A 111,860-nucleotide genomic window follows, 5' to 3' on the forward strand; every position below is an offset into this window, starting at 1 on the left:
GGATGCGCCGCTTCCGCCACCGTGGGCATGCTGGTCCCCATCCACCTACCCCCGAAGGAGGACGTTCCATGATCCGACCCACCGTGCAGGAAAACGCCGCCCGCTACGCCGACTGCATTGCCGCCTGCAATGCCGCATCCGCTGCCGCACTCAAGTGCGCCGCGGCCTGCCTGGAAGAACAGGACGTGCGCAAGATGGCGCGCTGCATCGCGCTGGACATGGATTGCGCCGGCATCGCCCAGCTGGCCGCGTCCTACATGCTGCGCAACAGCGAGTTCGCGACGCTGGTGTGCGAAGACTGCGCCGAAGTCTGCAAGTGGTGCAAGGAGGAATGCGAGCACCATGACAACGAGCACTGCCAGGAATGCGCCCGCGCCTGCGCAGCCTGCATGGAGCAGTGCCTGAAGATGACGGCTTAGCGGTCCGCGCCCGATTCCTGCCGCCCCTGCGGCGGCTCGGCCAGTGCGACGAAGGCATCGATCAGCCTGGCGCCGCGCCGCTCGCGCAGGCAGTAGAGATACTCGTGCAGGCAGGGCGAGGCATCGGTGAAGCCCAGCACGCGCAGGTCCGGATGGCTCGGCACCTCGTGCCGGGCGATCACCGATACGCCCAGGTTGCGGATCACCGCCTCGCGGATCGACTCCCGGCTGCCGATCTCCATCTGCGCGGCGGGGCTCACGCGCGCCTGCGCCAGCATGTCTTCGGTTGCGATGCGCGTGGTCGACCCGAGCTCGCGCATCAGCAGGCGGCAGCCCGCCAGCGCACTGACGGCCACTTCGGTGTGCCCGGCCAGCGCATGGGTGCGATGCACCACCAGCATCAGCGGGTCCACGCCCAGCAGCACGCGCGACAGGCGCGCATCGTCCACCCGCTGCGACGAGGTGGCGATATCGACGCGGTATTCCTGCAGCGCTTCCAGCACCTCCTGCGAATTGCCCGTCACCACGCTGACATCGATGGCGGGAAAGCGCTCGCTGAAGCCGCGGATCAGCTCCAGCACATAGTAGGGCGCGGTCGCGCCCACGCGCAGGCTGCCGGTGCGCAGGTCGCCCGAATGGCGCAGGAAGAAGTCGATCTCGGTTTCCTGCTGCACCAGCGCCTCGACGCGCGGCAGCAATGCCAGCCCCGCGTCTGACAGCGCCAGGCGGCGCCCGCCGCGGTGGAACAGCTCGACCCCGTAGGCTTCTTCCAGCGCGCGGATCTGCGCGGTGATGGTGGGCTGCGACAGGCCCAGGCGCTTGGCGGCCTGCGTGACGCTGCCGATGCGGGCCACCATGAAGAAGGACTTGAGCTGGGCGATGAGCATGCGGCCGAGGGATGTCGCTAAGGGCAAGGCAAGGCGGCGGGCGCCTGGGCGCCGGCCGCAATGAAGCGGTATTCTAATGGACTGCACCAAGCCACCCGGTCCAACCGTCCGCTGCCTTGCATAGGAGTCTGCCCATGTCTGACCCGTCCACCGCCGCCACCCGCATCGAGAAAGACAGCCTGGGCGACGTGCCCGTGCCCGCCGACCACCTGTGGGGCGCGCAGACCGAGCGCTCGCGCCAGAACTTCCGCATCGGCAACGAGAAAATGCCGCCGGCGCTGATCGAGGCCTTTGCCGTCCTGAAGCTGTGCGCGGCGCGCGCCAATGGCGAGCTTGGCGTGCTCAAGCCCGAACTGGCACACGCGATCGAACAGGCCGCGACCGAAGTCATCGAAGGCCGCTGGCCCGACGAGTTCCCGCTGTCGGTCTGGCAGACCGGATCCGGCACGCAGACCAACATGAACCTGAACGAGGTCATCGCGAACCGCGCGATTCAGTTGCTGGGCGGCAAGGTCGGCAGCAAGACGCCGGTGCATCCCAACGACCACGTCAACGCCAGCCAGTCCTCCAACGACAGCTTCCCCACCGCGATGCATATCGCCGCCACGCGCGCGATTCAGCAGCAACTGCTGCCGGCGCTGGAGCAGCTGCAGCAGACCTTCGCGCGCAAGGTGGAAGCCTTTGCCGATATCGTCAAGGTCGGCCGCACCCACCTGCAGGATGCGGTGCCGCTGACGCTGGGGCAGGAGTTCTCGGGCTACATGACGCAGGTGGCCGATGCGCAGTCGCGCCTGCAGCAGGCCATGCTGCGCGCGATGCCGGTGGCACAGGGCGGCACCGCGGTGGGCACCGGCCTGAACGCCCCGCACGGCTTCGCCGCGGCCTTCGCGCGCGCGCTGGCCGACTACACCGGCCTGCCGTTCGAGCCCGCGCCCAACCGCTATGCGCTGCAGGCCTCGCACGATGCGCTGGCCGACCTGTCCGGCGCGCTCAGCACCACGGCCTCGTCGTTCCTGAAGATCGCGCGCGACTTCATGCTGCTGGGCTCAGGCCCGCGCGCCGGCTTTGCCGAGCTGGTGCTGCCGGCCAACGAGCCAGGCTCATCGATCATGCCGGGCAAGGTCAACCCGACCCAGGCCGAGGCACTGGCGATGGTGTGCTGCCGCGTGATCGGCAACCACACCACGGTGACGCTGGCCAACGGGCTGGGCACGCTTGAGCTGAACGCCTACAAGCCAGTGATCATCTACAGCCTGCTGCAGTCGGTGAGCCTGCTGGCAGGGGCCGCGTCGAGCTTTGCCGAGCATATGGTCGAAGGCGTCGAGGCCGACCGCGAACGCATCGCCGAACTGCTGGAGCGTTCGCTGATGCCGGTGACCGCGCTCAATCCGCATATCGGCTACGACAAGGCCGCGGAGATCGCCAAGCTGGCGGTCAAGCGCAACCTGTCGCTGCGCGAGGCGGCGATCGCGTCCGGGCATGTCACTGAGGCGCAGTTTGCCGAGTGGATCGACCTGAAGGGGATGACGCGGGAGGTGTAGCGGGAGGTATAGCGGGGGTACAGCAGGGGTGCGCCCCGGCACGGAACCGATCCGCGCCGGGGCAGGCCGGCCTTAGCCGACGAAGGCCTTTTCCAGCACGAAATGGCCGGGATGGCTCATATTGCCTTCGGCAAAGCCGCGCTCTTCCAGGATGGCGCGGACGTCCTTGAGCATGTCAGGGCTGCCGCACAGCATGATGCGGTCGTTCTCCAGCGAGAACGGCTCCACGCCCAGGCGCTCGAACAGCTCGCCCGAGGCAATCAGGTCGGTGATGCGGCCGCGGTTGTCGAACTCTTCGCGCGTCACGGTCGGGAAGTACACCAGCTTTTCGCGCACCAGATCACCCAGGTGCTCGTGCTGCGGCAGGTGTTCCTGGATCAGCTCGCGGTAGGCCAGTTCTTCAACGAAGCGGCAGGTGTGGGTCAGCACGACCTTGTCGTAGCGCTCGTAGACCTCCGGATCGCGGATGATCGACAGGAACGGCGCCAGGCCGGTGCCGGTGGCCAGCAGCCACAGCGTCTTGCCGGGCAGCAGGTTGTCCACCAGCAGCGTGCCGGTCGGCTTCTTGCCGACGAAGATCTGGTCGCCCTCGCGCAGGTGCTGCAGGCGCGAGGTCAGCGGGCCGTCGGGCACCTTGATGCTGAAGAATTCCAGCGTTTCCTCATAGTTGGCACTGGCAATGCTGTAGGCGCGCAGCAGCGGGCGACCGTTCACCTCCAGCCCGACCATGGCGAACTGGCCATTTTCAAAGCGAAAACCAGGGTCGCGCGTGCAGGTAAAGCTGAAAAGGGTGTCGGTCCAGTGATGGACGGAGAGGATGGATTGCTGGTTCAGGTTGCTCATGGCGAAACGCGGGATACAGCGGCAGGATGCAGCGCCAAAGACGGCTGGAAAGGAAGAATCTTAACGCATGCTTGGGGGCGGCGCAGGCGGAGCCTGCAACGCCAGCGCGGGATTTCCGGGATGTGCATGCGGTGCGGCCTATGCGGCACGCCCGATATTGTTGATAAATTCCGTCTAATCAATTTGATTTCCACACATTTATCCAAAGACAGCCAACATCCAACATGAGGTCATCTTCCCTTTGCTCCCAAGGAAACTGCCATGACCTCCACCCCAGCTATCTCCCGCCGCGCCGCGCTCGTCACCGGCGCCTCCCGCGGCATCGGCCGCGCCATCGCGCTGCGGCTGGCCGCCGACGGCTTCGACGTGGCCATTGGCTACGCCGGCAGCGCCGCCCGGGCCGAAGAGACGGTGGCGGCGGCGCGCGAGGCCGGCAGCAATGCCATCGCCATCCAGGGCGATGTGGCGCAGGCGCCAGACGTGGCACGCCTGTTCGACACCGCGCAGCAGGCCTTCGGCCGGCTCGACGTGGTCGTCAACAGCGCCGGCATCATGCAGATGGCGTCGGTCGCGCCCGCCAGCCTGGACGCCTTCGACCAGACCATCGCCACCAACCTGCGCGGCGCTTTCCTGGTGCTGGGCGAGGCCGCCGCACGGCTGGGCCAGGGCGGACGCATCATCGCGCTGTCGACCAGCGTGATCGCGCGTTCCTTGCCCGGTTACGGTCCCTATATCGCGGCCAAGGCAGGCGTGGAAGGGCTGGTGCGGGTCCTGGCCAACGAGCTGCGCGGGCGCGGCATCACCGCCAACGCGGTGGCGCCGGGGCCGGTCGCGACCGAGCTGTTCCTCGATGGCAAATCGGAAGAGCAGGTGGCGCAGCTGTCCAAAGTGGCGCCGCTGGAGCGGCTGGGCACGCCCGAGGACATTGCCGCGGCAGTGTCGTTCCTGGCCGGGCCGGATGGGGCGTGGATCAATGCGCAGGTGGTGCGGGTGAACGGGGGCTTTGCCTGAGCCGTTGCCCGCCGGGGCAGAAGTCAGCCCCCGGGCGCCGGCAAGGATAGTTCGCAGCGCTGGCGCGCCAGCGTGTCGCGCGAGTAGCCGTGGCGCACGCGCAGCTGGTGCTCTACGGCGTCGGCCTGGTCCAGGCAGGCGAACACCAGGTCGTCCTTTACGCGCTGCGAAACACCCTTCAGGCGCGGCGCTTCATACGCGACCTGGCGCGCACGGCAGCGCAGGAACAGCAGCGTTTCCTGCGAGGCGGTGATCAGCTGGTCGTGCTCGATCCGCTTGCATTCGACCAGGTCCTGGGCAGGGGCGCTGGCGCCGGCAAAGAGCAAAGGCAGGCACAGCCATCGACGCAACGAGCGGTGCATGGCAAACGGGGGGCGCAGTAGGCCAGTTGAAGGTCCGGCTCGCATCATTGCCCATCCCCGCGCACAGTGCAAGCCGCAGCGCACGCAATACCCTGTTGCGTTTGGGCGCCAGACGGGCCGCAGCCAGATTCAGTGTCCAGCCACATGGACAATCGCGCGCAAACCCCGATGGCTGCGTCGACCCGGCCGGTCCATGCTGCATCGCAGCACGATCAAGGGGTGGGCAGGTCCGGCGGATCGGCTACGCTTCGATGGCAAATGCGCCGCCGTGCGCGCCAGTTCACGCCCCAGACCGGCGGGCTTCCGCCCGGCCTTCCCCCACGCTGATCGGCGGCCAGTTGCTGGCGGTGCTGGTGGTGGTGATCCTGCAGCAATGCCGCGCCAGACCAGATACCTGCATCACGAGCATTGATGCGCACCCCGCGGTGCTATGCCGCGGGACGCCGCCAAGAGCATGGCAATATACGGGGGCCGTAATCGCCCCCCTCTTTCGTTGATCACCCCATGGACCTGAACGCCCTGCGCCTGTTCGTCGACATCGTCGATGCGGGCAACCTGAGCGCGGCCGCGCGCAAGCTCAAGATGACGCGCGCCAATGTCAGCTACCGGCTCAAGGCGCTCGAAGAAGAGCTGGGCGTGCAGCTGCTGCGCCGGACCACGCGCCATGTCGAGCCGACTCCGGTCGGTGCCGGCTTGTACGAGCACGGCCGCAACATCCTGGGCGAGGTAGCCGCCGCCAATGCGCTGATCAGCAATATGGGCAAGAGCCTGAAGGGCCATGTGCGGCTCTCGGTGCCTACTGGCCTGGGCCATTCACTGCTGTCGCCGCTGCTGGTGCTGTTCAAGCAGCGCTATCCCGACATCACGCTCGACGTGGTCTTCGACAACCGTGTGCACAACCTGGTGTCCGAGGACGTCGAAGTGGCCCTGCGCATCATCTCCACCCCGCCGGATTCAGTGGTCGCCACCGAGATCGGCGAAGTCGACTGGATCGTGTGCGCGTCGCCAGCCTACCTGGCCGGCCACCTGGCGCCGCAAGCGCTGTCCGAGCTGCAGGGGCATGCGTTCGTGTGCGCGTCGCCCGAGGGGCAGAAGCTCAAGGCAACGGGCATCCGGCACAGTGGCGGCGGCGACGGCGGTGAGATCCGTGAGCAGGTGGTGCTGGAGCCAACGCTCACCTCCGAGAACTTTGCCTTCCTGAAAGAGGCGGTGCTGGCGGGCCTGGGCATCGGCATCTTCCCGATCTATGCGATCGGCGCGGAACTGGACAGCGGCGCCCTGGTGCCGCTGCTGTGCGACTACCGCATCAGCGTGTTCGGCAGCAAGCTCTACATGCTGACCATGCCCAACCGCTACCAGACGCTGGCGACGCGCTACCTGCTGAACTTCCTGAAGACCGAACTGCAGGCAGTGTGGCCGCGGCTGCACCGCTAGCGGTGCCTCCGGCAGCGGTCGCCACGGACTATAGTAGGAGCACAAGGATAACCGTCGGCGCATCCGCACCTGAGGAGCTACCATGGCCCTGGCTAGCACGCTTGCAAGCTGCCTGAGCAGCAAGAACACCCAGTACGACATCATCCGCCACCCTTATACCCTCAGCAGCATGGCCACTGCCGAGGCAGCGCATGTTCCCGGGGACCGGCTGGCCAAGACGCTGTTGCTGGAGGATGACCGCGGCTATGTGGCTGCCGTGATTCCTTCAAGCCACCATCTGCACATGGCCGCCATCTGCGAACAGACCGGGCGCAACCTGGTGCTGGCGCATGAGGACGAGATCCGCGAGATCTTCAAGGATTGCGACCTCGGCGCGATCCCGCCGGTGGCGATGGCCTACGGCATGCAGACCTATGTGGACGACAGCCTGATGGCGCAGCCCGACGTGTATTTCGAAGGCGGCGACCACCAGGAACTGGTGCACATGAGCGGCGAGCAGTTCTCGAAGTTGATGTCGGACGCTGGGCACGGGCAGTTTTCGCGCCGCATGATGTAAGCGGCGCCTTTTATTGGCCACTGGACGGCCGCCACGCGGGTTGCTAACCCGCGTGGTGGCCGTTTTGCTGCTGGCGGGCGGGTGAGCGAGGGAGACGCTTCAGCCTTCAGGCAACGCCGGCACGCTGTCGTCCTTCAGGTCCACGCCCGAGCGGCCCAAAGCCGCCGCGCCGCGCAGCAGGAAGGCCAGCCGGTCGGCGGCCTGCGCATACGGCAGGCCTTCGGGGCGCACGTTGGAGATGCAGTTGCGCTCGGCATCGGTGCGGCCCGTGCGCGGCGCATGGGTCAGGTAGATGCCAAGGCTGTCGGGCGAACTCAGGCCCGGCCGTTCGCCGATCAGCATCACCACCTGGCGCGCGCCCAGCAGCTCGCCGATCTCGTCGCCCAACGCCACGCGCGACTGCTCGGCCACCACCACCGGGCCGATGCGCCATGTCAGCGGCAGGCGCGGGCGGGTGGCATCGAGCAACGGCAGCGCGTGCGTCTGCGTGGCCAGCGCGGACAGACCGTCGGCAACCACGAACACCACATCGGGCGCCTCGCCAGGGCGTGCCGCGGCCAGCCGCGCGCGGCTGGCATCGTCCAGGCGCCGGCCCAGGTCTGGGCGCCGCAGGTAGTGCGCGCGGTCCGGCGCGGCGCTGTGCACGGCAAGGTTCGGCACCCCCGCCGCATCCAGCGCCGCGGTGACCGCGCCCACGTCCAGCGGCAGGTGCACCGCATCGCGCGCCTGCGCATGGGCCAGCCCGAAGGCCAGCACCGCATCGGTGGTCTGGCTGTGGCCGGTACGGCCCAGCGCTACACGCGCGCGCGTGAACTGGCGCAGGCGTTGCCAGGGATCGGCATCGGTGTTGGCAGAATCGGCGGGAGGCGGGCGTCTGGCCGTCATCGGCTGTACCTTACAGGCTGTGGGCCATCTGCAGCAGCGGCTGGCGCGCGGCGGGCTCGAGCAGCCTGCCGCTGGCATCGGCAATGCCCATGCGCTGCAGCCAGGCCTCGAACTCCGGCGCGGGGCGCAGCCCCAGCACCTCGCGCAGGTACAGCGCATCGTGGAACGAAGTGCTCTGGTAGTTGAGCATGATGTCGTCGGCGCCGGGCACGCCCATGATGAAATTGATTCCGGCCACGCCGAACAGCGTCAGCAGCGTGTCCATGTCGTCCTGGTCGGCCTCGGCATGGTTGGTGTAGCAGACGTCGCAGCCCATCGGCACCCCCATCAGCTTGCCGCAGAAGTGGTCTTCCAGACCGGCGCGGATGATCTGCTTGCCGTCGTACAGGTATTCGGGACCGATAAAGCCCACCACCGTATTGACCAGCAGCGGCGCGAACGCGCGCGCCACCGCGTAGGCGCGCGCCTCCATGGTCTGCTGGTCGACGCCGTGGTGCGCATTGGCCGACAGCGCGCTGCCCTGCCCGGTCTCGAAGTACATCAGGTTGTCGCCAACGGTGCCGCGCGCCAGCGCCTGCGCGGCGTCGTGCGCCTCGGCCAGCAGCGCCAGGCTGATGCCGAAGGCCGCATTGGCGCGCTCGCTGCCGGCCACCGACTGGAACACCAGATCCACCGGCGCGCCCTGCCCGATCGCGCGCAGGGTATTGGTGACGTGGGTCAGCACGCAGGATTGCGTGGGGATGTCGAAGCGGCTGCGCAGCTCGTCGATCATGCGCAGCAGCGAGACAATGGCGCCCAGGTTGTCCGAAGCCGGGTTGACGCCGATGGTGGCATCGCCGCAGCCATAGAGCAGCCCGTCGATGATCGACGCGGCAATGCCCTTGGGATCGTCGGTCGGGTGGTTGGGCTGCAGCCGCACCGAGAGCCGGCCCGGCAGCCCCACCGTGCTGCGAAAGCGCGTCACCACCTGGCACTTGCGCGCCACCGCCACCAGGTCCTGGTTGCGCATCAGCTTGCTGACCGCGGCGGCCATCTCCGGGGTGATGCCCGGCGCCACCCGCGCCAGCATGGCGCTGTCGGTTTCATGCAGCAGCAGCCAGTTGCGCAGGTCGCCCACGGTAGTGGCGCCGATGGCGGCAAAGGCCGCGCCATCGTGCCGGTCCAGGATCAGGCGCGTGACCTCGTCGTCCTCGTACGGCACCAGCGCCTCGGTCAGGAACTGCTTGAGCGGCACCTCGGCCAGCGCCAGCCGCGCGGCCATCCGCTCCTGCTCGCTGGCCGCGGCAACGCCCGCCAGCGCGTCGCCGGAACGCGCCGGGCTGGCCCGGGCCAGTAGCGTGCGCAGGTCGGCAAAGACGTGGCGGTGGGTACCGATGGTGTGGGTGTAGGCCATGCGTTCCGTTCCTGGACTCTGGAGAAAACGATGACAGCGGTGCGCCGGGCGCCTTGCCGGGCGCGATTCCCCCTAATATAGACAGCCTTTGCGTGTGCCGTGATGCCAACATCGCCTCAGCGCACACGGCCTGACTCAGGAACAACATCTGGATCGGCGAGAATCCAGAATAAATTTTGAGCAAATTGCATGCCGGAGACCCCGATGAAAGACCCAGACCCGACCGCCACCCCGCGCCTGCTGCCGGCCGCGTGGTACAGCGTCGGCACCGTCGCCTACCTGCTGACCGCCCTGGCGCTGTGGACCGTGCTCCACGCCAACCTGGTGGCGGCATTGCTGTCCGGCCTGCTGCTGTACTCGCTGGTGGACGTGCTGGCGCCGCGCCTGCAGCGCCTGCACCAGCGCCACGACGCCCTGGCCGTGGCCATCCTGTCGGCGCTGATCCTGCTGGGGCTGACGCTGGCGGGCTGGCTGCTGGTGCGCTTTGTCAGTGGCGAAGGCAATACCCTGGACGGGCTGCTCAACCATGTGGCCGACATCATCGACCGCTCGCGCGGGCAGATGCCGCCGTGGCTTAGCGATGCGCTGCCCAAGGGCGTGGACGAGCTGGCCAACACGCTGATCGAGACGCTGCGCGAGCATGCCGCGATGGCGCAGAAGCTGGGCGCCGAGGTGCTGCGCACGCTGGTGCATATCCTGATCGGGCTGGTGATCGGCGCGATGGTGGCGCTGTACCGCGCGGTGGTTCGGCCCAATCGCCGGCCGCTGGCCGCGGCGCTGGTGGCGCGCGCACGCACGCTGCAGCAGGCGTTCTCGCAGTTCATCTTCGCGCAGATCCAGATCTCCACCATCAACACCGTGCTGACGGCGATCTACCTGCTGCTGATGCTGCCGCTCTTTGGTGTGCACCTGCCGCTGACCAAGACGCTGGTGGTGATCACCTTCGTTGCCGGGCTGCTGCCGGTGCTGGGCAACCTGATTTCCAATACGGCCATCGTGGTGGCCTCGCTGTCGGTGTCGCTGCCGATCGCGGTGGCGTCGCTGGTGTTCCTGGTGGTGATCCACAAGCTGGAGTACTTCCTGAACGCGCGCATCATCGGTGCGCGCATCCAGGCCGCGGCGTGGGAACTGCTGATGGTGATGCTGTTGATGGAAACGCTGTTCGGCATCCCGGGCGTGATCGCCGGACCTATCTTCTATGCCTACCTGAAGCGGGAGCTGGCCGGCGCCGGACTGATCTGAGTGCCGCAGCCGGCTCGCCGCGGCGGTGGTAGGACCAATGCCTGCTCAGGCGCCGTCCTGCTCCACCCGGCTGCGCACGAAGTCGATATGGGTCTGCATGGCGGTGCGCGCCTCTTCCGGGCGGCGCGCGCAAATCGCATCGCACAGCGTGCGATGCTGCAGCAGCAACAGGTCTGACGCGCCGTCGTCCTGTTCGCGCAGGCCGGTGCCATTGATGGTGATGTGCTCGCGCAGCATGCCGATCACGCTGGTATGCAGGTGCAGGAACATGGTGTTGTGCGAGGCCTGGGCAATGGCGTCGTGCAGCTGCGCATCGGCATCGGCCTCTGCCTGCTTGTCGTCGGCGGCGCGCGCGCGTTCCAGCTCGGCCATCAGGGCGCGGATCCGCTTCACGTCAGCGGCATCCGCGCGCAGCGCCGCAAAATACGCGGTCGCGCCCTCCAGCACGCGGCGGAACTCCAGGATGTCGTCGCGCAGCGCGGGGTGGTCGGCCACCAGCTGGCCCCAGGGCGAGGCAATGCCGGCGCGCAGCTGGTCGGTGGCGTAGACCCCGGCACCGCGCCGGCTCTGCAGCAGGCCGCGCGCGGCCAGGCGCTGGATCGCCTCGCGCACGGTGTTGCGCGCCACCTCGTATTGCCCGGCCAGCACCCGCTCGGCCGGCAGCCGCGTGCCGGGCGGCCAAGTGCCGTCGAGCAGCGCGGTCTCGATCCGGCGCATGACCGACTCCACGCGTCCGCGGGTGCGCCCGTGCCTTGCTGCCGCTGCCGTCATGCCGTGTGTCCTCGCTCCTGAGCTTGCGCGCGTCGTCGGGCAGATTGGTCCAACCAATTTGTACCGCCGCGCGGAAGCGGGAATTATGCGCCGAAACGTGCGACCCCAGCACGTCCGGAGCGAGACATGAAGGATCGTCAGTACCCCACCGGCCCTGCCCCCACGCAGGCCTACCTGTTTGCCACCTGCCTGGTCGACATGTTCGTGCCGCAGGCCGGCCTCGACGCCGTGCGGTTGCTTGAACGCGAAGGGCTCACCGTGCACTTCCCGCGCGGCCAGAGTTGCTGCGGCCAGCCCGCCTACAGCAGCGGCAACCCCGACGCGGCCCGTGCGGTGGCGCGCGCCCAACTCGACCTGTTCAGCCAGCCCTGGCCGGTGATCGTGCCATCGGGCTCATGCGCGGGCATGATGCGCCACCACTGGCGGCAGCTCTTTGCCGACGATCCGGTGGCCGGCCCCAAGGCACTGGAACTGGCCGGACGCATCTATGAACTGGGCGAATTCCTGCTGCATGTGCTGAAGGTGGACTTTGGCGATGCCGCAGCGGCGGGCCAGGCGCAGGAGCGCATCGTGCTGCATACCTCGTGCGGCGCCCGTCGAGAAATGGGTACGCGCCAGCACGGCGTGGCCCTGGTCGACGCGCTGCCGGGCGTGACCCGCGTGGAGCATGAACGCGAATCAGAATGCTGCGGCTTCGGCGGCACCTTCTCGCTCAAGCATCCCGATATCTCCGGCGCCATGGTGCGCGACAAGGTGGCCTCGGCCTGCGCCACCGGCTGCGACCGGCTGGTCTCGGCCGACTGCGGCTGCCTGCTCAATATCGGCCATACCGCGGCGCATGACCGCGCCCCGCTGCAGGTGGAGCACCTGGCCACCTTCCTGTGGCGCCGTAGCGGAGGTGCCGCATGAGCACGCCCGGCGCCCGCGAACGCATGCTCGGCCGGCTGCGCGCCGCCGCGCCTGCACCGTCCCCAGGCACCGCGGAACTCGACCGCCGCATCGACGGCCATTTCGAGGCACGCCGCCATGGCACGCCAGCCGTTGGCGAACTGGCCGGCGCGATGCAGGCGGCACTGCAAGGGCTGCATGCCGAGGTCTGGTGCGCCAGCGAAGCGGCCTGGCCGGCATTGCTGGCCACTGAGCTGGCCAATGCCGGCGTGAAGCGCCTGCTGCTTGATCCCGCCAGCCAGGCCGGTGCCGCACTGGCGGCCGCCTTGCCGGCCCACATCGAAGCCATCGGCTACGACCGCCCGATCGAAGCGTGGAAGGCGGAGCTGTTCGACACCATCGATGCCGGCTTCACCGTGGCGCGCTCCGGCATTGCCGCCACCGGCACGCTGGTGGTCGCGCCCGATGCAGGCTCGCCACGCACGGTGTCGCTGGTGCCGCCGCTGCATGTCGCGCTGGTGCGCGCCTCGACGCTGCACGCCGACCTGCATATGGCCGTGCGCACCGAGCGCTGGTCCGAAGGCATGCCGGCCAACCTGGTGCTGATCTCCGGCCCCTCCAAGACCTCCGACATCCAGCAGACGCTGGCCTACGGCGCGCATGGTCCGCGCCGGCTGTGGGTCGTGATCGAGACCGACACTGCGGAGGCCGGGCAATGAGCCAGCACGCACTGAATTTTGTTCCGCCGCAGGACTTCAAGGCACGCGCCCGCGAAGCGCTGGACGATCCCAAGCTGCGCCAGAGTTTCCGCGGCGCGATGGACTTCCTGCAGGGCAAGCGCCTGGCGCAGTTCCCCGACGCGGATGAGCTGGAACGCTTGCGCGACCTGGGCGAGGCGGTGCGCCAGCACGCGCTGGCCAACCTGCCGGACCTGCTGGTGCAGCTGGAGGCAAAGCTCACCGCCGCCGGCGTGCAGGTGCACTGGGCCGAGAACGCCGACGAAGCCAACGCGATCATCCACCGCATCGCGGCATCGAAGCAGGCGCAGCGCGTGATCAAGGGCAAGTCGATGGCCAGCGAGGAGATCGAGCTGAACCATTACCTGGCCGAGCGCGGCGTGGACTGCATCGAGTCGGACATGGGCGAGTACATCGTCCAGCTGGCCGGCGAAAAGCCCTCGCATATCGTGATGCCGGCGATCCACAAGACCAAGGGCGATATCGCGCAGCTGTTCCAGGCGCATATCCCCGACACGCCCTATACCGAGGATGTCGACGCGCTGATCCAGACCGGCCGCCGTGCGCTGCGCCAGGCCTTTGTCGAAGCGGATATCGGCTTGTCCGGCGTGAACTTCGCAGCCGCGGACACCGGCACGCTGTGGCTGGTGGAGAACGAAGGCAACGGCCGGCTTTCCACCACCGTGCCCGACGTGCATATCGCCATCATGGGCATGGAGAAGGTCGTGGCCCGGCTGGAGCATATCGTGCCGCTGTCCACGCTGCTGACGCGCTCGGCCACCGGGCAGGCCATCACCACCTACTTCAACCTGATCTCCGGGCCGCGCCGCGCCGGCGAGCGCGACGGCCCGCGCGAGGTCCACCTGGTGCTGCTCGACAACGGCCGCACCCAGGCCTATGCCGACACGCAGCTGCGCGCCACGCTGCAATGCATCCGCTGCGGCGCATGCATGAACCACTGCCCGGTCTACACGCGCATCGGCGGCCACGCCTACGGCACGACCTATCCCGGCCCCATCGGCAAGATCATCTCGCCGCACCTGCTGGGGCTGGACGCCACCGCCGACCTGGCCACCGCCTCGAGCCTGTGCGGCGCCTGCGGCGAAGTTTGCCCGGTGCGCATTCCGATTCCGCAATTGCTGGTGCGCCTGCGCACCGAGGCCAACCGTGATCCCGCAGAGCAGGTCGTCAACCCGCTGCGCGGACAAGGCGCCAAGTACAGCCGCGGCGAGCACCTGGTGTGGCGTTTCTGGAGCGGCGCGTATTCGCACCCGGCGACGTACCGGCTGTTCCGCTGGGCCGCCACGCGGCTGCGCGCGCTGACGCCGTCGAAGCAGATGGGATGGACGCAGCACCGCACGCCGCTGAAGCCGGCGGCGAAGAGCCTGGCGGACTTGCTGAAGGAGAAGGGGCAGCCGGAGTAATCCGTCATCACGGGCGCGAGCGGAACCGCTCGCGGCTGTGTTCACCAACAAAACAAAGATTTCCCGAAACACCACCGAAGCAGGAGACTAAACCGTGCAACCCTGGACCCAACTCTATACACCGCTGGGCAGCCTGTGGCTGTCGTCGCTGGCGGCAGCCATTCCCATACTGTTCTTCTTCATTGCGCTGGCCGTCTGGCGCATGAAGGGCCATGTCGCCGCGGCCGTGACGCTGCTATTGGCGCTGGCCGTGGCGATCTTCGCCTACGGCATGCCTGCGCAGCAGGCGCTGGCCTCGGCCGGCTTCGGCTTTGCCTATGGGCTGTGGCCGATTGCATGGATCATCGTGACCGCGGTGTTCCTCTACAAGATCGTGGTCAAGACCGGCCAGTTCGACGTGATCCGCGCCTCGGTGCTGTCGATTACCGACGACCAGCGCCTGCAGATGCTGCTGATCGGCTTTGCCTTCGGCGCCTTTCTGGAAGGCGCGGCGGGCTTCGGCGCGCCGGTGGCGATCACCGCGGCGCTGCTGGTGGGCCTGGGCTTCAACCCGCTGTATGCGGCGGGCCTGTGCCTGATCGCCAATACCGCGCCGGTGGCGTTCGGCGCGATGGGCATCCCCATCATCGTGGCCGGTCAGGTCACGGGCATCGATCCCTTCCATATCGGCGCCATGGCCGGCCGCCAGCTGCCGCTGCTGTCACTGCTGGTGCCGTTCTGGCTGGTGTTCATGATGGACGGCGCCAAGGGCGTGCGCGAGACGTGGCCGGCGGCGCTGGTGTGCGGCGGCAGCTTTGCCGTGACGCAGTACTTCACCTCCAACCATATCGGGCCCGAACTGCCGGACATCACTTCGGCACTGGTCAGCCTGGTGTCGCTGGCCGCGTTCCTGAAGGTATGGCAGCCGCGCAGCGCGTCGCAGCGTGCCGGCGGCAATGTCAGCGGCGGCACCGTCGCGCTGGCTGGCTTCGGCGGCGGCTTCGGCGGTGCGATGTCCAGCCGCAAGGCTTCGCCCTACACCCTGGCGCAGACGCTGCGCGCGTGGGCGCCGTTCGGCATCCTGACCGCCATCGTCACGGTGTGGAGCCTGCAGCCGTTCAAGGCGCTGTTCGCGGCCAATGGCGCGCTGGCGGGAACGGTGCTGAAGTTCAAGATCCCCGGGCTGGACCAGATGGTGATCAAGGCCGCGCCGATCGTGGCCACGCCCAAGGCCTATGACGCGGTGCTGAAGCTCGACCTGCTCTCCGCCGTCGGCACCGCCATCCTGCTGACCGCTCTGATCTCGGCGGTGCTGCTGCGCATGAAGCCGCGCACGCTGCTGGCCACCTTTGCCGAGACCCTGGTGGAACTGGCGCGCCCGGTGCTGTCGATCGGCCTGGTGCTGGCATTCGCCTTTGTCGCCAACTACTCCGGCATGTCGTCGACACTGGCGCTGCTGCTGGCCGGCACCGGCGCGGCCTTCCCGTTCTTCTCGCCGTTCCTGGGCTGGCTGGGGGTGTTCCTGACCGGTTCGGACACTTCGTCCAATGCGCTGTTCTGCGCGCTGCAGAACACCACGGCGCATCAGATCGGCGTGTCGGACACGCTGCTGGTCGCCGCCAACACCACCGGCGGCGTCACGGCCAAGATGATCTCGCCGCAATCGATCGCCGTGGCCTGCGCGGCGACCGGGCTGGTGGGCAAGGAGTCGGAGCTGTTCCGCTTCACGGTCAAGCACAGCCTGCTGTTTGCCGTGATCATCGGCATCATGACGGTGGTGCAGGCTTACCTGTTGCCGGGGATGATCCCGGGGTGATGAGCTAGCCGGAATCAATGAAGAAAGGCGGCCATATGGCCGCCTTTTCGTTTGCCGCGCGGCAACGTCGCGTCTAATCCAGGAACTCGTCCCCTTCGGTGAGCGGCGCATACCGGTACGTCGCCGGCGTCCGGCTCAGCTTGACCGGCGCACCCAGCCCTTTGTAGCCACCCTCCATCTCCACCACCATCTCGCGGTGCTGCGTATGCGGATGCTGCAAGGCGTCGGCCACGGACAGCACCGGCGCGCAGGGCACGCCCGCGGCCACCAGCTCGTCGGCCAGCACCTTGCCATCGAACTCGCACAGCCTGGCTTCCAGTTCCGCCTTCAGCGCCACGCGGTTCACCGAGCGCGCGCCCGCCGTGGCATAGCGCTCGTCATCGGCCAGTGCAGGCAGCCGCAGGTGCTCGCACAGGATGCGGAACTGCCGGTCGTTGCCCACCGCCAGGAAGATCGGGTCGGTGGCGGTCGCCACCGTGTCGTACGGGTAGATGTTGGGATGCGCATTGCCGGTGCGCTGCGGCGTCTTGCCGCTCATGAACCAGTTGGCCGCATGCGGATGCAGCAGCGACAGGCCGGAGTCATAGAGCGCGGCCTCGACGAACTGGCCGCGCCCGCTGCGCGCGCGCTCCTGCAGTGCCAGCAGTACGCCGATCACGGCGTTCAGGCCGGTCACCATGTCCACCACCGGCAAACCCACGCGCAGCGGATCGCCATCGGCCTCGCCGTTGATGCTCATGATGCCGGACATGGCCTGGATGGCGGCGTCGTAGCCGGGCAGGCCGCCCAGCGGGCCATCCGCGCCGAAGCCGGACACGCGGCAATGGACCAGCCGCGGGAAGCGCGCGGACAGCGTGTCGTAGCCCAGCCCCCACTTCTCCATGGTGCCGGTCTTGAAGTTCTCGACCAGCACGTCGGCCTCGGCCAGCAGCGCAAGCAGGACTTCACGATCCGCCTCGGCGGTCAGGTCCAGCCGCATCACGCGCTTGTTGCGGTTCAGGCCGAAGTAGTAAGAGGCCACGCCGTCCTTGAACGGCGGCCCCCAGGTGCGGGTGTCGTCGCCCTGCGGCGGTTCGATCTTGAGCACGTCGGCGCCGTGGTCGCCCAGGATCTGGCCGCAGTACGGGCCGCCCAGGATGCGCGACAGGTCGACCACGCGGATGCCGGCGAGCGCGCCGGGGCTGGTTTGGGTCATGGCTGGTTTTCCTGTGCGGTTCAGTCAAGCTGGGCGCCGGACTTCTGCACCACGGCGCGCCACTTGCCGACCTCGGCCTTGACGAAGCCGCCAAGCTGCTCGGGCGTGGTCGACGGCGCGAACTCCAGGCCCTGCGCCTGCAGGGTCTTGCGCACCTCGGGCTGCTTGAGCGCATCGGCAAAGGCACGGTTGAGCTTGCCGATCACTTCGGGCGGCGTGCCGGCGGGCGCGACCACGCCGAAGAACACCGATACATCGAAACCTGGCACGCCCTGCTCGGCCACGGTCGGCACATCCGGCAGCGCCTGCGAGCGCGCCTTGGTGGTGACGCCCAGTGCGCGCACCTTGCCGCTCTTGATGAAGGGCATCGCGGTCAGCACATCGGTGAAGGTCATGCTGACCTGCCCGCCCAGCAGGTCGTTCAGCGCGGGACCGGTGCCCTTGTACGGGATGTGCTGGAAATCGGTGCCGGTGACGTTGTTGAACAGCACCCCCGCCAGGTGCGACGAGGCGCCGTTGCCGGACGAGGCATAGGTCAGCTTGCCCGGGTGCGCCTTGCCATAGGCGATCAGCTCCGCGACGTTCTTCGCCGGCACGGACGGGTTGACCACCAGTACATTGGGCAGCTGGCCGATCTGGATCACCGGCGCGAAGCTCTTGACCGGGTCGTAGTTGATCTTGCGGTACAGGCTGACGTTGATCGCCAGCGGCGCCGAGGTGCCGAACATCAGCGTGTAGCCGTCGGGCTCGGCGCGCGCCACCACCTCGGCACCGATGTTGCCGCCGGCGCCGGCGCGGTTTTCCACCACCACCGGCTGGCCAAGGCTGGTCTTGAGCGCAGCGGCAAGCGTGCGCGCCATGGCATCGGTGGGGCCACCCGGCGGGTAGGTGACGACCATCATGATCGGCTTGGACGGAAAGTCCTTCTGCGCGAAGGCGGGGGCGATAAAGAGCGAGCAGGCGGCGATGGCCGCTACGCGGTGCCAGAGTTTCATGGCGTTGTCTCCTGGGTATAGGACGTCTCCCGCCTCGGGGCAGGATAGTTTTGCGGGGGATTGGTGCCGGACGTGGATCCGGTCAGAACACGTTGACCTGGTCGACCGCGCCGGCGGCACGCACGGTGCCGTCAACCGGCGCGACGGTCTCGGCCAGCCATTCGGGCTCGGCCTGCGCGGCCAGCGGGTCCTGCGGCAGCACGCGATGGCGCAGCACCAGCTGCGCCAGCCGCATGCGGCGCACCGAGCCGATGCGCCCGGCCTCCCAGGCCATCGCCACCGCGCTGGTGACGTGGTACAGCGCCGAGGCCGCCTGGCGCGCCAGCAGTTCGCCGTCGGCGCCGGCCTCAGCGGCTTGCGCGGCCAGATTCGCAGCGGCGGCGATGGCGCGTTCGAACACGGCACGCGCCGCCGCATGCATCGGCGTATCGGCCAGCAGGCCAGCCAGGTGTGCCTGCAGCACCGGCAGCGCGCCTTCGCGGCGGACCGCGCGCAGCACGTCGAGCGCAACGATATTGCTGGTGCCCTCCCAGATCGAGCCAAGGTGGGCGTCGCGCACCAGGCGCGGATCACTCCATTCCTCGATATAGCCGCAGCCGCCGCGGATCTCCATGGCGTCGCCGGTGACCTTGCGCGCATCGCGGCAGGCGCGGAACTTGATCAGCGGCGTCAGGATGCGCATCAGCGGGTAGGCGTCGGCCTCGCCGGCATCTGCGCGGCGCAGCGCTTCGGCGGTCTGGAACACCATGGTGCGCGCCTGCTCGGTGGGCAGGGTCAGCTTGAGCAGCTGGCGGCGCATCAGCGGCATGTCCTGCAGGCGCTTGCCGAACGCCTGGCGCTCGCGTGCGATGAACAGGCCCTCGGTCAGCGCGCGGCGCATCAGGCCGGCGGCGCGCACGCCGTTGGACAGGCGCGAGTTGTTGATCATGTCGGCCATCTGCACGAAGCCGCGGCCGGGTTCGCCGACCAGCCAGGCATGCGCGCCTTCCAGCCGGATTTCGCCGCTGGCCATCGAGCGCGTGCCCAGCTTGTCCTTCAGGCGGATGATGCGGTAGTGGTTGTCGCTGCCATCGGCCAGCTTGCGCGGCAGCAGGAACAGCGACACGCCCTTGTGGCCCGGCACGGCGTTGCCGGCCTCATCCTCCACGCGCGCCAGCACCATCGCCAGCGCGGCATCGGGGTTGGAGCAGAACCACTTGTCGCCCAGCAGGCGCCAGCCGCCCTCGGCCGAAGCGTCGCGCACCGCGCGGGTGGCAGTGGCGGCGACGTCGGAGCCGGCGCCCTGCTCGGTCATGAACATCGCGCCCTGGTACAGATCATCGAACACCTGGGTGGTCAGGTTGGGCAGGTAGCGCCCGACCAGCGCCGGGTCGCCGAACTTGCGCAGCGTGCGCGTCAGCGAATCGGTCATCGAGAGCGGGCAGCACAGGCCGAACTCGGCCTGCACAAACAGATATGTGAGTGCGTACTTAGCCGCTGGCGGCATGGGCTTGTCCCAGCCCAGCACCCCGCCGCGATGCGACGCCGCCGCCAGGCCGAATTCGGCAAAGGCCACGCGCTCCATCTCCACATAGGCCGGATGCTTGTCGATGCGCTGCGCATCCACGCCCGCGCGGGTACGGTAGGTGAGTTCGGGGGGATGGCGGTCGGCCACGCCGGCCAGTTCGTCGAGCACGCCGCCGGCCAGCGCACCCATGCGCTCCAGGTGCGGCAGCAGGTGGTTGAACAGGTCGGGCGGCAGGTAGAGCGGCAGCAGCGCGCGCAGGTCGGGGTCGGCGGCAAACAGGCTGCCGCCCTGGCGGTCCGGTACCGGGTGGGCAGCGGCCGGTGCGGCGCAAGGGGCTTGAAGTGTGGTGTCGCGCACGGCGCTGGATGGCATGGCGGGTCTCCTGGGATTGGACGGTGCCGGCTTGCGGCCCCTTTGACCTCCATTATTGAAACCCCAAGGATTCGCGTCTAATTCTAAAATTGGCTTGATCAATATAAATTCTGTATCGCCATGGAATTCCGCCACCTGCGTTACTTCCTCGTGCTGGCCGAGGAACTGCACTTCGGGCGTGCCGCGCGCCGGCTTGCCATTTCCCAGCCGCCGCTGTCGCTCAATATCCAGCAGCTGGAGGCCTCGGTCGGGGCGCGGCTGTTCGACCGCGACAGCCGCGGCGTGCGGCTGACCGCGGCCGGACGGGCCTTCCGCGAATCGGCCACGGCGCTGCTGGCGCAGGCTGAGGCGGCGCGGGTGCTGGCACGCGAGATCGAGGCGGGCGCGATCGGGCGGCTGCGGGTGGGCTTTGTCGGCTCGATGCTGTATCGCGGCTTGCCACAGACGCTGCGCGCGTTCCAGGCGGCCTATCCCGGCATCCAGGTGGCGCTGACCGAGCTCAACTCGCAGGAGCAGACCGACGCGCTGCTGCACGACGAACTCGACGTCGCCTTTATCCACACCGGCCGCGTGCCGGACACGCTGCAGGCTACGCTGGTGCACAGCGAGCCCTTTGTCTGCTGCCTGCCGGCCGACCATGCGCTGGCCGCGCTGCCGGAGTTGCCGCTGGCGGCATTGCGCGGCAAGCCATTCGTGCTGTTCTCGCGCAAGGCCTCGCCGGACTACTACAGCCGCATCTTCGACATGTGCGCGGCGCAGGGCTTCTACCCGCAGATCCGGCATGAAGTCCGGCACTGGCTGTCGGTGGTGTCGCTGGTGTCGCAGGGAATGGGCGTGGCGGTGGTGCCGGCGGCGCTGGCGCGCTCCGGCATGGCCGGGGCCGCGTTCCGGCCACTGGCCGACTCGTCGGTACGCTCGGAGGTCTACTGCGCGTGGAAGACGGCGCCGGACCATCCGGCGCGCGACCATTTCGTCGGCATGGTGCGGGAGATGACAGCCGCCGCCCACGGCAGCCCCAAAGAAAAAGCCACCGGTCCATAGACCGATGGCTTGTGAAGTACGCGTGGAACGGGGTGTTCAGCGTGCTTGAAGCTTAACCCTGCCCGCTTACGGCATCCAATAACGCAAATGCAGTAATTGATTGGCGCTGCATGAGGCTGGTTGCATTCGGCTTCGCAAAGCCGAACTGTGCTGCATCAGGCTGAATTCATGCGCAGCCTTCTACACTTCTACCCGCGCCCTGCGGCACCGGTCGCGCGTGACGCCAGGCCCGGGAAACGTTGCCAAGGCCGCCCGCGCCCCCCAGCCACCCATACCCCGAACGGTTATCATTTGCCTCCTGCGGCGCAATGATGGCGGCAGCAGGCCGGCGTGCCCGCCCTTTGAGGGGCAACGCCATGCCTCAATTACGATACAATGAAAACGATTTTCATTTACACACCCCGGCGTGGTCGCGCTGACCGCTTGGCGGCAGACCGCGCCACGGACTGGAAGCATGATGCGGTTGTCTGAACTTCCACGGCGCACGCCCGCCGTTGTGCAATCGGTGGACGACGCCACCCCGGGAGACCCGATCGCGCGCCGCCTGCGCGAACTGGGCTTCGTCCCCGGTGAAGCCGTACAGATCATCGCCTACGGCCCCTTCGGCATGGACCCGCTGGTGGCACAGGTAGGCTTCACCCGCTTTGCGCTGCGCCGCTCGGAAGCGGCACGCATCGGCGTAGCGGTCGCCAGCGCCTCGGTCACCAGCATCGCCCCCGCCACGCAGGGCGGCGACCAGACCGCCAAACCGTCCGCAAAACGGACTGCCTGAGCCTTCCCCCGGATTATGTCTGCAGCTCCTTCCACTTCCGCCCTGCGCATTGCGCTGGTCGGCAATCCCAATTGCGGCAAGACCGCACTGTTCAACCGCCTGACCGGCAGCCGCCAGAAGGTGGCCAACTATGCGGGCGTGACCGTCGAGCGCAAGGAAGGCTACTTCGTGTCGCCGGCCGGGCGCCAGGTGCGCATCCTGGACCTGCCGGGCGCCTACAGCCTGCACGCGGCCAGCCTCGATGAAGCCATCACGCGCGATGTCTGCCTGGGCAGGCGTGCCGGCGAGCAGCGCCCGGACCTGCTGGTGTCGGTGGTCGATGCGACCAACCTGCGCCTGCACCTGCGCTTCGTGCTGGAACTGCGCCGCCTGGGCCTGCCCATGGTGGTCGTGCTCAATATGAGCGACGCCGCCGCGCGGCGCGGCATCCAGATCGATCGCGACAAGCTGTCGGCCGCGCTGGGCGTGCCGGTGGTCAGCACCGTGGCGGTGAAGCGCGACGGCGCCGCGACACTGGTCAGCCTGCTTGACGACACCCTGCCGCCGGCCCCGCCGGTCACGCCGGAACCCGCCAACGACATTGACGTGCATGCCGAGGTCAACCGCCTGCTGGCGGCCGCGGTCAGCATGCCGGCGCGCACCGCCGCGCTGGATGACCGCCTCGACCGCATCGTGCTGCATCCGGTGATCGGCCTGCTGCTGCTGGCGCTGCTGCTGTTCCTGATGTTCCAGGCGGTGTTCTCGTGGGCCGAGCCGTTGATGGACGGCATCGAGGGCGGTGTGCACTGGGTCGGCGAGATGCTGGGCGCCTACCTGCCCGACGGCATGCTCAAGAGCCTGCTGGTCGACGGCCTGGTCGCAGGCCTGGGCAGCGTGGTGGTGTTCCTGCCGCAGATCCTGATCCTGTTTCTGTTCATCCTGACGCTGGAGGAATCCGGCTACCTGCCGCGCGCGGCCTTCCTGCTGGACCGCCTGATGATGGGCGCGGGGCTGTCGGGGCGCTCGTTTATCCCGTTGCTGTCCAGCTTTGCCTGCGCCATCCCCGGCATCATGGCCACGCGCACCATCCAGGACCCGCGCGACCGGCTCACCACCATCCTGGTGGCGCCGCTGATGACCTGCTCGGCACGGCTGCCGGTGTATGCGCTGCTGATCGGCGCCTTCATCCCCGAGCGCACCGTGATGGGCCTGTTCAACCTGCAGGGGCTGGTGCTGTTCGCGCTGTACGTGGCCGGCATCGTCAGCGCGCTGGTGGTGGCCTACGCGCTCAAGTTCTTCCGCCGCGACCGCACCGACCATCCGCTGCTGATGGAGCTGCCGTCGTACCGCATCCCCAATCCGCGCGATGTGGCCATCGGCCTGTGGGAGCGTGCCCGCATCTTCCTGTCGCGGGTGGGCAAGGTGATCCTGGCGCTGACGGTGCTGCTGTGGTTCCTGTCGACCTTCCCGTCCGCGCCCGTGGGCGCGACCGCGCCGGCCATCGACTACAGCTTTGCCGGCATGATCGGCCATGCGCTGCAGAAGGTGTTCGCACCGGTGGGCTTCAACTGGCAGATCTGCATTGCGCTGGTGCCGGGCCTGGCCGCGCGCGAGGTGGCCGTGGGCGCGCTGGCTACCGTCTATGCGCTGTCGGGCAGCGAAGAGACCGTGGCCACGCAGCTGGCGCCGATGATCGCCGCGCAATGGTCGCTGGCCACCGCGCTGTCGCTGCTGGCCTGGTACGTGTTCGCACCGCAGTGCATCTCCACGCTGGCAGTGATCCGGCGCGAGACCGACTCGTGGAAGGTGATGGCGCTGTCGGCGGCCTACCTGACCGGGCTGGCCTACCTGGCGGCCTTCGTGACCTACCGCGTCGCGCTGATGTTCAGCTGAGGCACCGCGCCGCCATGACCCTCTACCACGCCATCGAAACGCTGCTGGTCCCGCTGATCGTGCTGGCATGCGCGGTGTCGGTGATCGCGCGCTACGCGCCGCGCACGCGCGAGCGCGTCAAGGCGGCGCTGGCCGCGCGCCTGGGCGGCGGCGCCGCCACCGGCTGGCGTGCCCGGCTGGTGCGCTGGCTGGCCCCGAAAGCCGCAGCGGGCTGCGCCAGCGGCTGCGACGACGGCGGCTGCAATACCTGCGGATCCAACACCGCCGGCACCACCTCCGGCACGCAGGACAAGCCTGCCGAACAGGTGATTCGCTTCGTGCCCAAGCGCTGAACGGCGCGATTTCCTCCTCCACAGATCCACGCAGAAACGGGTACGCCCGCTGCTTCCGCCCGGCGCGGAGGCAGCGCTTTGCGCTCGCCTGCAGGCTGTCCAGCGGCGATAAAACGTGCCTGGAAGGGCTGGCACTTTCGCACGCAGAAACGGGTACGCTTTGCGCACTGGCTTGCCTGGTGCGCATATAGGGGACGTCCCGCAAAGGCAGGCTCAGCCTTGTCCCGACGCCTATGCTGGCCTGCCCCGGCAGCACCTGAAACGCTTGGCGCCGGTCACGCAGAAACGGGTACGCTTTGCCGGCAGCCTGCAATTTGCCCACAAAGCGAAACGCCCTCCGGATGGAGGGCGTTTCGCCAGGCGCGGGAACCTGCTGCTTACTTGACCGTACCGTAGAAGACCAGCTTCAGCGGCGTATTGTCGGCGACGGCATTACAGGTCACGGTAAGAGTGAAGTCGCCCTGCGCTGTGCCAGTGACGTTCTTCTGATGATCCGCGACGCCAGGCGACAACTCCACCGGGCCGGTGCTGGTCCACGCCCAGTTGATGCACGCGGTGTACTGCGCATCGTCGCCAAGGTGCTTCATGCGCGCGGTCACCGGGATACTCATCGGCGGCATCAGCAGCAGCGTCATCGGATCCTGGTTGTCGCCAACCAGCGCCCAGACCGGGTTCTCGGTCACCGTCAGCGTGGCGCTGCGGCGTTCGCCGAGCCTGGTGCTGACAGCCGTCACCGTCAGGCTGCTCTGGACCGGACCCTTGTCGTTGGCCAGGCTGGTGCTGACCGTGGCGTCATGCGTACCCGCCGCGTCCGATGCGGACAGCGTGGCCGAGGTCGCCGTGTAGGTCCAGGCGCCGTCGAACTCCGCGGTCACGTCCTGGCCATCGTGGCGCAGCACACGCGAGGTGAAGGTTTCCGGACGGTTGCTGAAGACCTGCAGCGCATTCACCTCGCGGCCGCCCTTAATCGTCACCACGCGATAGGCGGCGGCGCCGTTCGTCTGCACTGTCACCGCGATCAGCCCGGCAATGGCATGCCCGTCCGGTGCTGTCACCGATACCGAGACACTGGCCGTGGCCACGGCAGTGGGTGAGCTGTTGCTCGCCTTCAGCGTGGCGCTGTTCTGGCTGGCAGTGACCTGGACCGCGGAGCCGCTGCTGGACCATGCCCAGCTGTTGACGCTGGCGGACACATCGGCGCCGTTGCTGTCGACCAGCGATACCTTGACCGGCAGCTCCTGCCCGTCGCTCATCGACAGGCTGCTGTTCGGGATCGCCAGGCTGTAGCTCAGCGCCGAGGCCGGCACCACGGTGATGGTGGCGGATTGCGCGGGCAGCTGCACCGTGGTGTTGTCGGCGCCCTTGACGCTCGCCACCACCTGGACGGTGGTCGTCCCGGTTGCAATGCCCTTGACCACGGCGCTGCCCGGCGTGGTGGCACTCGGCTCCACGGTGGCAATGCCGCTGTCGGTACTGGTCCAGTTGAAGGTGGTGTTGCCGGAGACGTCGATGCCGTTGCTGTCCACTGCCAGCGCGCTGATGGTGATCGTGCGGCCGACGCCGACCTCGCCCGAGGTCACGCTCATCTTCACCGTATAGGTCAGCGGCGTGGAACCGCCTGCGTTTGGCGTGGCGGGCGTGCTCGAACTACCGCCGCCACCGCACGCTGCCAGCAGCATGGTCATGGCAGCGCCCGCCAGCCAGGATGCCCACGTTCTCAGTCTCATGATGTTCCCCCCCAGTCATGTGTTTTTTCCCGCGCTACCAGCCTAGGCACAAAGGTGCCAGCGCAATACCGGCCAGAGGACTGAGGCGCAGCGCACAGAGCATGCGCGTGATTCATCCTTTCAGCGCAGCGGCACCGCCATTCGGGCGAGGCAAACATGACCGGCAGGATCCCGGCCGCAACCTGGCCCCAGCCGTTTGGCGCAACCCGCGCATGGCAGTCGCCCGATCGGGCCACGTTCGCACCCGGCGCTCCCCCACGCTTGACCGGGGCCGGCCTTGTCGACTAACCTTTGCCAGTCATCCGGCTCCTGCCGGATGCGCACCAACCACGAGCGGCCCCGGCCCTCCTCCTCCAGGCACGATGAACCGTTACACCAGCACACTCAGCCAGGCTGCCGATGCGTCCCGCATCGCTGCCCGCGCGCGCGTGCTGGCTGCCCTGGCATCGGGCCGCGCCCTGCGCGCTTCCTCGCTACTGCTAAGCCTATCGACCGGTTGCCGGGCCTAGTGCCCCGTGGCAGTTCGGCAGCCTTTCGCCACCGTTTCTTCCGTTTTTCCTTTACTTCCCTTAGCGAGGAAGGAGACCCCGTATGCTCAGCAATCCCGCCACCAAGTACCACCCCGCCGCCACCGTCGACATCCCTGACCGCACCTGGCCCGCCCGCACCATCACGCGCGCACCGCGCTGGATGAGCACCGACCTGCGCGACGGCAACCAGGCCCTGATCGAGCCGATGAACCCGGCGCGCAAGCTGCGCTTCTTCGAGCAGCTGGTGAAAATCGGCCTGAAGGAAATCGAAGTGGCGTTCCCCGCCGCCTCGCAGACCGATTTCGACTTCGTGCGCATGCTGATCGAGGAGCAGCGCATCCCCGAAGACGTCAACATCGTGGTGCTGACGCAATCGCGCGAAGACCTGATCCGCCGCACCGTCGAGTCCGTGCGCGGCGCAGCGCGGGCCACGGTGCACCTGTACAACCCGATCGCGCCAGCCTGGCGGCGCATCGTCTTCAATGCCTCGCGTGAAGAGATCAAGGAGGTCGCGGTCTCGGGCACGCGCCTGATCAGGTCGCTGACCGATGCCATGCCTGGCACGGCATGGGCCTATGAATATTCGCCCGAGACTTTCAGCCTGGCCGAGCTCGACTTCTCGCTGGAAGTCAGCGACGCCGTCTCTGCCGCCTGGCAGGCCGGCCCGGACCGGCCAATGATCCTGAACCTGCCGACCACGGTCGAATGCAGCACGCCCAACGTGTTCGCCGACCAGGTCGAATGGATGCACCGCCGCCTGGCACGGCGCGAACACATCGCGCTGTCAGTGCACCCGCACAACGACCGCGGCACCGCGGTGGCCGCCGCGGAGCTGGCGCTGATGGCGGGCGCGGACCGCGTCGAAGGCTGCCTGTTCGGCAACGGCGAGCGCACCGGCAATGTCGACCTGGTGACGCTGGCGCTCAACCTCTATACGCAGGGCGTGGCACCCGGGCTGGACTTCTCCGATATCGACGCAGTGCGCCAGTGCGTTGAGCACTGCAACCAGCTGCCGGTCCATCCGCGCCACCCGTATGTGGGCGACCTGGTATTCACCGCGTTCTCGGGCTCGCACCAGGATGCGATCCGCAAGGGCTTTGCACAGCAGCAGCCGGACGGCATCTGGGAAGTGCCCTACCTGCCGATCGACCCGGCCGACCTGGGCCGCAGCTATGACGCGGTGATCCGCGTCAACAGCCAGTCCGGCAAGGGCGGCATGGCCTACCTGCTGGAGCAGGTGCATGGCATCTACATGCCGCGCCGCCTGCAGATCGAATTCAGCCGCGCGGTGCAGGCCATGACCGACGACACCGGGCTCGAGGCGAGTGCCGATGATCTTCATGGTTTGTTCCAGCGCGAGTACCTCGCGCAGCAGACACCGCTGCGCTATGTATCGCACCAGCTGGTGTCTGACAGCGGCGGCGCCACGGAGATCGAAGTGCAGATGGTGCGCGACGGCAAGCCGTGCAGCGTGCGCGGCACCGGCAACGGGCCCATCGATGCCTTCGTCAATGCGCTGGACTTGCCGGTACGCGTGATGGATTACCACGAGCATGCGATGAGCGCCGGCGCGGATGCACGCGCGGCCTGCTACGTGGAAGTGCGCGTGGGCGATTCGCCGACGGGGTTCGGCGCCGGCATCGACGCCAACCTTGTCACGGCATCGCTGCGCGCGGTGATCTCGGGCGTGAACCGGCACCTGCAGGCCGGCTTTGGCGCGGCGCAGGCCCCGCAGTCCGCCGAGGCCGCCGACGCCTGACACCGCAAGCCGCCGCAAGAAAACCGGTGTGCCCCGCCCCCACGGGGCACACCCGGAAAGACGCCCTTGCGGACGCCCACGACATGCTCGGTGCCGATCCGCACACGCTGCATGCGTGCTCGGATCTTTCGCACAGCGTAAGGGGCAGCATCGCACCGCGCCACGAATAATTCCGCATGTGTTTAGAAGCGTCGGCGCAGCTGGCACACCACGGCGCCTTCCTCGCTGTAGCGCCTGCGCGACGCAGCCAGCCCACGTTCCCTTCTACTTGTCTTGGGTCAAAGCCCAACCCGGCCTGCTCGGCCAAACTGGGTCCGGATTTGATACCAGACCAAGCAGAACCTCATGAAAACACTCTCTCTCCGCACCCGGGTCACCTGTTCCGCCATCGCCGCCTGCGCCATGCTCGGCGCCTTCGCCACCCCTGCCGCCGCCGCGGACGATGCCCAGGGCAACTGGATGGTGCGCCTGCGCGGCACCTATCTCGACATGGCCAACAGCTCCGACCCCGTCGGCGGCGTCGGCCCGTCGGACCGCATCACGGTCAACAACAAGTGGATTCCCGAGTTCGACGTCACCTACTTCTTCACGCCGAACATCGCCGCCGAACTGGTGCTGACAGTGCCGCAGAAGCAGGACGTCTACCTGGACGGCAACAAGGTCGGCACCTTCAAGCATCTGCCGCCGACGCTGCTGGTGCAGTACCACTTCATCCCCAACGGCACCTTCCGCCCGTATATCGGCGCGGGCCTGAACTTCACCCGCATCTGGGGCGCGGACATCGCCAACAACTCGCTGCAGCTCGATAGCTGGAGCGTCGGTCCCGCGCTGCAGATCGGCATGGACTACAAGCTGACCAAAAACTGGTTTCTCAACGCCGACATCAAGAAGATCTGGCTGTCGAGCGATGTGAAGGCGGGGGATGTCAAGGTATCCAAGGTGAACCTGGATCCGTGGCTGTTCAGCATGGGGGTGGGTTACCGCTTCTGATCGGGATCCGACTGGCAAGAAGGGCCGGCAACGCCGGCCCTTCTTGCCTTGGCGCACGGCACGTCACGCCGTCCCCAAGTTGCGCCGGGTGGCGGCGACTGCCGCCGTTCGCGTTTCCACGCCGAGCTTCTCGTAGATGTGTTCCAGGTGCTTGTTCACCGTGCGCGGGCTCATGCCGAGGATGTCGGCGATATCGCGATTGGTCTTGCCGCGCGCCACCCAGGCCATCACCTCGGCCTCGCGCAGTGTCAGGGCCGGGCCGGCCGGGGCCAGACCGCTGCACGACAGTTCCACCACGACCACGTCGCCCGCCTCGCCTGTCAACCGGCGCAGGTGAAGACTATCAGCGCCAGTTTCCGCTTCGCTGCAGAGGCGGAACACCGCGTCGCGCAGCGCGGGAGGCAGTACCGCGCCGGCAATCGCTACCGGCCATCCCTGGGCCTGCAGCAAGGCTGACGCGCTGCCGTTTATCCACAGGAGCCGGCCGTCGATGCCGGCCGCGAGCATCGGCACCGTGCTGCCGAATACGGCCTCCCGTGCGCTGCGCGCCAGCCGTGCCTTGCCCGCATGAGACCGCACGCGCGCCACCACCTCGGCAATCGCCACCGGTTTGGTCACGTAGTCGCATGCGCCGACTTCGAAACCGCGCACGATATGACCGGTATCGCCAAGTCCGGTCATGAAGATCACCGGCAGGTCCGCGTGGCGGTCCAGCAGCGCCGTGCAGGCGGCAAAGCCGTCCATGCCCGGCATGTCCACGTCCAGCAGCACCGCATCCGGCGCGAAGGACGTCAGCGCATCCAGTGCCGCGTTGCCGTTCGCGGCGGTGTGGACCAGCATGGCTTCGCCACCCAGCGCGCGCGTCAGGAAGCCGCACGCGTCGGCATCGTCGTCGACCACCAGTACGCGGGTCTCGATCGTCGGCAACGGGCGAAAGGTGTCAGGTTCGGGATGCATGGAGCGCCTCGCCAAGTGATGCGGTCAGGGCAGTGCCATCGGTCCGCGCGAGCGCCAGCATCTGCAGTGCCCACGTGGCCACGGCGCCGCCGCCTTCCGCCAGTTCTGAAAGCTGGGCCTCCAGCGCGCGCAGCCGGCCGGTGGCGCCCAGTTGCAGCAGCTCACGCAACAGGTCCGGCGCCGGGGTGAGCGCAGGCTGCGGCTGCGTCAGCGCGCGTCGGACCATCTCGACCAGTTCGCGCTCACGCACCGGCTTGCTGACGAATCCCAGATAGCCGTGCAGCGCGCGCGCTTCTTCCGTGTTTTCGTGCGCGTTGGCGGAGACGATCACCACTTGCGGCGCATTGGCTTCGGCGCGGATCTGGCGGCACAGGTCCCAACCCGATGCATCGGGCAGGTTCAGGTCGAGCAGCACCAGGTGCGGACGCCACTGGCACAGCGCCGGGAGCACGCCGGCGCCATCCCCCGCCTCATGCACGGCCAGCCCGTGCGGCGCCAGGAAGCCGCGCAGCACCGCCCGATGGGCCCTGCGGTCGTCGACGATCAGCACGCGCGCTCCCGCCGGCATTGGCGGCGCGGGCGCCCGCTGCGGGCACGTCACCGCCGCGGCCACGGTCGGGAGATAGAGCCGCACGGAGAACTCGCTGCCTTGGCCCGGTGCGCTGCGCACGCGGATGTCTCCACCCATCAGGTCTGCCAGCAGGCGCACAATGGCCAGGCCCAGGCCGATGCCTTCGCGATCGTCATGCGGCGTGGCGCGTTCAAACGGATCGAAGATGCGCGCCTGGTCTTCCGCGGCAATGCCAGGACCCGTATCGCTGACCGTGATCATTGCCAGTTCGCGCTGGTGGCGCACGGTCAGCGACACGTCGCCGTGCTCCGTAAATTTGATGGCATTGGTGACAAGGTTGATGATGATCTGGCGCAAGCGCTTGGCGTCGCCATGCACGTGCGCCGGCAGCTTGCCGGTCACGCGATAGTGGAACGCCAGCCCGCGCACCGCTGCCAGTGGCCGGAACATGCGGACGAGTTCGTCCAGCAGGTCTTCCAGCGCCACCGCATCCTGTTCCAGCCGCAGCTTGCCCGCCTCGATGCGCGACAGCTCCAGCAGGCCGTCGACAAGGCTCGACAGGTGCTCGCCGGCGCGGCCGATGGTCCGCACGTCCTCGCGGCATGCGGCGGGCAGCGCCGGCGTGCGCAGCAGCAACTGCGAGTAGCCAAGGATCGAATTGAGGCCCGCGCGCATCTCATGGCTCATGCCGGTGATGAAGCGGCTCTTGGCCAGGTTGGCCTGCTCGGCGACTTCCTTGGCGCTTTGCAGCAGCGCATCGGTACGGCGGTGGGCGTCGATTTCCTTCTGCAGCAACTGGTTCTGGCGCTCCGACTCTTCCTGCGCCACCGCCCGGCTCTCATTGGCCAGCACCAGCCACCACGCGGCCACGGCAGCAAACAGCATCAGGCCGGCGCCGATCTTCAGGAACAGGCTGGCACGGGGCGCGGCAGCCAGCACCACCGGGCCGGACAGTTGCTCCTGCGTATAGAGCAGCCACAGCAAGGTGCCGAAGGCAAACACCATCCCCGCCAGCATCAGGCCGAACTTGCCGATCCGGCGGGCCATGACTGGTGGCGTGCCGGCCGGCAGCACGCGCGTGAGCGCAGTGGCGATCTGTTCCTGTGCGCTGGCGCCCGGTTTACACCGGTCGCCGCAGCGCGCGTCGAGCGTGCAGCAGAGCGAGCAGATCGGGCCGCGATAGGCCGGGCAGGCTGCCACGTCCTCCTTCTCGAACGGATTGCGGCAGATCGCGCAACGGATCACGGCGTGGCGCCGGCCAAAATCGACCGGCGTGCGCGCAACGAAATAGCGGCTGTGCGTGGCGATGGCGATCAACGGTGGCAACACGATCGCCAGCAGAAGTCCCACACCAACCGACGCCGGTCGCAGTGTGTCGCCAAACACCCCCAGGTGGACCAGCATCGACAACGCCGAGGCCAGCATCATCGCGCCGAAGCCGGCCGGATTGATATCGAACAGGTAGGCGCGCCGGAACTCGATGTCCTTGGGAGAAAGCCCGAGCGGCTTGCTGATGACGAGGTCGCCACAGATCGCGCCGACCCACGCAACGGCCAGGTGGGCATAAAGCGCCAGTACCTGCTCCATGGCCTCGAACACGCCCATCACCATCAGCATTACGGCGATCAGCACATTGAACGCCAGCCACACCACACGGCCCGGGTGACTGTGCGTGAGCCGCGCGAACACGTTCGACCACGCCAGCGAGCCCGCATAGGCATTGGTGATATTGATCTTGGTCTGCGAGATGAGGACAAACAGTCCCGTCAGCACCACCGCGACCCATCCCGGCCAGCTCCCGCCGAGTCCGTGTGCAAAGCCAGCCAGGTACATCTGAGTGGGCTCCAGCGCATGGGCAATCGGCAGTTCCGACTGCAGCACCACAAAGGCGAGGAACGCACCCCCTGCCATCTTCGCTGCTCCCGGCACGATCCAGCCCGGGCCGGCCGCGATCAGCGCGCTCCACCAGCGCACGCGGTTGCGCTGCGTCAGCGGCGGCATGAAGCGCAGGAAGTCCACCTGCTCGCCGATCTGGGCGATCAGCGCAGCCGCCACGGTGGCCGCGGCCCCGAATGCCTGCCACGAGAATCCATCGCCATCGGCCAGCCGGCCGTTCAGGGACAGGAATTCCGCATAGCGGTGCGGCTCGCGCCAGAGGATCAGTGCGTAGGGCAGCACCAGCAGTGCCAGCCACACCGGCTGCGTCCACAGCTGGATGCGCGACAGCAGCGTCACGCCATGGGTGACCAGCGGGATGACGACAATGGCCGACAACAGGTAGCCGACAGGCCGTGGCAGGCCGAACAGCAGCTCGAAGGCCTGCGCCATGATGGCGGCCTCGAGCGCGAAGAAGATGAAGGTAAAGCTCGCATAGATCAGCGAAGTGATCGTCGAACCCAGGTAGCCGAAGCCGGCACCGCGCGCCAGCAAGTCTATGTCGAGTCCGTGGCGGGCCGCGTAGTAGGAAATCGGCAGGCCGGTCAGGAAAATCACCAGGCTTGCCGCGCCGATGGCCCACATCGCGTTGGTAAAGCCGTAGCTCAGCGTGATGGCGGCGCCGATGGCCTCTAGCGCGAGGAAAGCAACTGCACCAAAAGCGGTATTGGCCACGCGGAAGGCGCTCCATTTTCGGAACGACTTTGGTGCAAAGCGCAGGGCGTAGTCCTCAAGGGTCTCGTCGGCCACCCAGCGGTTGTAGTCGCGCCGGATCTTGCTGATGCGCTGGACTGGCTGGCTGGCGCTCGACATGGTTGGAAGGGGCCGGGGGCACCTGGCAGGGAGTGATGCCGCGCTGACGCAAGAGCCATGCCGTGAGGCGACATGCCATTGCCGGTTGCGAAGGCCGCCGCCACACTCTCCCCCACGTACGTTGAATGACGTATGGCCGCCAGTGTGGCGACGCAGCATGATCGGCCCGCAGGAGTGCTTTGACCAAGACGGATCAGCCAATCTCACCTCGCCTCCAAGGAGCGTCGATCATGCGTGACAAAGACAGTAGCGGTTCCCCTTCCACACCCGACGGCGGCGCGGTCTCGCTGCCGCGCCGTCGCCTGATGCAGGGACTGGCCGCCCTGCCCGCGCTGCCGCTGGCCGGCATGGCGGCGCCGGCCCATGGCGCCAGCCTGCCCACCGCCACGGTCAATACCACCAGGCTGGCCGTGACCGATACCGAAGTCACCGTCGGCCAGCTGCACTCGGCCACGGGCACCATGGCAATTTCGGAAACCGGCTCGATCCAGGCCGAACAACTTGCCATCGACCAGATCAACGCGGCGGGCGGCATCCTGGGCCGCAAGGTCCGGGTGATCAAGGAGGACGGCGCCTCCGACTGGCCGACCTTTGCCGAGAAATCGCGCAAGCTCCTCGTCAATGACCGCGTCGCGGCCGTGTTCGGCTGCTGGACTTCAGCCTCGCGCAAGGCGGTGCTTCCGGTCTTCGAGAAAGAGAACGGCCTGCTCTACTACCCCACGTTCTACGAGGGGCTTGAGCAATCCAAGAACGTGATCTACACGGGCCAGGAGGCCACGCAGCAGATCATCTGGGGGCTGGACTGGGCCGCGAAGCAGAAGAGCGCCAAAAGCTTCTTCCTGATCGGCTCCGATTACATCTGGCCGCGCACGTCGAACAAGATCGCGCGCAAGCATATCGAGAACTTCCTGAAGCTGAAGGTGGTGGGCGAGGAATACTACCCGCTGGGGCATACCAACTTCAACTCGCTGATCAACAAGATCAAGGTGGCCAGGCCGGACTGCATCTACGCGATCGTGGTGGGCGGCTCCAACGTGGCCTTCTACAAGCAGTTGAAGGCTGCCGGCATCACCGCCGACAAGCAGTTCCTGCTGACCATCTCGGTCACGGAGGACGAAGTGCTCGGCATCGGCGGCGAGAACATCGCCGGCTTCTATGCCGCCATGAAGTACTTCCAGTCGCTGAACAACGCCAACAACAAGCAGTTCGTCGATGCCTTCAAGGCCAGATACGGCAGCAAGGCCGTGATCGGCGACGTCACCCAGGCCGCGTACCTGGGCCCGTGGCTGTGGAAGGCCGCCGTCGAGAAGGCCGGCAGCTTCGATATCGACAAGGTCGTGGCGGCGTCGCCCGGCATCGAGCTGAAAACCGCGCCGGAAGGCTACGTCAAGGTCGACACCAACCATCACCTGTGGAGCAGGACGCGGGTGGGCCTGGCGCAGCTTGACGGCCAGTTCAAGGTGGTGGCCGAATCTCCGCAGCTGATTCCGCCCAACCCGTTCCCGAAGGGCTACCAGTAAGCGCTTTGCCGTACCGGCGCCGGCAGGCGCCTCCCTGATCCGATGACCGCCGGAGCCGTCTTCCATGAATCTGTCCGACATGCTGAACATTGCCCTGATGCAGGGCTTTGCCGGGCTGAGCCTGTTCTCGGTGCTGCTGCTGATGGCGCTGGGCCTGGCCATCATCTTCGGCCAGATGGGTGTCATCAACATGGCCCATGGCGAGTTCATGGCCATCGGCGCCTACACCATCTTCCTGGCATCCACCACGGTCGAGCGCCTGGCGCCGGCGTGGATGCCCCATTACTTCCCCGTGGCCATTTGCGCCGCGTTTGCCATTGCCTTCAGTGCCGGCTGGCTGGCCGAATGGGCGCTGATCCGGCACCTCTACAAGCGGCCGCTGGATACGCTGCTGGCCACCTGGGGGCTGTCGCTCGGCATGCAGCAGGCATTCCGTTCGACCTTCGGCCCCAAGGAAGTCAGCCCGACGCTGCCCGACTGGCTGATGGGTTCGTGGGCGCCTGCCCCCGGCCTCGATATCCCGATCAACGGCCTGTTCGTGATGGCGCTGACGCTGTGCGTGGCCGGGCTGGTCTGGCTGGCGCTGTACCGCTCGCGCTGGGGGCTGCGCGTGCGCGCCACCACCGCCAACCGGGCCATGGCCAACGCCGCCGGCATCAACACGCGCCGCACCGACCGGCTGACGTTTGCCATCGGCTGCGGCATCGCCGGCGTGGCTGGCGCGGCCTTCACGACGATCGGCTCCACGGGACCGACCAGCGGCTCGCTCTACCTCGTCGACGCCTTCCTCGTGGTCACGTTCGGCGGCGCAGCCAGCCTCGCCGGCACGGTGGCGTCGGCCTTCGGCATCGCGCAGACGCAGTCGATCACGGAATTCTTCATGACGGGGTCAATGGCACGCGTGCTGACGCTGCTGCTGATCGTAACGATCCTGATGATCCGCCCGCAAGGCCTGTTCGCCCCGGCGGTGCGTCGCTGAACCATTGCCAAGGAGCCCGACGATGTGCCCTTCGAAATCCATCCTGCCCCTGCTGCAGCGGCTGCGCGCCGGCGGCGAATGGGCCGGCTACGCACTGCTTGCGCTGGTGCTGCTGGTGGCCATGCCGCTGGCGCTGGACGTGTTCCGCCTGAACCTGGTCGGCAAGTATCTCAGCTACGCCTTCGTGGCCGTGGGCCTGGTCATGCTGTGGGGCTACGGCGGCGTGCTGAGCCTCGGGCAAGGCGTGTTCTTCGGCCTCGGCGGCTACGCCATGGCCATGTTCCTGAAGCTCGAAGCATCCGACCCCAGGAGCACGGCGATCCAGTCCACGCCGGGCATTCCCGACTTCATGGACTGGAACCAGCTGAGCGCGCTGCCGTGGTGGTGGGAGCCGTTCCGGCACCTGCCGTTCGCGATGGCCGGCGTGGTCGCGATCCCGGTGCTGCTGGCCTTCGTAGTCAGCTTCGCCATGTTCCGGCGTCGCGTCAGCGGGGTCTACTTCGCGATCATCACCCAGGCGGTGGCGCTGATCCTGTCGGTGCTGATCATCGGCCAGCAAGGCTATACCGGCGGCGTCAATGGCATTACCGACCTCAAGACGATGCTCGGCTGGGACATCCGCACGGACAGCGCCAGGCTCAATCTCTACTTCGTCAACGTGGCTCTGCTGTTCGGCGCCGTCGCCCTGTGCCGCTGGATCCAGCGCAGCAAGCTTGGCGTGCTGCTGCTGGCCATGCGCGACAAAGAGGATCGCGTGCGCTTCTCCGGCTACGACGTGGCGATGTTCAAGGTGTTCGTGTTCTGCCTGGCCGCCGCGCTTTCCGCCATCGGCGGCGCCATGTTCACGCTGCAGGTCGGCTTCATGTCGCCATCGTTCGTCGGCATCGTGCCGTCGATCGAAATGGTGATCTTCGCGGCCGTGGGCGGGCGCATGAGCCTGGTGGGCGCGGTCTGGGGCACCTTGCTGGTCAATGCCGGCAAGACCTATTTCTCCGAGAGTTTCCCGGATCTCTGGCTGTTCCTGATGGCGGCGCTGTTCATCGGCGTGGTGGTGGCCTTCCCTGACGGGCTGGCCGGCCTCTACCGCAAGTACCTGGCGCGCCGGCGTGCCGACGATCCGCCCGCGCCGGCCGAGCGCATCCCGGCCACGACGGCCTGACCCGCGAGGCAGACACCATGAGCAATACCGACTTCATGCTGGCAGTGGAAGATCTGACGGTCTCGTTCGATGGCTTCAAGGCCATCGACAACCTCACGCTCTATGTCGACCGCAACGAGCTGCGCGTGATCATCGGCCCGAACGGTGCCGGCAAGACCACGCTGCTGGACCTGGTGTGCGGCAAGACCCGCGCCAGCGGCGGCAGCATCAAGTTTGCCAACCGCGAGCTGACGGGCCTGCCCGAGTACCAGATCGTACGCGCCGGTGTAGGCCGCAAGTTCCAGACGCCATCGATCTACGAGAACCTGAGTGTGTTCCAGAACCTGGCGGTGTCGTTCCCGCGCGGACGCGGCGTGCTGGGCGCCCTGGCTTTTCGCGCCACCGTCGAGGTCCGCCAGCGCGTGGCCGAGGTGGCCGCGGAGATTGGCCTGGCCGATGCGCTGGAGCGCGAGGCCGCGCAACTGTCGCATGGCCAGAAGCAGTGGCTGGAGATCGGCATGCTGCTGATGCAAGAGCCCAGGTTGCTGATGCTTGACGAGCCGATTGCCGGCATGAGCGTGCGCGAGCGCGAACAGACCGCCGAACTGCTCAAACGCGTCAGCAAGGGCCGCGCCGTGATCGTCATCGAGCACGACATGGACTTCGTCAAGCAGATCGCCGACAAGGTCACCGTGATGCACCAGGGAAAGATCCTGGCCGAGGGTTCGATGACCCAGGTGCAGAACGACCCGCGCGTGATCGACGTCTACCTGGGCCATTGACGCGGCCACCTGCTACCGACGGAGAATCTCACATGCTCACAGTCGACAACGTGGTCGTGAACTATGGCCAGAGCGAGGCACTGCACGGCGTTTCGTTTGCCGCCGCGCAGGGCGAAACGGTGGCCATCATGGGCCGCAACGGCATGGGCAAGACCACGCTTTTCAAGGCGATGATCGGCATGCTGCCGGTGCGCTCGGGCCAGGTCTACATCGATGGCAGGGATGTCGCCCGCGACGAGAGCTATCGCCGCGTGCGCGCGGGCCTGGGCTATGTGCCGCAGGGGCGCATGATCTTCTCGCACCTGAGCGTCGAGGAAAACATCCTCACCGGCATGGCGCAGGGAAAGCGCCGGCGCATCCCCGAGGAGATCTTCGCGATGTTCCCGGTGCTGTTCGACATGCGCCGGCGCAAGGGCGGCAACCTGTCCGGCGGCCAGCAGCAGCAGCTGGCGATCGCGCGGGCGCTGGTGGCCGATCCCAAGGTGCTGCTGCTCGACGAGCCCACCGAAGGCATCCAGCCGTCGATCATCAAGGACATCGCCCGCGCGCTGGACGAGATCCGCCGCACGCGCGACATCACGATCGTGTTTTCCGAGCAGGTGCTGAGCTTTGCGCTGGACGTGGCAGACCGGCTGCTGGTCATCGAAGGCGGCCGCTTCGTACACGAGACGCAGCGCAACAGCACGGATGTGGACCACATCCGGCAACTGCTGTCGGTCTGAACCGGTTTCAACTCCCCCATCCCCGATCCCCCACCCCCTTTTCCACCCAGGAGGCAACGTCATGACGGACACCCTGATCAAGGTCGATCTGGCCGAATCGCCGTACGAGAACCCCAACGTCCACAACCGCTGGCACCCGGACATCCCGATGGCCTGCTGGGTCAAGCCGGGCGACGACTTTATCCTCGAAACCTACGACTGGACCGGCGGCTTCATCAAGAACAACGATTCGGCCGACGATGTGCGCGACATCGATTTGTCGATCGTCCATTTCCTGTCCGGTCCAGTAGGCGTGGAAGGCGCCGAACCCGGCGACCTGCTGGTGGTGGATCTGCTGGACATCGGCGCCAGGCCGGAAAGCCAGTGGGGCTTCAACGGCTTCTTTTCGAAGCAGAACGGCGGCGGCTTCCTGACCGACCACTTTCCGCAGGCGCAGAAGTCGATCTGGGACTTCCACGGGCTCTACACCTCGTCGCGCCATATCCCCGGCGTGAGCTTTGCCGGGCTGATCCACCCGGGGCTGATCGGCTGCCTGCCGGACCAGGCCATGCTGGAGACGTGGAACAAACGCGAGATGGATTTCATCGCCACCGATCCCGGGCGCGTGCCCCCCCTGGCCAATCCGCCGTTTGCCGCCACCGCGCACATGGGCAGGCTGCAAGGCGATGCGCGCGCCCAGGCTGCCGCGGCCGGCGCGCGCACGGTGCCGCCGCGCGAGCATGGCGGCAACTGCGACATCAAGGACCTGTCACGCGGTGCCAAGGTCTACTTCCCCGTCTATGTGGACGGCGCGGGCCTGTCCGTGGGCGACCTGCATTTCTCGCAGGGCGATGGCGAGATCACGTTCTGCGGCGCCATCGAAATGGCCGGCTGGGTGCATATGCGCGTGTCGCTGATCAAGGGCGGCATGGCCAAGTACGGCATCCGCAATCCGATCTTCAAGCCCAGCCCGATCACGCCGAGCTACAACGACTACCTGATCTTCGAAGGGATCTCCGTCGATGAGTCAGGCAAGCAACATTACCTGGATGTGCACGTGGCCTACCGGCAGGCATGCCTGAACGCGATCGAATACCTGAGCAGGTTCGGCTACTCGCGGGCCCAGGCCTATTCGATCCTCGGCACAGCGCCGGTTCAGGGGCATATCAGTGGCGTGGTGGATATTCCCAATGCCTGCGCCACGCTGTGGCTGCCGACGCAGATCTTCGATTTCGATATCCGGCCCAACGCCAGCGGGCCGGTGAAGATGATCCAGGGCGGCGTGGACCTGCCCCTTTCCCCCGACCTGGCCTAGCCTGGAAGGTGGTTGTCGTGATCCCACTGGCGGAGATGCAATGCCCACCTACGACTATCGGTGTGAAGATTGTGGCGATTTCGCGGTGATGCGGCCAATGTCGCGGCGCGACGAAGCCGCGGCCTGCCCGCAATGCGGCGCGCTGGCAGCGCGCGCGCTGGTGGCCGCACCGGCGCTGGCCAGCATGGCGAGGTCGGCGCGCGCGGCGCATGCGGTCAATGAGCGCAGCGCGGCCGAGCCCAGGTCATCGTCGGCGCATGGCGCCGGGTGTGGCTGCTGCGGCCCGGTCCGGCTGGCCGGGCGCACGGACGCGGCCAAGGCCCCCGGGGGGCGGCCCTGGATGATCAGCCACTGAGCGGAAGTTGCCTTTTGCGGCTGCCGGGAGCGGGGCGACTAGCGGAACGCCGGCTCGTCGAAACTGCGCAGCTTGCGCGAATGCAGCTGCTCCACCCCGTTCTCACGCAGGATGCGGATCGCCTCCAGCCCGATGGTCATATGCTGGCTGACACGCTGGCGATAGAAGGCGTTGGCCATGCCGCGCAGCTTGAGCTCGCCATGCAGCGGCTTGTCCGACACGCATAGCAAGGTGCCATAGGGCACGCGCAGCCGGAAGCCGTTGGCCGCCACCGCCGCGCTTTCCATATCGATGGCAATCGCGCGCGACTGGTTGAAGCGCGCATACAGCGACTTGGACTTGAGTTCCCAGTTGCGGTCGTCGGTCGAGACCACCGTGCCGGTGCGCATGCGGGTCTTCATCTCGTTGCCGGACAGCCCGGTCACGCGCGCAACGGCCTCCTGCAAGGCCACCTGGATCTCGGCGATTGGCGGCACCGGCACCCACGGCGGCAAGTCGTGGTCGAGCACGTGGTCGTCGCGCACATAGGCGTGCGCCAGCACGTAGTCGCCGAGCTGCTGCGAGCGGCGCAAGCCGCCGCAGTGGCCCACCATCAGCCAGCAATGCGGGCGCAGCACGGCCAGGTGGTCGGTCATGGTCTTGGCGTTGGACGGTCCCACGCCGATATTGACCAGCGTCACCCCCAGCTTGTCTTCGCGCACCAGGTGATAGGCCGGCATCTGCGGCAGCGCGCGCGGGCGCGAGGCGTCGTCGGGTTCCGCGCCGCCCAGTTCCTGCATCACGTCGCCGGGTTCGACAAAGCGGGTGTAGCCGCCGCCGTCGCTGCTGGCCATCAGGCCCCGGCCCAGCTCGACAAACTCGTCGACATAGCGCTGGTAGTTGGTGAACAGCACGAAGCGCTGGAAATGCTGCGGTGCCGTGCCGGTGTAGTGGTACAGCCGCTGCAGGGCCAGGTCCACGCGCTCGGCCGGGAACAGCGACAGCGGCCAGGCCTCGCCCGGGATCGGCTCATAGGTGCCATTGGCGATGCCGTCGTCGATGCGGCTCAGCTCGGGCAGCACGAACGATGCCTCCAGCTCGCGCGCCTGGGTGTAGCTGATGTCGGTGGTCGAAGCCTCGATCACGAACGGCAGCGGGATCGGGCGCCGGCTCAGCCCTACCACCACAGGCACGCGGTGATAGCGCATCAGCCGCTCGATCTGGTCGCGGTAGTAGTCCGCCAGCAGGTCGGGGCGGGTCACGGTGGTGCCATACACGCCCGGGTAGGCCACCGTGCCCCATGACGGCCGGCTGTCGGTGACCATGGTCTCGATATTGACCGAGATGCCCAGGTACGGATAGCACGCATGCGCGGCCGAGGGCAGCGGCTTGCCGCTGGCGAAGGCATCGAAGCGCGCGCGCACGGCGCCGACAGAAGCTTCGTAGATGTCGCGGATGCGCGCGATCGCCGCATCCGCGTCGGTGAACTCGGCAAGCTGATCGGCCGGATGTGCGGAGGAAAAGACGGGGGCGTTCATGGAGGCCATGATACCGCGCCGGCGCGCCTGCGTGAGCAGCACCCGACCCCGCCGGAAGCCAAATTGACGCGCCCGCGCCCGCTCGCTACACTCCGCCAATTGCGCGGCACGGGTTCCCGTGCCGTTCTCGACTCGCGGCGCCCCTCGTGGCAGGGGGCGGCGAGGGGCCGTACACGCTTTACTGGGAGAGCCGCCGATGGAAATCCGTAACCTGTTGCCTGACGACATCGAGGCAGCCAGACAACTACTGATCGCCAACGGCTGGGCCCACCGGGTGGGCGGCCCGGAGAAATTCGCACGGCTGGTGGCCAACTCCCAACGGGTGGTCGTGGCGGTGGAGCACGGCGAGATCGTCGGCTTTGCCCGCGCACTGTGCGACGACGTCTGCGACGGCTTCCTGTCGATGGTTGCCGTCGCGCCCAGCCACCGCCGGCGCGGCATCGGCCGCGCCCTGGTGCGGCACATCGTGGGCAACGACCCCGACATCACCTGGATGCTGCGCGCGGCGCGTTCCTCCGAAGCCGCATTCTTCGGCCAGCTCGGCTTTACGCCGTCGATGGTGGCAATGGAGCGGCGCCGGCCCTGATGCGCCAGCGCGCCCGGCGCAGCGTCAGCGGGCGCCCATCTTGCGCCGGAACTCTTCGGCCGAACCCACCTGCCGGAACAGCGGCCCGCCCGGTGCGAAGCGATCCGCGCTCGCCAGCGGCCCCACCACCACCGGTTCGAATCCCGCATCGCGCACCAGCTGCGCGGCCACATCGAGCGCGGCCTTGTCGTCGCCGGCGATGGGCACCGCCACCAGGCCGCCCGCCCGGTGGTGCTCGCTGGCAAACTGTGCCGCCCCCATGAAGTTGAAGGCCCGCACCACGCGCGCGCCGCGCAGGTAGCGCGCGGTGGTGATGCCGATGCCGTCACGCCTGGTCTCCTCGGTGATCGGGCCATCGCGGTGCTCATAGGCATTGGTGGCATCGAGCACGATCTTGCCGCGCCAGGCATCGGCATGGTCGCGGCTGAGCTGCGGCAGCGCGCCGTAGGGCGTGGCCAGGAACAGCACGTCAGAGAACGCAATCGCCTCGGCCACGGTGCCGGCGCGCGCCAGCGTACCCAATTCTTCCACCAGCGGCTTGAGTGCCTCCGGGTGCCGCGACGAGAACAGAACCGGGTGTCCGGCCTTGACCCACAGCCCGCCCACCGTGCCGCCGATGCGGCCCGAGCCGATCACGCCGATGCGCTGCGCGGCGGCCTCGCGGCTGGCCGCCGGCCCAGGCTGGGCGCGCGCGGCGCGCGGCAGGGGCACGGCCAGCACCAGGGCCGCGGCGCCGGCACCAAGCCAGCGGCGGCGGGCAGGATCGAAGCGGGATGCCTTGGCGTTCATCGCAAATCCTCCGCAGTAGACACGACCACCCGTCCCGTACGTCATACGGGCCGCTGGGATGACTCTAGGCGAAAAGCGACGGCCGTGCGTGGACGGCTAGCGGTCGTTGCGGATCGGACCGAATTCGGCCGGCACCCATGCATACCCGGCCGCATCGCGGCGCACATGGCCAAGGCCCGGGAAAGGCATATGCGCGCCCCCCACCCACAGCCGGCCCTTGGCGGCATCGGCCAGGATGCGCTGGCGCGTGATCACGGCCTGTTTGCTGTCCACGTCAAACTCGATCGCCACTTGCGGGCGGCGGAACTGCACCGCATGGCTGTGCACGATGTCGCCCCACAGCAGCAGGCTGTCCTTGCCCGAGGTGAACAGGTAGCCACTGTGGCCCGGAGTATGGCCATTGGCCGGCACCGCGCGCACACCGGGAACGGGCTCGACACCGGCGCCGCCGTTGAAGGGCCGGAAGCGCTGCGCCGCCTGGTACGGCGCGACCGCGGCGCGCGCCATGGCGAACAGGCCCTGCGCCTCCTTCGGCGCGGCGGCGGCATTGGCTTCGCTGAGCCAGTAGTCGGCATCGGCCTTGTCGACATAGACGGTTGCGTTCGGGAAGGCCGCCTTGCCGTTGGCGGCCAGGCCGCAGGCGTGGTCGCCGTGCAGGTGGGTCAGCAGCACGGTGTCGATCTGTTCCGGCGCGTAGCCCGCCGCGCGCAGGTTTTCGCCGATGCGCCCGAGCGTGGGCCCGAAGCAGGCTGCCGCGCCCGTATCGACCAGCACCAGGTGGCTGCCGGTATGGATCAGGTAGGCGTTGACCGCGGTCTGCATGCCTGGCGTCGATTCGACGAACACCCGCGCCAGCAGGCTCTGCACCTCGCGCGCGCTGGTGTACCTGAGGATCTTCGGGTCCAGGTCGATGTAGCCGTCATAGAGCGCCGTGACCTCGAGCTGGCCGACCATCATGCGGTAGTAGCCCGGCACCTGGGTCTTCTGCTGCGCCGGCGGCGTGGCGGTCTGCGCAGTGGCGATGGCGGGAAGCACGGCGGCCCCCATGGTGACGGCGATGGCGGCACGGAATACGGCCTGGCGCAGCCCCGGGGGACGGCCGGGATGTAAGGTTGCATGGCACACCACGGACTGCTGCTTCATATCCTGTTCCTGTTCTGGTTGGTATTGTCGAGGAGTAGGCCGGAGCGGCAAGGCCGCGCGGCCAGGCATATCTTAGCCGGCCCTTGTCCATCAAGGCCGCAAGCACCAAAGCGTACCTACTTCTGCGTAAAAAACGGGGCCGTTTGGCCCCGTTTTCCATGCATGGGAGCTTGCGCTGCCCTGCGTTCACTCCGGCTGGATATTCGCCGCCTTGATGATGCGTCCCCACTTGCCGGACTCTTGCAACTGGAACTTCGCCAGCTCCGCGGGCGTGCTGGTGAACACCTCAGTGCCGGTCGACTTGTAGAAGCCAGCCGCGCTATCGCCGCGCGCGGCCTTGACCATCATCGCATTGAGCTTCGCCACCACCGGCTGCGGCGTGCCGGCGGGCGCATAGGCCGCGAACCAGTAGCTCATCTCGTAGCCCTTGACGCCGGCTTCGTCGATGGTGGGCACGTCCGGCGCCAGCGGCGAGCGCGTCTTGCCCGACACCCCCAGCGCGCGCAGCTTGCCGCTCTTGACCTGCGGCAGGCCGGTGGCCGTGTCCGTGATCATCATCTGGATCTGGTTGCCGAGCAGGTCGGTGATGGCCAGCGGGTTGCTCTTGTACGGCACGTGCAGCAACTCCACATGCGCCATCTGCTGGAACAGCTCGCCGGCAATGCGCGACGACGAGCTGCCGCTGCCGAAGCTGAGCTTGCCCGGCTGCTGTTTTGCCAGCGCGATGAACTCGCCCACGGTCTTGGCCGGCACCTGCGGGTTGACCACCATGATCTGGCCGCCGCGGCCCAGCGCGGTGATCGGCGCGTAGTCCTTGACCGGGTCGTAGGGCAGCTTCTTGAACAGGTGCTCGTTGGCCGCATGCGTGGTGTTGGTGCTGATCAGCACGGTGTAGCCGTCCGGCGCGGCCTTGGCCACGTCCGACGCGGCGATGAAGCCATTCGCGCCCGGCTTGTTGTCGACCACCACGGTGACCTTGCTGTCCACGGTGATGGCCTGGCCAATGGCACGCGCCAGCTGGTCGGTGGCGCTGCCGGCGGCGAACGGCACCACGAAGCGGATCGGCTTGTCCGGGAACTCGGCCCAGGCCTGCCCCGCGGGCAGGACCAGCGCAAGCGCGGCGACGGCCAGTGGCTTGAGAAATGGGTACATCGTGGTCTCCTGTAGAAGTCGTTGTCGGTGTGAAGCGGTGGATCAGTGGCTAGCCGCGGTGCCGGACACGAGCCGCGGCGGCACGGGGATCTCAAGCTGCAGCAGGCGGAACGACAGCGCCTTGCCGTGCGTGTCGAGGTTGAGCGCGTCGTTGACGCCGCCATCGAGCACGCCATCAAGGACGAAGTTCATCGCCTGCAGCGACGGCACCAGGTAGCGCGTGACGGCCGTGGGCCGGCGCTCGCGGAACAGCGCACGCACGGCGTCCTCGGTCACGTGCTCGACCAGGTGGTCGTAGTCGCGCGCGTCGTAGGCGATCACGCTGATGTTGGAACGGTTGCCCTTGTCGCCGGTGCGGCCGTGTGCGAACTGGTAGAGCGCGGCAGTGTCAGTCATGGTCGGACCTCCTCAGGCGATGAAGCTATGCGTGGCCGTCACGGCCTCGCGCGGTACCAGGCACGACACCGCATTCAGGCGCGCGCGCTGCGCGGTGCGCACGCCGCCGCCGCCGGCCGGGCCGCAGGTATAGAGCGCATTGACCTCGCGCTGCAGGGCCTGCGCCACCGTCAGGTCGTCGTGCGCCAACGCGGCGCGCAGGCGCACGTCCTGCGCCGCTTGCTCATGCGGCTGGCGCTGGGCGAACATGGCGCCGCCATCGTCGGCCAGCACGCTGAGCACGCCGATCAGGTCGAAGCGGATGGGCGCGTCATGGCCCAGCAGCTGCATGCGCCGGCGCAGGATGTCGGCGGCCAGCCGCGCGCGGGCGGCGGCATTGGGGCCGGCGTACGAGATTTCGCCCTCGGCCAGCCAGCCGCCGTGGCTGAACACATTGGCCTTGAGCTGCGCCGGGCGGGGATGGCCGCGCACATTGCGCACCGCCACGCGGTCGGGGGCCAGTTGCGTGACCGTGACCGTACCAATATCTGCGACCACGTCAGGCGTCAGGTACGCGGCCGGATCGTGGACCTCGTACAGCAGCTGCTCCTTGACCGTGCGCAGGTCGACGCAGCCGCCGGTGCCGGCGGCCTTGAAGATCTCGATGCCGCCGTCCTCGGCCAGCTGCGCGATCGGGAAGCCCACCGCATGCACATCGGGTACGTCCTTCATGCCGGGATCGGCAAAGTAGCCGCCGCTGACCTGCGCCCCGCATTCAAGCAGGTGGCCGGCCATGGTCGCGGCGGCCAGGCGGTCCCAGTCGTCCCACGACCAGCCAAAGTGCGCCATCGCCGGCCCCACGGCCAGCGCCGGATCGGCCACGCGTCCGCACACCACCACCTGGGCGCCGGCGGAGATCGCCTCGGCGATGCCTTGCGCGCCGATATAGGCGTTGGCGCAGACGAAGCGATCGGCGTCGAATGCATCGCCAAGAATGCCGTGCAAGCGCGCGCGTCCCGCATCGTCGGACAGGTCATCGCCCTCCACTACCGCAACACGCGGCGCGGGCAGGCGCAGTTCCTGCGCCAGCTGCAGCACGCGCCGCGCCGCGGCGCGCGGATTGGCGGCGCCGAAATTGCCGACGATGGGAATGCGGTGTTGCAGGCACAGGCCCAGCACCGGCACCAGCAGCGCATCGAGCAGCGGCTCGTAGCCCTGCGCGGGATCGTTGCGCCGCGCCAGCTGCGCCAGCGCGAGTGTGCGCTCGGCCAGGGTCTCGAAGATCAGCGCGGCCGGCTGGCCGGAGGCAATCAGCGTGCGCACCACCGGCAGCGCGGCATCGGTGCGGTCGCCGGAGAAGCCGGCGCCGGAGCCGATCAGCAAGGGAGCAGTCATGGTCGGGGGCAGGTCGTTGGTGGGGTCGATCCCATTCTAGGGCTGGTACGTCCAGCCAAAAAACGGATTATTTGGATTAATCTATCGACTTAGTGGATAAATCCGCCAGCCCATGAACCTCTCGGTCAAGCACCTGCGCGCCTTCGTGGCGCTGGCCACCTACCGCAACTTCACGCGCGCGGCGCGCGCCTGCCACCTGTCGCAATCGGCCTTCAGCGCGCTGGTGCAGACACTGGAGGAACAGGCCGGCAGCCGGCTGTTCGAACGCACCACGCGGCATGTGGAGCTGAGCAGCGACGGCGTGCGCTTCGAGCAGACCGCGCGCCGGCTGCTGGCCGATTTCGAAACCGCGTTCGAGGACCTGCGCGCGCACGCCGAGCGGCGCAAGGGGCGGGTGTCGATCGCGGCGCTGCCGTCGCTGGCCGGCGGCGACTTGCCGCCGCTGCTGGCGCAGTTCCGCGCGCTGTATCCGGGCATCGCGCTGGAGCTGTTCGACCAGCTCGCCGACGGCTGCATCGAACTGGTCCGCCAGGGCCGCGCCGACTTTGCGCTGGCCCCGGCACCGGCCCAGGACGAAGACCTGCGCGTGGAGCCGCTGGTGCGCGACACCTTCCACCTGGTGTGCCCGGCGGACCATGCGCTGGCGCGCAAGCGCCGCATCACGCCGCAGATGCTGGCGGGCCTGCCGTTTATCCAGCTGTCGCGCACGACCAGCGTGCGCCAGCACCTGGACGCCGCGCTGCATCCGTTGCGCCTGACCAGCGTGATGGAGGTGGAGCACCTGGCGACGGTGGCGGCGCTGGTGCAGGCGGGGCTGGGCGTGAGCGCGGTGCCGTCGCTGGCGCTGTTTCAGTTCCGGCGCGAGGGGCTGGCGATCCGGCCACTGCAGCTGCCGTCGCTGGTGCGCGATATCTGCCTGGTGCGGCTCAAGGACCGCGGCGACTCGGCCGCTGCAGCCGCGATGATCGACTGCCTGCAGGCGTTCTACCGCGGCGGCAAGCCGCCCGCGCGGCGCTGAAAACCCGCCAGGAGCGGCACGCAGAATTGGGTACGCTTTGCCGCCGACGGCGGCTCAGAAGTGCCCGAGATAGCCGCCGTCCACGGCCAGCACCTGCCCGGTGACATAGGACGCGGCCGGCGACGCCAGGAACACCACCGCCCCCGCCACTTCCTCCGGCTGGCCCCAGCGGCCCAGCGAGGTGCGCTGGCGCAGCCACTCGGCCACGCTCTCGTCCTCGACCATGGGCTGGTTGGGCTCGGTAGCGAAGTAGCCCGGGGCGATCGCATTGACGGTGACGCCGTGCCGCCCCAGGTCGGCCGCCATGGCGCGCGTGAGCGCATCCAGGCCGCCCTTGGTGGCGGGGTAGAGCACGTCGCCGGCACGCGCGACCTGGCCCGCAATCGAGCTCACATTGACGATGCGCCCGTAATCGCCGCCGCGCATGCGCTGCGCGGCGAGCCGGCACAGCGCGTAGGGCGCCACCAGGTTGGTCTCGAGCATGGCGCGCAGGTCGCCGGCATCGAGCTGCGCCATGGTGCTGCGGTTGCGCGCGCCGGCATTGTTGACGAGGATGTCGAGCCGGCCATGGGCGGCGTCGATGCGGTCGAACGCGGCAGCCACGGCGGCTTCATCGGTGATATCGAGCACCAGCGCCTCGGCGCTGCCGCCGCGCGCGGCCAGCGCGGCGACGGCCGCTTGCACGCGCTGCGCATTGCGCGCCACCACCAGCACATGGGCGCCGGCGTCGGCCAGCCCGGCGGCAATCGCCAGGCCCAGGCCCTGCGCGCCGCCGGTAACCAGCGCCACGCGGCCGTGCAGCGAGAACGGGGTACGGGAATCGGGGGAGAGGGTAGGAGTAGCCATGCGGGGGACTATACCGCAGCCCCCCTATCCGCGGCTTTCAGCGGATCAGCTTGCCGGTGGACGAGACGATCGACATTTCCACGAACGACGAGCCGGTATGGCGCTCGGCGCTGTAGCTGATCAGGATGCCGCCAAGGTCGTAGTCGCGCATGCCTTCCAGCGCCGTGACCAGGCGCTCGCGCGTCAGGTCGGGGCCGGCGCGGCGCAGCCCTTCGACCAGCACCTTGGCCGACATGAAGCCCTCCATGCCGGCGTTGGACGGCTCCACGCCCTGCTGCTTGGCCAGGCTGCGGTATTCGCTGGCCAGCGTCATCTGGCTGGAGTTGGTGCCCGGCACCACCTGCGTGATGATCAGCCCGCGCGCATCGTCGCCCAGTTCACGGATAAAGGAATCGGCGGCGTTGTTGGACAGCGTGACGAACTGTGCCTCGCTGCCTGCGCGGCGCAGTTCGCGGATGATGCGCGCCGCCTCGGAGCCCGAGCCGATCACCAGTACCGCCTGCGGGTTGGCCTTGTTCATGGCGGCCACGCTCTGGGTGATATCGCCCATGGGCCGGGCAAAGCTTGCCGTCGCCGCCGGCTGCACCCCGCGCGCCTGCAGCGCGGCGCTGTAGCCTTCCAGCACGTCCCGGCCAAAACCGTCGTTGGCGTAGAAGATGCCGATGCGGCTCATGCCCGAGGTGGCCAGGTGGTTGATCGCGCGCGCCACCTCGTCCTGGTACTTGGCGCGCACATTGAACACGTAGCGGTTGACCGGCCGGTGCAGCGTGATGGCGCCGGTCAGCGGCGCCACCAGCGGCACCTTCTGCGCGGCGATGATGGGCAGGATGCTTTCGTTCTGCGGCGTGCCGCGCACCATGAAGAGCGCGAACACCTTGTCCTCGTCGATCAGCTTGCGCACATTGTCGGGCGTGCGCTTGGCATCGAAGCCGTCATCGTGGGTCACCAGCTCGATGCGCCGCCCGGCCACGCCGCCGCTGGCGTTGATGGTGCGCAGGTACACCTGCGCGCCGGCGATCTGCTCCTTGACCGAACCGGCCACCGGACCGGTGACGCCGGCCGACTGGCCGATGCGGATGGTGTTGCGGGTCACGCCCGGTTCCGCCAGGGCCGTCTGTGCGGCCCATCCCAGCGTGGCGGCCAGCATGCCGCACGCGATCCATTTCGCTTTCATTGTCTCGACCCCTTGCGCCTGTGCGGCTGTCCTTCATTGTGTATGGCGGCGCGGCATGCACGGCCGCGCGCCGTTACGCAAGTTACCGCATGCGTCTCATGGGGGCAAACCGGGAAAGATCGGAGTGTTGCAGCGGCATCACACCGGAACCGCGAAGGCGGTTCCGGTGCGAGCCGGGGCGCGCTAAAGGATGCGCGTCAGGGCGCGCCGCAAGGGCGCGCGGAAAGACATGCGACTGCGTTGAACGACAATAAGCGACGATGCGCCGACGGCTCAGGGGAAAGCCGGCACAGCCGGGTCCAACCCCGCAAAGCTGGCTTCCGGATGCGCGTTCGCGAGCAGGGTTTCGATTTCCTCGACACGGCTGCGCGGCACGTCGACCATCAGCAGGATCTTGCCGGCCTCGATGTCCTTCTCGAATGCACGCAGCCGGCTGTTGGGTGCCGAACTGCCGATCATGCTCGAGGCCCACGCGCCAAACACCGCGCCCAGCACCGCCAGCACGCCGACGAGGCCCCACTGCGGGGTGTCGCTGACGATCGGGAACATCGCCACCACGACGCCGGCCACGACGCCCACGCCGCCGCCGACCATCAAGCCCATCTCGGCGGCATGCACGATGTCGGAGGTCTGGAACAGGTTGGCTTCATGCAGGCCGGTCATGTCGGAGCCGTCGCGCGCCACGAAGTGGATGTGGCGGTTCTCGAGCCGGGCAAGCAGCAGGTCGTCCATGGTGCGACGGGCACTCGCCAGGTCGGGCAACAACCAGAAGATGCGTTTGCGCATGTCTCTCTCCTTTTTCAGGCCGCACCGCCGGTGAGTTTGAGCCTGGTCAGAAAGTACCGCTGGCGGCGCGGGGTTATTTCTTTGTACGCCGTTCAAGGGGCCAGCGCAAGGCGCGTTTCCGTGCCTGCGCACCCTCGCCGCGGATGTGATGCGCACGTGCCCCCGCACATGCGGGGCACGCGTCACGTCAGGCGGAAATTCGCAGCAAAGCGCGTCAGAAAGTGATTGGCAGGCGCAGGTTCACCTGCAGGTCGGGGGTGTCGCGCGTCAGCCCCGCACCCACTGAAAGGTTCACCGTGTAGCGGTTGTTGAAGCGGTACGAATAGCCCACCAGCAAGGTGCCCTGGGTCACGCGCACCGAGCCCGGCACGGTCTGGCCGTTCTGCTTGGTCGGCCAGATGATGGCCTGGTCATAGCCGATGCTGAACGACGCCTTCTCATTGAGCGACAGGCCCATGCCGAAGCTGAACTCGAAGATGTCGCCGGGGGCGATCTTGCCGAGATTCTCCTTCTCGCCGTTCAGCACGGTGCGGCTCACGTTGTCGCGCGCAAAGTTGTGCAGGTAGCTGAAGGTGCCGAAGAACACCGCCGGGTCGGTCGGCAGCAGCCAGGTGATGCCGGGCTGGATCGCCTGGAAGCCGGTGCCGGTGGGCAGCCCGAGCGGCAGGCCGGTGCCGGTGGCATTGCCCACGCAGCGCGTCACGCAGTCGGTCACGACCTCGAACGGGTCGGTGCCGGTATTGGACTTGTAGCGCAGCCAGCCGACGAAGTACGGAATCTTCTCGTTGCCGTAGTTGAGCTGGTAGCGCACCGTCGCCTCGACGTCGCCGATACCGCTGCCGCTCGCATTGAACACGCGGTCGACCGCCGTGCCGGTGAAGACCTCGCGGCTGACTGTCTGGCCCGATGAGTGCACGTAAGGCACCTTGGCTTCGATTTCCAGCCGCTTGGTCAGGCCGTAGCGAAACGCTACCGACGGGATGTAGGTCGAGGTCTTGACTTCGCGCACATCGACCAGGCCGATCAGGATGGCCGGGATGACCGTGTAGCCGACCAGCGCGACGCGGTTATTGGACGAATAGCCGTACTGGAAGCCGGGCTCGATCACCAGCTTGCCCTGGGCGGTCAGCACGCCGGGCTGGTCGATGATCGGCGCGATCTCAGGCGGACGGCGGTCTTCCTCCGGCGGGCGGCCCACGGGTTCTTCCAGGGCCACGGTCTGCCGGTCGGCGGACTCGCCCGCCTGCGGACCCTGGGCCATGTCCTGCGGTGGCTGGAGAATGATCTGCTGCGGGTTGTTGACCGCGTTGGGCGCTGACTGGGTGGCGCTGGCAGCGGCCGCCGCGGTAGCGGCGTTGGTGGCATTGTCGGACGGCGACACGCCTGGCCCCGCGCGCTGGCCGCCGCGCTTGTTGGCCAGCACCTCCGTGCCGATCACGTTACGCAGTTCGCGGATCAGCGCCTCCTGTTCGGCCAGCGCCCGCTTCATGGCGTCGAGCTGGGTGGCCTGTTCGGCAAGCTCCTTCTGCAGTGCTTCCAGTCCGGCTGCGGGTGGTCCCGCATCCGGCGGCGTCTGGGCCTGCGCCAGGCCGCCGAGCAACAGTAACGTCGAGCATCCCGCATTGCGAATGCCCTGCATCGACCGCTTCTTCATGACGTCTTCCTCCCCCGGGACGGCAGGCTGTTCTTGCAGGAGCCTGCGACCTGTACTGCCCGATGCCTCGCTACGACTACCTCATGCTTGCGGCCCGCATCAGCGCGCTGTTCAGCGTGGTGTTGGCCAACTGCGACCGGAATGCCTGCAGCGTATTTACGCTTGCGTCGATTGTCATCAGGCTCCGGATGCTCTGGTTGTTCAAGGTGTTCTGGATCACGGTCGTTGGCGTCCCCGCCAGCGATCCCACCGATGCCGCATTGCCCGGGCCGTTCTGGATCACGTTCAACAGCCCATTGCTCACGACCTGACCGGTGGCCGTATTCACCACCGCCGCCGGCAAGCCCGCCGCACCGCTGGCGCCCGAACCGGCCCCGGACGTGCCGGTGCTGCTGGCCGAGGCGCCATTGGCCGCCGAGGTGGCGCTCCCATCCGAACCGGCCGCGCCCGCCGCCGCCAGCGCGTTGGCGACCGCCGCATTGGTGCTGGCAACGATGGCCGGGCCCAGCGTCGAGGCAAGCCGCGCAGCCTGGTCGGCGGTGATACGGCTGACATCGGGGATGTTAATGCTGGTGGCAACCACCAGGGCCCCGTTGATGTACACCGCGCGTTCGATACCGAACGAAACCTGCAGGCCCGGCACTTCGAAGCCGCCCCGCATGTCGTCGAGTTTTTCGTGTGCTACCGGTTTCCAGCCGGCCATGCTGCCGCGTGCGGCAGCCAGAGGGTTTTGGTCCTGCCCGTCGCTCGAGGGCATGGCCCCCTGCAATGGAAGCGCCGACGCGTCGAGGGCGTCGGGCTGTGGCAGCATGGTGGCCTGCGCCGTGCCGGCACAGGCCAAACCGGCCCCGAGCAGCATCGCCGCGGCCGCATGACCGGCGCTGCGAGGGGCTGCTGGGGTCGGGAAGGAAGTCTGCAACATGATGCGTTCCTCAAAAATCGCCCGCGCCATGCTTGGGCATGACGGTGAAGAACAAGCTATCCCGGTTGACTCCCATCCAGTAAGGACCGCTCGGCGCAACGCGCCAGTCGGCTGCAAGGTTGAACCGCGCCCGTTCGGTGCGGTTATGGATCACGAACAGCAGCTGGCTGTCCCAGATCTGCTCGAAATGCTCGCGTGACATCGCGCGCGTGCCGCGTGCGGGATCGCCGATCAGCACGCGGTCGCCCTTCACGCCCTTGACCACCACGAAATGGTGGTAACCGTTCTCCACGATCAGCACGATGGCCGGCACCTGCGTCTCTTCCAGCTTGGACAGTGGCAGCTCGTAGCCGTCCGCCTCATAGCCGAGCGCGGCCAGGAAGCGCTTCATGTCGAGCAGCGAGAACCCCTCGGCGCGGATCTTCTGCTGGTCGCCGTTGAGGTACATGTTCTGGAAGACCGTGGCCTCATTCATCGGATGGCCGTACTGGTAGCTCAGCAGCGTGGCCACCGCGGCCGAGCCGCAGCTGAAGTCGAACTGCTGCCGGATCGTGGACTTGAAGCGAGCCTCGCGCACGCTCGTGACCCGGACGTTGTAGGACTCGCCGACCGGCCCGTATATCAGGGTGTCGGCAGCCTGGGCACATGGAACGCCCCCCGCGGCCAGCAAGAACGGTACAGACGCCAACAGGTTTCGCAGCGGCTTCATTGCTTGAACTGGACGTTGACGATAGTGGCGTTCTGGATCAGTACGTTGGAGCCCGAGTTCTGGATCGCGGTGGGAATCCCTGCCGCATTCGAGAAGGCCCCGTCCGCGATGTTGTTGGTGCCGGACAGAATATTGACCGCGGCGTTGTCGGCCACGGTACCGTGCAGGCGCATATCGTTGACCGTGACCTCGGCGCCGCCACGGATGTCATCCAGTTTAGACACGGGTACGGCTTTCGCCACCCCTCCGAACAAGGAAGTTGCGGCCGTCGGCTGCGCGGTGGTGGTTGCCGCCGTGTCCGGCGCCGTGCCAGAGGCAGCGCGCGCCGCGGTCATGGTGGCGTCCAGCCCTGGCGGCTCGGCGTGTGCCTGCAGCACTGGCCAGGCGAGTAAGACCGTCGCGAATGCCCCGACGGCGAAGCGGGCCGATTGCATGATGTCGTCTCCCCTTGCCTGCGGGCCGTCCCCATCCGGGCGGCTGCACGGCAATCAGGCTTGCTTAGGCATGACAGGACCCGCGCGCCCGCACACAGGATGCGGGCGCCGGTCCTGCCGGCATGAGTGCGAGCTGCCGGTCCGCCCCGGGCACAAGGCCCGGGCCGGACCGTGGCTGCGCGCCTTACCGGCTGCCGCCGACCTGCAAGTTGGCCTGTACGTTCACGCTTTGCTGCACCAGCGAAGCAGCGCCGCTGTTCTGGTTGGCCATCATGATGCCCGCCGCCGTCTGACCAACGCTGGTCATGGTGTTGGACATATTGAAGGTGCCCGCGTCGACAAGGTTGTAGCCGCCAGCACCACCCGCGCCGCCGACTGCGCCGTTACCGGTGCCGCCAGTGCCGCCATTGCCGGTGCCGCCCGCGCCGCCGGCTCCGCCAGCAGCACCCACCGCACCGTTGCCAGCCGTGGAGCTGCCGTTGGATGCCGAGCTCGTTGCGCTGCCGTTCGAGGCCGAACCGCCAGCACCACCCGCGCCGCCAACGCTGGCTTGCGAGCCGCCTGCACCGCCAGTGCCGGTTGCCGCGCCCGCCGTTGCCGTCGAGGTCGCCGCGCCGCCCGCGCCACCGGCACCGCCGGGGCCACTGCCGGCACCGCCGTTTGCACCTGCAGCCGCGGTTCCGGCACCGCCCGCACCGCCACTCGCGGTACCTGCGCCGCCCGAACCGGTGCCTGCACCAGCCGTGTTGGTACCGGTCGCGGCACCGCCTGCGCCGCCCGCGCCGCCAGTTGTGGCGTCGGCACCCGCACCGTTGGCATTGCCACTGCTGCCACCCGAACCACCGGCGGAGCCCGCAAAGCCGCCCAGGGCGCCGCTGGCACCCAGGCCACCACCGCCGATCGCGCCGGCACTGCCGCCACGGCCGCCTGCGCCGAGCGATGCGCTCAGAGCGCCGCCGCCCTTGCCATAGCCATCGCCGCCGCTGCCGCCCTTGCTCCCCGCTGCGGAGAGCGCGCTGCCGCCACGTGCCTTGCCGTCACCGCCATCGCCGGCCCAGCCAATCGCCTTGCCGCCGTTGCCGCCATCACCAGCCTGGGCGCCGTAGTTGGTAGCGGAGCCATTGGTTGCGCTGCCGTTGGTAGCATTGCCACCGGAGCCGCCGCTGCCGCCGCCGCCGCCGTTGCCGCCATTGCCGCCGCGCCCGCCTTCGCCGGTACCGCCATAGCCGTTGCCGCCCCGACCGCCGGCTGCACCATTGGCGTTACCCCAGTTATTGGCATAGTTGCCGATCGGGCCAATGCTGTTGTTGGAAACCGTGCCGTTCAGCTTGCTGATGGCCAGTGCCTTGCTGGTGTTGAAGGCGTTGTTGACGCTGGAGGTGGCGCTGCCACCGTTGGCGCCTGCGTTGCCTACGCCATGGTCAAAGTCGATCTTGCTCTTGTTGTGCGAGTTGGTCGTGGTCTTGGTCTTGGTGGTGACCTTCGTGTTGGTGCTGCTGTCATTGGCCTGCACTGCGGTCGAATATTCGTTCGCCGCTGCACCGCTGCCACTCTGCGTCGAGGTGGCTGTCGCCGTCTGGTTGTTGTTGCCATCCCAGACCTTGTGATTATTGTTGGTCGGATTTGCCCATGCCTGCCCGCCAAATGCGAGCGCGATGGCCGACGCAAGAAGTGTCTTTTTCATACAAAGCTCCCAGGAGAATTGCACAGTGTCACAGCGGCTCAGCCTCTGGCCGGCGCTCTTGCGAGGAACAACGGCTGGAGGTTCAGGTCCGGCACCCAGCCAAACCAGACTCCCCCTGCGCATATTCGGTGCCAGCTTCGCCACCTGCGGCGCCAACTCCTTGTATTACAAGGCCTGCCCGGCACCCTGACGGGAACTTTCCGCGGCTTTGCGCGACCACTACCGCCCTCGCCGCTGTGCACGGCAGACGACATGTCACATCGCTGTGACACGGCCACTCCCAGCCCACCTGAGGGGGGTCCGGAGTGGTCGAAAAACGCTTTATTTTTCAATACCTTATGCAGGCAGTCAGGACTTGCCCGAGGCGCGACCTTACGTATCGGGACTGAAACACGACACCGAGGGTGCCGTCACCGCCGCCCGTGCGGGGCATCCCACATTGCAGCAGCGGCGCCCCGATGTCATGTTCTCGCCGCCCGGCGCAAACCCGCTCCACCGCACCGGCGTTGTCCGCCCCTTCACCGCATGCAGCGGCGCCAAACCGACTTCACCCGCACTGGCGCAATCAGCCAAGGGGCCTTGGCGGAAACGGGATGCGTCGCTGCAACACTGCGCCGGCGGCGTTGTCCCGCAAGCGCCACTGCGGCTATCCATGCTAGGCTCTATGTCTGATTTAAAGTACATTAGAGGCATTACAGACTTGTCATCTCTCCGCAAGGGAAACCATGAGTGAAGCCGTCGTTCCCCTGTATCACCAGATTTACGTGGTATTGCGCCAGCAGATCGTGGAAGGCCGCTTCGGCCAGGGCCCCTTGCCGGGCGAGATCGACCTGGCCAAGCAGTTCCACGCCTCGCGCGTGACCATGCGGCGCGTGTTCGACCGCCTGGTGCAAGAAGGCCTGGTGCGCCGCCACCGCGGGCTTGGCACCTTCGTCAACCCGCATCCGGTGCGCCCGGCGACGGCGGCCGGCGAGGAACGCGGCACCAGCCTGCTCGACAACATCATCGACATGGGCCAGAAGACGTCGGTGAAGGTGATCTCGATCGACGAAGTCCATGCCACGCCCGATGTGGCCGAATCGCTGCAGATCGAGCCGGGCGATCCGGTGGTGAAGATCGTGCGCGTGCGCCACTACCGCAACCGCCCGCTGTCGCATATCACGGTCTACCTGCCCGCCGACCTGGGCCGGCCGATCACGCGCCAGTCCCTGGAAGAGCGGCCGGTGCTGCGGCTGCTGGAGGCCGGCGGCGTGAAGCTGGGCCGTGCCAGCCAGGTGCTGTCCGCGCGCCTGGCCGACGTGGTGGTGGCGCCGCTGTTGGACGTGCCGGTAGGCGGCGCGCTGCTGGCGGTGCGCCGCGTGGTCAAGGACGCGGCCGGACGCCCGGTCCAGTTGCTGCTCGGCCAGTACCGCCCGGACCGCTATGAATACCGCATGGAGTTGTCGCCGGCCGGCGTCGACAGCGCCAACGTCTGGGTGGAAAGCGAAACCCGCCCGGGCCTGCGCGACTGACTCCGCGGACCGCCGCCGACTTCCCGCAGGCGGCGCAGCCAGGGATGCGCCACGTAACGTTCCGGGCGATACTGCGCATCTCTGATCACATCAAGCGAGGAGCCGTCGCCATGCCCGTGTTCTGCCTGGTCCCGTCCAGCCCGACCCGTCTGCCTTCGATCCCCCGCCGCGCCGCGGTGCAGCGCCTGGCCATGGCCAGCCTGGCCGCGTGCGCGCTGGCCCTGCCGCTGTCCGCCGCGGCCCAGGGGCAACCCCAGGTGGCCGGCGGCAAGCCGATCCGGATCCTGGTGGGCGCGCCCGCCGGCGGCACCACCGACACGCTGGCGCGCACCATCGCCCAGGAAATGTCCCAGGAGCTCGGCCAGCCGGTGGTGGTCGAGAACCGCCCCGGCGCCGGCGGCAATATCGCCGCCGACCTGGTCGCCAAGAGCGCGCCGGACGGCAGCACGCTGCTGATGAGCTTCACCAGCCACACCATCAACGCCACCCTGTACAAGAAGCTGCCGTTCGACCCGGTGCAGGACTTCACCCCGATCACGCTGGTGGCCACCGTGCCGAGCGTGCTGGTGGCCACGCCTAAGCTGGCGGCCAGCAATGTGCCCGAGCTGATTCGCCTGGCGCGTTCCGAACCGGGCAAGCTGAACTTTGCCATCGGCTCGGTGGGGTCGTCGCTGCATATGGCCGGCGACATGTTCAAGATGATGACCGGCACCTATATCGTCAACATTCCGTACAAGGGCACCTCGCCCGCGCTCACCGACGTGCTGGCGGGCCAGTGCGACCTGATGTTCGCCAGCACCATCAACGTGCTGCCGCATGTGCGCGCGGGCAAGCTCAAGGTGCTGGGCGTGACCAGCCCCGCGGCCCTGCCGCAGTTCCCGGGCGCGGCGCCGATCGGCGCCACCGTGAAGGGCTTTGAATCGAGCGCGTGGTTCGGCCTGTTCGGTCCGGCCGGCATGCCGCACGAAGTCACGCAGGCGCTGTACCAGGCCGCGCGCAAGGGGCTGGAAGCGCCCGCGGTGCGCAAGCGCCTGGAGAACGACGGGGCGCAGCCGATGGGCACGCCGCCCGACGCCTTCGCCGCCTTCGTGAAGCAGGACGTCAGGCGCTGGGCCGCCGTGGTCAAGTATTCGGGAGCCTCGCCGGAATGAGCCACACTCCCGCCACGCTGGCGCAGAAACTGGTGGCGCGCGCCGCCGGGCTGGCGCATGCGGAGATCGGCACGGTGGTGATCTGCCGGGTCGACCTGGCGATGTCGCACGACTCCAGCGGCCCGCGCCGCGTGGCGCCGCTGTTGGAAGAGCTTGGCACCGGGGTCTGGGACCCGTCGCGCTATGTGGTGGTGACCGACCATTTCGTGCCGGGCGGCGATGCCCAGGCCGAGTCGATCCTGCGCTTCACGCGCGACTGGACGCGCCAGTCCGGCGCCCACTTCATCGACGCCGAAGGCATCTGCCATGTGGTGCTGCCCGAGCGCGGCCATGTGCTGCCGGGCCGCCTGATTGTCGGCGGCGACAGCCACAGCCCCACCGGCGGTGCCTTCGGCGCCTATATGTTCGGCGTGGGCGCGACTGAGATGGCCGGCGTGCTGGCCACCGGCGAGATCTGGCTGCGCGTGCCCAGTACCATCCGGCTGCAATGGGACGGCCAGCTTGCAGCGGGCGTCTGCGCCAAGGACATGATGCTGTTCCTGTGCGCGACGCTCGGCATGGGCGGCGGCCGCTATGAGGCGCTGGAGTACACCGGCAGCGCCGTCGCCGCGCTGCCGATGCAGGAGCGCATGACGCTGGCCAACATGAGCGCCGAGCTGGGCGCGCAGACCGGCCTGGTGGCGCCCGACGCGGTCACGCTCGGCTGGCTGGCCGAGGCCGGCGTGCCGGCGCAGACGCTGGCCGCAATCGACCTGGCCCACTGGCGCACGGACCCCGATGCGCCGGTGCTGGCCACACACCGCTTCGACGCCGCGGCACTGGTGCCGCAGGTGGCGGCGCCGCACTCTCCGGCCAACAGCGCGCCGGTAGACCAGGCCGCCGGCGAGCCCGTGCAGATCGCCTACCTGGGTGCCTGCACTGGCGCCAAGCTGGAAGACCTGCGCATGGCCGCGCGCGTGCTGCGCAGGCGCCGCGTGGCAGCGGGCGTGACCCTGCAGGTGGCACCGGCCTCGCGCCGCGACCAGCTGCTGGCCGAGCAGGAGGGCACGCTTGGCATCCTGACCGACGCCGGTGCCACGCTGCTGCCCAACGCCTGCGGCGCCTGCGCCGGCTATGGCGCGGCGCGCTTCCCGGCGGGCAGCCGCGCGATTGCGTCGACGGCGCGCAACTTCTCCGGACGCATGGGCGATGCCGGCAGCGCGGTGTGGCTGGGCTCGCCGATGACCGTGGCCGCCAGCGCCGTCACCGGCCGCATTACCGATCCGCGCACCCTGCTGGAGTAACGCTGCGGACCTGACTTCGTGCCCGCCTGGCGGGACAGACTTCTTGCATGACCCCTGCTATCGCCCCCGACCCCACTGGCCGCCTCTGGCGCTTCGGCGACAACATCGACACCGATGCCATGGCCCCCGCCGTGCTGATGAAATCGCCGCTGCCCGTGCTGGCCCGGCATTGCCTGGCCTCGCTGCGCCCGGAGTTCCCCGGCAGCGTGCGCCCCGGCGACGTGCTGGTGGCGGGTGCCAACTTCGGCATCGGCTCCTCGCGCGAGCAGGCGCCGCAGGCGCTGCGCGCGCTCGGCGTGGGCGCCGTGGTGGCGCAGTCCTTCGGCGGGCTGTTCTATCGCAATGCCATCAACCTGGGCCTGCCGGTGCTGGTCTGCGCCGACACCTGCCGCCTGGCCGACGGCGCGCACGCGGTGCTGGACCTGGCGACGGCACAGCTGCGCCTGGACGACGGCAGCCTGGTCGCGTGCGAACCCATCCCCGACTTCCTGCGCGCGATCCTGGCCGCCGGCGGGCTGGTGCCGCACCTGAAGGCGCGCCTGGGCAAGGGCTGAGCGAACCTCAGCGCGCAGGCGGCGGCGCCGCCGCGCGCAGCAGGGCCAGCGCCTCTTCATCGCTGGTCTGGGAGAAATCCAGGTAGAAGGCGCCAACCGCGCCGAAGCTGGGGGGCGTATTCAGGCAGATCACCTCGTCGGCCGCGGCCGACAGGCTGGCCAGCCCCTGCTCCGACCCCACCGGCGTGGCCGCCACCACCCGCGCCGCCCCGGCCATGCGCACGCCTTCAAGCGCGGCGCGCATGGTGGCGCCGGTGGCCACGCCGTCATCGACCACGATCACCGTGCGCCCGGCGCGCTCCGACACCGGCGCACCGCCGCGATAGCGCCGCTGGCGCCGCGCGATCTCGTCGAGCTGGCGGCCGCGCTCGGCATCGAAGCTGCCGCTTTCCACGGCGCGGCGCGCCCAGGGATCGTCATTGACCACCGTGTGCGGGCCGCCGCCGCCGGCATCGCCCTCCACCACCGCGCCCAGCGCCAGCTCGGGATAGCCGGCAGCGCCGATCTTGCGCACCAGCAGCACGTCCAGCTGCGCGTCGAGCGCGCGCGCCACCTCGAACGCCACCGGCACCCCGCCGCGCGGCAGCGCCAGCACCAGCGCGGGCTGGCCCAGTTGTGCGGCGCCAAAACCCAGTTCGGCCAGGCGGCGGCCCAGGTACTGGCCAGCCTCGCGGCGATCGGTAAAGCATGGAGGCAACGACATGGCACGCTCCGGAAGGTCAGCGGCACTCAGGCCCGCGCTGCCCGCAAAGCAAGCGGCGCAGGCAACCCTCAGCCAATATAGACCCTGCCGCGGACGGCGTTGGCGCAAGTCGCCGGCGGCAGCCAGGCGCTCGCAACGCCGGGCAAGTCGCCCCGATTGGGCGCGATTGCGCAACAGTGTGTTCAGGCTGGGGTGGCTGACTGCGCCGCGCTGCAGCATTAGGATGGCTGCACGCGTTGACAACGCCGATCCGCAGTTGCCGGGTGCAGTGCCCGACCCTTGAGAATGAGCCTGACATGACTTCGCCATCCAACACCCGCGCCGAACTTGCGCGCCCCGACCATCAGTCCGCCCCCGAAGCCGGCCCCCTGGCCGCGCCCGACATCCCGTTCGGCTCGCTGGAAGCCGCGGCGATGGCCGAGCTGCCATACACCTTCCGCCCGGCCGGCACCTGCACCCGCTACTACAACGAGTTCTTCGGCTGATCCGCGGGCGGCGCGCCCGACCCCATCACGGTCTCGCATAGCGCGGCCAGCCGCGCGGCCATGTCGCGCGCCGCGGCCGGCAGGTCCGGCTGCGCGTGCAGGCTGAGCTCGACGTCGGGCACCGCGGCGGGCCAGCCGCCGTCCTCCAGCACCTGGTGCTGAGCCGTGGCCAGGCGCCGCGGCAGCAGGGTGACGCCCAGGCCGTCGGCCACCGCGGCCAGGATGCTGGCCAGGCTGGCACTGACAAAGGCCACACGCCAGCGCCGTCCGCCGGCGTCGAGCGCGTGCGTCATCTCGCCGCGGTACAGCCCGCCCACCGGAAACGCCACCAGCGGCACCGGGTCGCGCGCCACCGCCGGACGGCTGCGGCTGTCGATCCAGCACAGCGGCTCGGGCCAGCTGGCCAGCCCCGGCGCCTGCCCGACCCGCTGCTTGACCAGCACCAGGTCCAGTTCCCGGTCCTGGAAGCGCTGCCACAGCTCATGGCTCATGCCACTGGTCACCTCCAGCCGCATGCCAGGCCAGTCATCGGCAAACCCGGCCAGCACCGGCGTCAGCGGCCGCGCGGCAAAGTCCTCGGGCACGCCGATGCGGATCTCGCCCTGGCCGGCGCTCTGGCGCAGCTGCCCCACCGCCTCGGCCATCAGCTGCTGCAGGCGGCGCGCGTAGCCCAGCAGGCGCTCGCCCTCGGGCGTGGTGGTGACATAGCGGCCGCCGCGGTCCAGCAGCACGCAGCCGAGCTGGTCTTCCAGCCGGCGCACCTGCTGGCTGACCGTTGACTGAGTCAGGTGCACGCGCTGCGCGGCGCGGGTAAAACTGCCGCTTTCCGCCACGGCGACAAAGCTCTGCAGCAGTACGGGATCGAGGCGAGGGTCCTGCATGGCCGGTTATCCATTAGTTTCTCCACTGCCGGCGATTTCATCATTTAATTTCCCAATTACCAAGCCCCGGCGTACAGTTGCACGCTGCCCCGGCCCGCGTCCCACAACTGCCGGGCAAGCCCCACGAAGACCCATGCCGCCCGACTCGCGAGCATGCACTCACTTCTTTGCCAACCATGACCACTCACCAGGAATTCATGCGCGAGGCGGTTCGCCTTGCCGCGGCCAACCGTGACCGTGGCGCGCGCCCTTTCGGTGCCGTGCTGGTGCTCGACGGCGAGGCCGTCGCCACCGGCGTCAACGACATCGTCCACAGCCACGACCCCACCACCCATGCCGAGATGGAGGCGGTGCGCGCCGCCGCGCGCAAGCTGGGCCGCCCCGACCTGCGCGGCAGCGTGGTCTATGCCAGCGGCCACCCCTGCCCGATGTGCCTGGCGGCGATGACCATGGCCGGCGTGCAGGCGGTCTACTACGCCTTCGACAACCACGATGCCGCGCCCTACGGCATGTCGAGCGAGGCCGCCTACCAGGCACTGCGCCTGTCGCTGAACCCGCCGCCGCTGCCGCTCACGCGGGTGGCGGTCGACCTCTCTGCGGCGCAGCTCTACGGCCCGCGCGCGCCCCGTGGCTGAGGGCGCGCGCGGCACCACCCCGCGCTGGCTGGTGCTGGCCGCGGTCGCGGGCATCGGCCTGAACCTGCGGCCGTTCCTGACCGCGGTGGGGCCGCTGGCCCCGGCCATCCGCAGCGGCACCGGCCTGAGCTACCAGGGCATGGCCTGGCTGACCTTGCTGCCGATGCTGCTGATGGGCGCGGGCGCGTTCTTCGGGCCGGCCATCCGCGAGCGGCTGGGTGCGCGCACCGCGGTGCTGGGCGCGCTGGCCTTGCTCGGTGCCGGCTGCGCGCTGCGGCTGGGCGTGGCGGACGGCACCTGGCTGATCGCCTCGGCCGCGCTGTGCGGGCTGGGCGTGGCCGTGGTGCAGGCCGCCTGCCCGGGCCTGGTCAAGCAGGAATTCCCGGGGCGCGTGGCGCCGGTGATGGGGCTGTACTCCGCCGCGCTGATGGGCGGCGGTGCGCTCGGCGCGCAGCTGTCGCCCTACGTGACGGCATTGGCCGGCAGCTGGCGCGATGCGCTGGCGCTGTGGGCCGTGCCTGCGCTGGCAGCATTGGCGCTGGCCTGGGTGGCATTGCCGCGCACCGCGGCGCGCGGCCCCGCGGTGCCGGCAAGCCGCCCGGCGAGGGCAACGCGCGCGCTGTTGCGGCGTCCGCGCACCTGGCTGCTGATGGCCTGCTTTGGCGTGATGAACGGCGGCTATGCGTCGCTGGTGGCGTGGCTCGCACCGTTCTACCAGGACCACGGCTGGAGCGCTTCGGCGAGCGGGTCGCTGGTGGCGCTGATGGCGGTGGCGCAGGCCGCCGCGGCGCTGCTGCTGCCGGTGCTGGCCGCGCGCAGCCTGGACCGCCGCGCCTGGATGGCGCTGGCACTAGCCATGCAGGTGGCGGGCTTCGGTGGACTGGCGCTGTGGCCCGACGCCGCGCCGCACGCGTGGGCCGTGATCGGCGGCGCCGGCCTCGGTGGCTGCTTTGCCTTATACCTGGTGGTGGCACTGGACCACCTGCCGGACCCCGACAGCGCCGGCGCGCTGAGCGCCCTGATGCAAGGCGGCGGCTTCCTGCTGGCGTCGCTGGCGCCCTGGATCACCGCCATGCTGCACGAACGCACCGGCGGCTTCGCCGCCGGCTGGTGGTACCACCTGGCCTGCGCCGCGCTGGTGGGCGTGCTGACCATGCGCCTCGATCCGGCGCGCTATGGCGTGTCGCTTGCGCTGCCGCCCGTGCGCGCGGTCGCCCATCAGTAAGTCTTGTAGGGCAGGAACTTGCCCGACATCTCGATGCGCACCCGGTCCCCGTTGGGATCGGGCTCGCGCTGCAGGTCCATGCGGAAGTCGATCGCGCTCATGATGCCGTCGCCAAACTCTTCATGGATCAGCGCCTTGAACGTGGTGCCGTACACGCTGATGAGTTCGTAGAAGCGGTAGATCAGCGGATCGGCCGGCACCTGCGTCGGCAGCGAGCCCTTGTACGGCACCTCGCGCAGCCAGGGCTCGGCCTCGGGCGGCAGCCCGAACAGATCCATCACCGCGCGCGCGCCGGCGGCGTCGAATGCCATCTGGCCCAGGCACGCCGCGGTTGTCCATTCCTTGCTGCGGCCGACGCGTTCGGCCACCTGCGCCCAGGCAATGCCGCGGGTGACCTTGGCTTCGATGATGAGGTCGGTGACGTCGCTGCGGTTCATGCTGACTCCATGACAGTGGTAGGTTGGATGGAACCACTCGGACTGCCACGGCGGCAGGGTAGTCATACCACCCCGGCGTCAGCCCATGTCAGCGTGTCAGCGCGGGTTCGACGATGGCCGCGGCATCCGCGGGCGCCATCTCCTGCGGCAGCGCGAACAACGCCGCGGCGGGCGGCGACAGCCCCTGCAGCCATTGCAGGGCAAGCACGATGAGCATGACCGGCATGACGCCTCCTTCAAGCACACGAGGCCACTTCCGACTGGTATAGCCCATGGCGCAAGCTTCATGCCATTTCCGCCCCACCGATTTGCGCGACTGAACGCACCGTGATGGCGCCGCGACGCCACCAGTGCGCCCCCAACCGGGCCATGCCGAGGCATCGCGCACCGTTGCAGCGTACCCGTTTCTGCGTGCCCGGCCAGGCCGCCCACAAAGGGTGCGGCGCCTGCTCCGGGATCCGTTGCCTTGCGAGAATCATTTCCCGTGTAACGTCACATTACCTCCAACCCGGCACGCGCAGGCCACGCCATGGGCCTGCCGCCATGCGCGCAACGCCTTGATACGCAAGGGCTTCCGGGATGCCGCGCGCCCAGTGCGGGGCTGCGCCCGCTGCAAAACCCCTTGTGAGACAGCCTTACAAGTGCAAGCACGCGCAGCGGGGCTGGCTCGCTACATTGAAGCCATGTCCAACGCGAACCCGCCAGGAGCCCATATGAAACGCGCCCTCTCGCTGCTGGTGCTGCTGTCCACCACGGCCGCACTGCTGTCCGCCTGCATCGTAGTGCCACCGCGCGGCGGCCCGCCGCCGCGCCACCACCACTACGACCGCTATTGACCGAGCCAGCGGCTTCGAACCGCTTCCAACCGCCCCAAGGAGAATCCACATGAAACGCCAGCTCCTGATTGCCACAGCCGTCCTCGCCACGGGCGGCACCTTCGGACTGACCGCCCCCGCCGAGGCTCATCCGGTGGCGGTCGCCCACGGCTATGACCGTCCGCCCCCGCCGCCGCGCTATGAACCGCACCCCGCCGTGCGCCGCGGCCAGGTCTGGGTGCCGGGCCACTGGACCGCCACCGGCGGGCGCTACGACTGGCGCGCCGGCTACTGGAAGGTGCAGCGTCCAGGCTACCGTTATGTGCCCGAGCGCTGGGTGCGCGGTCCGCACGGCTGGGTCATGCGTCCCGGCCACTGGGCCCGCTGACGCCTGCGCGGACGAACCTGCCGGCCGGCCCCGGGCCCGCCACCCTGTCCTCCCGGCAGGCGGTGGCAAGTCCGGCGCAGGTCGGTGCAGCCGGCGCCGCAGCGCTCATCCCGAGGTGGGAGACGTCTCTCATCCAGAAGCACTAGGCCACGCGCCCGACCTGCCTGAAAATCAGGCAGGCCTATTTCGAAAACACATATGAAAGCGGCGTTTCATGATTGGAGCAATCCGCCGCAGATATATTACCGATACCCCACGATGGGGTTAAGAATACTACTTTCAGGGGGTACAGATAATGCTATCTGTTTCAATGCTGCAACCAAATTAAATCCCGATGTCACATCCGTGAAACCTCCTGGACCCCGCATCAGCGCGGCGTTTGCGGAACCTGGACCGGTGCGTTCGGATGATTTTTGAAAGGATTATGTATGTCCTTTCATTCCCACCCCCACTCGTACCAGACCGGCCCGCTTGCATTCCATTCAACCAGCCCATAAGATGAATTTAAGCCGATTTAGGAGCGAGAATCCTTCGGGTTCGGGTTCGGGTCAACCTTCCAGCCACCGACAAGTTCCATCCAGAAAAACGGGACTGCCGGAGCATGGAAGCATGGGGGTCAGACAAGCAGCCAGTCGCCGCAGGTGACTGCTGTCCTGCAATGCCCTCCATACGCAAAGCGCCCCGCATTCCGCCCCCGAGTAACGGGGAGTGAAGTCAATGAACGCGTTGCTGATCGAGGAGCATCCACTGCTCCGGCTCGGGCTGTTGCAGATGCTCGAGAACATCCAGGAGTCTGCCCAGGTTGCCGCCATTGCGCCCGCGGACATCGCCAGGCTGGACACCCGGCACCACAACGCAGACCTGCTGGTATTCGGCATGCCCGCCGATGTGGGGTCTGGCTGGCCGCAGCTCGAACAGGCCCGCGAAGCACTGTCGCCGCAACGCATCCTGATCCTGGCAGACATCTTGCCATTGCATGTGCCCAACGCGGACAGCGCCCGCGGCGTCTGCGGCTGCCTGCCGAAATCCGCTTCGCTGGCGGTGATCGAGGCGGCCATCCGGCTGGCGGTGTCAGGCGTGCAGGGGCTGCTGTTCTCGGCCGAAACCGGCTCGATGCCGTCGGCGTCGCGTTCGGCCATGCCGGCCGTGCAGTCGCTGGCCTCGGCCGCGCCGCTTCCGCTGAACCCTGCGCACGCGCTCACAGGCGAGCAACTGTCGCTGGTGGCATGCGCCGGCACGCCCGGTGCCGCACGCACCACCGTGGCGGTGCGCGACCTCACCGGCCTCCGGCCGGGGCAGCCGCTGTCGGCCCCGGCTGCCACCAATGCAGCCCCGCTGGTCGAGGAAGAGCCCAGCTACGACGAAGCCGAAATGCTGAAGATCACGCCGCGCCAGTACGAGGTGCTGGTGCTGCTGGCACGCGGCTACCCGATCAAGACCGTCAGCCGCATGCTCAATATCTCGGTGGCAACTGTCAAGAGTCACGCCTGCACGCTGTACCAGCGCCTGAAGGTACGCAACAAGGGCGAGGCCGTCTATGCCGCCCTGCAACGTGGCGCGACGCTCGAGTGGGTCAGCGGCGATGAACGCTTCACGCGCGGCAGCACCGCGCGCCCTGTGGTTGCGCCCCGCACCGGCGAAGCCGCGCTCCAGGCCGCCAGCCCGGTGCTGTAGTTCAGGACCTTGCGCCGCGCCCGCACCAGACGGGCCGGCGCAGGTGTCTGCCATCTGCCGAACATTGGAGGGGTCACCATGCCGGCAAGCTCGTTCCTGCCCACCGTTTCGGTGTGCATCTACACGTGCGACCATCCCGAGCAGCTGCGGCACACGCTGCAATCGGTCGCTGATTCCACCATGCCGGCGCACCAGCTCATCGTCACGGATGACAGCAGCGGCTACGACACGCGCGAGATGATGCGCCGGGACTATCCGGACATCACCTATCTGGAAGGCCCGCGCCGCACCCCGGCGGCCAACCGCAACCGCGCTCTGTGCGCGGCCACCGGCTCGCATGTGCTGTTCCTGGATGATCAGACGCTGCTGGGTGCGACCTTTCTGCAGCAGATGGCCGAGTGTATTGCCGACGACCATATCCGCCGGGCCACCGCCGGCTGTGCGACGCCGCTCATCCTGACCGGGGCCGAACTCTGCCAGGGGCAGCGCTGCGATCCACGCAAGCCGGCCTTCCTCGGGTATCCGACGCAGAACTACCGCCATGGCGAGCGGTTGTGCACAGTGCTGCTGCGCAGCGCCGTGTTCCCGCGGGAACTGTTCGCGAGTGTGGTGTTTGACGAGCAACTGGCCGGAGGATATGACGAGCTCGAACTGTCTGGCTGCGCAGTACAGGAACACGGCTACCGCATCGAGATGGTCGCGAGTGCTGTCAACCAACGCTTGCCGTCGCTGTCTGGAGGCCGGTCTTGCCCCGCCAGTGAAGCCTCTCGCCTGTTTGTGGCGTGCCGTCGCAATGGCCACGGCAGGCAACGTCCGTCCAAAGTCCTGTTCCTGCTGATGGCGCTTCCTCATGACCTTGGGCGCAATCTGCGCGCAGCAGGTCCGCACGGAATCCGCCTCTTCTACGCTACAGCGAGCTACCTGTGGTGGCTGCTGCGCAACCGTTATGCCGATGAGCACTTGGGAACTGGGCCCGCTGCTGGCCTGCGCACGCCTGTGCCGCGCGAATAGCGTTATCGCGTACCCGTTTCTGCGAACCGTGGTGAACAACGTATGTCCGCATCATGGCGGCTTTTCACTCCATGCGGCGAAGGCATTGGCAACGCCGAACCGAAGCTGCCCCTAGAGACGAGCCTTCGTGTCAGGCTGGTGGGCAGGCGGGCGGGTGGGCCTCTGCGCATCGCTCCGGTAGGCGGGGAAAAAGCCGCTCAGGTCGTCCAGTACCGATGCCGTATTGCCCGCCAGCGCCACATACCGTTGCGGATCGACTACCACCCGTTGGGTGCGAAACACATGGGTATCAGGCGAAAATCCGGCCTTGAACTCGAACAGCGGATCCTGCTGCGAGCCCAGGCCTCCACCCAAATGAAGGCGCTTGTAACCATTCTGGCGCCCCCATTCTCGGGCCGTGTGGATGATCAGCTTGGCCGGCTGACGGTGGCGGAATTTGTCTTCGGCCGCGGACAGGTGATATTGCATAATGCCGGCCTGTGGTGCCACTGTGAACGTCGCGCCACCGATGATGCGGCCTTCTTCCTCGGCGACGAACAGTAGCAACTCGTCGCCGAGCTGCTCGATCAGGGGTCGCGCCAGTGTTCCTCCGGCGTTTTGCAGAGATCGATCGAAACCGTTGGACCGTGCACTACCACCAAGCCAAGTCTGCTCCGCCAGTCCGCGTTGAGGATCGGATGCAGCCGGATAAACCATGACACGCAGCCTTACTCGCGCAGGAGTGAAACTGCAGCCTGCATGGCCTCGTCGGCAAAGCCATCCCGCGCCGCCCCGGTAACAACAGGGCCGGCATAGCCATAGGGCGACGTTGCATCCCAGATGCCTGCACCGAGCTCACGGCGCAAGATCGGCACCAGCAACTCGTGTTTGCCATCACTCACATGCACCGCCAGTGCAATCCCGCCATCAGCATGCTCAGCGGCTCGCAGCCAGCCCGGTTTTTGGTGGCAGTCGTGCCAGCAACGCTTCAGAAGATCGCGCCATTCGGCATCATCCGATCTAAACAGATTGGCATGCACCAGGCCTTCCCAAAGAGTCATTATTTTGGTCGACCGTCACGTCGCATTACCCCCAGCACCGCAAGACGGTCACTACGGTCTTTCCCGTATCAGGGTTCACATGAATGTGCCGCAAGTACTGCAGTGATATGCCCTGCCGCTCCGTACCGAGCAACTGGACAGCGTGCCTGGCTGTCTTGCGCCCGGCCGGAATCGCGGCCGCACAGGCCAAAAATAATAGCAATGCCAACATTATCGGAGTGCACCTGCTTTGCAGGCGCGTCGGCATACCGGCATTGAACGTGCAAATTGCCAGCCCGATGACGGCACCTGCCAGGGTCTCGGCAATGGTATGGTAGTGTCCCGCCACCAGCACGACGCACATCAGGGCCGACATCCCAAGCCCCGCCAACCACCCGCAGCGTGCCCCACGCACGCTGATTCGCGCGCCCATCAACATCAGCAATACCGGGTAAGTCGCTGTTGTCAGCATGGCATGGCCGCTGACAACGTACAAGTCAATCGCGGGCCAGGACCAGCCGCTGGACGCGAACGCGAGCTTGTCCGCGGCAACCAGAGCCGCCCCCGATCCGAACCAGACTAGCCAACGCAAGGCGTGGCGCCATTGCCCAGCGCCGGTCAGCCATAGCGCAATAGCGGCCGCCAGCGGCAAAACCAACCTGCTGTCCCCAAGCAGGATTATTGGCATCCAGGGACTCATCGTTGCCCCCGCCGCCGGTCGGCGCGGCTACGACATATCCATCCGATCATGCAACCGCTCGCGTGGCAGACCGCATCACAGCACACGCCATCGCGCCAGTCCTCTCGATCTCGGCCGCGGTCAGGGTCGGGTGCACCAGAAACATCAGGCTGGTCTCACCCAGCATGCGCGCCACAGACAGCCGCTCAGCCGGGCGCCAGCCGGTATCCTCGAAGGCCTTCTCCAAGTAGACCTCTGAGCACGTTCCCGCGTAGCAGGGCACGCCGCCGGCGTTGATTTCGGCCATGATGCGGTCGCGGTCCCAGCCAGCGTTCAGCGCATGCGGCCGGACGTAGGCGTAAAGCTTGTACCAGGCGTGCTGGCAGTCGGCAGGTGGCAGCGGCACGTGCAACGCCGGACAGCAAGCGAGCGCCTGGATCAGCGCCATCGCGTTGGCAGTGCGCTGGCGGGTCCAATGCTCCATGCGCCTGAGCTGCAGGCGGCCGATCGTGGCCTGCAGCTCCAGCATGCGCCAGTTGGTGCCGAAAGACTCGTGCAGCCAACGGAATCCAGGCGGATGGGGGCGCTGGTACACGGCCTCCCAGCTCTTTCCGTGATCCTTGTAAGACCACATGCGCGACCAGAGCGCCTCGTCGTTGGTGGTCACCATGCCACCTTCGCCGCCGGTGGTCATGATCTTGTCCTGACAGAAAGACCAGGCACCGACATGTCCGACTGTGCCAACAGCACGCCCGCGATAACGAGCCCCATGCGCCTGCGCACAATCTTCGATGACCTTCAACCCTCTCGATCGCGCCAGTTCCATGATCGGGCCCATGTCGCACGGATAGCCCGCGAGATGCACGCAGATGATCGCACGCGTTCTTGGCGTCAGCACGCGCGCGATGGTATTCGCCGTCAGATTGCCGCTATCGGCATCGACATCGGCAAACACCGGAATCGCACCGGCATTGACCACGCACGAAATACTGGCGATGAACGTCCGCGGCGTGACCACCACCTCATCCCCGGGGCCGACGTCCAGCGCCTTGAGGGCAAGGTCCAGCGCGAGCGTACCGTTTGCCAGCGCGACCGCGTAGGACGAGCCGGTCCACTCGGCAAACTCCTTCTCGAACGCCCTGCATTCGGCGCCGGTCCAATAGTTCACCCGGTTCGAAAGCAGTACCCGCTGCACGGCGGCTGCCTCCTCGGTAGTAAAGCTCGGCCAGGGAGAGAAACCGCTGTCTAACATGGTCATCCACCTCGGCAATCGAAGTCGGCACGGGCGTCGCAGTCTCCATGGCATCCGCCACAATGCCGAACAAACATATGGGGGACTCGTTGCACGATGCCGCCCGCTTTGCTCATGGAAGCTGCGTTTATCTAACCAGACCTGACTTCGGGCGTGAAGCCGGCCAGATGGACTAGTTCGCACAGATGAGCCTCATGTGCGCTCGCCCGGACTTATGCACTTTCGTACGCAAGCGCACCTTGCGAGATTACGCGTCGCGGGGCAAAACCCATAATGGCTTCCATCTGCACCAGTGTCGAAGGCATTCCGTCGCCCGGACGGCATTAAGGGCAAGTCGGGCGTCAATGCCGACAGCAAGATGTCGGTTGCCGCCACACCGTCAGCCTTTCCCTAAAAAAATTCTCAAAACAATGGAGAACGCCGCGAAACCGCTGTTGTGTGTCCCGCCATTGGGGGCACCTGGGTCGTGGTCTGGTCGCAGCCGGACCTCAGCTGTGATGACGTGAGGCCTTGGCAAATGAGAAATCTCCTGTCGCAGTGGCTTATAGCGCTACCAAGACGCCATAAGGTGGCACTCATGTTGTCGGCGGACCTGCTGGCGTTGCCCCTGTGCTTCGCGCTGGCGTTGTTCCTGCGCGCGGGCAATTCCGAATTGCTGGTGCAGTACGGCATGGCGCCGCCGCTCATCATTGCCGCATGTACGATCCCCGTCTTCTCGCTGAGCGGGCTGTATCGGACTGTGGTCAGATATTTTGATCTCAAGGTTCTCTGGACCACCGGCATCAGCCTGGCCTGCCTGGTCGGACTCACCTATGCACTCTCGTTCCTTGTGCATCTCGACCGGCTGCCTCGTAGCGGTCTGCTCATCTACTGGTTCATTGCATTTGCATATCTTGTGACGTCACGCTTCGTCGCACGCTCGTTGCTGACGTTCTCCCAAGAAAAAAATCGCCAGGCTCAGCGCGATCGCTCGGCGTTGCGTGTTGGCATCTTCGGTGCTGGCGAAGCAGGATTCCAGTTAGCCATTGCCATGCGATCAAGCGTTGGCCACAAGGCGGTATGCTTCTTCGACGACGATATTACGCTCAACCGCAATATCTTCGCCGACCTGCCGGTCTATCACAGCAACCAAATGCGCGAGCAGATTCAGCAGCACGGCATCCATGAGGTCGTACTGGCGGTGCCGTCACTGTCGGTCGAGCGCCGCCGGCAGATTATCGACAGACTGCACCGCTATTCAGTCAGCGTGCGCACGCTGCCCAGCCTGTTGGAACTGGTAGATCGAAAAATCAGCGTGCAGTCCATCCGCGACGTCAGCATCGAGGACCTGCTGGGCCGCGACAGTGTCCGACCTCGCGAAGAACTGTTCGCCAAATGCATCCATCGCAAGACGGTCATGGTCACCGGCGCAGGCGGGTCCATCGGCAAGGAACTGTGCCGCCAGATCGCGACCCAGGATCCCCAGCGTCTGATCCTGTTCGAACACTCGGAGTACGCGCTTTACGCGATCGAGCAAGAACTCAGGCTGCGTTACCCCGAGCTGGAGATCACCGCACGGATCGGCTCCGTCTGCGATGCCACGGCAGTCTCCGCCGCGCTGCGCGGCCAGCGTGTGGACACGATCTACCACGCCGCGGCCTACAAGCATGTGCCGCTGGTGGAAGCGAACATGTCGGAAGGCATACGCAACAACGTGCTAGGGTCGTGCACAGTCGCCAATCTTTCGGACCATTTCGGCGTGCAAACCTGCGTGCTGGTGTCCACCGACAAGGCTGTACGGCCCACCAACGTGATGGGGGCCAGCAAGCGCATTGCCGAGCTCGTGTTCCAGGCCGCGGCCGCGCGCCCGAGCACGCGCACTACCTTCTCGATGGTTCGCTTCGGCAATGTGCTGGGCTCATCCGGCTCCGTGGTACCGCTGTTCCGCAAGCAGATCCGCGAGGGCGGGCCCATCACGATCACGCATCCGGATGTGATCCGCTTCTTCATGCTGATCCCGGAGGCGGCCCAGCTCGTCATCCAGGCCGGCGCCATCGCCAAGGGCGGTGAGGTTTTCGTGCTGGACATGGGCAAGCCGGTACGCATTGTTGATCTGGCGCGCACGATGATCGAGATGTCCGGGCTGGTCGAGCGTACACGCAAGAATCCAAGTGGCGACATTGAGATCAAGTTCGTCGGGCTGCGACCGGGCGAAAAGCTTTACGAGGAACTGCTGATCGGCGGTGACGTCACGCCCAGTGTGCACGAACGCATCATGTGCTCGCATGAGCCATGCTTGGAAGAGGCCGATCTGCACAGCAGGCTGGACCAGCTATTCACCGCCTGCGAAATGCGCGACGAAGTCGCGATCCAGACGGCGGTGCAGTTGATCGTGCCGGAATACGCTCCCTACAGCTCGCTGGATGCAAACCGCTCTGGCGAACGAAGGCCGAAGTCAGCGGAAGAGGCCCGCGAGCCGTTGCAAGCAACGATCCGGAAAATCACGGCACGTGGCCTGCTTGGCGACAGTCCGGATGAGCTCAAACCGGCAAGTGCCGTGAGTCGTGGCGATGTGCCCTGACCCACGAACCGGCGTTGAAGACGGATAACGCCGGACGGACGCTGTATCGAAGCTGTCACCTTCCAATGGATTTTCATCCTTCCCGTGGCCCATCTCGTGAACAGGCAGTTCCCTGCCAAGGGGAATCGGCAATGAAAGGACCTCGCATCCTGGTGCTTACAAGGTACGGACGGCTTGGCGCATCGTCTCGTTTGCGCGGCCTGCAATTTCTGCCATGGCTGGAACGCGCCGGCCTGTCGGTGACGGTACAGCCGCTGCTATCTGATGCGGTTCTCAGACAGCGCTACAGCCGTGCCGGTTACGTCATCACGTCGCTGCTTCAGTCCTATGCGCGACGTTTGCTCGCGCTGGTCAGGCGGCGAGACTTTGACCTCATCTGGATCGAGAAAGAGGCGCTCCCTTGGTTCCCGGTCTGGCTGGAAAGTGGCCTGTTGAAGGGGGTGCCATATATTCTGGACTACGATGACGCGCAGTTCCATGTCTATGATCTCCATCGTTCCGCACTGGTGCGATCCTTGTACGGTCGTCGTTTGGACACCCTGATGTCGGGCGCCCGCCTGGTCATCGCCGGGAACGAGTACCTGGCGGAGCGCGCAAGGCGCGCAGGCGCGAGTTGGGTCGAGATTGTCCCGACAGTCGTCGAACTGGGCCGCTACACCGTCCAGCGTCGACTGAGCGAGAATCCTGCCACGCCTTTGCGTATTGTCTGGATCGGCTCGCCATCCACTGTCAAGTACCTGGGTGTTCTGAAATCAGCCCTAGCTTCCCTGGCCTACCACCATGAATTCACCCTGCGCGTGATAGGCAGCCAGTTCAGCGCCCCGGGCGTGGATGTGGAATGCATCCCCTGGACCGAAGACACAGAGGCTGCCTCCATTGCGGATTGCGACGTCGGTATCATGCCGCTCGTCGATTCTCCATGGGAACGAGGCAAATGCGGGTACAAGCTGATCCAGTACATGGCATGCGGCCTGCCAGTGATCGCCTCGCCAATAGGGGTCAACCAGGAGATTGTGCGGGATACCTTTAATGGCTTTCTGGCGCGGGGCGAGGCGGACTGGATCTCGAGACTGTCGCTACTGCTCACTAGCGCCGAGCTTCGAGACACCATGGGGAGAGCTGGACGCGGGCTCGTCGAAAACCTCTACTGCGTGCAGAAGGTAGCCCCGAAAATAGCGACCATGTTCTCGCAGGCCGCAACATCAACACGATGACATCCAAACTCATACCTGACACTCCGGCCGGATACGAAAGGGAAGACGGCTAGCCCCGCCAAGAAACTGCGCCTCGGTTCGCTCATGGTTAGACCGGCTCCACCCTGTAGTATCCGGATTACCGGCAACGCCGTCACGGGCAGCGCACCTCATGATCCTCTGCACGTCAGGCCGGACAACTCAAGGCCCAATCCATGGATGTGCGATCCGGGCAAGCGATGCTCCACGCGCCCTGCGTCTGCCGGCGCCTACTCGAACCCCATCTCGCGCAGCATCGCCGCGTTGACCTTGCGCACGTCGTACTTGCTTTCGGCGATCTGGCGCGAGCGCTGGCCCATGTTTACGACTTTTTCCCAGTCCTCTATCAGCTGCATCATGGCCTGCTCCAGCGCGCCGACTGACCTGACCGGCACCAGCAGGCCGTTGTCTCCATCAACCACCGTCTCGCGGCAGCCCGGTGCATCGGTGGTGATGATGGGGCGCCCCATCGCCATGGCTTCGAGCACGGAACGCGGTGTGCCCTCTCCGTAGGAAGGCAGCACGTAGATGTTGCAGCCAGCAATAGCCGGGCGGACGTCGGACAGGCGACCGAGGTAGTCGATGGTTCCATCGGCCACCCATGCGTCAAGTTCCTGCTGGGCGATGGCGTCGGGGCCGTTGTCGATCCAGCCGACCAGGCTGAAGCGCGCTCTGGCGCCCCGTGCCCGGATGCGCCGAGCCGCCTCGGCATACTCGCGCACGCCTTTGTCGCCCAGCAGGCGGGCGATCAGCAGGAAGCGGGGGCTGTCGTCCGGCAAGGGCGCGACTTGGAAGCTGGCGACGTCGACGCCGGAGCCGTTGACGATACACGAACGCCTGTCGGGTGGCAGGATCTCGGACCGGCGGAACAGCGCCTCGTCATCCGGATTCTGGAAAAAGGTGGTATCTGTCCGGCTGAGTGCCAGCGCATACAGCCGCTGCACCACGGCACGCAGGCCGTTCCTGCCCTTGTCCTCGCCAAAGGCGTAGCCCAGCCCCGTGATCAACGCGAAGCGGCGTGGCACACGGGCCAGCCAGGCCGCCAGCATGCCGTAGATGACGGGCTTGATCGTATAGCACATTACGCAGTCAGGCCTGACCCGCCGCATCAGGCGATGCAATGCGAGCAGCGTGCGCGCGTCGGCCAGCGGGTTCTTGCCGTTACGCTCGAGGGGAACGTGATGCACGACCACGCCGCGCGACTCCAGCGCGGCGCGGATGGAGTGTCCCACCGGCATGTCCGGCGCGGCGACATGCATCTCCAGTCCCTTTTCCTGCAATGCCTCCATGAGCGGGCCGCGAAATGCGATCAGCGACTCCGCAAAGCTCGCGATCATCAGAAAGCGCATGCCGGCCTCCAATTGAATTCAACCCGGCAGGCCTGTTCGGGGGAAGTCTGCTGTGCGGTTTCGTGTGCTAACCAAGCCTGGAACATGAGCACACACCACAGCGGATGCTGCCAATTGCGCTGCCCGGAAAGATGTTCTGCCCACCGCCTGCGAACCGGTTCCGGATTCAGATAGCCCTCGCGTCGCAGGCGCTGCCCGTCAAGAAGGTCTTCGGCCCAGTCGCGCAGCGGCCCACGCAGCCAGGCGTCGATCGGGACGCCAAAACCCATCTTCGGCCGCTCGATCAGTTCACTGGGCACGTAGCGGTCAAGCACGCGCCTGAGCGCCCACTTGGTGGTGTATCCGGCACCTTCCCGGCGGATCTTGTAAGCCAGGGGCAGGCGCCAGGCGAACTCGACCACGTGGTGATCGAGGAACGGCACGCGCGTCTCCAGGCTTCGCGCCATAGCCGCGCGGTCGACTTTGGTGAGGATGTCGTCGGGCAGATAGGTCAGCATGTCGGACGCCATCATGCGTTCTACGTCGCTCAGCGTCTCGAGCGAACCCATGGCGCTGTCCAGCACAGAGGCCAGCTCCGTCCCACCTACGACGATTGCCTTCGGGAATTGCCACTGGGAAACCATGCCAAGGTAGAGCTCGGTTGCAGAGCGCGCGGCCATGACGCCGGCACCTTTGTGGACCTTTTCGCCCACGTGGGCCCAGCGCGAAGCCATGGGAAGCGATGCTGCAATCTGATTGATCCGGCGCGGAGAGAGGCGGGTCAGCCCCCATGCCGCTGCGACGCGCACTGGGCGGGGAATGTGAGCAAGTCGATGCCACAGTTCGGCCGTGATCTGGTAGCGGTTATACCCGCCGAACAACTCATCGCCCGCGTCGCCCGAGAGCGACACCTTAACGTGCAGCCTGGCCAGTTCGCTGACAAGCAGCGTCGGGATCTGCGAGGAGTCGGAGAACGGCTCGTCGTAGATCTCGGGCAGCTCCGGGATGACCGCCATCGCATGCTCCGGCGTGACGTACAGCTCGGTATGGCTCGTGCCCAGATGCCGGGCGACGGCCTTCGCGTGCGCGGCTTCGTTGTAGTCCGAGTCATGGAAGCCGATGGAGAATGTGCGGATCGGCTGTGACGACTGGGACTGCATCAGCGCGACCACGGTCGAGGAGTCGACGCCGCCGGAAAGAAAGGCGCCCAGTGGCACGTCCGACATCATCTGGCGGCGCACCGCCTCGCGCAACAGCGCCTCCAGCCTGTCCACCGCTTGTTCGGGGTCACCTGAGAAGGGGTCTTGCTTGCCATTCAGCGCTGCCGCGGCGCCAGACCAGTAGGCGCGCGGCACAGGATCGGGCTCCTGCATGGAGACGGTCAACAGGTGCGCCGGCGGCAGTTTGGCAATGCCGTGGTAGATAGAATGGGCACCGCTCACGTTGTTGTAGCGCATGTACAGGCTCAACGCGTCGCGGTCGATGCGGCCCTCGAATGCCGGATGCGGGCGCAGTGCCTTGAGTTCCGACCCGAAGAGAAAGGTACGGCCTCTGCCTGCCCCTTGCCAGCCGTAGTAGAGCGGCTTCTCGCCGATCCGGTCGCGCGCCAGCGTCAGCGTGCGCGTCTGCCGGTCCCACAATGCAAAGGCGAACATCCCTATGGCGCGCCGGACGGTGGCATCGGCGCCCCAGGCATCGATACCGGCGAGCAGCGTCTCCGTGTCCGAATGCCCTCGCCACTGAGGCGCGGCGCCGACGCCTTCCAGCTCGGCGCGGATTTCGAGATGGTTGTAGATCTCGCCGTTGAACACAATGACGTATCGGCCACTGGCCGCCATCATCGGCTGCTGGCCGGCGGGGGTGAGATCGACAATCGCCAGGCGCCGGTGCGCGAAGCCGAACGGCGCGTGCGGATCGCACCAGAGATCGCCGTGGTCCGGCCCACGGTGGCGGATCCGGCCTGCCATCTCGGACAGCATGGCCGCACGGTCGGGCGGAGCGGCAGGCAAGCCGCCGAGAAATCCTGCGAATCCGCACATCGTTGTCTTCCCCTATCTTCCTGTTACGATCAGACGTCCAGCGCCTGATGCATCTGCACATACCAATGCATCGCCTCGGCCAGGCCGTCGCGAATGCGGTGAGTGGGCCGGTATCCCAGCAGCCGTTTCGCCTTGCCGATGTCCGCCTGGCTGTGGCGCACATCGCCCGCCCGGAAGGCGCGATGGACCGGTTCGGTGTCGGCGGCGATGCCGTAGGGGCCGAGTCCATCGCGAAGAAGCTGGAACAGCGTGCTCAGCGTGGTGCGGTCGCCGACGGCGATGTTGTAGACCTGGCTGTCGCCCTCCCGGCTTTCGCTGGCGGCGGCCAGCAGGTTGGCCTGCACGGCGTTCGCGACGTAGCAGAAGTCACGGCTCGTTTCCCCGTCGCCATTGATGTAGACAGTTTCACGCCGCAGCAGCGCCGCGATCCATCTCGGGATCACGGCCGCATAGGCGCCGTTGGGGTCCTGGCGCGGCCCGAACACATTGAAGTAGCGCAATCCGACGGCATGCACGCCGTAGCAGCGGGCGAAGACGTCTGCGTACAGCTCGTTCGCGTACTTGGTGACCGCATAGGGGCTCAAGGGCTTGCCAATGTTTTCTTCCACCTTCGGCAGGCCCGGGTGGTCGCCGTAGGTGCTGCTGCTTGCCGCATAGACGAAGGTTTTGACCTGGGCGTCGCGGGCGGCGACCAGCATGTTCAGGAAGCCGCTGATGTTGACGCTGTGAGTCGAGATGGGGTCTTCCAGGCTGCGGGGCACGGAGCCGAGAGCCGCCTGATGCAGCACGAAATCCACCGGATACAAGTCGGCGGCTGCTCCCTTGCGTTGGGGCTCGCGAAACAGCATGGCGCTGCGGCAATGCTCGAGGTTGCGGATATCGCCTTCAATGAACTGGAATTTGCCCCACTGCCTGGGCGACACCAGCGCCTCGACCTCGCAGAGATTGCGCCGGTGGCCGGTGGAGAAGTTGTCCAGGCCCACAACGCGCTGGTCTAGCCGCAACAGTGTTTCCAGCAGGTTGCTGCCGATGAATCCGGCGACGCCGGTGACAAGCCACGTGCAAGGCGTGGCAGCCAGGCGGACCTTGAGGTGCGCGTAGGTGTTGGCTTCCATAGGCTTTTCTACCGCTGTGCCGGCTCGGGCGGGTTTCGGGGCGTTCCTACAGGCGTGCGTCGACTTCGCTCCTTGGCAAGATCCCTTTCACGTCGAACAGCACTGCATGGGGCTTGCCGAAGGCCTTGATTGCTCTCACGCCCATGGTGACGAACTGGTGATGGGGCACGGCCAGCACGATCGCGTCGTACTGATCGCACCGCGGAGGCTCGCGCAGGCACGCCAGGCCATATTCCTCCTCGGCTTCCTCGACGTTGATCCAGGGGTCATAGACGTCGATCTCGGCGTTGTAGCCCCGCAGCGTCGTCACGATGTCCACGGCCTTGGTGTTGCGCACGTCCGGACAGTTCTCCTTGAAGGTCAGGCCAAGCACGAGGATGCGGCTGCCGAGCACGGGAATACCCCGACGCAACATGAGCTTCACCACCTCGTCGGCAACGTGGAAGGCCATCTTGTCGTTGATGCGCCTTCCGGCCAGGATCACCTGCGGGTGATAGCCGACCTCCTGCGCCTTATGCGTGAGATAGTAGGGATCGACGCCGATGCAGTGCCCGCCAACCAGGCCCGGGCGGAATGGCAGGAAGTTCCACTTCGTGCCGGCAGCCCTCAGCACTTCGAGCGTGTCGATTCCCAATTTATGGAAGAGCAGGCTGAGTTCGTTCATCAGCGCAATGTTCACGTCCCGCTGGGTGTTCTCGATGACCTTCGCGGCCTCGGCCACGCGAATGCTGCTCGCGCGGTGCGTGCCGGCCACAATGATCTTCCGGTAGAGCTCGTCGATGGCCTCGCTGACCTCGGACGTACTGCCGCTGGTAACCTTACGGATATCCGGCAGCCGGTGCTCCCTGTCGCCCGGGTTGATGCGTTCCGGGCTGTATCCGCAGAAGAAGTCCGCGTTGAATTTCAGGCCGCTATGCCGTTCCAGCACCGGCACGCAGATCTCCTCGGTGGCGCCGGGGTAGACGGTCGATTCGTAGATCACTACGGCGCCTGGCGCCATTGCACGGCCCACTGTCTCGCTCGCCAGGATCAGCGGTGTCAGGTCCGGACGCTTGGCCTTGTCCACCGGCGTGGGTACAGTAACGACAAAGACTTGGCAATCCCTCAGGGCCGCGGGGTCGCTGCTGTAACTCAGGTGGCGCGCGCTGCGCAGGTCATCCGGGCTGACCTCCAGCGTGGCATCCCGGCCGCTGCGCAGCTCATCGATGCGCGCGGCATTGATGTCGAAGCCCACGACGGGCCGCTGCTTGCCGAACTCCACCGCGAGCGGCAGGCCGACGTAACCCAGGCCGATGATGGCGATTTGTGCATTACTGAGGTCCATGGCCGTGATCTCCTGGGTGAGTGAGCCTGCCGGGGCCGGCATGGAAGAGCGGACTTTTGAAGGATTATCCGGGGCGGGCAGCGCTCTGTGCGCGGGGCTTCGTGCCTTGGCGTACAGAAGACCGGATGGATAGCGGGCGCGCCGCGCCTTCAATCGGACCGGGCGAATCGGAAATCTGTGGATACATTGCGCAGCTCGGGCTGTTTCAGTGGATTGGGGAAATACTGGCCCAGGGTTTCTCTTCAGCACCGTTGCCGCCCGCACATTCCCGGGCCGGGCAGCAAGGACAATTGGCTGGCAGCACAACTTGAGACGAAGCTGCCAACCTCGCCCGCAGCCGACCGCTGGGGTCTGGCAACGACGCCGCGCTATGGCTGTCGTTCTAAAGGCTGAATGCGATGCTGCACGCCCGAGGAAAAGGGCAAGGACGGTGCCTCGCCCACTGCGCTCTCATCCTCAGGGATGAGTCCTCCGATCAGACGCCCAAATGCAGCCTGCCCGCTTTCCACCCATTGGCGGCGAACCCGACCAGTGTGCGAGAGCGCACCGAGTAATTGCTTGTGCCTCCCTACGATGCAATAGCTGAGACATGGATGGGGCACCATGTCCGCTCGTATCCATAAAGGAGACTGCTATGAGACCGATCCCGGCCGGGAAGGACTCAGGTGGGGTGGGACTAGGATGGCTCTGTCATGCCATCACATCATGCTTCGTCTTGCTTGGCTCTGTATTGGTGCTGGCCGCACGCGCCGCGTCGCCAGGCACGGATTCTGGGTTGAAGACAAAAATTGCGGCAATCGGACCCGACGCCGTGCCAGACGTGACTGACATGGTACGGTGGGGCCACATGATCAACCTGCCGCTCCCCGTCACCCAGCCCATGTTCAGTACCATCAGTGTTGTCTGACAGGCGCGACAGCATGATCAGGTCCATCCTTGTCATCTGCGTCGGCAACGTTTGCCGCAGCCCGATGGCAGCATGCCTGCTCCGGCGCGCCTTGCCGGACTGCGAGATCGCCTCGGCAGGACTCGCGCCTCCGATTGGCGCGAATGCCGATCCGCGTGCGATCAGGCTGCTGGCAGATGAGGGCTGTGATCTCGCCAGCCATCGCGCGCGCGCCGTCGACGCGATCATGGTGGCAGCTGCCGAGCTGGTCCTGGTGATGGACAACGAACAGCGCACGGAACTGGAGTTGCTCTTTCCGCAAGCCCGGGGAAAGACATACCGCCTTTGCGAATTTGTGCCTGCGGATGTGCCGGATCCGTACGGCGGCTCCCTCAGTATGTTCAACATCGTACTGGGGCTGATCAAGCAAGGCATCGAGACGTGGTCGGCACAGATTGAGGCTGCAACATCCGCACACACCGATGGAGACGCATCTTGAAGACAGTCGGTACACGCGAAGCCGTGTCCAGCGGTCAGGCTGCCTATGCCAAGCCGATTGGCCTGACCGCCTATCTTGATGCTGCGGCAGCTTTGCATCCCCGGTGCCCCGGCATCTGGAAGGTCAGCGGAGACTTCGGCCTGCGTAATAGCCAAAAAAGCCGCAGGGCGCGCAGGCATGATGTGCTTGCGACCATCTAGCAGTGGGCTTCGCAGACGTCGCATGCAGTGTGCGACAACGCACCGAATCGGGGAGCAGCCCCTCCTACGATGCAATCGTCGGGGGGCATGCATATACAGTGCGATGTCCACTGCTATCAGCAAGGAGATCGCCGTGAGACCAGTCAATTGGCGCATTCATTCCCGGGCCTTCGCTAGCGATCGCCATAATGTCCTTTCCAGTCTGGCGATAGTTATTGCTACAGGTCTGCTCGCGGCTTGCGCCGCATCGCCGGGCATGTACTTCGACAACAAGGCGGTAGTGAGTGCAATCGGGCCCGATGTCGTACCCAAGGTGACACCGATCACCCTCGATCTGGTGAAAGCTCAACGCAGTAAGGCTCGTACGGACAACGAGCGGGTCGAGGAACTGTTCGCGACTCCGCAGCCTTATCGGATCGGCCCTGGCGACATCATCTCGGTCGTGGTATGGGACCATCCGGAACTGGTCTTTCCCACCCAGACCTACAGCATCGGAGCCGCCTTTGAGCCCCCCACGTCGACCGGTGGCTCCAACGTGCCTGGCTATGTGGTCAGCGCGCAGGGCGATATTCAGTTCCCCTACGCCGGCGTCATGAAGGTGGCCGGCAGAACGGCAAACGATGTTCGCAATCAGATGGCGCGTGTGCTGTCGCGAGTGGTCAGGGATCCGCAGATGACGGTTCGCGTGCTCGGCTTCCGCAGCCAGCGCGTCTATGTCGACGGCGAGGTCAAGACGCCTGGCATGCAGGCCATCGACGATGCGCCCATGACGCTGGTGGAAGCGCTCAACCGCGCCGGCGGTGTGCTGAACCTGACCGGTGACAACAGCCGCATTCGTGTTACCCGCGGCGAGCGCAGTTGGTATGTCAACATCCCCGCGCTGTTGGCCAAGGGTGTCGATCCGGCCCGCATCATGCTGCGCTCCGGCGATATTGTCCGCGTGGAACAGCGCGAGGACAACAAGATCTTCGTCACCGGCGAAGTGGTGCGCCCGGCCTCCCTGCTGATGCGCAATGGGCGGATGACACTGAACGAGGCGCTTGGCGATGCCGGTGGGGTCAATCCGAGTTCGGCCAATGCGGAGCAGATCTACGTGATCCGCAAGGCGGCCGATGGCGAACCCAATATATTCCACCTGGACGGCAATTCGCCAGCAGCGCTGGCCATCGCCGAGGGTTTCGAGTTGGAACCGAAGGACGTGGTGTATGTGGACGCACGCCAGGTCGTCCGCTGGAGTCGCGTGATCAACCAGCTGATACCGAGTACGCAGCCGGTGTTCAGTGCCACAAGCGCACTGCGATAACGGGACGCGAGAGATGGTTCGCTCAATCCCGGTCATTTGCGTCGGCAACATCTGCCGCAGCCCGATGGCGGCTTGCCTGCCGAGCCGTGTCCGGCCCGCATGCGATGTGGTTTCTGCCGGGCTCGCACCGCCAGTTGGCGCACCCGCCGACCCGAGCGCTGTCAGGTTGCTTGCGAGCGAGGGATACGATCTCGCCGGTCATCGCGCCTGCGCTGCCGATGAAGCGCTCGTAGCGGTGGCAGGCCAGATCCATACGGATGTTCGCCGGGCATGTTCGTTATCGTGCTGGAACTGATCAAGCAGGGCATCGCATCATGGTCTATGCGGCTGGAAGAAGTCGTACCGGCCGATGGTCAAGGAGAGGCATCATGAAAACGGTCAGTACGCGGGACAATGTCCCCGCTGGTGCGGACGATTGCGGCACAGCAGTGGATCTGACCGCCTATCTCGATTTGCTGGTTCGCTATCGCCGGACCTTCCTGTCCGTAGCCGGGCTGGTCGTCGGCGTAGGCCTTGTCTATGCCCTTGTTGCCAAGCCGATCTACCGCGCCGACATGACGGTGCAGGTAGAGGAATTGAGCGGCAATGCCCCCAACAGGCTCGCGGCCGGCGTCTCGCCGGTGTTTGACGTCAAGCCCGCCGCTTCTGCCGAGATCGAACTCCTGCGTTCACGAATGGTGGTCGGCAAGGCGGTCGACAACCTGCGCCTGTATATCGAGGCCGCGCCGCGCTATTTCCCCCTGATTGGTCCGGCCATCTCCAATTTCAACCCGGAGCTGTCGCGCCCGGGGCTGTTTGGATGGGGCGGCTTTGCCTGGGGACATGAGTCGATCACCGTGCCCCAGCTCGACGTGCCTGCGGCGATGGAGGAGCGCAAGATCATGCTGACAGCGCTGGGTGACAACCAGTATCGGGTGCGGTTCGCCAGCGACAATGCCGAGGCTACGGGCACAGTTGGAACGCCGTTGGCAATCACCACCGCCACCGGCACGGTCACCATGCTGGTCAGCCAGCTCGATGGGCGCCCCGGCAGCCAGTTCGTGCTCCGTCGACTGCCTCGCAGCGCGGCCATCACGCGGCTGCAGGAGCGGCTGATGATCGGCGAGCGTGGCAAGCAAAGCGGCGTGCTTGGCGTGTCGCTGGAAGGCATCTCGGCGAGCATGACGGCAGCGGTCCTCAACGAGATCGGCAACGCCTATGTCGACCAGAACATCCGCCGCAAAGCTGCGGAAGCGGAAAAGTCGCTGGCCTTTCTCGAGCAACAGCTACCGGTGCTCAGGCAGCAGGTCGACGCGGCCGAGACCCGTTACAACGCGATGCGCAATCAGCGCGGCACGATCGATCTCAGCGAAGAGTCCAAGCTGATCCTGGGACAATCGGTGCAAATCCAGACCAGGCTGCAGGAATTGCAGCAGAGGCGGCAGGAACTGGCTGCGCGCTTTACTGCGAACCACCCGGCCATTGCACTGATCGATAACCAGATTGCCGGCCTGAACGCTCAGTTGAATGGCGTATCCGGGCGCATCCAGAAGCTGCCGGATGTAGAGCAGAACGTGCTGCGCCTGATGCGCGACGTCAAGGTCAGCACCGAGTCGCTCCAGTCGCTGCTAAACGATGCCCAACAGCTCAGGCTGATCAAGGCGAGCAAGGTGGGCACCGCGCGGATGGTCGACCCGGCGGATGTACCGCTCAAGCCAGTGCGCCCTAACCGGAGGATGATTGCCGGAATGTCATTGGCCATGGGCTTGTTTGCCGGCCTTCTGGTGATCTTTGTGCGCCACGCCCTCGATGGCGGCATCGCCGATGCGGATGAAATCGAGCGGCAGACAGGCATGACCGTCTACTCGACCATCCCCTTCAGCAAGCAGCAGTCGCTGCTGCCATCCGGAGGCGGGCTACTGGCGCTCCAAAAGCCGGACGACCCCGCCATGGAGAGTCTGCGCAGCTTCCGTACCGCGTTGCGGTTCGCCCTTGCAGGCAACAACAGCCGGACGGTGGTGATCAGCGGCCCCGCGCCAGGCGTCGGCAAGTCCTTCATCTGCGCCAACTTCGCCGCGGTTGCCGCAGCCGGGCACCGTGTGGTGCTCATCGATGCCGACCTGCGCCGCGGCGGCTTGCATGGCCTCTTCGAGGCCAAGCGGGGTCCCGGACTGACTGAGCTGCTGATGGGTGCGCCGCTGGAGCACGTCATGCAGCGGCAGGTGGCGCCCGGCCTGGATTTCATCTCGACCGGCACCAAGCCTCCGCACACGGCGGATCTGCTGCTGAGCCCGGGCATGGATTCTCTGCTGGCGCAACTCAAATCGCGCTATGACCTCGTGCTGATCGATACGCCGCCAGTGCTTGCGGCCGCTGACGCCGGCATCCTGGCCAGCAAGGCAGGCGCCGTATTCCTCGTTGCGCGCGCCGAGAAGACCACCGCCGGCGAGCTGATCGCGGCGCAGCGAACCATCCGCCAGGCTGGCGCAGAGGTCAAGGGCGTGCTGTTCAACGGGCTCGTGATCGAGGGACGCTGGTATCGGGCCCACAATTACTTCGGCAAGTATCGCTATCTCGCCGAGTACGGCAATGCACCGACCAAGCAGGCTTAGATAACGGTGGCGGCCGGTACCGGCGCCACCGATGCCTTTCAGCCACCGTCGGCCACCATCATCGGCCTCAGTTTCGTTTCTTCGGCGTTCAACCAGCCATGCCACTTCTCAATGCGCCTGCCGTCTCTTCCGTAGTGATCGCCGGCGCCGGCGGCCTTGGGATAGAGCTCTACGATTATCTGTACCAAGAGGCATTGCGCGGCGGGCCAACCGTGGCTGGCTTCCTTGACGACACGCCAGGCAAGGTTCCCGGTGGGGTCGATGCGCCCAATCTGGGTTCAGTTCGCCAGTTCCGCCCCGCGCCGGGCCAGGCAGTGCTGGTCGCGATCGGCTCCCCGCAGGCGCGGCAGGAGATACTGTCGTGGCTCTTGCAGAACGGGATCACGGTCCCGCTCTATGTGCATGACAAAGCCTTGATCTCGCCCTCCGCCCGTTTGGGCATCGGGGCCCTGATCTTTCCCTTCACCGTCGTCAGCCGGGGCGCGGTGGTGGAAGACGGCGTGGTCGCCAATGTCTTCTCGGGGATTGGCCACGGTGCTCGCGCGGGCGCATGCTCGGTGCTTTCGCCGCACGCCGTGCTCAATGGCAACACCGCGATCGGACCTGGTTGCTTCCTGGGTACACGTGCGACGCTATACCCCGGCATAAGAATCGGCGCGGAATGCGTAGTGGACTCCCATACCGGCGTTTCTGCCAACACCAAAGACCGGCAGTTCATCACTAGCGGGGCTCAGCAGATTACCTCACGCCGCATTCGCGACCAGTGATGAGGGGTAGCCGCGCCGCGACGCAGAGGCGTTCGGATGAACCCCGGCAAGCCAGCAGGCAAGCGGCATTGCACCAGGGCTTCTGCACCGTCGGCCGGCTCATGGAAGCGCCGATGCCCCTTGCGTCTCCAGGCATGTCGGTTACCGCGATGTCAGGCGGCATCGACATCCGGCATGCTGCGCTTGCTGCCCCGGAACCGGGGTGCGGAGAATTCTCCCGCGGCGCTGATACCGTCGCGTGCCAGCACTTTGATGACCGTCTTCCACAGGATCACCACGTCCAGCCACACCGATACGTGGTCGACGTACCACACGTCCAGCCTGAACTTCTCCTCCCAGCTGATGGCGTTGCGTCCGCTGATCTGTGCCAGCCCGGTGATGCCAGGACGAACGTCATGGCGGCGCGCCTGCTCAAGCGAGTAGAGCGGCAGGTATTCCACCAACAGCGGACGCGGGCCCACCAGGCTCATGTCACCCTTGAGGACGTTCCAGAGCTCCGGCAGCTCGTCAAGGCTCGTGGCGCGCAGGAATGCGCCGAATTTCGTCAGCCGTTCGGGATCCGACAGCAGCTCGCCATCCTCGCCGCGGGCGTCAGTCATGGTGCGGAACTTGAGGAGCTCGAATGGCTCGCCGTGAAGCCCTGGCCGCACGTGCCAGAAGAAGACCGGCTTGCCCAGCTTCAGGCGGATTGCGCAAGCCAGGAACAGTAGTGGAACGGCAAGCAGCAGGAGGCCCAGCGAGGCCAGGCAGACGTCAAAGATGCGCTTCATGATGGTTCATCCTGCCGTTGAAATCCGGCCTCAGACGATGAAGGTGGGCACCGCGTCGCCGCATGGAGGGATGCCCGGGGAAGGTGTGAACATTGCAGGCAGAGGCCGCATCCCGCGCCCGCGCCTTGGCCTGGTTTTCGGCCACGCACGCGAGCGCTGACTGCACGCCTCCACTGGCTCAATATAGTCAAGGTGAGAAGCATGCGTTGCGCGGCTATGTGATGGCGGGCACGGAACGCAAATTGCCGGTGCGAGTGGCCTGTGCTACAGGCCCCGGTCACGTTGCTCTGGCGCCTCGCCACCATACACTGGAGTACGGGGCAAGCCTCCGATTCTGTTGGAGAGCGCACCGAGAGATGGGAGCCCTCCCGCTAGAGTAAACGTCGACGCGCAGGCAAGCAGGCGATGCCTTGGGGCGAGACAGGTCCGGAGAACCGAAATGAAAGCAACCACAGCATGCGGCGAGGGTGGCGGCGGAGTCGACGCTACCCCCGCGGCGATCGCGCATCGCCACCTGCTGCATGGCGCCGATGCCATCTGGCAGGAAACCAATTGCTATATCGACCTCTGGGTGGAACTGCTGCATGGCTGGGGGCTCGATCCGCGCGCGGGACTTCCGTTCACGGTTGCCCAGGACTTTGAAGGGGATCACTTCACCTTCTTCAAGTACCCGCAGATGGATCTGGAGACGCTGTACGGAACCGTCGTGCAGGAAATGGCCGTCTACGACACGCTCCAGGCGCACGTCCTGGCCCAGGTCGAACGCGGTCACACCGTACTGCTTGAGGTCGACAGCTATTACCTGCCCGACACGCACGCCACCGCGTACCGGCGCGAGCACGTCAAGACCACCGTGGCCATCGACCGTATCGACAGCCAGGTCCAGCGCCTCTGGTACTACCACAGTCTCGGCTATCACAGCGCGCAGGATGAAGACTATCGCGGCCTGCTGCGGCTTTTGCCTGAACTCAGCGGCAATGGCAATATCCTGTTCCCTTATGCCGAATGCGCGAAGCGCGCGCGGCCATCGCTCGAGTCGTCCGCGCTGGTCGACGCCTCGGTCGCGTTGATGCACTACCACCTGGCCCGGCGCCCTGCAGCCAATCCGGTGGGACGCTGGCGACAAGTGTTCGGCAAGCATATGGACGCGCTGCTGGCACGTGATGAGGCTTACTTCCACTTGTACACCTTCAATTTCCCGCGTCAGCTCGGCGCCAATTTCGAGATGCTGCACCACTGGCTGTGCTGGCTGCGCGAGCAGGGACGCGAGGTGCCCATGGTCGCTATCAACGCCGCACGGACCATCGCGACAGAAAGCAAGGTATTGCAGTTCCGACTGGCGCGTGCGGTGGCACGCCGCCGCGCCGATCCATGCACGGACTGCCTGGATACACTGGAAACCTGCCATGACAGGACCATGGAAGGCCTGATCACTGCCTTCGGTGGCGTCGACAATGATCCGATTGGCCAAAATCAACCATCATAGCCAAGCGAATGTTCCGCGTTGACAGCGTAAATCTCGCCTGAAGGCGGCGGAACAGCATGCCCCCCCACCTTGCCTTCATGCACGAGGCGGACACGCCGGCTGCTGCCCGGCGCAAGGTGGAACCAGTTCTCGGCGGCAATGTAGGCATGATCCTCGATGTGCACCCAGCGAGCGAAGCGCTGGGTTGACACGGTCAGCCACCACTCACCTTCCGCTTGCTCAAGCTGTGCCCGCAAGCTGGGCGCCTTGAGCGCCGCGGCACGGCGGTCGGGCAAATAGACGGCCTGGCTCAGTGGCTCGCCACTGTCAACGGCAAACAGTGTCGCCACCACGACATCATGGGTCGGGGGGCCGAAGCGGTAGGCATAAGTCAGGTCGAAGAAGCGGTCAAGCAACGCAGCGGCCTCCACACGCTCGGCACTGCGGGCCGGCAGGCACAGGCTGTGCCGAGCCTGCGCCACCACCGCCTCGCCATCGCGCAGGCAATCCAGCTCCAGCCACAATGCACGTGGCTGCGGCGTTTCGTTGAGCACGTGCAAGTGCAGTCCGTTGAGCCCTTCGTCCGTAATCAGTACCTGCAGCGGCTGCCAGACTTGCCTCAAGGCATACCAGGCCGATTTGGGACGGCCGCACGCGTCGACAATACCCCAGCCGGCGCCAGGCATCAGGTCCTGCAATTGCCAGACCAGACCACCCGAGCAACTCGACCCGACACGCCGCCATTCGCTGAAGACTTCGGTCATGACGTCCGCGACCACGGCGCGCGACAGCATCAGGTAGCGCCGGGGCTGCTCATACCGCAGGCGCGGCGGATCCACGTCATACAGCACACGCAAGTAGTGCTCGCGCACATCCTCGAAGTCCCACGGCGTGCCGGCGTCGCGCGGCACCGCGGCTTTCCAGCGCGGCGCGTGCAGCGGCGCAGACAAGCCGTACTCCGTCAACGTGCGGTCACCGGGCACATTGGCAAAGGCCAGGCATTCTGAAGCGAAGCGCACTTGCGCCAGGCGTGCGTCGGCCAACGGTCGCTGGTAGGCGCCGACGCCGTAGTAGTGGCTAACGCCCGTGTCGGGCTGGAACGGCCAGCTGCCGCCGGTCGGCGAATTGCTGACATACACCACGTCCGGCCGATGGGCTGCAACCAGGCCCGGAATCAGTTCATCGAACAGCGGTTGCTTCCAGTTGCTGCGCGACGCGCCCAGCATCGCGGCCTGCTGCTCCGCCTCGCTCCCGCCACACAGCACCGCGAGACTCGGATGCGCCCGGGTTGATGTCAGCCAGTCGCTGACTTCACGCGTGATGTCATCGGTAAGACCAATGCCAGGCCCGATGCCGCCATAGTCAAAATTGGCGAACATGAAATCGTGCCATACCAGCAAGCCAAGTTCGTCACAAATTCGGTAAAACGCTTCGCCCGGATAGCAGGTGACGCCGCTGATTCGCACCATGTTCATACCGCCCTGGCGTGCCAGCGCCAGCCAACGCCTGGACGCTTCATCGGTGTCTGCCAGGCCGGGCAGGTCATGGCTTGAGATGCAGGCTCCGCGGCAAAACACCCGCTCGCCGTTGATGCACAGTGCGAAGTGCCCGGACTCGCCAGCACGATCCGACGATACCGTGCGGAAGCCCACCCGGCCGCAGTCGATGGCGCGCCCCTCGATGTTCGCATCGACGCCGTAGAGGCAAGGTTCGCCATGCGTATGCGGCCACCACAGCCTGGGGTGTTCCATGCGCACCGTGCCCACCAAGGTGTGATCGTCAACGCGCGACAGCGAGCCGGGATAGCCGCAACCCTCTGCGTCCCTGGCTTCGAACGATCCCGAAGCCGGCGCGGACGCTGGAAAATGCAGGCGCAGCGTGATGACACCGAGATCGCCCTGCACCTGTCCCCACAGGTCAGCGCGCACCCCATGCAGGATGTCGTCGCTGGCCGGGTCGAGCAATTCCACCGAGCGCCAGGGACCCACCGCATGCACCGGCGGGCACCACCCCGGCATGTGGCCAAGCAGCGTCGTGCGGACGGTGCGCAGCGTCGGCGGCACGATCATTCGCGGCTTCCAGCGCACGGGCCCGCGCTGCTTGCGCAACCATGGATAGAGCGCGCGAAAGCAAAGGTACAGCAGGTTGTCGTCATCCAGGTCGGCCTCGACCTCATGCGCGACGAACATATGCTGCGCGCTCAGCACGAGCTTTCCGTTAAGCCAGGCTTCGGCCACCGTGGCGAGCCCGTTAAAGCGCAGCACGCGGCGGCCACGGCCGGCAAAGCTGACGCGATACCAATGATCATGCAGGTGCAGTGGCGGCGGCGCCGAGTCGTCCCAGCGCCCGGCAGCGCGCAGGGCGCTGGCTACCGTGCCGGGCACGGGTGCTGGCAACCAGGCTGCGGCGGGATCCAGTGCGGCGGGGCTATCGGCTACGCCGGCGGGCATTTGCACCCAGGCCCACTCGCCGCCGAGTGCGGCACTGCCGATGGCGACGCCGGGACGGCTGCCAGGCGATGCCTGCCGAGCGGACGCCGAAGTGCCCGTGTCCGCGTTAGTTTGCGCCTTCATGGACTGCCTTCCCTGAGAAAACCTGACAGGACCGGAACGCCAGCATGGCAGAGCACGCGTGACAACCCGGGACGGCCGCGCCGGGCAAGGCCCCGGCCGCATCCGCCGTCACGGCACCTCATTGGCCGAACGGATGCGGCACGTAAAGTCGTCCAGTCGCGCCGTGCTGGCACGTACTAGATACCTCCGAGCACGTCACGCACCCGCTGGGGCCAGTTCGCCAGCTTGAAGCCGTGATGACGCAGCAGTGCCAGCGTCAGGCGCTCGATGCCAAAGCCCACGCAGCCGGTGTGCGCCGGCGCGCCGTCCACAGTACGCAACGGCCACGCGTGCGCGAAATGGTCCATGTGGTAGTTGAAACTCATGCAAGCCGTGGGTGGCGCGCCATCATTGATCGGCACCAGCAACTCGAACTTAAGCTTTAGCTCGCGCTGGCTGTCGGCCACGATCTTGCCGCCACGCCCAAAGAACGGATCGTTCGCCACGTCAACCTCATGCGGCAAGCCAAGCAGCCTGGCCAGTTGCGTACCACGCTCCATCCATCGTCGACGGAATTCCACGATCTGCTCGGCCGTGCCGAGCCGGACATATTCGCGCTGGCGGAACATCTGCATGCGTGCAGGGTCGATCGAAGGCTCATGGCGGAAGCAATACGTCAACACGTCAACCACCAGCCCTTCCCGAGGCATCGGACCGCGGCTGGCCACCACGGGGTAGACGGGATAGCACGCCGCCGGCGCCAGCACCACATCGGTGGGCTGCTGCTGATCGGCCCATTCCTCACCGTGCTCCAGGCGCGCCAGGAGTCGATGATGCTCGCGATCGCCGCCACAGAAGCAATGCACCGTCCCTGCCAGCTGGGGAAAGCTCTTGAGATACTCACTCGCTTCAAAGTCCTTGCGCGGCATGGCAGGAGGAAATCGCATCACCTCCGCGTCCTGGTCGGCGCCCAGTTTGCTGATCGCGTAGTTCAAGCCGTCGGCAATACTCTCGAACAGTCCGCTACGACCATAAATGCCGTCGACCGTCGTGGGGAAGAGCACGCGGGCGTCAATCAGCGCCTGCCGGTAAGCACGGCGGCCCGTGTCAGGATCCTGCGCCGGCCTGGCCATGGCAGAATGGTCACCCGGGGCAACGGATGCGTCGTCGCCTGGCACGTAAGCGTTGCTGGTATCGTCCATGGACGGCTCCTCAGGCGGACCGGTCGGCCAGTAGCAGATTGGCGGTATTGGTCAATATGCGATCGTTGTTGATCATCAAGGGGGCGGACCACAGATCCCGCAGGTGGCGTCCCAGGCTGAACGGCGTGCCATGCTTGTAGCCCGCCATGCCGCAGACCAGCATCGCGATTTGCACCGCTTCGAGCGCCAGCGACGACACGCTGGTCTTGAGCCCGTTCATTTCCGCCGCCAGGTTGAAAATTGCCGACACACTCTGGCTTGCATGACGCTGGCGTTGGTGAGCCAACGCCAGTTCCAGCCGCCCCTCCAGCATCTGGATAATGGCAACCGCTTCGGCCACGCGCGTAGCCGAGGGCGGAAGCGTGCCAGGCCGGGCGCGCGCCTGGCCCTGGAACAGCACCTTGGCGCGCTGAACCGCATCCGCGGCGATACCGGTCCACAGGGCAGACCACAAGATGTGCGACACGGGGGTCATGGTGACGTCGGCAATCTCGCCGAACGACACGGGCAGGATCTGATCGGTATGCCCGCGGGCTTCCAGCCGGAATCCATTGCTGCAGGTGCCGCGCATGCCCAGGGTATCCCAGGTGGAGAGACTTTCCAGTACGTAGTCTGGCTTGAGCACGCTTACCATGACCTGGTCCGATGGCGAGGCATCGGGATGGCGGCGTGCCGTGACGAGGATCCCGTCGGCATGGGCGCCATAGGAAATGGTCGGAGCCATCTTGAGCAAGTACAGGTTGCCGCCATCGGCGTTGACCGCGCAGCCGCTGCTGCGCAAGGCACCGCCAATCGCCTCTTCGGACGTGGCCGAAGCCAGCAGCAATTGTTCGCTGGCCAGGCGCTGCAATAGCTGCGCGTGCCACGAGCTGGTGCTCGCATGATTGACCAGGCATGCCACCTGTATCTGGTGCATGGCGTAGATCATTCCCGTCGAGGCACAGGCACCGCCCAGCACGCGGCAGACCGCTGCGATCGTTTCCAGCGACGCGCCATCACCGCCACAGGCTGGCGGCACCATGGCGCCCAGCAACCTCTGCTCACGCAAGACTGCAAACGCCTGGTGCGGAAAACACGCATCGGCGTCGACCTGGTCTGCATGCCTGGCTGCTTCTGCCGCGGCCAGGCGCGCTCCGGCCAGCAAGTGTGCGGCGTCAGCAGTCTCTGCGCGCGGAAAGGCCTGCTCGACGCTGGCGAGGACCGGGCTCATGCCGCCTCCTGCTCTTGTTTGATCTGCTCGGTCGCCGCAGCCAGTGTGCTGATGCTGCGGAACAGCTGGCGAGTCAGCATGCGGTCAGGTATCTCGATGCCGAAGGTATTTTCGATCGCGAGCATGACTTGCACCGTTGCCAGTGATGACAGTCCCGCTTCGTATAAATCGGCCTGGTCGTCCAGCGATTCAACTGGTACGTCAAGTCGGGCCACTTCCAAAAGTATGGTGCGTATCGCTGCTCGCATGCTGGGCTCCAGGTTGAGGTACAACGCCTTGGAGACCTATTGAGCCTGAGCGTCGCACGCGCATCAGTGCGTTTTCACACCAATGCGCGTGCTCAGAACGTCCGCCAAACGCCCGCAGAAACAGGTACACCCACACAAATGGCGGTGCGGTTTCTGGCGTGCTTTGGCATGCGTCAGTTTTTCCCTACCCGATCGGCTTGACCGGCCAATGCGGGAGGCTTCGCTACCGCTCGTGGCAACGGCATCCCCAGATAAGGATTGATGGTATTGAAGTCCGCCCGGTTGCTGCGCCGGGGCATGACACCGTTGAGGATGCCACCGGCCAGCCTGGCATTGGCGTGCGCCAGGCGCTTGAGGGTTTCATCGACCTGCGCCGTCGCCGTGACATCGGCGCGCACCACCACCAGCGTGGAACCCGCCAGGTTGGCCACCAGCGTGGCATCGGCCACCGCCATCACCGGCGGCGTGTCCACCAGCACCAGGTCGAAGCGCCCCGCGCACAGCCGCAGGGATTCCGCCAGCGCGGGCAGCATCAGCAGCTCGGACGGATTGGCCGGCACCGCGCCGCGGCTGAGCAGGAACAGGCCATTGACCACACTCGGCTTGACCGCGTCGGCGATCGCGCTGCGGCCAGCGAGCACTTCTGCCAGCCCGGGCTCGGCAGGCAGGTCGAACCAGTCCGCCACGCGGCCGCGGCGCAGGTCGGCGTCGACCAGCAGCACGCGCTGGCCGGCTTCGGCGAACAGCACCGCGAGGTTAACCGCGGCGAAGGTCTTGCCGGCGCTGGCGGCGGGGCTGGTCACCGCAACCACGCAGTTGGGTGCATCGCGCAACGCGAAATGCAGCGCCGCCCGCAGCGTGCGCAGGCCTTCCACGGCAAGCGAATGCGGGGCGCGCCGCGCCAGCAGGAACTGGTCGTGCAGGCCCTGGCGCAGCAGCCGTTCGGCGCGCGCGCGTTCGTCCTCGGGCGCGGCGGCCGTGGCGGCGTCGATCACGCTGGTGACAGACTCCGGCCAGCCGAGGCGCACATTGGGCGGCAGCACAAAGCCGGAGGCGATGCCCAGGCGGCGCTTGGCTTCGACCAGCCGTTCCAGCTCGGTCTGCTCGTTGCTGAAGGCGATGTCGCCCAGCATGGCCATGCCCAGGCGCTGTTCCGCATCGGCGGCGCTGGCCACCGACGGGCGCATGCGCTGGCGCAGGTTGACCGCGGCCACGCCCAGGCACAGGCCGAGCAAGGCGCCGGCGGAGGCGAACGGCCACGCGCCGAGACCGACCGGTGTGACCGGCGCGATCGCGGCATCGACCACGCGCATCTGGGTAGAGCTGTCGGACAGCATCAGCGACAGCTGCTCGACCTTGCTGCGCAAGGACATGTACATGTCCTCGGCCACCTTGACGTCACGCGTGAGCGCCACCGATTCACGCTCGGAGGCCGACAGGGTCTGCATACGCGCGTCGATCTCCGCGCGCTCGCGAGTCATCTGCTGGATCTGGCTGTCGACGGTGCGGACCTCGTTGGCCTCGGGCGTGAAGCGCTGGAGCAGCCGCGTGCGCTCAAGCTTGAGCGCTGCGATCTGGCGCTGGTACTCCATGCTGTTGCTGAGGAACGACTGCGCGTCGCGGCTGGGCTGCAGCGAACCCGTGCGCGCGCGGTAGCGCGTGAGCGCCTCTTCGGCGCGCGTGAGTTCGCTCTGCACGCGCGGCAGCTCGCCCGAGAGGAACGCGAGCGTGCCGGCCGCGTCCTGGCGGCGCTTGTCGGTCTGGCCGTCGATATAGGCGCGCGTGACCCCGTTGACGAGTTGGGCGGCAAGCTGGCGGTCCGGGTATTGCCAGCTCACGCGCACGGTGCCGCCCGGCGCGGTCAGGGGGTCGGCCGCGCCGCCCAGGCTCGCCGGGGTTTCACTGCGTTCGCTTTCCACCGTGAGCCCGCGGCGCACGGACTCGGCGGTGCGGGCCAGGTCGTGCCGCGTGAGCTGGAAGCGCGTACCGGGCCCGGCCTCGATCTTGTCCACGCGCAGCACAATGCCGTTGGCCATCGCAGTCTCGCCGGCCCGCCCTTCCAGCAGCAAGGTGTCCTGCTGCATCAGGCGGTAGCGGCCGTCGCTGCGCACCTCGAAGGTGAGTGGCTGGTCTACCAGCGCCTCGGGCACGGTCATGCTGGCGATTACCAGACGCTCGCCGCCCCAGGCATAGCCCAGGCTGGCAGGCCAGGTGCCGCGCGGCTGGCCGGGTGTGGAAAAGCGCTGGACCAGCGCGCCCAGCAGCGGCGCACGCAGCGGCTGCGCGGTGATATCGAGCCGCAGCCGCTCCACCACCGGACCGACCACGGCGCGGCTCTTGAGCAGGCCCGCGTCGAAGGCCGCCGGGCCCTGCATCTGGGCGACGCTGCGCATGCCGCCATCGCGCCCCTCAACCTGCACCAGCGCCTGCGCGCGATACTGCGGCGGCGCCGACAGCGCCACCAGCAAGCCTGCGGCCGCACCGGCCACGCCAGCCGCGGCGATCCAGCCGAGGTGGTCCATCAGCGCGCGCGCCTGCGTGGTGCCCGGCTGGGCCTCACGGCGCGGGGTGGCGCTCTCAGCCGGTCCACCGGCATATGACAGTCTGCTCACGAGTACGGCTCCTCAAATGGGATAGGCGCGGCGTATGCACGCCGCGCCTCGCAGGCCACGCGCCGAAGCGTGCCGCTCAGGCGCTGGCCAGCGCGGGCAGCAGGCGGTCATACTCGCGCTTGACCAGCTTGTAGCACTCGCACGAATGCTTCTCCAGCCCGCAGCGGTCAAGCACGGTGATATGGCCGCGGCTGTGGTGGATCAGGCCCAGGTCTTCCAGCTTGCCGGCCGCTTCGGTCACGCCTTCGCGGCGCACGCCGAGCATGTTGGCGATGACCTGCTGGGTAATCACCAGCTCGTTGGAGCTGAGCCGGTCGATGGCCAGCAGCAGCCAGCGGCACAGTTGCTTGTTCAGGGAGTGGTGGCGGTTGCAGGCTGCGGTCTGTGCGATCTGCGTGAGCATGGCCTGCACGTACAGCAGCGTCACGCGCTGCAGCGTGGGCAGGCGCGGCAGGTCGCCGCGCAGCAGGCGCGCGGGAATGCGATAGGCCATTCCGGGGCTGCGCACTTCCACCCGGCTGGGCATGGTGTCGCCGCCGGTGACCACCGGGATGCCAACCAGCCCTTCGTTTCCGACCGCGGCGATCTCGACCGTCGCGCCGTCCTCCAGCAGCGACAGCAGCGATACCACCGCGGTGGTCGGGAAATAGACATGGACGATGCGCTGGCCGGAATCAGTCAGGAGTTCGCCGGCGCGCAGACGGACCAGCTCGAAGTGCTGCGCCAGCGTCTCCCACTCGCCGCGCGGCAGCGCGCTGAGCAGGTGATTGACATGCAGATCCGATCGATGCGTAATCATTTTCGTACCCCCTGTCCAATCCCGAGTCCGGGAACAACGCTCTGCCGGCCTGGCTCGGCACGACTGCTTTCCGAGAACCGGCTGGCTGCGCCGCCGACCCAGGTGCGGCGCTCTTTGCAAGCCAGTGCCTCTATTTAGCGTCATGGCAGCGCGCTCCGACAGTAGGCGAACGGCTGGGGAACGGTCATCCATCGGGAGGTTGGACGGAAAGGCGAGAGTGAAGCGGGCGCTGACGGCGCCATGCGCCGCGGCGGCTGCGATGTCCGCCGCCGCCATACGAGGCGAGGCGGCACGGCAGATGGAAGCTGTTACGGGCTAGTCAGTCACGGCAGGCACGCAAGGCTGGATGCATGGCATGCCCTCCGCTGTCGGCATGAGACCCGGGATATCGTGCAAAAGGCGGATGCACTGGGTTGCCCCCGGCGCCGGATCGAACCGGTTCTGTGCCAGACGCCGGAGGCGGCACACCAGCCAAGTGTTGCCCGCTGCAGGCAGGATCTGCCGACTCATGGCTTGAACTCGCCGAAATGCGCGGCCAGCAACGGCACGCTGGCCAGGTATGAGGCTTCGAGCTGGTCCAGGCAGTCTTCGCAACGGTCCGGCTTGCGGCTGATGACCGCGCGCATCAAGCGGAACTGCATCACCATCGCCTCCGAGGCCATGGTGTAGCAGGCTTGTGCCGCCTTCTCGGGCACCTCCTGCCCGTGCATCACCAGCCAGCGCAGGTAGCGCGCCAGCAGCTCGAAATTGGCGCCGAGCTGGCGCAGCACGCCCGACGCGTAGTGGTGAAAGCCCGGTTCCCCGCGCGCCATCAGCCGCTCGAGATGCTGGGGAAATACCGCGCGAAACATTGTGACGGGGTTCTCGCGCGGACGGTTGCCCAGGTGAAAGCGCAGCAATGCCAGCGAGGCCTCGAGCAGCGTCTCGGCAGCGTGCGGATGTCCGTTGCGGCGGACCACATCGGCGTGCATGAAGGGCAGCGCGTCGGCACTGCGCACGCCCGGTGCCAGGCGAATGATGGCGGCGTAGTCCTCGCCGGTCGCGGTGTGGTAGCCGTCGGAGTGGTAGTAGCCGACTGCGCCGGCTTCGGGGATCAACACATCGATGGCAATGCAGGTGGGCATGCAATGGCGCAGGTAGCCGGCGCCGCGGGGTGGCGGCAGCTGGCTGCTGTCCAGCTCCATCACGACGATATGGCCGCGCGAGGTCTGTGCCGCAACGTGCGACTCGAGCGAGTCGTAGAACGTCAGGGCGTGCACGGTGAGGCCGTACAGCCGCTCCAGGTCGGCATCCGGAAAGCGGCACTGCGTGAAGTGGTCGGCCTCGAAGTCCTGCCGCACCGCGCAGGCCAGTGCCGCGACCGGCGGCAGGTCCAGCCCGTGCAGCAGCTCGATCCAAAGGTCGATATGGCAGTTGACGTGCGACCACACCGGATTGCCGCCGCGCAATCCTGGTCCGCCCCGTCCACGCATCCTGGTGTCGCCGTGCACTAGTGACCTCCGCGCCTGCCATGCCGCTTCATGAGCGGGTACGGACGGCCCATGCCGGGCCCGCGCGCGTGCCTGACGAGCGATACGGCAGGCCGAGCGCTGACACCAGTCATTTTTCCGTCTCCCCCTGAACCCGAGCCAGATACTTGCTGCCATTGGCCATGATGGCGATCTTGGCGCGCGCGGTTCTGGCCAGTCTGTTGGACGGCGCACAAACCCGCAAAGGGTTCAGGCGGTTCAGGGGCACTCAGCCGCAAATATGCGCGCATGGTGCTTCTGGTTGATGGAGGACTGCGAACTGATTGGTTATCGTCAAGGAGACGTGTGGGCGGGCAGTATGGCCCGCACGCCTTCAAAGCCCGCATGGTCCCCCGGTCGGCGGGCTTCTTTTTTGGCTCGCCGGCTGGTGTCCTGTTCCGCAAATACCTTGCCATGAAATCGCCCCAACTGGGCGATTTTCATTTTGGCAAGCTGCGCGACGACGAAGAGAATGACAAAGGCACAGTGGCACCCGGCGAGGCCGCCGGGTGCCACTGTGCCTGATTCTCGCTGGATGCCTGCTGGTTCAGGCCACGAGTGGTGGCGGCACGCGATGCCGATGCTGAGCAATGATCAGCGCCCTCAGGCTTTCCACACGCAGCCGCGCTTCGCGCTCGCCGGCCGCGCGGGCCGCGTCGGCGGCGGCCAGCTCGCAGTCAAACTGACGCCCGTGCAGTTCACCGCGATAGAGCAGCGGCTCATCGCTGCCCTCGTTGGCACCCGCGTGGCAACCATGGTCAAGGCTGGCAGCCAGCCTGATCTCGAAGCAGCACGCCCACTTGCCTCTGCCTTCGCGCACAGCAAAGCCGCGAACGACGAGGAATTCCAGTCCGGCCTCCATATGACCCCCTTACTTCCCCAGGGCGGCCTGCCTGCAAACTGGGCTGGCTTCTGCCTCCGGGCGAATCAAGCATAGGCAATCAGGTGCGATGCGCACTCCTACGGTGGATGTAGGTCTGCTCGCTCAAAGGAGGGAGGCGGTGGCCCCGTTGGCGCCCGTCAGTGACAGCGCCATGCGCGGAAAGCACTGGCCGCCGGCCCACACCAGCGCGGTGGCGGCGCAGACCAGTTCAACCGGTGCCGGCAGCGCGAGACACCCGCTGGCACCGAGCAGCGCGGCATGCAGCATCAGCGAGGCATCGAGGCGATCGGACAGCACCAGCCAGCGCCGTGGCGCCAGGCGTGCCTGCAGCTGGTCCAGCAACGCACGCGGGTCGCCCTCCAGTGCGCTGCAATCGATCAGCGCGATATCGGCCGGGTCCGGCGATGGCTCCGATGACGAAGCCTGCGTCGATGCGCGCGCCGATTCATGCAGCCACTGCGGCGTGCGCCACGTGATCGGCTGCGGCACGTCCAGTGCGTTCAGGCGACGCGCCAGGACACGGCACATCATTTCATTGCTGGCGATGAGATAGGTCGGCATTGACTCGGTCTGGCAGCTGGCCCGGGCCGCAGATGCGCTTGCCACCGGGTCGGGATCCGGGCCGCGGGGCGGCCCGCCTTGCAGGGCATCAGGGCAGCGCCGGCCGCCGGAAAAAGTGTCTGCAGATGCCTTTCATCACAAGGTAGCAAGCCGCCGCCGCCATTGCCTCATGCTTTTGGCTGAGAGCCGCACGCCAGAAGGATGAGGCGCGACCCGTGAACGCCGCGCCGCCACCCGTCACGCAGCCTGGCAGGTGGGATCAGGTGCCGGCACCCGGGTCACCGGATTGACGGGCGTGGCGGGCCCGGCCCAGTTGAGCGTGGCACCCTTCTGCAGGGCAACGTAGACGGCTTCGCCCTTGTTGCGTACGTGCAGGCGCTGGTACAGCGTGCAGGCATGCGTCTTCGCGGTGGCCACCGAGATATTCAGCATGCGGCTGACCGTCTTGATGGGATAGCCCCGAGCCAGCAGCGCCAGCACTTCGTACTGGCGTTCGGTGATGTTCAGCAGGTGCGCGCCGGCCGACGGGGTTTCGTGGTACGTCGCGTGCGCCTGGAAATGGCGCTGGGGCGCGGGCACCGCATGCTCGAGCACGGCCTCGCCGATGCCTGCGCGCAGCGCCACGACCCGGGCCTCGCCCTGCCCTGCGCTGCTTGCCACCGGGGCATGGCCGGCATCGAGTTCCGATTGCCAGGCATGGTGGCTGCCCTGGGCACGCGCCGGGAAGCACTCGCCGCCGGCCAGCACCAGGCGCACCGCGGCATCGAGCGCATCCGCACTGCAGCTCTTGGCCACGCAGCCGCGCACCGGGTCAGGCAAGCCTGCATCCGGCAGCAATAGGGCCGCCTGATCGCCGAGGACCAGCACGCGCTGCGGGCGTAGCCGCTGGCACAGTTCCTCCAGCATGGCCCAGCCGCCGGCGTGATCGGCTGGCAGGCCATAGATCAGCAGGTCGGCATCGTACAGCCACAAATCTGAATCGACTGGGGCGAGGGGATCGATATCGATCAGGTCACCAGGAATATGTGCTTGGGCCAGCAGATGGCGCAGACCCAGGCGCAGGAGGGGGTGAGGCTCGATCAAGAGGATGGTGGCCATGGCCGCTCTCTTATTATTGCGGCAAGTTCGGACCCTGCGACAATCCGCGCTTGCTTGTCGGAAATGCTCCGCTATCTTGCGGTTGCACTTCCATACGATCCGCCATCGCTCCAGACCGCCCGGCAGCCTTCCCGTCAGGCTGCAGGTCCGTCCTTCCCGTGGAGATACCGGATCGCCCCGTTTTGCGTGTTAAGACGCTTATGTAGAAAGAGTCTTAGATGCGACTGAAGTCTGATCTAAGTATTTATAACTCCTGACCTGCAGCATATGAAACGCGTAGGTCGAATGCAAGGTGATGGTGCGCTGCGGCGGGTTTTCCCCGAGCACTGCCTGACACCAGCATACGGATGCCACAAGGGCAGCGGGGATGACTTTCCAGTGAAAACGCGCATAAAATTATCGGCATTGTATTTATCTATGCATTTCGGGCCGGATGAATTCTCGCTCGCTTCAAGTGCCTTATAAATCAAGAAGTTAGCCATTCAGCGCATACCTGCCGATGATTCCTGGAATGATGATGGTCAGCCTCACCCGCAGCGAATTTGCGGCGGTACGCGCCTATGTGCAGGGCATGCCGGCGGCCATGGTGGTGCCCCGCTACCTGGCCGACGAAGCCGATGACGACGAAGCCGGGGCCGAGTCTGCGCTGCGGATCCTGCTTGCCCTGCGCGACCGGATGGTCCAGCTCGCGCACCTGCACGGACGGGCGGACCTGGCCGAACTGCTGCTGGCCGGCCCTGGCCGCTCCAACCGCGGCATGGATCGCCGCGTCGACGCGCTGGCTGAGCTCGAACGGTTGGGTACGGCGGCGCCGCGCCCCCAGCACGGCGTGGAGTTGTGGTTTGCACCAGCCTTGGCGCGACGCTTGCGCAAGGCTGAAATTGTGACCCTTAATTCTCTTTTTGAGCTTGCAAACCGACGCGGCAGCGCCTGGTGGCGGGCCGTCCCGCGCATTGGCGCGCTTGCCGGCGCGGCCGTCAACCGCTGGCTCAGCGAGAACCGTGCTGCCTTCCGGGACCCGGACGGCAAGCCGCTGCTGGGCGCGTACGTCGGCAACCGGACTCTGCTCGAGCGAGGCAGGCTGGGACCGGGGATGCGCCAGCCGTTGCCGCTGGAATGGATGACCGCGTCGCCCGCGTTGGCCGCCGACGCCAGCTGCCCGTACAGTCAGGGCCTCGACGTCGTCCAGGCCTGGCTGCGCGATGCCGCCGGCGACAGCGGCAGCACGTTCTCGGCCTACCGCAAGGAGGCGGAGCGCTTGCTGCTATGGGCAGCACTGGAGCGGCGCAAGGGCCTGTCGCAGCTCGATCTGGACGACCGCCGGGCCTACCTGGGCTTCCTGGCGCAGCCCGAACCGGGCAGCCGCTGGTGCGGACCGCGGGCACCGCGCCACCTGGCCGGATGGCGTCCGTTCACCGGCCCGCTCAGTCCGGCAAGCGTGCGGCATAGCATGCGGGTGCTGGCCGCCCTGTTCCGCTGGATGCATGCCAACGGCTACCCGGGCGCAGCGCTCTGGCCAGCCCGGATCCCGGACGGCACCGATGCCTCGGCGGCAATGGAGGCGGCGCGGCCGGACACCTTGCAGGTTCCCGAGGCCAGCCTGGCTCCCTTCCTGTCATGGCTGGAACACCGGGGCGGCGACGACGATGGCCAGCGCTACCGGACCGCCCATGCGGCAATCCTGCTGTTGCGGGAACACCGGCTCAGCCTGGACCGGCTGACCTCGGTCACGCGGCGTTCGCTGGCGCCGATGCAGCAGCCTGCGCGGGTTCCGGAAGACGGTGTGGAAAGTACTGTGCCAGACGGAACGCCCGGCTTTGGCCTGGCCACGCAGCACGCGCTGGCCCGGCATTGGCGTGACCGCAACCTCCAGTGGGACGGTGCGGGCACAGAAGACGCCTCGCTGATCGGTCCACCGGCCGCGCCGCCGACCCGGCGCGCGCAGCGCAAGCTGGCGGCATTGCCGCTGGCCGGCTACTCGGTGCGTGGCCTGCATGCCCTGCTGTCCAGCATGCTTGAGCGCTACCGCAAGACCTGTGATCCGGAGTTTGGCGCGCGCTCGCCGCGCGACCTGCTGGCTTGAGCGCTGCGGCGGCAATGCTGCCGCAGCGGCGCCATGGCTTGCCTACCCGGCTCAGAGCAGCGTGTTGTCCAGCCCGAAGCGGGCCTTCAGGGCCTCGACCAGCGCCTCGCGGGCACTGCGGTCGCTCAGCTGCACGTCCAGCATCACGCGTCCCGAGTCCCATTCCTTGATGGTGCCCAGCAACTGGCCGCTGTCGGTCCGGATCTTGTATTGCCGGCTGATTTCCTTGACCTTGCGCGCCTTGCCTTCCTGCGCGTGCTTGCGGATGGCTTCAACCTCGCGGCTCGACAGGCCGTCATTGATGATGCGCGCCGCCAGTTCGCGCGTGCGCTCCTCGCCCGCCAGCTTGCAGTACAGCGTCAGCTCATAGCCCGCGGCGATGCCGATCGCGCTCGGGCGCTCGCGCATCACGCCCAGCACGGACTCGGGCAGGCGCAGCAGCGCCAGTGTCTTGTTCACGGTGCCGGCCGACATGCCGGTCAGCTCGCAGATTTCCTCTTCCTTCTGGACCTTGCCTTCGTCCAGCAACTGGCGCCAGGCGATCGCATTGTCCAGCGCTGACTGGTCCGAGCGCTGCTCGTTGAGCATGAACGACAGCCGGTAGAAGTCCAGGTCGCTCAGGTCGTTTTCGACAAAACATTCCATCTCGAGCTTGCCGGCAGACGCCAGGGCTCGCTTGCGGTAATGACCGTCGATCAGAATGTAATGGCCGGGGCGCGCCGGATCGGGCGCGGCCAGGCCGGGGGTCTTCTGGCCGTGCGTGGCAATGGATGCCGCCCGCTCCTGCACCACGGCGGGATCGTAGAGGCGCCGCGCGTTGAGAGGATTGTCGTGCAGTTGCTCCAGCGGAATCCTGATCAGCTGCCGGCCCGCGGCGGCTTCGCCAAGACTTTCAGCGCTGAAAACGGGCGCGCCATCGGCTCCCCTGCCCTGCAGCAATCCATTCGGATGCTGGGAAATGGCCGCTTCCGCGCGAGCGAAGCGGTCCAGCGTATCGTTTCGGGTCTTTTCGGCCGCCATGCCGGCCAGCATGCCAGCCTTGAGGCTCTTCAGTTTGGTAGCCATACCTAGTGCTCAATCAAAGACAGTATTTCGTCGACCATCATGTCGACCTCCTGCACCGCCTCGCGTGCGCCGGCAACGCCGTGCACGGTGCAGCCGATCGCCTGGCATTCCCGGAATGCCGAGCGCGACCCGATCATCGAATTCAAAAGCGGTACGTCGCCGTCGTCGCCAAGGATTTCAATGGCCTGGCGCGCGATCGAGACGCGGCGCTGGACCATATTGGCCATCACACGGATCAGCAAGGACTCATTCTGAACTTGGGCGTGCTGCGCCAGCGTCTTGGCCGCTACCGCCGCCCACAGATCCGGCGGCGAAGGCACCACCGGAATAATGGCAAGGTCCGAAATCAGCAGCGCGCTCGAGGGCGCTGCCGAATGCACTGCCGGCGGGCAATCCACGACGATGTAGTCATAATCCTGGACGAATTTGCGGACTTCGCGGTGCATGGCGCCGCCCGAGGGCGCCAGGCCAATCACGGAAGCCGGGAACGGCCGCTCGTCGCTGGCCTGCGCCGCCCAGCGAGTGGCGGTGCCTTGCTCGTCCATGTCGACCAGCATCGAGCGCGCGCCGCGCAAGCCAAGCGTGCCAGCAAGGTGCATGCTGACCGTAGTCTTGCCGCAACCGCCTTTCTGGTTAAAGACTGTGATGATTTTGGCTGGCACTGCGACCTCTCTTTCAGCGCTGAAAGCGCGGTTGATTCTTAAGGCGCAACTGTAGCCAAAAGCACGTGATGCTTCAACCGTTTTCCAAATTTACAAAATATATGTTTCCAACGCAGAGAGCAGAGGCCGCCATTTGGCAGCCGGAAACGAGCCGTACCGTAAAATTGCTTGAAAAACAGCCCGGGATGTGCCTAAAGTATCTATAGTGCGCATTACGCCGCACATGACACCGCAATCCAAAGTGGTTATGATGCGCGCTACAGTCGAGTCAAGTCGTGTCAACCTCGTCGGCTTCCGTTCGGTATCTACGAGAACTCAACGTGCTTGAACGGTTGTTTGCGTTGTGTACAAGAACTTGCTTCGAAAAGGAAATTCCTATGGCAACCGGTACGGTCAAGTGGTTCAACGAGACCAAGGGCTTTGGCTTCATTACCCCGGACGACGGTGGTGCAGACCTGTTCGCGCACTTCTCGGAAATCCAGGGCTCGGGCTTCAAGACCCTGAAGGATGGGCAGCGCGTGACGTTTGAAGTCAAGCAAGGCCCGAAGGGCCTGCAGGCTTCGGCAATCAAGCCGGCCTGACCAGCCTCGGCTGACCCCGCCCGTTGCGGATCCGTCCGCGGCGGGCAAACAAAAAAGGCAAGCGTTCAACGCTTGCCTTTTTTGCATTCGGGGGCCGGACATGGTGTCCGGCCTCAGTTCCGGCGCGCCCGGACCTGCTGATGCCGTCCCGAGAGCACGTGCAACGGCGTGCGCGGATTTCCCCGGGCGGGAAGCTGGCAAATCAGCCCAGCTTGCGCACGCTGGTCCGGGAAGGCTGCAGGATCAGCGCCTTGGACGAATCCGCATCGACCTTGGCACCAGGATACACCACCAGCACATCCTTCAGGGCCTTGCGGAACAGCGCACGGAACTTGCGCTCGCTTTCGGTCTCGGTGCCGAACTGCATCTGCAGCGCTTCCCACGGGATTTCCGTGCGGCGCTGGATGGTGAAGAAGCGGTAGGTCAGCCACGAATACACGTCCAGCGCGAACGGCGACTGTTTCAGCGCCTTGAGCGCGCGCATGTCGACCGGTACGGGGCGGTTGACCAGTTCGTTGAAGAACGGCTCGGACAGCACCACGAAGCTCTCGAACATGGACCCCTGACCAGGCTGCATGGGGTCCCACCAGGTCGACAGTTGATCGGCCAGCAGGTAGCCCACCCGATCGATCGACAGTGGCTCGTGGTTGGGGTTCTGGTTCTGGCTCGGCGTCGACTTGTTTTGCACGATGGCGATGGTCGCCGAGAACAGGCGGATCATCTGCTGGCGTACCAGCGTCATCGTGCCGCGCTTGCCGCCGGTGGCCATCGGAATGCCGAGGTTGTACATGAACTCGGACAGCGAATTGCCCAGCGAAATGCGCCGGTCCTCTACCGTGCCGGTGAATTCGCCGCGCTTTTTCTTCGCCATGATCTCCTTGCCGATCCAGGCCAGCATCAGCCGCGGATAGGAGCCATAGGGGTAACCCAGCGAGACGGTCTCGGACACCAGCTTCTGGCGGCCGTTGGTGGCACGTTCGGAACGTTGCTGCGTGAAGTAGCCAGGCTGGATCATCAGCGAGATATTGCCGCTGGTGCGGGTCCATACCGGCGGCGCGCCCTTGGGCGCGCGGTAGGGCAGCGTTACCTGGACGCTGGCGCGGCTCAGGAAGCCGACTTCACCGCTTTGCCAGGCGTCTTCACGCTCCATGGCCTGCGCTTCGTCGAACAGACGCTGGAATTTCTCGGACGGAACCAGGTTGTTCTCGTTGCCGGGAACAATGATGCGGGAGGGTTCGGCGTCCAGGTCGAGGACGCTTCGATCCCCCGTGGTGGCCGGGGAGCGTTTGATGGGCATATTGGCGTGCTTCGGATTACCCGCCTTTGTACTCGAAGCCGCAAAGGTTGTCACGCAGAAACAGGTACGCAAAGCCTTTGCGTTGCTCGCCCTGTTTTCTGCCGGCTGGGAATCTCACGACTGGTCGCATGGTGGCGGACGGTGGGCAACCCGCCAGGGTTGTCCACGGTTCGCCAGCCATCCACTACCAGTAAACGATACCGATACGGGTTAACTACTTGTAAACCGTATACGTGAAGTTCAGCGCCTTGATTCGTAAGGGAAAAACCAACCCCGCCGAACCCGATTCTGCGGGCAACCGTACTCGATTCTGCGAAGGGCCGAACCCGTATCTGCGGCAAGCCGAACCTGTATCTGCGGGTGGGGCGAACTGGTTTCTGCGGGGATAACTTGCAGGTTCCACAGCCTTTTCCACAGCGGCCACTCCTCAAACCGTACCCGTTTCTGCGAGCGAGCGCCAGGTATACGCGGCTTGCGAGGGTTCCAGTGCCTCTTTCCCGCAGAAAGTACGGCCAGAGCCCGGTTATCCCCGCAGAAACTGGTTCACTTGCCGGGCTGCTGACGGGCGCTTTGCGCGCCAGGCGTACCCGTTTCTGCGTTCCGAGACCTGAAACCGTACCTGTTTCTGCGCTGGCCTGAAAGGCCGCTGCCGTGCTGCCCCAGCGTACCTGTTTCTGCGGCGTACCCATTTCTGCGTGCCGACCCTGGCACCCTGGTGCGCCGCGAAGCGTACCCGTTTCTGCGTATCTCCTGCCGGGCTCTTCCGGGTCATGCGTACCCGTTTCTGCGCAGACCCATGGCGCTGTTCTGACGGAACTATCACCAAGTTTCCATTCTACATGAGAGTTGCAGAAAAAGCTAGCACTCACACTCAACGTATACGCGGGAGACTCGCGGCGCTACGCGCCGTACCTGTTTCTGCGCAGACAGATCATGGATGCCGAAGCTCGGCCGGGTAGCCACCCGCCTTGCATGTCGTTGGCGTACCCGTTTCTGCGTGGCGTTGAGTGGTGCGCCTGTGCCCGTGGGCGTACCTGTTTCTGCGAGAGGTGCCGGCAGGCTCAGGGCTTCCGATGGTTATTGCGTTGCAACATTAGCCGTACCCGTTTCTGCGTCGTCGGCCTGGCCCGGCTTTGTGGATATGTAGGAGGAATGCGGGCCGGAGAACCGCTGCCATCGGCCGAATCCAATTCGAAAAAAAATTTTTGGGCGTACCCGCTTCTGCGTGCCAGAAGGCTCCTGGAAAGACCCCAGTGCCGCAGGGCGTACCTGTTTCTGCGTACCCGCTGCCCAGCGCAAGCAGGCCTGCCAGGACAGACCGTACCCATTTCTGCGAGGCTCACGGGCCGTGCCTGACCTCGTGCGGTGCAGCAGGGCGTACCCGATTCTGCGTGGAGCGCAAGGCTGGATGGTGAGCGGGAAAGTGCGCCGCGCAAGGCCAGGCGTGCCGGCTGGCGGCGGCATGGGCATGCGGGGGGCTGGAGCGGAGCGCCTGGCGGTCTGCATGACCGGGGCAGGCGGGGAGCGGCGGGGGGCCGGGATGTGATGAAGGTGGCGCAGCCAGCACCGCCAATCGCGCTATCCGCGCCTGAAAACAAAAAACCCCGCCATGGGCGGGGTTCTACGCTGTTCGGCGCGCGCGGGGCGCGCCGGCAGTCAATGCTTACAGCGGGGTGATGTTCGCGGCCTGCAGGCCCTTCGGGCCATTCTTGACTTCGAACTGCACGCGCTGGTTTTCCTGCAGCGACTTGAAGCCGTCGGCGCGGATTTCCGAGAAATGGGCGAAGAGGTCGTCACCACCCGCGTCCGGCTTGATGAAGCCGAAGCCCTTGGCGTCGTTGAACCACTTGACGATACCGGTTTGCATGATTTGCTTTCCAGAAAAAGGACAAAAAACATCGCATGACGAAAACGTCATCCGACACGGGGAACTCAAGGAAAGGACACCATGGACAACCGAAGTACCAGACGGTGGCTAACGAATGAACTGTTGCCTCGTCGCTTGAATCTAGGCGGCTTTATACGGGGGATTGCCGCAAGCGTCAAGCCGGGGACGCCCCGGAGCACCCCCGTGGCGGCGCTGGATTCAGCGGTTCGCGCTGTGGGATCATCACGCCTTTTGCATATCGCTTATTCGCCTGTGCCATGGCGAAGCGGGCCGGCCTGCACCAGAGTACGCTTGCCGCCCAGCGGGGCGTCGCGGGATGCTTCAGGCCGAAGCCAGCCACCTGCGGCCGCGCCGTTGTTGTCGCCGCGCACACGATAACGATATCAGGAGACCAGTCATGTCGATGCCGGAACCCGCTTCCAAGCCGGGCACGTCAACCGCCAATCCGCCGCACGGCAAGCCACAGGCCGCGCCTTCGCTGATCGAGCGCCTGTTCAGGCTGCGCGAACACCAGACCGATGTACGCACCGAGATCCTCGCCGGCGTCACCACGTTCCTGACGATGGCGTACATCATCTTCGTCAACCCGTCGATCCTGGGCGATGCGGGCATGCCGAAAGACGCGGTGTTCGTCGCCACCTGCCTGGCCGCGGCGATCGGCACGCTGATCATGGGTTTCTACGCGAACTACCCGATCGCGATGGCGCCGGGCATGGGCCTGAACGCGTACTTTGCCTATACGGTGGTGAAGGGCATGGGCTTTGCATGGGAGGCGGCACTCGGCGCGGTCTTTATCTCCGGCTGCCTGTTCCTGCTGGTCACGCTGTTCCGCGTGCGCGAGATGATCGTCAATGGCATTCCGCATTCGATCCGGGTGGCGATCACCGCGGGCATCGGCCTGTTCCTGGCGATTGTCGCCCTGAAGAACGCCGGCATCGTCACCGCCAGCCCGGCCACGCTGGTGACCATCGGCGACCTGCACCAGCCTTCGGCCGTGCTGGCGATCATCGGTTTCTTCGTGATCGTGGCACTGGATCATCTGCGGGTGAAGGGCGCGATCCTGATCGGCATCCTGCTCACCACGCTGCTGAGCTTTGCGTTTGCCGGCAATACCTTCCACGGCGTGTTCTCCGCGCCGCCGTCGCTCGGCCCGACGCTGTTCAAGCTAGATATATCCGCCGCGCTGTCGATCGGCATCATCAACGTGGTGCTGGTGTTCTTCCTGGTGGAGTTGTTCGACGCCACCGGCACGCTGATGGGCGTTGCCAACCGCGCGGGCCTGCTCAAGGCCGGGAAAAT

Annotated in this window: 102 protein-coding genes (1 of these 102 cut by a window edge); 49 read left to right on the forward strand and 53 right to left on the reverse strand. The window is 66.6% G+C overall.

Annotated features, from left to right (window positions below):
* Positions 1–68 precede the first annotated feature (68 nt).
* The gene (locus AC1Q6V_RS09180; RefSeq protein WP_010814048.1) at positions 69–419 is read left to right on the forward strand and encodes a four-helix bundle copper-binding protein; all 351 of its coding nucleotides are present in this window, start codon (positions 69–71) and stop codon (positions 417–419) included.
* Here the strand turns inward: AC1Q6V_RS09180 and AC1Q6V_RS09185 are convergent.
* Positions 416–1,306 (reverse strand): LysR family transcriptional regulator, encoded by an 891-nt coding sequence (locus AC1Q6V_RS09185; RefSeq protein ID WP_010814049.1) that lies wholly within the window; start codon positions 1,304–1,306, stop codon positions 416–418. The two genes, AC1Q6V_RS09180 and AC1Q6V_RS09185, sit on opposite strands and share 4 nt — an antisense overlap.
* A 134-nt stretch (positions 1,307–1,440) precedes the next feature.
* Here AC1Q6V_RS09185 and fumC point away from each other — a divergent pair, with 134 nt between their 5' ends.
* A complete protein-coding gene (gene fumC, locus AC1Q6V_RS09190) occupies positions 1,441–2,847 on the forward strand; it encodes a class II fumarate hydratase (RefSeq protein WP_010814050.1) in 1,407 nt (468 codons plus the stop codon).
* A 72-nt stretch (positions 2,848–2,919) separates the two neighbouring features.
* Here the strand turns inward: fumC and AC1Q6V_RS09195 are convergent, their stop codons facing one another.
* The gene (locus AC1Q6V_RS09195; RefSeq protein ID WP_010814051.1) at positions 2,920–3,690 is read right to left on the reverse strand and encodes a ferredoxin--NADP reductase; all 771 of its coding nucleotides are present in this window, start codon (positions 3,688–3,690) and stop codon (positions 2,920–2,922) included.
* A gap of 261 nt (positions 3,691–3,951) precedes the next feature.
* Here AC1Q6V_RS09195 and AC1Q6V_RS09200 point away from each other — a divergent pair, with 261 nt between their 5' ends.
* Entirely contained in the window at positions 3,952–4,701 is a 750-nt protein-coding gene (locus AC1Q6V_RS09200; RefSeq protein WP_011616349.1) for an SDR family oxidoreductase, read from the forward strand.
* Between the two features lie 23 nt (positions 4,702–4,724).
* On the opposite strand, the gene AC1Q6V_RS09205 is transcribed toward AC1Q6V_RS09200, so the two are convergent.
* Entirely contained in the window at positions 4,725–5,063 is a 339-nt protein-coding gene (locus tag AC1Q6V_RS09205) for a hypothetical protein (RefSeq protein WP_051398545.1), read from the reverse strand.
* Positions 5,064–5,567: 504 nt separating this feature from the next.
* Here AC1Q6V_RS09205 and AC1Q6V_RS09210 point away from each other — a divergent pair.
* Positions 5,568–6,497, forward strand: a complete 930-nt coding sequence (locus AC1Q6V_RS09210; protein ID WP_010814054.1) for a LysR family transcriptional regulator — start codon at positions 5,568–5,570, stop codon at positions 6,495–6,497.
* Between the two features lie 82 nt (positions 6,498–6,579).
* Complete coding sequence (locus AC1Q6V_RS09215; protein WP_010814055.1) at positions 6,580–7,053, forward strand: aminoacyl-tRNA deacylase; 474 nt, start codon at positions 6,580–6,582, stop codon at positions 7,051–7,053.
* A gap of 99 nt (positions 7,054–7,152) precedes the next feature.
* Here the strand turns inward: AC1Q6V_RS09215 and eutC are convergent, their stop codons facing one another.
* Both eutC and AC1Q6V_RS09225 read right to left on the reverse strand, forming a co-directional pair.
* Positions 7,153–7,938, reverse strand: a complete 786-nt coding sequence (gene eutC, locus AC1Q6V_RS09220) for an ethanolamine ammonia-lyase subunit EutC (protein WP_454750634.1) — start codon at positions 7,936–7,938, stop codon at positions 7,153–7,155.
* A gap of 10 nt (positions 7,939–7,948) precedes the next feature.
* Entirely contained in the window at positions 7,949–9,331 is a 1,383-nt protein-coding gene (locus AC1Q6V_RS09225) for an ethanolamine ammonia-lyase subunit EutB (RefSeq protein WP_010814057.1), read from the reverse strand.
* Between the two features lie 204 nt (positions 9,332–9,535).
* On the opposite strand from AC1Q6V_RS09225, the gene AC1Q6V_RS09230 reads away from it, so the two are divergent.
* Positions 9,536–10,573 (forward strand): AI-2E family transporter, encoded by a 1,038-nt coding sequence (locus tag AC1Q6V_RS09230; protein ID WP_010814058.1) that lies wholly within the window; start codon positions 9,536–9,538, stop codon positions 10,571–10,573.
* 45 nt (positions 10,574–10,618) lie between these two features.
* Here the strand turns inward: AC1Q6V_RS09230 and AC1Q6V_RS09235 are convergent, their stop codons facing one another.
* Positions 10,619–11,344 carry a FadR/GntR family transcriptional regulator gene (locus tag AC1Q6V_RS09235; protein WP_013951801.1) on the reverse strand — a complete coding sequence of 242 codons (726 nt, stop codon included), beginning with the start codon at positions 11,342–11,344 and terminating at the stop codon, positions 10,619–10,621.
* A gap of 126 nt (positions 11,345–11,470) precedes the next feature.
* Between AC1Q6V_RS09235 and AC1Q6V_RS09240 the strand changes: the two genes are divergently transcribed.
* The 4 genes from AC1Q6V_RS09240 to AC1Q6V_RS09255 all read left to right on the forward strand — a co-directional run bounded on the left by AC1Q6V_RS09240 (position 11,471) and on the right by AC1Q6V_RS09255 (position 16,188).
* Positions 11,471–12,253, forward strand: a complete 783-nt coding sequence (locus AC1Q6V_RS09240) for a (Fe-S)-binding protein (RefSeq protein ID WP_454750633.1) — start codon at positions 11,471–11,473, stop codon at positions 12,251–12,253.
* Positions 12,250–12,951, forward strand: a complete 702-nt coding sequence (locus AC1Q6V_RS09245) for a LutC/YkgG family protein (RefSeq protein ID WP_439672281.1) — start codon at positions 12,250–12,252, stop codon at positions 12,949–12,951. The genes AC1Q6V_RS09240 and AC1Q6V_RS09245 overlap by 4 nt, the downstream gene beginning before the upstream one ends.
* Positions 12,948–14,393 carry a LutB/LldF family L-lactate oxidation iron-sulfur protein gene (locus tag AC1Q6V_RS09250; RefSeq protein ID WP_010814062.1) on the forward strand — a complete coding sequence of 482 codons (1,446 nt, stop codon included), beginning with the start codon at positions 12,948–12,950 and terminating at the stop codon, positions 14,391–14,393. Before AC1Q6V_RS09245 ends, AC1Q6V_RS09250 begins: the two co-directional genes overlap by 4 nt.
* A gap of 94 nt (positions 14,394–14,487) precedes the next feature.
* Positions 14,488–16,188, forward strand: coding sequence for a lactate permease LctP family transporter (locus AC1Q6V_RS09255; RefSeq protein WP_010814063.1), 1,701 nt, complete (start codon positions 14,488–14,490; stop codon positions 16,186–16,188).
* Positions 16,189–16,261: 73 nt separating this feature from the next.
* Here the strand turns inward: AC1Q6V_RS09255 and AC1Q6V_RS09260 are convergent, their stop codons facing one another.
* The 3 genes from AC1Q6V_RS09260 to AC1Q6V_RS09270 all read right to left on the reverse strand — a co-directional run bounded on the left by AC1Q6V_RS09260 (position 16,262) and on the right by AC1Q6V_RS09270 (position 20,257).
* Complete coding sequence (locus tag AC1Q6V_RS09260; RefSeq protein ID WP_011616346.1) at positions 16,262–17,383, reverse strand: CaiB/BaiF CoA transferase family protein; 1,122 nt, start codon at positions 17,381–17,383, stop codon at positions 16,262–16,264.
* A 20-nt stretch (positions 17,384–17,403) separates the two neighbouring features.
* Entirely contained in the window at positions 17,404–18,378 is a 975-nt protein-coding gene (locus AC1Q6V_RS09265) for a Bug family tripartite tricarboxylate transporter substrate binding protein (RefSeq protein ID WP_010814065.1), read from the reverse strand.
* A gap of 82 nt (positions 18,379–18,460) precedes the next feature.
* Positions 18,461–20,257 carry an acyl-CoA dehydrogenase family protein gene (locus AC1Q6V_RS09270; RefSeq protein ID WP_439672276.1) on the reverse strand — a complete coding sequence of 599 codons (1,797 nt, stop codon included), beginning with the start codon at positions 20,255–20,257 and terminating at the stop codon, positions 18,461–18,463.
* Positions 20,258–20,377: 120 nt separating this feature from the next.
* On the opposite strand from AC1Q6V_RS09270, the gene AC1Q6V_RS09275 reads away from it, so the two are divergent.
* From AC1Q6V_RS09275 to AC1Q6V_RS09290, 4 genes are all read left to right on the forward strand, one after another.
* A complete protein-coding gene (locus tag AC1Q6V_RS09275; RefSeq protein WP_454750632.1) occupies positions 20,378–21,298 on the forward strand; it encodes a LysR family transcriptional regulator in 921 nt (306 codons plus the stop codon).
* Positions 21,299–21,755: 457 nt separating this feature from the next.
* Complete coding sequence (locus tag AC1Q6V_RS09280; protein ID WP_454750646.1) at positions 21,756–22,070, forward strand: FeoA family protein; 315 nt, start codon at positions 21,756–21,758, stop codon at positions 22,068–22,070.
* Positions 22,071–22,085: 15 nt separating this feature from the next.
* Positions 22,086–23,942, forward strand: a complete 1,857-nt coding sequence (feoB, locus tag AC1Q6V_RS09285) for a ferrous iron transport protein B (protein ID WP_010814069.1) — start codon at positions 22,086–22,088, stop codon at positions 23,940–23,942.
* 14 nt (positions 23,943–23,956) lie between these two features.
* Positions 23,957–24,274 carry a DUF6587 family protein gene (locus tag AC1Q6V_RS09290; protein WP_010814070.1) on the forward strand — a complete coding sequence of 106 codons (318 nt, stop codon included), beginning with the start codon at positions 23,957–23,959 and terminating at the stop codon, positions 24,272–24,274.
* A gap of 377 nt (positions 24,275–24,651) precedes the next feature.
* Here the strand turns inward: AC1Q6V_RS09290 and AC1Q6V_RS09295 are convergent, their stop codons facing one another.
* On the reverse strand, positions 24,652–26,001 hold the full coding sequence (locus AC1Q6V_RS09295; RefSeq protein WP_454750631.1) for an autotransporter outer membrane beta-barrel domain-containing protein: 1,350 nt from the start codon (positions 25,999–26,001) through the stop codon (positions 24,652–24,654).
* Between the two features lie 591 nt (positions 26,002–26,592).
* On the opposite strand from AC1Q6V_RS09295, the gene leuA reads away from it, so the two are divergent.
* Together leuA and AC1Q6V_RS09305 are read left to right on the forward strand one after the other, a co-directional pair.
* Entirely contained in the window at positions 26,593–28,290 is a 1,698-nt protein-coding gene (leuA, locus tag AC1Q6V_RS09300; protein WP_011616342.1) for a 2-isopropylmalate synthase, read from the forward strand.
* Positions 28,291–28,635: 345 nt separating this feature from the next.
* Positions 28,636–29,280, forward strand: coding sequence for an OmpW/AlkL family protein (locus AC1Q6V_RS09305; RefSeq protein WP_011616341.1), 645 nt, complete (start codon positions 28,636–28,638; stop codon positions 29,278–29,280).
* 63 nt (positions 29,281–29,343) lie between these two features.
* Here AC1Q6V_RS09305 and AC1Q6V_RS09310 read toward each other — a convergent pair whose 3' ends face one another.
* Both AC1Q6V_RS09310 and AC1Q6V_RS09315 read right to left on the reverse strand, forming a co-directional pair.
* Positions 29,344–30,237: a response regulator transcription factor gene (locus AC1Q6V_RS09310; RefSeq protein WP_011616340.1), complete on the reverse strand. Its 894-nt coding sequence runs from the start codon at positions 30,235–30,237 to the stop codon at positions 29,344–29,346.
* Positions 30,221–33,556, reverse strand: coding sequence for a hybrid sensor histidine kinase/response regulator (locus AC1Q6V_RS09315; protein ID WP_011616339.1), 3,336 nt, complete (start codon positions 33,554–33,556; stop codon positions 30,221–30,223). Before AC1Q6V_RS09315 ends, AC1Q6V_RS09310 begins: the two co-directional genes overlap by 17 nt.
* 230 nt (positions 33,557–33,786) lie before the next feature.
* Between AC1Q6V_RS09315 and urtA the strand changes: the two genes are divergently transcribed.
* The 7 genes from urtA (at position 33,787) to AC1Q6V_RS09350 (ending at position 40,346) form a co-directional block, all read left to right on the forward strand.
* Positions 33,787–35,076, forward strand: coding sequence for an urea ABC transporter substrate-binding protein (gene urtA / locus AC1Q6V_RS09320; RefSeq protein ID WP_454750630.1), 1,290 nt, complete (start codon positions 33,787–33,789; stop codon positions 35,074–35,076).
* Between the two features lie 64 nt (positions 35,077–35,140).
* Positions 35,141–36,055 carry an urea ABC transporter permease subunit UrtB gene (gene urtB, locus AC1Q6V_RS09325; RefSeq protein ID WP_010814077.1) on the forward strand — a complete coding sequence of 305 codons (915 nt, stop codon included), beginning with the start codon at positions 35,141–35,143 and terminating at the stop codon, positions 36,053–36,055.
* Positions 36,056–36,077: 22 nt separating this feature from the next.
* Positions 36,078–37,214, forward strand: a complete 1,137-nt coding sequence (urtC, locus tag AC1Q6V_RS09330; protein ID WP_010814078.1) for an urea ABC transporter permease subunit UrtC — start codon at positions 36,078–36,080, stop codon at positions 37,212–37,214.
* Between the two features lie 17 nt (positions 37,215–37,231).
* The gene (gene urtD, locus AC1Q6V_RS09335) at positions 37,232–37,975 is read left to right on the forward strand and encodes an urea ABC transporter ATP-binding protein UrtD (RefSeq protein ID WP_011616337.1); all 744 of its coding nucleotides are present in this window, start codon (positions 37,232–37,234) and stop codon (positions 37,973–37,975) included.
* Positions 37,976–38,007: 32 nt separating this feature from the next.
* Positions 38,008–38,697: an urea ABC transporter ATP-binding subunit UrtE gene (gene urtE / locus AC1Q6V_RS09340; RefSeq protein WP_010814080.1), complete on the forward strand. Its 690-nt coding sequence runs from the start codon at positions 38,008–38,010 to the stop codon at positions 38,695–38,697.
* Positions 38,698–38,758: 61 nt separating this feature from the next.
* Positions 38,759–39,991, forward strand: coding sequence for a formamidase (gene fmdA, locus AC1Q6V_RS09345; RefSeq protein ID WP_010814081.1), 1,233 nt, complete (start codon positions 38,759–38,761; stop codon positions 39,989–39,991).
* A gap of 40 nt (positions 39,992–40,031) precedes the next feature.
* Entirely contained in the window at positions 40,032–40,346 is a 315-nt protein-coding gene (locus AC1Q6V_RS09350) for an FmdB family zinc ribbon protein (RefSeq protein ID WP_010814082.1), read from the forward strand.
* A gap of 38 nt (positions 40,347–40,384) precedes the next feature.
* Here the strand turns inward: AC1Q6V_RS09350 and AC1Q6V_RS09355 are convergent, their stop codons facing one another.
* Positions 40,385–41,872: an AMP nucleosidase gene (locus tag AC1Q6V_RS09355; RefSeq protein ID WP_011616336.1), complete on the reverse strand. Its 1,488-nt coding sequence runs from the start codon at positions 41,870–41,872 to the stop codon at positions 40,385–40,387.
* A 187-nt stretch (positions 41,873–42,059) separates the two neighbouring features.
* Between AC1Q6V_RS09355 and AC1Q6V_RS09360 the strand changes: the two genes are divergently transcribed.
* The gene (locus tag AC1Q6V_RS09360; protein ID WP_010814084.1) at positions 42,060–42,449 is read left to right on the forward strand and encodes a GNAT family N-acetyltransferase; all 390 of its coding nucleotides are present in this window, start codon (positions 42,060–42,062) and stop codon (positions 42,447–42,449) included.
* 24 nt (positions 42,450–42,473) lie between these two features.
* On the opposite strand, the gene AC1Q6V_RS09365 is transcribed toward AC1Q6V_RS09360, so the two are convergent.
* The 5 genes from AC1Q6V_RS09365 to AC1Q6V_RS09385 form a co-directional block, all read right to left on the reverse strand.
* Entirely contained in the window at positions 42,474–43,238 is a 765-nt protein-coding gene (locus AC1Q6V_RS09365; RefSeq protein WP_454750629.1) for an NADPH-dependent F420 reductase, read from the reverse strand.
* A gap of 96 nt (positions 43,239–43,334) precedes the next feature.
* Positions 43,335–44,381 (reverse strand): MBL fold metallo-hydrolase, encoded by a 1,047-nt coding sequence (locus AC1Q6V_RS09370; RefSeq protein WP_454750628.1) that lies wholly within the window; start codon positions 44,379–44,381, stop codon positions 43,335–43,337.
* A 186-nt stretch (positions 44,382–44,567) separates the two neighbouring features.
* Positions 44,568–45,533 carry a Bug family tripartite tricarboxylate transporter substrate binding protein gene (locus AC1Q6V_RS09375; protein WP_454750627.1) on the reverse strand — a complete coding sequence of 322 codons (966 nt, stop codon included), beginning with the start codon at positions 45,531–45,533 and terminating at the stop codon, positions 44,568–44,570.
* A 42-nt stretch (positions 45,534–45,575) separates the two neighbouring features.
* Positions 45,576–45,929, reverse strand: a complete 354-nt coding sequence (locus AC1Q6V_RS09380; RefSeq protein WP_010810446.1) for an AtuA-related protein — start codon at positions 45,927–45,929, stop codon at positions 45,576–45,578.
* A 12-nt stretch (positions 45,930–45,941) separates the two neighbouring features.
* A complete protein-coding gene (locus AC1Q6V_RS09385) occupies positions 45,942–47,303 on the reverse strand; it encodes an acyclic terpene utilization AtuA family protein (RefSeq protein ID WP_058697739.1) in 1,362 nt (453 codons plus the stop codon).
* Between the two features lie 112 nt (positions 47,304–47,415).
* Here AC1Q6V_RS09385 and AC1Q6V_RS09390 point away from each other — a divergent pair, with 112 nt between their 5' ends.
* Positions 47,416–48,321 carry a LysR family transcriptional regulator gene (locus tag AC1Q6V_RS09390; RefSeq protein WP_010810448.1) on the forward strand — a complete coding sequence of 302 codons (906 nt, stop codon included), beginning with the start codon at positions 47,416–47,418 and terminating at the stop codon, positions 48,319–48,321.
* A 54-nt stretch (positions 48,322–48,375) separates the two neighbouring features.
* Here AC1Q6V_RS09390 and AC1Q6V_RS09395 read toward each other — a convergent pair whose 3' ends face one another.
* The 8 genes from AC1Q6V_RS09395 to AC1Q6V_RS09430 form a co-directional block, all read right to left on the reverse strand.
* Positions 48,376–49,167 (reverse strand): SDR family oxidoreductase, encoded by a 792-nt coding sequence (locus tag AC1Q6V_RS09395; RefSeq protein ID WP_011616332.1) that lies wholly within the window; start codon positions 49,165–49,167, stop codon positions 48,376–48,378.
* A gap of 37 nt (positions 49,168–49,204) precedes the next feature.
* Positions 49,205–50,341, reverse strand: coding sequence for an ABC transporter substrate-binding protein (locus AC1Q6V_RS09400; protein WP_010810450.1), 1,137 nt, complete (start codon positions 50,339–50,341; stop codon positions 49,205–49,207).
* Positions 50,342–50,614: 273 nt separating this feature from the next.
* Positions 50,615–51,127, reverse strand: a complete 513-nt coding sequence (locus AC1Q6V_RS09405; RefSeq protein WP_010810451.1) for a hypothetical protein — start codon at positions 51,125–51,127, stop codon at positions 50,615–50,617.
* 214 nt (positions 51,128–51,341) lie between these two features.
* Entirely contained in the window at positions 51,342–52,781 is a 1,440-nt protein-coding gene (locus tag AC1Q6V_RS09410; RefSeq protein WP_010810452.1) for an acetate kinase, read from the reverse strand.
* A gap of 76 nt (positions 52,782–52,857) precedes the next feature.
* Positions 52,858–53,703 (reverse strand): flagellin, encoded by an 846-nt coding sequence (locus AC1Q6V_RS09415; protein ID WP_454750626.1) that lies wholly within the window; start codon positions 53,701–53,703, stop codon positions 52,858–52,860.
* A gap of 10 nt (positions 53,704–53,713) precedes the next feature.
* Complete coding sequence (locus AC1Q6V_RS09420) at positions 53,714–54,412, reverse strand: C39 family peptidase (RefSeq protein WP_010810454.1); 699 nt, start codon at positions 54,410–54,412, stop codon at positions 53,714–53,716.
* Entirely contained in the window at positions 54,409–54,846 is a 438-nt protein-coding gene (locus AC1Q6V_RS09425; protein ID WP_454750625.1) for a hypothetical protein, read from the reverse strand. Before AC1Q6V_RS09425 ends, AC1Q6V_RS09420 begins: the two co-directional genes overlap by 4 nt.
* A 184-nt stretch (positions 54,847–55,030) precedes the next feature.
* Positions 55,031–56,530 carry a hypothetical protein gene (locus AC1Q6V_RS09430; protein ID WP_439672758.1) on the reverse strand — a complete coding sequence of 500 codons (1,500 nt, stop codon included), beginning with the start codon at positions 56,528–56,530 and terminating at the stop codon, positions 55,031–55,033.
* Between the two features lie 725 nt (positions 56,531–57,255).
* On the opposite strand from AC1Q6V_RS09430, the gene AC1Q6V_RS09435 reads away from it, so the two are divergent.
* From AC1Q6V_RS09435 to AC1Q6V_RS09450, 4 genes are all read left to right on the forward strand, one after another.
* Positions 57,256–58,041, forward strand: a complete 786-nt coding sequence (locus AC1Q6V_RS09435; protein ID WP_010811095.1) for a GntR family transcriptional regulator — start codon at positions 57,256–57,258, stop codon at positions 58,039–58,041.
* 110 nt (positions 58,042–58,151) lie between these two features.
* A complete protein-coding gene (locus AC1Q6V_RS09440) occupies positions 58,152–59,192 on the forward strand; it encodes a tripartite tricarboxylate transporter substrate binding protein (protein WP_454750624.1) in 1,041 nt (346 codons plus the stop codon).
* Positions 59,189–60,475: a 3-isopropylmalate dehydratase large subunit gene (locus AC1Q6V_RS09445; RefSeq protein WP_454750623.1), complete on the forward strand. Its 1,287-nt coding sequence runs from the start codon at positions 59,189–59,191 to the stop codon at positions 60,473–60,475. The genes AC1Q6V_RS09440 and AC1Q6V_RS09445 overlap by 4 nt, the downstream gene beginning before the upstream one ends.
* 47 nt (positions 60,476–60,522) lie before the next feature.
* The gene (locus tag AC1Q6V_RS09450; protein WP_010811098.1) at positions 60,523–61,029 is read left to right on the forward strand and encodes a LeuD/DmdB family oxidoreductase small subunit; all 507 of its coding nucleotides are present in this window, start codon (positions 60,523–60,525) and stop codon (positions 61,027–61,029) included.
* A gap of 7 nt (positions 61,030–61,036) precedes the next feature.
* Here AC1Q6V_RS09450 and AC1Q6V_RS09455 read toward each other — a convergent pair whose 3' ends face one another.
* The gene (locus AC1Q6V_RS09455) at positions 61,037–61,732 is read right to left on the reverse strand and encodes a phosphoribosyltransferase (protein ID WP_454750622.1); all 696 of its coding nucleotides are present in this window, start codon (positions 61,730–61,732) and stop codon (positions 61,037–61,039) included.
* Between the two features lie 296 nt (positions 61,733–62,028).
* Between AC1Q6V_RS09455 and AC1Q6V_RS09460 the strand changes: the two genes are divergently transcribed.
* Positions 62,029–62,217, forward strand: a complete 189-nt coding sequence (locus AC1Q6V_RS09460; RefSeq protein WP_010811100.1) for a hypothetical protein — start codon at positions 62,029–62,031, stop codon at positions 62,215–62,217.
* Here AC1Q6V_RS09460 and AC1Q6V_RS09465 read toward each other — a convergent pair.
* Entirely contained in the window at positions 62,196–63,098 is a 903-nt protein-coding gene (locus AC1Q6V_RS09465; protein ID WP_010811101.1) for a LysR family transcriptional regulator, read from the reverse strand. The genes AC1Q6V_RS09460 and AC1Q6V_RS09465 overlap by 22 nt on opposite strands.
* A gap of 176 nt (positions 63,099–63,274) precedes the next feature.
* Here AC1Q6V_RS09465 and AC1Q6V_RS09470 point away from each other — a divergent pair, with 176 nt between their 5' ends.
* Both AC1Q6V_RS09470 and AC1Q6V_RS09475 read left to right on the forward strand, forming a co-directional pair.
* Positions 63,275–63,733 (forward strand): nucleoside deaminase, encoded by a 459-nt coding sequence (locus AC1Q6V_RS09470; protein ID WP_081225744.1) that lies wholly within the window; start codon positions 63,275–63,277, stop codon positions 63,731–63,733.
* Positions 63,726–64,958, forward strand: a complete 1,233-nt coding sequence (locus AC1Q6V_RS09475; protein WP_010811103.1) for a cyanate transporter — start codon at positions 63,726–63,728, stop codon at positions 64,956–64,958. Before AC1Q6V_RS09470 ends, AC1Q6V_RS09475 begins: the two co-directional genes overlap by 8 nt.
* Here the strand turns inward: AC1Q6V_RS09475 and cynS are convergent.
* A complete protein-coding gene (gene cynS / locus AC1Q6V_RS09480; protein WP_454750621.1) occupies positions 64,952–65,395 on the reverse strand; it encodes a cyanase in 444 nt (147 codons plus the stop codon). The two genes, AC1Q6V_RS09475 and cynS, sit on opposite strands and share 7 nt — an antisense overlap.
* Before the next feature lie 88 nt (positions 65,396–65,483).
* Positions 65,484–65,621 (reverse strand): hypothetical protein, encoded by a 138-nt coding sequence (locus AC1Q6V_RS09485; protein WP_010811105.1) that lies wholly within the window; start codon positions 65,619–65,621, stop codon positions 65,484–65,486.
* Between the two features lie 487 nt (positions 65,622–66,108).
* Between AC1Q6V_RS09485 and AC1Q6V_RS09490 the strand changes: the two genes are divergently transcribed.
* The 4 genes from AC1Q6V_RS09490 (at position 66,109) to AC1Q6V_RS09505 (ending at position 69,283) form a co-directional block, all read left to right on the forward strand.
* A complete protein-coding gene (locus AC1Q6V_RS09490) occupies positions 66,109–66,231 on the forward strand; it encodes a hypothetical protein (RefSeq protein ID WP_010811106.1) in 123 nt (40 codons plus the stop codon).
* 49 nt (positions 66,232–66,280) lie between these two features.
* Positions 66,281–66,598: a hypothetical protein gene (locus AC1Q6V_RS09495; RefSeq protein ID WP_454750620.1), complete on the forward strand. Its 318-nt coding sequence runs from the start codon at positions 66,281–66,283 to the stop codon at positions 66,596–66,598.
* 717 nt (positions 66,599–67,315) lie between these two features.
* Positions 67,316–68,272, forward strand: a complete 957-nt coding sequence (locus tag AC1Q6V_RS09500; RefSeq protein ID WP_058697733.1) for a LuxR C-terminal-related transcriptional regulator — start codon at positions 67,316–67,318, stop codon at positions 68,270–68,272.
* Between the two features lie 78 nt (positions 68,273–68,350).
* Positions 68,351–69,283 carry a glycosyltransferase family 2 protein gene (locus tag AC1Q6V_RS09505; RefSeq protein ID WP_058697732.1) on the forward strand — a complete coding sequence of 311 codons (933 nt, stop codon included), beginning with the start codon at positions 68,351–68,353 and terminating at the stop codon, positions 69,281–69,283.
* Between the two features lie 111 nt (positions 69,284–69,394).
* Here the strand turns inward: AC1Q6V_RS09505 and AC1Q6V_RS09510 are convergent, their stop codons facing one another.
* The 4 genes from AC1Q6V_RS09510 to AC1Q6V_RS09525 are packed head-to-tail and all read right to left on the reverse strand — an operon-like array spanning position 69,395 to position 72,233.
* Positions 69,395–69,979 carry a GNAT family N-acetyltransferase gene (locus AC1Q6V_RS09510; RefSeq protein ID WP_081050249.1) on the reverse strand — a complete coding sequence of 195 codons (585 nt, stop codon included), beginning with the start codon at positions 69,977–69,979 and terminating at the stop codon, positions 69,395–69,397.
* Between the two features lie 11 nt (positions 69,980–69,990).
* Entirely contained in the window at positions 69,991–70,302 is a 312-nt protein-coding gene (locus tag AC1Q6V_RS09515; RefSeq protein WP_234788186.1) for a hypothetical protein, read from the reverse strand.
* Positions 70,303–70,348: 46 nt separating this feature from the next.
* Complete coding sequence (locus AC1Q6V_RS09520) at positions 70,349–70,990, reverse strand: phosphatase PAP2 family protein (protein WP_058697729.1); 642 nt, start codon at positions 70,988–70,990, stop codon at positions 70,349–70,351.
* 58 nt (positions 70,991–71,048) lie between these two features.
* Entirely contained in the window at positions 71,049–72,233 is a 1,185-nt protein-coding gene (locus tag AC1Q6V_RS09525) for a DegT/DnrJ/EryC1/StrS family aminotransferase (RefSeq protein ID WP_454750645.1), read from the reverse strand.
* 517 nt (positions 72,234–72,750) lie between these two features.
* On the opposite strand from AC1Q6V_RS09525, the gene AC1Q6V_RS09530 reads away from it, so the two are divergent.
* On the forward strand, positions 72,751–74,793 hold the full coding sequence (locus AC1Q6V_RS09530; RefSeq protein ID WP_058697727.1) for a nucleoside-diphosphate sugar epimerase/dehydratase: 2,043 nt from the start codon (positions 72,751–72,753) through the stop codon (positions 74,791–74,793).
* A gap of 131 nt (positions 74,794–74,924) precedes the next feature.
* A complete protein-coding gene (locus tag AC1Q6V_RS09535; protein WP_058697726.1) occupies positions 74,925–76,007 on the forward strand; it encodes a glycosyltransferase family 4 protein in 1,083 nt (360 codons plus the stop codon).
* A gap of 248 nt (positions 76,008–76,255) precedes the next feature.
* Here AC1Q6V_RS09535 and AC1Q6V_RS09540 read toward each other — a convergent pair whose 3' ends face one another.
* Genes AC1Q6V_RS09540 through tviB form a run of 4 tightly spaced genes read right to left on the reverse strand, consistent with a single transcriptional unit; the run spans position 76,256 to position 81,831 of the window.
* On the reverse strand, positions 76,256–77,374 hold the full coding sequence (locus AC1Q6V_RS09540) for a glycosyltransferase family 4 protein (protein WP_058697728.1): 1,119 nt from the start codon (positions 77,372–77,374) through the stop codon (positions 76,256–76,258).
* On the reverse strand, positions 77,362–79,392 hold the full coding sequence (asnB, locus tag AC1Q6V_RS09545; protein WP_058697725.1) for an asparagine synthase (glutamine-hydrolyzing): 2,031 nt from the start codon (positions 79,390–79,392) through the stop codon (positions 77,362–77,364). Before asnB ends, AC1Q6V_RS09540 begins: the two co-directional genes overlap by 13 nt.
* Positions 79,393–79,421: 29 nt before the next feature.
* Entirely contained in the window at positions 79,422–80,507 is a 1,086-nt protein-coding gene (locus AC1Q6V_RS09550) for an SDR family oxidoreductase (RefSeq protein WP_454750618.1), read from the reverse strand.
* Positions 80,508–80,553: 46 nt separating this feature from the next.
* The gene (gene tviB, locus AC1Q6V_RS09555) at positions 80,554–81,831 is read right to left on the reverse strand and encodes a Vi polysaccharide biosynthesis UDP-N-acetylglucosamine C-6 dehydrogenase TviB (protein ID WP_058697723.1); all 1,278 of its coding nucleotides are present in this window, start codon (positions 81,829–81,831) and stop codon (positions 80,554–80,556) included.
* 920 nt (positions 81,832–82,751) lie between these two features.
* On the opposite strand from tviB, the gene AC1Q6V_RS09560 reads away from it, so the two are divergent.
* The 6 genes from AC1Q6V_RS09560 (at position 82,752) to AC1Q6V_RS09585 (ending at position 88,077) form a co-directional block, all read left to right on the forward strand.
* Positions 82,752–83,216: a low molecular weight protein-tyrosine-phosphatase gene (locus AC1Q6V_RS09560; protein WP_058697721.1), complete on the forward strand. Its 465-nt coding sequence runs from the start codon at positions 82,752–82,754 to the stop codon at positions 83,214–83,216.
* Positions 83,213–83,416: a hypothetical protein gene (locus AC1Q6V_RS09565; RefSeq protein WP_143010706.1), complete on the forward strand. Its 204-nt coding sequence runs from the start codon at positions 83,213–83,215 to the stop codon at positions 83,414–83,416. Before AC1Q6V_RS09560 ends, AC1Q6V_RS09565 begins: the two co-directional genes overlap by 4 nt.
* Before the next feature lie 91 nt (positions 83,417–83,507).
* A complete protein-coding gene (locus AC1Q6V_RS09570; protein ID WP_459543562.1) occupies positions 83,508–84,719 on the forward strand; it encodes a polysaccharide biosynthesis/export family protein in 1,212 nt (403 codons plus the stop codon).
* 64 nt (positions 84,720–84,783) lie between these two features.
* On the forward strand, positions 84,784–85,014 hold the full coding sequence (locus tag AC1Q6V_RS09575) for a hypothetical protein (protein ID WP_492350764.1): 231 nt from the start codon (positions 84,784–84,786) through the stop codon (positions 85,012–85,014).
* Positions 85,015–85,087: 73 nt separating this feature from the next.
* Positions 85,088–87,310 carry a polysaccharide biosynthesis tyrosine autokinase gene (locus AC1Q6V_RS09580; RefSeq protein ID WP_058697718.1) on the forward strand — a complete coding sequence of 741 codons (2,223 nt, stop codon included), beginning with the start codon at positions 85,088–85,090 and terminating at the stop codon, positions 87,308–87,310.
* Positions 87,311–87,408: 98 nt separating this feature from the next.
* A complete protein-coding gene (locus tag AC1Q6V_RS09585; RefSeq protein ID WP_058697717.1) occupies positions 87,409–88,077 on the forward strand; it encodes an acetyltransferase in 669 nt (222 codons plus the stop codon).
* 152 nt (positions 88,078–88,229) lie between these two features.
* Here the strand turns inward: AC1Q6V_RS09585 and AC1Q6V_RS09590 are convergent, their stop codons facing one another.
* A complete protein-coding gene (locus AC1Q6V_RS09590) occupies positions 88,230–88,847 on the reverse strand; it encodes a sugar transferase (protein WP_454750616.1) in 618 nt (205 codons plus the stop codon).
* A gap of 439 nt (positions 88,848–89,286) precedes the next feature.
* Here AC1Q6V_RS09590 and AC1Q6V_RS09595 point away from each other — a divergent pair, with 439 nt between their 5' ends.
* Complete coding sequence (locus AC1Q6V_RS09595; protein ID WP_058697715.1) at positions 89,287–90,333, forward strand: DUF1839 family protein; 1,047 nt, start codon at positions 89,287–89,289, stop codon at positions 90,331–90,333.
* On the opposite strand, the gene AC1Q6V_RS09600 is transcribed toward AC1Q6V_RS09595, so the two are convergent.
* The 7 genes from AC1Q6V_RS09600 to AC1Q6V_RS09630 form a co-directional block, all read right to left on the reverse strand.
* Entirely contained in the window at positions 90,321–92,885 is a 2,565-nt protein-coding gene (locus AC1Q6V_RS09600) for a glycosyl hydrolase 2 galactose-binding domain-containing protein (protein WP_058697714.1), read from the reverse strand. The two genes, AC1Q6V_RS09595 and AC1Q6V_RS09600, sit on opposite strands and share 13 nt — an antisense overlap.
* Before the next feature lie 176 nt (positions 92,886–93,061).
* Entirely contained in the window at positions 93,062–94,066 is a 1,005-nt protein-coding gene (locus tag AC1Q6V_RS09605) for an amino acid--[acyl-carrier-protein] ligase (protein ID WP_058697713.1), read from the reverse strand.
* Between the two features lie 10 nt (positions 94,067–94,076).
* Positions 94,077–95,276: an acyl-CoA dehydrogenase family protein gene (locus tag AC1Q6V_RS09610; protein WP_010811136.1), complete on the reverse strand. Its 1,200-nt coding sequence runs from the start codon at positions 95,274–95,276 to the stop codon at positions 94,077–94,079.
* Positions 95,273–95,524: an acyl carrier protein gene (locus AC1Q6V_RS09615; RefSeq protein ID WP_010811137.1), complete on the reverse strand. Its 252-nt coding sequence runs from the start codon at positions 95,522–95,524 to the stop codon at positions 95,273–95,275. The genes AC1Q6V_RS09610 and AC1Q6V_RS09615 overlap by 4 nt, the downstream gene beginning before the upstream one ends.
* Before the next feature lie 173 nt (positions 95,525–95,697).
* Positions 95,698–98,136 carry a polysaccharide biosynthesis tyrosine autokinase gene (locus tag AC1Q6V_RS09620; RefSeq protein ID WP_058697712.1) on the reverse strand — a complete coding sequence of 813 codons (2,439 nt, stop codon included), beginning with the start codon at positions 98,134–98,136 and terminating at the stop codon, positions 95,698–95,700.
* A 76-nt stretch (positions 98,137–98,212) separates the two neighbouring features.
* Positions 98,213–98,935: a Crp/Fnr family transcriptional regulator gene (locus tag AC1Q6V_RS09625; protein ID WP_010811139.1), complete on the reverse strand. Its 723-nt coding sequence runs from the start codon at positions 98,933–98,935 to the stop codon at positions 98,213–98,215.
* Between the two features lie 506 nt (positions 98,936–99,441).
* The gene (locus AC1Q6V_RS09630) at positions 99,442–100,425 is read right to left on the reverse strand and encodes a DUF1839 family protein (protein WP_011616301.1); all 984 of its coding nucleotides are present in this window, start codon (positions 100,423–100,425) and stop codon (positions 99,442–99,444) included.
* A gap of 267 nt (positions 100,426–100,692) precedes the next feature.
* Here AC1Q6V_RS09630 and AC1Q6V_RS09635 point away from each other — a divergent pair, with 267 nt between their 5' ends.
* Positions 100,693–100,968, forward strand: coding sequence for a hypothetical protein (locus tag AC1Q6V_RS09635; protein ID WP_143010705.1), 276 nt, complete (start codon positions 100,693–100,695; stop codon positions 100,966–100,968).
* 22 nt (positions 100,969–100,990) lie between these two features.
* On the opposite strand, the gene AC1Q6V_RS09640 is transcribed toward AC1Q6V_RS09635, so the two are convergent.
* The 3 genes from AC1Q6V_RS09640 to AC1Q6V_RS09650 all read right to left on the reverse strand — a co-directional run bounded on the left by AC1Q6V_RS09640 (position 100,991) and on the right by AC1Q6V_RS09650 (position 102,985).
* Entirely contained in the window at positions 100,991–101,305 is a 315-nt protein-coding gene (locus AC1Q6V_RS09640; RefSeq protein WP_010811142.1) for a hypothetical protein, read from the reverse strand.
* 123 nt (positions 101,306–101,428) lie between these two features.
* Complete coding sequence (locus tag AC1Q6V_RS09645) at positions 101,429–101,887, reverse strand: response regulator transcription factor (protein ID WP_010811143.1); 459 nt, start codon at positions 101,885–101,887, stop codon at positions 101,429–101,431.
* A gap of 237 nt (positions 101,888–102,124) precedes the next feature.
* A complete protein-coding gene (locus tag AC1Q6V_RS09650) occupies positions 102,125–102,985 on the reverse strand; it encodes a helix-turn-helix transcriptional regulator (protein WP_058697711.1) in 861 nt (286 codons plus the stop codon).
* 511 nt (positions 102,986–103,496) lie between these two features.
* On the opposite strand from AC1Q6V_RS09650, the gene AC1Q6V_RS09655 reads away from it, so the two are divergent.
* Complete coding sequence (locus AC1Q6V_RS09655) at positions 103,497–105,068, forward strand: phage integrase family protein (RefSeq protein ID WP_454750615.1); 1,572 nt, start codon at positions 103,497–103,499, stop codon at positions 105,066–105,068.
* A gap of 51 nt (positions 105,069–105,119) precedes the next feature.
* Here the strand turns inward: AC1Q6V_RS09655 and AC1Q6V_RS09660 are convergent, their stop codons facing one another.
* Together AC1Q6V_RS09660 and AC1Q6V_RS09665 are read right to left on the reverse strand one after the other, a co-directional pair.
* Positions 105,120–106,133, reverse strand: a complete 1,014-nt coding sequence (locus AC1Q6V_RS09660) for a ParB/RepB/Spo0J family partition protein (RefSeq protein ID WP_010811146.1) — start codon at positions 106,131–106,133, stop codon at positions 105,120–105,122.
* A 2-nt stretch (positions 106,134–106,135) separates the two neighbouring features.
* A complete protein-coding gene (locus tag AC1Q6V_RS09665) occupies positions 106,136–106,795 on the reverse strand; it encodes an AAA family ATPase (RefSeq protein ID WP_010811147.1) in 660 nt (219 codons plus the stop codon).
* 377 nt (positions 106,796–107,172) lie between these two features.
* Between AC1Q6V_RS09665 and AC1Q6V_RS09670 the strand changes: the two genes are divergently transcribed.
* The gene (locus tag AC1Q6V_RS09670) at positions 107,173–107,376 is read left to right on the forward strand and encodes a cold-shock protein (RefSeq protein WP_006159056.1); all 204 of its coding nucleotides are present in this window, start codon (positions 107,173–107,175) and stop codon (positions 107,374–107,376) included.
* Positions 107,377–107,578: 202 nt separating this feature from the next.
* On the opposite strand, the gene AC1Q6V_RS09675 is transcribed toward AC1Q6V_RS09670, so the two are convergent.
* Together AC1Q6V_RS09675 and AC1Q6V_RS09680 are read right to left on the reverse strand one after the other, a co-directional pair.
* Positions 107,579–108,673, reverse strand: coding sequence for a replication protein RepA (locus AC1Q6V_RS09675; protein ID WP_011616296.1), 1,095 nt, complete (start codon positions 108,671–108,673; stop codon positions 107,579–107,581).
* A 1,663-nt stretch (positions 108,674–110,336) separates the two neighbouring features.
* Entirely contained in the window at positions 110,337–110,540 is a 204-nt protein-coding gene (locus AC1Q6V_RS09680) for a cold-shock protein (RefSeq protein ID WP_010811149.1), read from the reverse strand.
* A gap of 418 nt (positions 110,541–110,958) precedes the next feature.
* On the opposite strand from AC1Q6V_RS09680, the gene AC1Q6V_RS09685 reads away from it, so the two are divergent.
* Positions 110,959–111,860, forward strand: partial view of an NCS2 family permease gene (locus AC1Q6V_RS09685; protein ID WP_010811150.1) — the 5' portion only. Its footprint extends 475 nt past the window's final position; only the first 902 of its 1,377 coding nucleotides appear in the window; its start codon is at positions 110,959–110,961; the stop codon falls past the right edge of the window.

This window comes from Cupriavidus sp. GW823-FHT07B10 (assembly GCF_058794355.1).

What these genes read in the sequence shown, in the direction of transcription:
- AC1Q6V_RS09180 (WP_010814048.1), top strand. Translation starts at nt 69, where the DNA reads ATGATCCGACCCACCGTGCAGGAAAACGCCGCCCGCTACGCCGACTGC.
- AC1Q6V_RS09185 (WP_010814049.1), bottom strand. Translation starts at nt 1,306, where the DNA reads ATGCTCATCGCCCAGCTCAAGTCCTTCTTCATGGTGGCCCGCATCGGC.
- fumC (WP_010814050.1), top strand. Translation starts at nt 1,441, where the DNA reads ATGTCTGACCCGTCCACCGCCGCCACCCGCATCGAGAAAGACAGCCTG.
- AC1Q6V_RS09195 (WP_010814051.1), bottom strand. Translation starts at nt 3,690, where the DNA reads ATGAGCAACCTGAACCAGCAATCCATCCTCTCCGTCCATCACTGGACC.
- AC1Q6V_RS09200 (WP_011616349.1), top strand. Translation starts at nt 3,952, where the DNA reads ATGACCTCCACCCCAGCTATCTCCCGCCGCGCCGCGCTCGTCACCGGC.
- AC1Q6V_RS09205 (WP_051398545.1), bottom strand. Translation starts at nt 5,063, where the DNA reads ATGCACCGCTCGTTGCGTCGATGGCTGTGCCTGCCTTTGCTCTTTGCC.
- AC1Q6V_RS09210 (WP_010814054.1), top strand. Translation starts at nt 5,568, where the DNA reads ATGGACCTGAACGCCCTGCGCCTGTTCGTCGACATCGTCGATGCGGGC.
- AC1Q6V_RS09215 (WP_010814055.1), top strand. Translation starts at nt 6,580, where the DNA reads ATGGCCCTGGCTAGCACGCTTGCAAGCTGCCTGAGCAGCAAGAACACC.
- eutC (WP_454750634.1), bottom strand. Translation starts at nt 7,938, where the DNA reads ATGACGGCCAGACGCCCGCCTCCCGCCGATTCTGCCAACACCGATGCC.
- AC1Q6V_RS09225 (WP_010814057.1), bottom strand. Translation starts at nt 9,331, where the DNA reads ATGGCCTACACCCACACCATCGGTACCCACCGCCACGTCTTTGCCGAC.
- AC1Q6V_RS09230 (WP_010814058.1), top strand. Translation starts at nt 9,536, where the DNA reads ATGAAAGACCCAGACCCGACCGCCACCCCGCGCCTGCTGCCGGCCGCG.
- AC1Q6V_RS09235 (WP_013951801.1), bottom strand. Translation starts at nt 11,344, where the DNA reads ATGACGGCAGCGGCAGCAAGGCACGGGCGCACCCGCGGACGCGTGGAG.
- AC1Q6V_RS09240 (WP_454750633.1), top strand. Translation starts at nt 11,471, where the DNA reads ATGAAGGATCGTCAGTACCCCACCGGCCCTGCCCCCACGCAGGCCTAC.
- AC1Q6V_RS09245 (WP_439672281.1), top strand. Translation starts at nt 12,250, where the DNA reads ATGAGCACGCCCGGCGCCCGCGAACGCATGCTCGGCCGGCTGCGCGCC.
- AC1Q6V_RS09250 (WP_010814062.1), top strand. Translation starts at nt 12,948, where the DNA reads ATGAGCCAGCACGCACTGAATTTTGTTCCGCCGCAGGACTTCAAGGCA.
- AC1Q6V_RS09260 (WP_011616346.1), bottom strand. Translation starts at nt 17,383, where the DNA reads ATGACCCAAACCAGCCCCGGCGCGCTCGCCGGCATCCGCGTGGTCGAC.
- AC1Q6V_RS09265 (WP_010814065.1), bottom strand. Translation starts at nt 18,378, where the DNA reads ATGAAACTCTGGCACCGCGTAGCGGCCATCGCCGCCTGCTCGCTCTTT.
- AC1Q6V_RS09270 (WP_439672276.1), bottom strand. Translation starts at nt 20,257, where the DNA reads ATGCCATCCAGCGCCGTGCGCGACACCACACTTCAAGCCCCTTGCGCC.
- AC1Q6V_RS09275 (WP_454750632.1), top strand. Translation starts at nt 20,378, where the DNA reads ATGGAATTCCGCCACCTGCGTTACTTCCTCGTGCTGGCCGAGGAACTG.
- AC1Q6V_RS09280 (WP_454750646.1), top strand. Translation starts at nt 21,756, where the DNA reads ATGCGGTTGTCTGAACTTCCACGGCGCACGCCCGCCGTTGTGCAATCG.
- feoB (WP_010814069.1), top strand. Translation starts at nt 22,086, where the DNA reads ATGTCTGCAGCTCCTTCCACTTCCGCCCTGCGCATTGCGCTGGTCGGC.
- AC1Q6V_RS09290 (WP_010814070.1), top strand. Translation starts at nt 23,957, where the DNA reads ATGACCCTCTACCACGCCATCGAAACGCTGCTGGTCCCGCTGATCGTG.
- AC1Q6V_RS09295 (WP_454750631.1), bottom strand. Translation starts at nt 26,001, where the DNA reads ATGAGACTGAGAACGTGGGCATCCTGGCTGGCGGGCGCTGCCATGACC.
- leuA (WP_011616342.1), top strand. Translation starts at nt 26,593, where the DNA reads ATGCTCAGCAATCCCGCCACCAAGTACCACCCCGCCGCCACCGTCGAC.
- AC1Q6V_RS09305 (WP_011616341.1), top strand. Translation starts at nt 28,636, where the DNA reads ATGAAAACACTCTCTCTCCGCACCCGGGTCACCTGTTCCGCCATCGCC.
- AC1Q6V_RS09310 (WP_011616340.1), bottom strand. Translation starts at nt 30,237, where the DNA reads ATGCATCCCGAACCTGACACCTTTCGCCCGTTGCCGACGATCGAGACC.
- AC1Q6V_RS09315 (WP_011616339.1), bottom strand. Translation starts at nt 33,556, where the DNA reads ATGTCGAGCGCCAGCCAGCCAGTCCAGCGCATCAGCAAGATCCGGCGC.
- urtA (WP_454750630.1), top strand. Translation starts at nt 33,787, where the DNA reads ATGCGTGACAAAGACAGTAGCGGTTCCCCTTCCACACCCGACGGCGGC.
- urtB (WP_010814077.1), top strand. Translation starts at nt 35,141, where the DNA reads ATGAATCTGTCCGACATGCTGAACATTGCCCTGATGCAGGGCTTTGCC.
- urtC (WP_010814078.1), top strand. Translation starts at nt 36,078, where the DNA reads ATGTGCCCTTCGAAATCCATCCTGCCCCTGCTGCAGCGGCTGCGCGCC.
- urtD (WP_011616337.1), top strand. Translation starts at nt 37,232, where the DNA reads ATGAGCAATACCGACTTCATGCTGGCAGTGGAAGATCTGACGGTCTCG.
- urtE (WP_010814080.1), top strand. Translation starts at nt 38,008, where the DNA reads ATGCTCACAGTCGACAACGTGGTCGTGAACTATGGCCAGAGCGAGGCA.
- fmdA (WP_010814081.1), top strand. Translation starts at nt 38,759, where the DNA reads ATGACGGACACCCTGATCAAGGTCGATCTGGCCGAATCGCCGTACGAG.
- AC1Q6V_RS09350 (WP_010814082.1), top strand. Translation starts at nt 40,032, where the DNA reads ATGCCCACCTACGACTATCGGTGTGAAGATTGTGGCGATTTCGCGGTG.
- AC1Q6V_RS09355 (WP_011616336.1), bottom strand. Translation starts at nt 41,872, where the DNA reads ATGGCCTCCATGAACGCCCCCGTCTTTTCCTCCGCACATCCGGCCGAT.
- AC1Q6V_RS09360 (WP_010814084.1), top strand. Translation starts at nt 42,060, where the DNA reads ATGGAAATCCGTAACCTGTTGCCTGACGACATCGAGGCAGCCAGACAA.
- AC1Q6V_RS09365 (WP_454750629.1), bottom strand. Translation starts at nt 43,238, where the DNA reads ATGAACGCCAAGGCATCCCGCTTCGATCCTGCCCGCCGCCGCTGGCTT.
- AC1Q6V_RS09370 (WP_454750628.1), bottom strand. Translation starts at nt 44,381, where the DNA reads ATGAAGCAGCAGTCCGTGGTGTGCCATGCAACCTTACATCCCGGCCGT.
- AC1Q6V_RS09375 (WP_454750627.1), bottom strand. Translation starts at nt 45,533, where the DNA reads ATGTACCCATTTCTCAAGCCACTGGCCGTCGCCGCGCTTGCGCTGGTC.
- AC1Q6V_RS09380 (WP_010810446.1), bottom strand. Translation starts at nt 45,929, where the DNA reads ATGACTGACACTGCCGCGCTCTACCAGTTCGCACACGGCCGCACCGGC.
- AC1Q6V_RS09385 (WP_058697739.1), bottom strand. Translation starts at nt 47,303, where the DNA reads ATGACTGCTCCCTTGCTGATCGGCTCCGGCGCCGGCTTCTCCGGCGAC.
- AC1Q6V_RS09390 (WP_010810448.1), top strand. Translation starts at nt 47,416, where the DNA reads ATGAACCTCTCGGTCAAGCACCTGCGCGCCTTCGTGGCGCTGGCCACC.
- AC1Q6V_RS09395 (WP_011616332.1), bottom strand. Translation starts at nt 49,167, where the DNA reads ATGGCTACTCCTACCCTCTCCCCCGATTCCCGTACCCCGTTCTCGCTG.
- AC1Q6V_RS09400 (WP_010810450.1), bottom strand. Translation starts at nt 50,341, where the DNA reads ATGAAAGCGAAATGGATCGCGTGCGGCATGCTGGCCGCCACGCTGGGA.
- AC1Q6V_RS09405 (WP_010810451.1), bottom strand. Translation starts at nt 51,127, where the DNA reads ATGCGCAAACGCATCTTCTGGTTGTTGCCCGACCTGGCGAGTGCCCGT.
- AC1Q6V_RS09410 (WP_010810452.1), bottom strand. Translation starts at nt 52,781, where the DNA reads ATGAAGAAGCGGTCGATGCAGGGCATTCGCAATGCGGGATGCTCGACG.
- AC1Q6V_RS09415 (WP_454750626.1), bottom strand. Translation starts at nt 53,703, where the DNA reads ATGTTGCAGACTTCCTTCCCGACCCCAGCAGCCCCTCGCAGCGCCGGT.
- AC1Q6V_RS09420 (WP_010810454.1), bottom strand. Translation starts at nt 54,412, where the DNA reads ATGAAGCCGCTGCGAAACCTGTTGGCGTCTGTACCGTTCTTGCTGGCC.
- AC1Q6V_RS09425 (WP_454750625.1), bottom strand. Translation starts at nt 54,846, where the DNA reads ATGCAATCGGCCCGCTTCGCCGTCGGGGCATTCGCGACGGTCTTACTC.
- AC1Q6V_RS09430 (WP_439672758.1), bottom strand. Translation starts at nt 56,530, where the DNA reads ATGAAAAAGACACTTCTTGCGTCGGCCATCGCGCTCGCATTTGGCGGG.
- AC1Q6V_RS09435 (WP_010811095.1), top strand. Translation starts at nt 57,256, where the DNA reads ATGAGTGAAGCCGTCGTTCCCCTGTATCACCAGATTTACGTGGTATTG.
- AC1Q6V_RS09440 (WP_454750624.1), top strand. Translation starts at nt 58,152, where the DNA reads ATGCCCGTGTTCTGCCTGGTCCCGTCCAGCCCGACCCGTCTGCCTTCG.
- AC1Q6V_RS09445 (WP_454750623.1), top strand. Translation starts at nt 59,189, where the DNA reads ATGAGCCACACTCCCGCCACGCTGGCGCAGAAACTGGTGGCGCGCGCC.
- AC1Q6V_RS09450 (WP_010811098.1), top strand. Translation starts at nt 60,523, where the DNA reads ATGACCCCTGCTATCGCCCCCGACCCCACTGGCCGCCTCTGGCGCTTC.
- AC1Q6V_RS09455 (WP_454750622.1), bottom strand. Translation starts at nt 61,732, where the DNA reads ATGTCGTTGCCTCCATGCTTTACCGATCGCCGCGAGGCTGGCCAGTAC.
- AC1Q6V_RS09460 (WP_010811100.1), top strand. Translation starts at nt 62,029, where the DNA reads ATGACTTCGCCATCCAACACCCGCGCCGAACTTGCGCGCCCCGACCAT.
- AC1Q6V_RS09465 (WP_010811101.1), bottom strand. Translation starts at nt 63,098, where the DNA reads ATGCAGGACCCTCGCCTCGATCCCGTACTGCTGCAGAGCTTTGTCGCC.
- AC1Q6V_RS09470 (WP_081225744.1), top strand. Translation starts at nt 63,275, where the DNA reads ATGACCACTCACCAGGAATTCATGCGCGAGGCGGTTCGCCTTGCCGCG.
- cynS (WP_454750621.1), bottom strand. Translation starts at nt 65,395, where the DNA reads ATGAACCGCAGCGACGTCACCGACCTCATCATCGAAGCCAAGGTCACC.
- AC1Q6V_RS09485 (WP_010811105.1), bottom strand. Translation starts at nt 65,621, where the DNA reads ATGCCGGTCATGCTCATCGTGCTTGCCCTGCAATGGCTGCAGGGGCTG.
- AC1Q6V_RS09490 (WP_010811106.1), top strand. Translation starts at nt 66,109, where the DNA reads ATGAAACGCGCCCTCTCGCTGCTGGTGCTGCTGTCCACCACGGCCGCA.
- AC1Q6V_RS09495 (WP_454750620.1), top strand. Translation starts at nt 66,281, where the DNA reads ATGAAACGCCAGCTCCTGATTGCCACAGCCGTCCTCGCCACGGGCGGC.
- AC1Q6V_RS09500 (WP_058697733.1), top strand. Translation starts at nt 67,316, where the DNA reads ATGAACGCGTTGCTGATCGAGGAGCATCCACTGCTCCGGCTCGGGCTG.
- AC1Q6V_RS09505 (WP_058697732.1), top strand. Translation starts at nt 68,351, where the DNA reads ATGCCGGCAAGCTCGTTCCTGCCCACCGTTTCGGTGTGCATCTACACG.
- AC1Q6V_RS09510 (WP_081050249.1), bottom strand. Translation starts at nt 69,979, where the DNA reads ATGGTTTATCCGGCTGCATCCGATCCTCAACGCGGACTGGCGGAGCAG.
- AC1Q6V_RS09520 (WP_058697729.1), bottom strand. Translation starts at nt 70,990, where the DNA reads ATGCCAATAATCCTGCTTGGGGACAGCAGGTTGGTTTTGCCGCTGGCG.
- AC1Q6V_RS09525 (WP_454750645.1), bottom strand. Translation starts at nt 72,233, where the DNA reads ATGTTAGACAGCGGTTTCTCTCCCTGGCCGAGCTTTACTACCGAGGAG.
- AC1Q6V_RS09530 (WP_058697727.1), top strand. Translation starts at nt 72,751, where the DNA reads ATGAGAAATCTCCTGTCGCAGTGGCTTATAGCGCTACCAAGACGCCAT.
- AC1Q6V_RS09535 (WP_058697726.1), top strand. Translation starts at nt 74,925, where the DNA reads ATGAAAGGACCTCGCATCCTGGTGCTTACAAGGTACGGACGGCTTGGC.
- AC1Q6V_RS09540 (WP_058697728.1), bottom strand. Translation starts at nt 77,374, where the DNA reads ATGCGCTTTCTGATGATCGCGAGCTTTGCGGAGTCGCTGATCGCATTT.
- asnB (WP_058697725.1), bottom strand. Translation starts at nt 79,392, where the DNA reads ATGTGCGGATTCGCAGGATTTCTCGGCGGCTTGCCTGCCGCTCCGCCC.
- AC1Q6V_RS09550 (WP_454750618.1), bottom strand. Translation starts at nt 80,507, where the DNA reads ATGGAAGCCAACACCTACGCGCACCTCAAGGTCCGCCTGGCTGCCACG.
- tviB (WP_058697723.1), bottom strand. Translation starts at nt 81,831, where the DNA reads ATGGACCTCAGTAATGCACAAATCGCCATCATCGGCCTGGGTTACGTC.
- AC1Q6V_RS09560 (WP_058697721.1), top strand. Translation starts at nt 82,752, where the DNA reads ATGATCAGGTCCATCCTTGTCATCTGCGTCGGCAACGTTTGCCGCAGC.
- AC1Q6V_RS09575 (WP_492350764.1), top strand. Translation starts at nt 84,784, where the DNA reads ATGGCGGCTTGCCTGCCGAGCCGTGTCCGGCCCGCATGCGATGTGGTT.
- AC1Q6V_RS09580 (WP_058697718.1), top strand. Translation starts at nt 85,088, where the DNA reads ATGAAAACGGTCAGTACGCGGGACAATGTCCCCGCTGGTGCGGACGAT.
- AC1Q6V_RS09585 (WP_058697717.1), top strand. Translation starts at nt 87,409, where the DNA reads ATGCCACTTCTCAATGCGCCTGCCGTCTCTTCCGTAGTGATCGCCGGC.
- AC1Q6V_RS09590 (WP_454750616.1), bottom strand. Translation starts at nt 88,847, where the DNA reads ATGAAGCGCATCTTTGACGTCTGCCTGGCCTCGCTGGGCCTCCTGCTG.
- AC1Q6V_RS09595 (WP_058697715.1), top strand. Translation starts at nt 89,287, where the DNA reads ATGAAAGCAACCACAGCATGCGGCGAGGGTGGCGGCGGAGTCGACGCT.
- AC1Q6V_RS09600 (WP_058697714.1), bottom strand. Translation starts at nt 92,885, where the DNA reads ATGAAGGCGCAAACTAACGCGGACACGGGCACTTCGGCGTCCGCTCGG.
- AC1Q6V_RS09605 (WP_058697713.1), bottom strand. Translation starts at nt 94,066, where the DNA reads ATGGACGATACCAGCAACGCTTACGTGCCAGGCGACGACGCATCCGTT.
- AC1Q6V_RS09610 (WP_010811136.1), bottom strand. Translation starts at nt 95,276, where the DNA reads ATGAGCCCGGTCCTCGCCAGCGTCGAGCAGGCCTTTCCGCGCGCAGAG.
- AC1Q6V_RS09615 (WP_010811137.1), bottom strand. Translation starts at nt 95,524, where the DNA reads ATGCGAGCAGCGATACGCACCATACTTTTGGAAGTGGCCCGACTTGAC.
- AC1Q6V_RS09625 (WP_010811139.1), bottom strand. Translation starts at nt 98,935, where the DNA reads ATGATTACGCATCGATCGGATCTGCATGTCAATCACCTGCTCAGCGCG.
- AC1Q6V_RS09635 (WP_143010705.1), top strand. Translation starts at nt 100,693, where the DNA reads ATGGTGCTTCTGGTTGATGGAGGACTGCGAACTGATTGGTTATCGTCA.
- AC1Q6V_RS09640 (WP_010811142.1), bottom strand. Translation starts at nt 101,305, where the DNA reads ATGGAGGCCGGACTGGAATTCCTCGTCGTTCGCGGCTTTGCTGTGCGC.
- AC1Q6V_RS09645 (WP_010811143.1), bottom strand. Translation starts at nt 101,887, where the DNA reads ATGCCGACCTATCTCATCGCCAGCAATGAAATGATGTGCCGTGTCCTG.
- AC1Q6V_RS09650 (WP_058697711.1), bottom strand. Translation starts at nt 102,985, where the DNA reads ATGGCCACCATCCTCTTGATCGAGCCTCACCCCCTCCTGCGCCTGGGT.
- AC1Q6V_RS09655 (WP_454750615.1), top strand. Translation starts at nt 103,497, where the DNA reads ATGATGATGGTCAGCCTCACCCGCAGCGAATTTGCGGCGGTACGCGCC.
- AC1Q6V_RS09660 (WP_010811146.1), bottom strand. Translation starts at nt 106,133, where the DNA reads ATGGCTACCAAACTGAAGAGCCTCAAGGCTGGCATGCTGGCCGGCATG.
- AC1Q6V_RS09670 (WP_006159056.1), top strand. Translation starts at nt 107,173, where the DNA reads ATGGCAACCGGTACGGTCAAGTGGTTCAACGAGACCAAGGGCTTTGGC.
- AC1Q6V_RS09675 (WP_011616296.1), bottom strand. Translation starts at nt 108,673, where the DNA reads ATGCCCATCAAACGCTCCCCGGCCACCACGGGGGATCGAAGCGTCCTC.
- AC1Q6V_RS09680 (WP_010811149.1), bottom strand. Translation starts at nt 110,540, where the DNA reads ATGCAAACCGGTATCGTCAAGTGGTTCAACGACGCCAAGGGCTTCGGC.